The organism is Streptomyces sp. Tue6028 (assembly GCF_002300165.1).
Lineage (GTDB): Bacteria > Actinomycetota > Actinomycetes > Streptomycetales > Streptomycetaceae > Streptomyces > Streptomyces siamensis.
In genome coordinates this window covers 97,814-195,125 of sequence record NZ_MLCE01000002.1, presented here as the reverse complement: position 1 = coordinate 195,125, position 97,312 = coordinate 97,814, and the positions used below count along the sequence as shown (strand labels likewise).

The window sequence follows — 97,312 nt, the reverse complement described above, 5'->3', positions numbered from 1 at the left end:
GAGGGTGTCGTTCGGATCAGCTCGGATCAGGCCGTGGCAGGCGTCGCGGACCCGGGCTGGTCCGGACGACACCCCTCGACGCCGGGGGAGCGCTGTGCCCGGCGTGTTGAGGACTGCCCGGCGGGCGCGCGGCGAGGCGCGCACTAGCATGCTGCACGGAGACGGATCCTCTCGTGGGATGCCGGCTTCACCCACAGACGGCCTCCTGCGACAGCAGGGGGCCGTCGTGCGTGGGCGTTCGCCGGGAATGGGCGGACAGGGCCTGGCGGACTCGGGACCTCACGCACGATCATGGGCGCATGAGCGATGATCCCGCACGCTGGACCCGGGCCACCGTCTACCCGGACATGTGGACCGACCCGGACGACGACCCGCGCGACAGCGAAGGGCCCGGCCCGGACGGCGAGCTCGCCACACTCCAGGACTTCCTGACGAACTACCGCCTGACCCTGCGGATGAAGTGCGAGGGCCTGGACGCGGAGCAACTGGCCCGCCGCTCCGTTCCGCCGTCGACGATGTCGCTGCTCGGTCTGCTCCGCCACCTCGCCGAGGTGGAACGGGACTGGCGGAACTGGATCAGCGACGGTGAGCCGCTGCCGAAGCTGTACGGCGAGCGTGACGCGGACTTCGACGGCGCCGTCGCCGAGCAGGCCGTGGTCGACGCCGCGTACGCCGACCTGGAGCGCGAACAGGGCGCGACCGACGCCGCGCTGGCCGAGCACCCGGATCTGGGCGAGCGTCTGGGCAAGGACGGGACGGCGGTGCGGGAGCTGATGGTTCACAGGGTCGAGGAGTACGCCCGTCACTGCGGGCACGCCGACCTGTTGCGCGAGTGCGTCGACGGAAGGGTCGGGCAGTGACGTGAGCCGGGGCTCGGCTCCGCGTCCCGGGCCGCCGGCGGGACGGCCGTGAGGGCCGGATGTTCGCTGGTCGCGCCGCGCATGACGGCCTGTGTCAAACTGCCCCGATGACCTCAGAGATGATCACCGCGGACGCCGCGGGTACGTGGAAGCTGGGCGAACTCAGCGTCAATCGGATCGGTTTCGGGGCCATGCGGCTGACGGGCAGCGCGGCGTTCCACCACGGAACGCCGAGCGACCGGGGGCGTTCGATCGCCGTGCTGCGACGGGCTGTCGAGCTGGGCGTCAATCACATCGACACGGCCGCCTTCTACTTCTCGTCGCTGCGGTCCGCGAACGAGTTGATCAACAGCGCGCTGGCGCCGTACGCGGACGACCTGGTGATCGCCACCAAGGTCGGCCCGTACCGCGACTATGCGGGGGACTGGGGCACCTCGGCCAGGCCCGACCAACTGCGGGCGCATGTCGAGGAGAACCTGCGGCAGCTCGGTCGCGACCACCTCGACCTGGTGTATCTGCGGCGCATGCGGCAGGAGTCGATCGCCGAGCACTTCGGGGCGCTGGCCGAGCTGCGCGAGGCGGGCCTGGTCCGGAACCTGGGCGTCTCCGACGTCGAGGTCAGGCACCTGGAGGAGGCTCGGGCGATCGCGCCGGTGGTGTCCGTGCAGAACAAGTTCGGGCTCGGCACCCCGGATCCGCAGGCCGACGCCGTCCTGCGCGCCTGTGGCGAACTGGGCATCGCGTTCGTGCCGTTCTTCGCCATCGCCGGCCAGGGCGGTGCGATGGGCCCGGGGGAGGCCGACGAGCCCGAGGTGATCGCCGTCGCGGAGGCGCACGGCGCGACGCCCGCCCAGGTCCGCCTGGCGTGGACGCTCCGGCAGGGTCCGCACGTGCTCGCCATCCCCGGCACCGGCAACCCGGACCACCTCGCGCAGAACGTGGCGGCCGGCGCGCTGCGCCTGACCGACGAGGAGGCGGCCCGCCTCGACGCGGTCCGCGCCGGGGCCGGTGACACCGCAGGCCGCTGAGTGAGACCGAGGGCCCCTGCCGGCCGTGGCAGAGGCCCTCGTCCATCACCCCGCGTACGCGCTCAGCGGGTAGTGGTCGGAGAGGTTGGTGTACGTGTAGTCGGTGCCCCAACTGGACACCGTCCACGGCGCGCACGACTCCTTGACCACCTCGTTCCGCCAGGCCGCGGGGCGCGCGTGGCCGGCCCGGTGCAGCACGTAGTCGAGGTCCTCGCGCGGGTCCGTCGGGTAGCGGTCGTGCGCGATGGAGTTCTCCTGCGTGTCGAAGGAGTACGGGTGCCCGGTGCGTGCGTCCGCTCCCACCAGGTCCGCGTCGGCGAGCATGGAGGCGTACTCCGGGGTGCGGGAGTCGACGTTCATGTCACCGGCGACCAGGACCTGTTCGTCCGCGGGGATGTTCTTGGCGTCCAGGAACGCGTCGATCGCCTTGAACTGACGGCTGCGCATGGCCGCCGCCTCACCCGCGCCGCAGCCCGGGTCCGTCGACTGCGCATGGGTTCCGACGACGTGCACCTTCGCTCCGTTCACGTTCAGCACCACATAGGCGAAGCCCTTGTTGGACCACCAGTCCGCGCCGCAGGCGTCCTTGTAGACGTACTGCTCCTTGCGCACGATCGGCCACTTGCTCAGTACGGTCACCCCGCCGTCCTCGGGGGTGGTCGACGAGTACGCCCCGCCCGTCGCGTCCCAGCCGCTCTTGCTCCGCCCGACGACCGGCGTCTGGTACGGGTAACCGCCCGCCGCCGCGTTCTTGAGGGCGTCGGAGGCGCCGTTGTCGAACGCCTCCTGCAGTACGACGACGTCGTTGCCGCGGAAGAACGAGGTCTTCGGGATCTCCGCGGCGCGGTGGTCCTGGCCCCAGTTCGGGTAGAGGGACTTGCTCATGAGGAAGACGTTGTACGTCAGAACGCGCATCGCGGGTGTCGTCGCGGCGTCGGCCGAGGGGGCGGCGGCCGACGCGGGTGCGGCTCCGGCGAGGCCCGCGGCGGTGAGCGCGAGGGCGAGGGCGGCTGCGCCCCGGGTGCGGCGCGCTGAGGAGAGCGGCACTGGATCTCCCTGTGGGTGAGGGGGGTTGAGTGGCGCCGCACATCAAATCACCGGGAATTACCGTCAGGTAACTACCGTGCGGGAAAATGATGTCCGCAAGAAGTACCTCCCGTGCGACGAGAACTGCCTCCTGTGCGAGGCCAAGTGCCTGCCGCGCGACGAGAGGTGCTTCCTTTGCGAGGTCAAGTGCCCCGGCGCGAAGACAGGTGCCTCCGGTACGAGCCCAAGTGCCGTCGGCGCGACGAGAAGTGCCTCCCGTGCGGCGCCAAGCGCCTCCGGCGCGACGAGAAGTGCCTCCCGTGCGGCGCCAAGCGCCTCCGGCGCGACGAGAAGTGCCTCCCGTGCGGCGCCAAGCGCCTCCGGCGCGACGAGAAGTGCCTCCCGTGCGGCGCCAAGTGCCGTCCCTGGCCGAATGGGCGCGGCGGTGCCCCCGCTCAGCCCAGCTGCTCCCGAAGGAAGGCCAGCGTGCTGCGCCACGCGGACGCGGCGGACGCGGGGTCGTACGTCTCCGGGCGGCCGTCGTTGAAGAAGGCGTGGCCGGCGGGGTAGAGGCGGATGTCCGGAGTGATGCCCGATTGCCGCTCGATCGCCTCGACCAGCCGCTCGCGGCTCTCCTTCGTGATGCTCGTGTCCTGTTCGCCGTAGTGCCCCAGGATCTGGGCCCTCAGATGGGAGAAGTCGGGCAGCTCGCCCTGGACCACTCCGTAGAAGGGCACCGCGGCGGCGACGCGAGGGTCGGCCGCGGCCTGCTCGATGACGAAGCCGCCGCCCATGCAGAAGCCGACCGAGGCCACCGACTCCGAGGTGACCTCGGGCAGTGCCAGCAGATGGCCGACGGCGCCGGAGAGCAGCTCGACGCCGCGCGCCACGGGCAGTTCACGCATCATCCGCAGGGCCTCGCCGCTGTCGTGGGCGACATTGCCGCCGTACAGGTCCGGGGCGAGGGCCACGAAGCCCTCCGCAGCGAGCCGGTCCGCGACGTTCGCGATGTGATCGGTCAGGCCCCACCACTCCTGGATGACGATCACTCCCGGGCCCGATCCCGACGGCGGCAGCGCGAGATAGCCGTGCGCGGTGCCTCCGGCGCTCGGGAAGGTCACGTTCTGACGGGCCGGGGCGCCCGTCGACTTCGGCAGCTCGGACATGGCGGTCCACTCCTGTGGGGCAGAGTCGGAACGGGGACCCGATGGGGGAGGCGGGCCCTTGGCGATCTTCACGATCGATCTCCACCATGCCATGCGCGCGCCCGACACCGCCGCCCGCCTCGCACCACCCGGCCCGCCGCCACCTTCTGGAGCAGGCTGTACGCGAGGACCGGCAGCAGGACGTGCGGCCGGTCCGGCAGTGTCGTCGCGACCAGCACGGCGCCGGCACTGCTGTTGGTCATCCCGCAGGCCAGGGTGACGGAGGCGCAGACAGGCGCGTCGAGACGCAGCAGCCGGGTGGTGATCGCGCCCAGCGCGAAGGAGAGGCCGCAGACGGTGGCGGACACGGCCAGCGCGGCCGTGAGGAGCAAGGGCTCCGGGTGGGTGAGGAACGGTGCGAGGGCGGCGCCGGCGTTGACGTAGGTCAGCAGGAGTGAGCCGAGCAGCGCCGCCGGGACGGCCAGGTCGAGCAGGCGGGCGGCGAGCCGCTGCGGCAGGGCTGTGCGGCACAGGATTCCGGCACCGCACGGCAGCACCCCGGAGAGCGCGAAACCGCTGCCCGCGGACTGCGCGGCCCCGGCCAGCGTGCCCGCGTACGTGCCGTCCAGCAGGGGGCAGAGCGCCGTCATGGTGACCGGGATCGTCAGAGGGCTGACGAACGTGGAGGTGAGCACCAGGCCCACCGTCGTCGGCTGGTCGCCGGCCCCCTTGCCGGTCCACACGGTCGCTCCGGCCGCCACCGGCATCGCGACGATCACGATCATCCCCGCGACCATGCCGCTGCCCCCGTCGCTGTCGGGGGAGTGCCGCAGCGCGAACGCGACCCCGGGAATGATCAGCAGCGGCGCGACCAGGTGAAGGACGAGCCCGGTCAGCAGCGGCGTGGGCCGGCGGGCGAGGGAGCGCAGTTCCCGCACGGGCACTTGGAGGCCCGCGGTGAACAGGATCAGGGACAGCAGCAGGTGCGAGGCGCCGATGGGGACCTGGAGAGTGCCCGGGGTGCCCACATGGTGGGTGCGGCGCAGCCACAGGCCCGGACCGGGCGCCGTCGCGGCGGCGAGGTAGGCCGCGCCGACGGCCCAGCCGAGGTGGCTACGGAGCAGGCCGAGGGGGCTATGGAGCAGATGGAGGGGGGACTTCCCGCTCGGTGTGCGATGCATGGCGGCGCTCTTCCGTCGTGGGACCGGGGCGGAGAGAGGGCGCCGATATCGCGGTGTGGGCACGGGGTGCGAACCGTGCGAGGGCATAGGTGCAGAGGCCGAGCCAGCAGGAGGCGAACAGCCAGCCGCCCAGGACGTCGGAGAACCAGTGGACGCCCAGATAGACCCGGGACAGCCCGACCAGAACGGCCCAGCAGCCGATGGCCAGGGCGATCGGCAGGCGGCCGCGCGGAGCCCTGGCGAGCACGGCGAGCGCGAGCAGTCCGGCGGCGACGGCCGACGTGGTGGTGTGGCCCGAGGGGAAGGACCAGCCCGAGGCGTGCGTGGCCCAGTCGGCGGCCGCGGGGCGGGGCCGGGCGACGAGCGACATCACCCCGTACCGGACCGCCTGCGCGGCGGCCAGGCAGAGGAGGCAGACGATGACGGCGGTGAGCCGCTGCCGTGCCGTCCGCGCGACTACGAGGCCCGCCAGGGCGGCCAGGACGTACGGAACGACTCCGGTGCCCGTGTCCGTCACGCCGCGTGCCAGGGCGAGCGCCACATCCGGACGGTGCCCCACCGACCACGCGGTCAGGTCCTCGTCACCGAACAGCGCGGTCCCGCCGCGGCCGGCGACGACCAGCGTCAGCAACACGAACGCGACCGCGCTGCCCAGCGCCGTCGAACCGGCGAGCTCCGTGGTGTCCTCGCGCTTCACGACAGCGTCCGGAGACGGTCGGCGGCGCGCGACGACGCCGCGCACCGGGCTGCTGCGGACATCGGGACCCCTTCCACCACGCTTCCACCGCGGGTGCGCGGGACACCGCGCACCCGATGACTACAATTCTGTAGACGGTCTACGGAACAGTAGACGATCGGCGCGGCGCGTGCGTTCCCGGGGCGGCCCGGCAGATTCCGCCGTCCGTGGGGACCTGCCCCGATCCGCCGCGTACGCGACCGCTCGAATCCGGCGGCTCTGCGGCTCGCGGATCTCCGTGACGCACGCCGCTTCCGCTGGTCACCCCGACCATCCAGCGGGATGCCGTACCCTACGTGTTACGTATAACCCTGGAGGGGCTCCGATGAGACGCATCGCCCTGGTCACCCTCGTCGTCGACGACTACGACGAGGCGATCCGCCACTACACCCAAGCCCTCGGCTTCCGGCTGGTCGAGGACACGCCGCGGCCCGACGGCTCACGCTGGGTCGTCGTCGCGCCGGACGCCGGGCGTGACGGCAGCGGGCTGTTGCTGGCAAGGGCCAAGGACGACGCGCAGCGCGGCCGGGTCGGCGACCAGACCGGCGGACGCGTGGGCTTCTTCCTGCACACCGACGACTTCGCCCGCGACCACGAGCGGATGCGGGCGGCGGGTGTGACCTTCCTGGAGGAGCCGCGGCACGAGCCGTACGGCTCGGTCGTGGTCTTCCAGGACCTGTACGGAAACCGCTGGGACCTGCTCCAGCCGGCCCCCGCCCCCTGAGCGGTCCGCCGCACCCTCCCTCCGCCCGGCCCGGCGGCGCACCCGCCCGGCCCGCTTCTGACGTCCCACCCGCGGAAGCCCGAGTGCCACCGGAGCTCCGCCGAGCCTGCCGAGAACCCCGAGGAAAGACACGCATGACCGCGCCCCGCATCGACATCGACACCATCCGCCGCCTCCCCAAGGCCGTGCTGCACGACCACCTCGACGGCGGTCTGCGCCCCGCCACCCTGGTGGAGCTCGCCGGGACGGTCGGCCACACCCTGCCGACCACCGACCCGCAGGCACTGGCCGACTGGTACTACGAGGCCGCCAACTCCGGTGACCTGGTGCGCTACATAGCGACCTTCGAGCACACGCTCGCCGTCATGCAGACCCGCGAGGGACTGCTGCGCACCGCCGAGGAGTACGTCCTCGACCTGGCCGAGGACGGCGTCGTCTACGGCGAGGTCCGCTACGCGCCCGAGTTGATGGTGAACGGCGGGCTGACCCTGCCCGAGGTCGTCGAGACCGTGCAGGAGGGACTGGCCGCCGGCATGGCCAAGGCCGCCGCCGCGGGCACCCCCGTGCGCGTCGGCACCCTGCTCTGCGGCATGCGGATGTTCGACCGCACCCGGGAGATCGCCGATCTCGCGGTGGCCTTCCGTGACGCCGGCGTCGTCGGCTTCGACATCGCCGGCGCCGAGGACGGCTTCCCGCCCGCCGACCACCTGGCCGCCTTCGAGCACCTGCGCGGCGAGAGCGTCCCGTTCACCATCCACGCCGGTGAGGCCCACGGCCTGCCGAGCATCCACCAGGCCCTCCAGGTGTGCGGGGCCCAGCGCATCGGGCACGGCGTGCGCGTCACCGAGGACATCGTGGACGGCAAGCTCGGCCGGCTCGCCGGCTGGGTGCGCGACCGTCGCATCGCCCTGGAGATGTGCCCGACGTCCAACCTCCAGACGGGTGCGGCCACCTCCATCGCAGAGCACCCCATCACCGCACTGCGCGACCTCGGCTTCCGTGTCACCCTCAACACCGACAACCGCCTCGTCTCCGGCACGACGATGACCCGCGAGATGTCGCTGCTGGTCGAGGAGGCGGGCTGGACCGTGGAGGACCTGCGCACCGTCACGGTCAACGCGGTCAAGAGCGCGTTCATCCCGTTCGACGAGCGCAACGCCCTTCTCCACGACGTGGTGCTGCCCGGCTACGCGGCCGCCCTCTGAGGAACCCCGGGGCCCTCCTTCACCGACCGGCCTCCTAGCCGGCGCCGAGCAGTCCCCGTACGTAGGCGGCCTGGCCGACGTGCTGCAGATCGTCGGCCAGGACGCTCACCAGCCGGACACCGAAGGTGACCGCCGGGGTCCAGCGCTCGTCCACGACGCGCTCCAGGTCCTTGGCGGTCGCCTCGCGCAGGACGCCGAGGGTCTGCTCGTGGACGGCGTCGTAGTACCCGGTCAGCAGGTCGCCCGAGTCCACACGGACCTTGGCCACCTGCTGCGAGCTGTGCCCGTACCCCGTGTCGTGGCGGGGCAGTCCGAGCCCGAAGCGCTTCTCCCAGTCCTGCGCCAGCCACACCTGGTCGAGGCCGGCCGCGTCGGCGACATGGTCGTCCTGGACGCGGGTGAGGTGCCAGACCAGCCACGCGATGGAGTTCGCGTCGGCGGAGGGACGGGCGGCGAGGTCCTCGGGGGAGAGTCCCCCTACGGCGGCATGGACTTCTTCCTGGATGCGGCTGAACGCGTCGATGAGGACGTCCTTTGCATGCATGCGTCCACCATCGCGCATCACCGCTCCTCACGCGTCCGCAATCCAGCTCCCGTGGAAGCCGAGCGGCACCCGTCCCGGCAGGTGGATGCGGGCGAGCGGCTCGCCGGTGAAGTCCTGGGCGGCGAGGACGACCAGATCCGCGGCGCCGCGGTCGGGGTTGTGCACGTAGGCGAGTGCGTATCCGTCGTCCTCGGCCCTCGCCCCCTGCGCGGGGACGAACACCGCCTCCCCGGCGGCGGCGTCGCGCGGCAGACGATGGACCTGGGTGGAGCCGCGGAACAGGTCGTGCTTGATGAGCGCGTTGGCGAAGGCGCGATCGGGCGGATCGCCGTCGGCGGTCAGGTACGCGAGCGTCAGGTCGGCGGCCGCGGCCGTGTACGCGTACCGGTGCCGCCGTGACACCAGGGTCTCGTTGACGCGCGGGAACTCCTGCGGGCGGTCGTCGAGCGTCCTCGTGCGCACGCGCCCGTGGGCCAGGTCCACCGTCCAGCGTTCGACCGACGCGGTGCCTGCCCCGTACGGGCCGCCCGACGCGCGGCCCGCCACCTGGAAGGGCGCCGGATAAGTCGTCATGTCGACCACCACGGTGGAACCCTCGTCGTACGCGTTCACCGTGTGCGAGAAGTACACCGGATCCACCTCGAACCAGCGGACCCGGCCGCCCGCGCGCGGCAGCAGTCCGACACGCATCGGATGCTCCGTGTTCCACACGTAGGGCACCGGGTCGCCGTGCTCCGCGCCCGCGGGGTCGAAGGTGATGGGCAGGTCGAAGACCACGACGTACTTCTCGGTGAGGGCGAAGTCGTGCATCATCGGCGCGCCGGCCACCGGGATGCGCGTGGTGCGTACGACGCGGCCGGTGTGGTCGACGACCTGGTGGCGGACGTGGTCCCAGGCCGGGTAGTAGGCGATCGCGTGCAGTTCCCCGGCCGCCGCGTCGAACTTGGTGTGCGCGGCGAAGGCTCCCTTCAGGGTGCCGCGGAAGTCGTACGTGCCCACGGTGCCGAGTTCGTGGTCGAGTTCGTACGGCAGCGGTCCGCTCTCCTGGAGTGCCAGGACGCGGCCCCTGTGCCCGATCACATGGGTGTTGCAGGGAAAGTCGTCCGCGGGCACGGGGCCCGGGTAGGGCTCGCCGAGCTTGCGCGCCACGGTGGACGACCGGATCCACCGGTTGCGGTACCACTCGGCGCGGCCGTCCCGCAGCCGTACGCCGTGGACCATGCCCTCGCCGAGCATCCAGTGGTGGGCCCTAGGGTCCTCAAGTCCCAGAACATTGGGCCCGTTGCGCAGGAAGCGGCCGTTCAGCTCGCGGGGGATCCGCCCGGTGACCGGCAGGTCGAAGGCCGTCAGCTCCTCGGTGACGGGCTTGAACGCCCCCTCCAGGAAAGGAAAGCGGCGTGCCTCCCGTTTCCCGGCAGGCGGGGGAGGCGTGGTGGCCGCCGTCGCCCGGAGGCCGCCCGCCGTGCCGGCCAGCCCGGCCGCCGCCGTGACGGCCGCGCCCCGTAGCACCGTGCGTCGTGTGTGATCCCTCATGTGCGCGCTCCCGACTCGCGTTCCCGTGTGGACGTCCACGAGTCTGCGGCGGCGGAGCGGTGATGCCAGGAGTGCCAGAACCCCTCTTGGGGTGGTGTCAGACCCCCTCTTCGGCGGTCTCCAGGAGCGCCATCAACGCGCGCGCGGCCGGACTGGTCACCTCCGGCGGCGGAAGCATGGCGACGGTCTCGTACGACGTCTCACGTGCCCCCTTGAACGGGAGCGAGACGAGATCGCCCGCTTCGCGCTTCAGGCCGAAGTGCCGCGGCACGACGGCGATGCCGAGACCTTCGTGGACCAGCTCCAGCAGGCTGTGCACGTCGTTGACCTCCAGGGCCACGGTCCGCCGTACGTCCGCCGCGGCGAAGGCCGCGTCCGTGGTGCGGCGCGGTCCCCAGTCGTGGTGGAAGTCGACGAACGCCTCCCCGCCCAGCTCCTCGGGCGTGACCACCGCGGCACCCGCGAGACGGTGTGCCGGGTGGCAGAGCACGGTCATCGGCTCACCGGTCAGCGGGACCGAACGCAGCTGGTCGGTGTCCGCCCGGGTCCGCACCCCGAAGGCCAGGTCGAGCCCGCCCGCCGCGACCTCCTCGGCCAGCGCTTCCGCGCCCGCCTGACGCAGCCGGATCTCCACGTCGGGGTGACGCCTCCGGAAACGGGCGAGCAGCCGGGCCACCTGGACCCCGGCGATGCACTGTTCGGTGCCGAGCGAGAGAGTGCCGCGCAGCACGCCCTGCACGGCGGCCACCGCGTCCTGGGCCGACCGGACCTGCGCGAGGATCCGCTCCGCCTCGCCCAGCAGGGCCCGGCCGGCCTCGGTGAGCGTCACACGGCGGGTGGTGCGCACGAACAGCGCGGCCTGAAGCTCCCGCTCCAGGGCGCGGATCGACGACGACAGCCCCGACTGCGACACCATGAGCCGCTCGGCGGCCCGGGTGAAGTGCTGGTCCTCGGCGACGGCGACGAAATGCTGAAGGTGGCGCAGTTCCATGACGTGGAAGCCTAGCCGCCGATTGAGAGACCTCGTCGCTCAATGCCATCCGATTCTCCCGTTGGACCGCTGCCGCGGGCGCGGGCGAGAGTGGAGACCTGACTTCCCGGCCTTCCAGGAGTACGCGTTGTACACCGCACACACCGACCGTTACGCGGACATGCCCTACCGGCGCACCGGACGCAGCGGCCTGAAGCTCCCCGCGCTGTCGCTCGGCCTGTGGCACAACTTCGGCCCCGACCGGCCCGTGGAGACCCAGCGGGCGATCCTCCGCCGCGCCTTCGACCTCGGCGTCACCCACTTCGACCTCGCGAACAACTACGGGCCGCCGCCCGGCGCGGCCGAGTCGGCCCTCGGCGACGCGCTGAAGGCCGACTTCGCGCCCTACCGCGACGAGCTGGTCATCTCGACCAAGGCCGGGTACCTGATGTGGCCGGGGCCCTACGGCGAATGGGGCTCCCGCAAGTACCTGCTGTCGTCGCTGGACCAGAGCCTGGCCCGGATGGGCCTCGACCACGTCGACATCTTCTACTCGCACCGCCACGACCCGGAGACTCCACTGGAGGAGACGATGGGCGCCCTGCACTCCGCCGTGCAGCAGGGCAAGGCGCTGTACGTCGGCGTCTCCAACTACTCGGCGGAGCAGACCCGTGAGGCCGCCCGCATCCTGGGCGAGCTGGGCACCCCGCTGCTCATCCACCAGCCTCGCTACTCCATGCTCGACCGCCGCCCGGAGGCGGAGGGGCTCCTGGACACGCTGGACGAGCTCCAGATCGGTTCCATCGCCTACTCGCCGCTGGAGCAGGGCCTGCTCACCGGCCGCTACCTCGACGGCATCCCGGAGGGGTCGCGCGCCGCGAGCGACAGCCCGTTCCTGAGCGCGGAGACCGTCACCGAGGACCTCGTACGAAAGCTGCGGGCCCTCGACGAGATCGCCAAGCAGCGCGGGCAGTCCCTCGCCCAGACCGCGCTGGCCTGGGTGCTGCGTGGCGGCCGCGTGACGTCCGCGCTGATCGGCGCGAGCAGCCCGCAGCAGCTCGAGGACAGCGTCGCGGCCATCGGAAACCTCGACTTCGACGCGGACGAGCTCGCCCGTATCGACGCGATCATCGAGCCGTGACACGGACCGGCCGGGCGCCCCGGCGCCCGGCCGGAAAGCTCATCGACGTGCCCCGAGGAACGACGGCTCCTGCGACCGCCGTGTGGGGCCTGTGGGACACGAGTGCATTTGTGCGACCGGAGCAGCGGGCCAACACTGGATGAGCATCGGAAATCGACACAGATGGCGGGCGGCACACGGCCGAGGTGCCGTCGCCGGACAGGTGGCCCCCCGTGACGATCTCGCCCTTCGGGTCCAACGACCCGTTCTCCGATCTCTTCAACCGCTTCTTCGGCATGAGCCCGGCGACGTCCCCGCCGGCGGTGCAGCGCGTCCCCATCGGGCGCCTGCTCAGCGACTCCGCGCACGAGCTGCTGGCCGCGGCCGGCGCCCGCGCGGCCGAGGACGGCTCGGACCTCGACACCGTGCACCTGCTGTGGGCCGCCACCCAGGTGCCCGCCGCGCGCCAGGCACTGGAACACGCAGGCGTGGACATCGACCAGCTGGAACGGGACCTGCGGGACACGCTGCCCTCCGGCCCGGGCACCGGTGAACCCGCGCTCACGCCGGCGGCGAAGCGCGCCCTGCTCGCGGCGCACGCGCGGTCCCAGGCGGCCGGAGCGTCCTACATAGGCCCGGAACACATCCTCTCCGCACTCCTGTCCGATCGGGGTTCCGGCGCGGGCCAGGCGATGCGGGCCGAAGGAGCCGCGCCCGGCGGGGGCCGCGCGGCGTCGGCCGGAGGGCACGGAGACACACCCACCCTCGACGAATACGGGCGGGACCTCACCGAGGAGGCGCGCAGCGGCAAGCTCGACCCCGTCGTCGGGCGCTCCGAGGAGATCGAGCAGACCGTCGAGGTCCTCTCCCGCAGGACCAAGAACAATCCCGTCCTGATCGGCGACCCGGGCGTCGGGAAGACCGCCATCGTCGAGGGCCTCGCCCAGCGCATCGTCGCCGGTGAGGTACCCAAGGCGCTGCGCGACCGCAGGGTGGTCGGACTCGACCTCTCCGGGCTCGTCGCCGGGGCCAAGTACCGGGGCGAGTTCGAGGAACGGCTGAAGAAGGTGATCGACGAGGTCACCGAGGCCGAGAAGAACGTCATCCTGTTCATCGACGAACTCCACACGGTCGTCGGCGCGGGAGCCGGCGGCGAGGGTGCCATGGACGCGGGCAACATCCTCAAGCCCGCACTGGCCCGCGGAGAACTGAGTGTCGTCGGTGCCACCACCATCGACGAGTACCGCAGGTACATCGAGAAGGACGCCGCACTGGAACGCCGGTTCCAGCCGGTCATGGTCCCCGAGCCGAGCGTCGAGGAGACCATCGAGATCCTGCGCGGGCTGCGCGACTCCTACGAGGCACATCACCAGGTCCGCTTCACGGACGAGGCGCTGGACGCCGCCGCGGCGCTCTCCGACCGCTACATCAGCGACCGCTTCCTGCCCGACAAGGCCATCGACCTGATGGACCAGGCGGGCGCGCGGGTGAGTCTGCGCAGCGTCGACGACTCCACCGAGACCGTCGACATGGAGGACCGGCTCACCCGGCTGCGCCGCGAGAAGGACGAGGCCGTCAGCACCGAGGCATTCGAGCGCGCCAGTGAACTCAAGGTGCAGATAGGCGAGTTGGAGGAAGAGCTCGCCGGTGTCGGCGAGGGACGGACCCCCGCGCCCAGCGTCACCGCGGACGACATCGCCGAAGTGCTCTCCGTGCGCACCGGCATCCCGGTCTCGCAGTTGACCGAGACCGAGCGCGACCGGCTGATGAAACTCGAGGACGTCCTGCACGAGCGGATCATCGGCCAGGACCAGGCGGTCACCGCCGTCGCCCAGGCGGTGCGCCGCGGCCGGGCCGGCATGGGGGACCCGAACCGGCCGACCGGCAGCTTCCTCTTCCTCGGCCCGACCGGCGTCGGCAAGACCGAACTGGCCAAGGCGCTCGCTGAACTGCTCTTCGGCGACCCCGAGCGCATGATCCGCTTCGACATGAGCGAGTTCCAGGAGAAGCACACGGTCTCCCGGCTCGTCGGCTCCCCGCCCGGATACGTCGGGTACGAGGAGGCCGGACAGCTCACCGAGGCGGTGCGCCGCAAGCCGTACAGCGTGGTGCTCTTCGACGAGGTCGAGAAGGCGCACCGCGACGTCTTCAACCTGCTGCTCCAGGTCCTCGACGACGGGCGTCTGACCGACGCGCAAGGACGCACGGTCGACTTCCGCAACACCGTCGTCATCATGACCAGCAACATCGCCTCCAAGCACATCCTCGACCACCAGGGCGACCTCGACGAGATCAAGGACGATCTGATGGCCGAACTCCAGGCGCACTTCCGCCCGGAGTTCCTCAACCGGATCGACGAGATCATCGTCTTCCACGCCCTGAACCGCTCCGACCTGGTGCGGATCGTCGACCTCCTGCTGGAGCACAGCCGGCGTCGGCTGCGGGCGCAGAAGATCGACCTGGAGGTCACCGAGGCCGCGAAGGAATGGCTGGCCGACCGGGGCTACCAGCCGGAGTTCGGCGCCCGGCCGCTGCGCCGCACCATTCAGACCGAACTCGACAACCGGCTGTCGACCATGCTGCTCGACGGCACGCTCAACCCGGGTGACACGGTGCTCGTCGACGTCAAGGACGACGAGCTGTCGCTGAGCCTGAAGGAGCGGGCCGCCGGGGAGGGCACGACGGACGCCGCAGCGCCGTCGGAGGGGGAGGCGCAGCCTCAGGAGTGAGAGAGGACCGGGAGCCCGGCCGGCGGTGGACGCCGGCCGGGCTCACCCCCGTGGCCCTGCCCGCGGCTCTGCGCCACGCCCCCGGCTGCGGGCTAGCCCGGGACGCGGTCCAGGAACCCGTACACGCTCCGGATACGGTCCTCGCCGTCCAGGGTGATCACGTCGGATCCGGCGACGGGCGCCGAGCCGTCCGACTCGTCGACCAGTTCCCAGCCGAAACGCGCCGTGTCGTGATGGCCGTCGACGCTGCCCAGGAGCCGGAAGGAGAACCCGGGGAACTGCTCGTGCGCCGCGGCGATCACCGAGGCGATCCGATCGTGGCCGCGCACGTCGGCCAGCGGGTCGGTGTAAGTGCCGTCGGTGGCCCAGGCGGCGGCGACAGACTTCGTCAGCGCGTCCTGCCCGCTCGCGTTCCAGGCCTCGAAGTAGCGGGCGACGGCGGTCTCGTAGCGGTCGGTGTTCGCGGACATGGTGAATCAGCCTCCATCGAGGTCGTCACTGCTGGTCGGATTCCGAATCCCGGGCTGTCGCGCCCCGTCGGGATGCGGTACGACCACCATGCCGGGCGCCGTCCGGGGCGTCGATTACCCCTCGGGTAATGCCCGGGCTCCGCGGTGCCGCGACGGGAATCCACCGCGTGCACCGAGGGGCGGGACGGCCGGAGGGCGCGCTGTCCGGCCCCGTGTGGGGTTTCGGCCAACGGCGGCGGTGAATATGCCAAGAGACTGGCTGGAATGGCATGGTGACAGAGGGTCAGGAGTGGCGATACTCGATACCAGGGCAATTCAGCCACGCTCTGTGAGCATCACCGCCCGATCAGCACCATCGTGCACAGCAGACGAGCCGCGGGGAAAGAGAGGCCCGGCCGGCAGCGAGCGACGCCAATGGGGGAACGATCGTGCACGACGAATTCCTGTGCCACGTCACCGCGTACGGAATATGCGGTGGTCGGCGTGTCGGCGTACCCCTCGGGACCTATCGCGCGCCGACTCTGGCACTGGCCCTGTGGTGGATGCGCGACCGCGCCGCATGGATGGCGGAGCGGCTCGACCCGCAGCCCGAGGACCCCGCTTTCCCGCCGAACTCGATCGCGCCGGTGCCGGACACCGTTCCGGACGTGCCGAGCATGCTGCGCGCCTGGTGCGGGGACACCGCCCAACAGGAGCTGGTCGCGGAGGAATTGGCCGCGGGAAAACTCGTCCGCGTCGCCACCAGCGACGACACCACCGAGTACGAGCTGCTCGCCGAGTCCGTCGACGCCCTGCGGATGCAGCGCACCGCCGCGGTGCTGGGCATCTCCGCCGCCTGAGCACCCCGCCCCCGGGCGCGACGACACCCGCGTCCGGCGTGCCGAGAGACCCTGCAGATCAGGCGCACATGTGGACGAATCGTTAGAATTTTGGCATGCGAGAGCGGCCGGTCATGCCCACTGCGCCGGAACTCGTCCTCGAGACCGAGACCGGCTCCACGGTGATGAGTCCGAGCCGCGACTACCGCGTGGGGCGCGACCCCCTGAGCGACGTCGTCCTCGAGGACGAACGGGTCTCGTGGCACCACGCGGTGATCCGCCCGGAGGCCGACCACTGGACGCTGGAGGACGAGCACAGCACGAACGGCACGTACGCCGACGGCCGGCGCGTCCACGAATGGGGCGTCGGCCCCGGCAGCGTCATCCGCTTCGGCAACCCCGCGGACGGCCCCCGCGTGGTCCTGGTGGACCGCCCGCCCCCCGCCTCCGAGCGCCCCTCGGGCGTCACCGCGCCGGGCGCCACCGGCACCTTCCGGCGGCCGAGCGCCGTCCGACCGCTGCCCACCCGCACCGTCCGCATAGGCCGCGACGTATCCAACGACCTGGTCATCGAGGACCTGATCGTCTCCCGGGAGCACGCGGAGCTGCGGGCCCACACGGACGGCACGTACGAGATCGTCGACCTCGACAGCCACAACGGCACGTTCCTCAACGGCCGGCCCGTGGGCCGCGCCGCGGTCACACCCGGTGACATCGTCGGCATCGGCCACGCCGCCTACTGTCTGGTGGGCGACGAGCTCCAGGAGTACGTCGACACCGGCGAGATCTCGCTCGACGTCCAGGACCTGACCGTCGACACCGACCGCGGACGCAAGCGGCTCCTGGACGAGGTGTCCTTTCCCGTCGGCGCGAAAAGCCTGCTGGCCGTCGTCGGCCCGAGCGGCTCGGGGAAGTCCACCCTCCTCAACGCCCTGACCGGGCAGCGCCCCGCCGACGAAGGCACCGTCCTGTACGACGGCCGCGACCTCTACCGCGACTACGCCGAGCTGCGCCAGCGCATCGGCCTGGTCCCGCAGGACGACATCCTGCACACCCAGCTGACCGTGCGCAGGGCCCTCGGCTACGCCGCCCAGCTGCGCTTCCCGCAGGACACCGCGAAGGCCGAGCGCCGGGCGCGGGTCGACGAGGTGATCCGCGAGCTGGGCCTCGAACAGCGCGTCGACCAGTCCATCCACAGCCTGTCGGGCGGCCAGCGCAAACGGGTCAGCGTGGCCCTGGAACTGCTCACCAAACCGTCCCTGCTCTTCCTCGACGAGCCGACGTCGGGCCTCGACCCCGGCATGGACCGCTCGGTGATGCACATGCTGCGGGGCCTCGCCGACGACGGCCACACGGTCATCGTGGTCACCCACAGTGTGCTCAGCCTCGACGTCTGCGACCGGCTGCTCGTGCTCGCCCCCGGCGGCAGGGTCGCCTACTACGGGCCGCCCGAGGACACCCTCGCCTTCTTCGGCTACCGGCAGTGGCCGGAGGCCTTCGAGGCATTCGAACGGGACCACGGCCGGAACTGGGCGGAGGAGTACCGGGAGTCGCCCTTCCACCGCCAGTACGTCGTGAACGCCAGCAGACAGCCCCATCTGGCACGCGGCGCGACCGGTCCCGTCGCGCCGCCCCACAAGCCGCAGAGCTGGATCGTGCAGCTCGTCACCCTCGTCCGCCGGTACGCCAGGGCCCTCAGCAGCGACCGGACCTTCCTCGCCGTCATGATCGTGCTGCCGTTCGTCATGGGAGTGATGGCCCGCGCGCTGGCCGGCAGCCGGCTGACCCAGGAGACGGCGATGAACGCGCTGCTCATCCTGTGCGTCGGCGGAGTCCTGACCGGCGCGGCCAACGCCGTGCGCGAACTGGTCAAGGAACGGGTGATCTACCAGCGTGAACGTGCCGTAGGCCTGTCCAGATCGGCTTATCTGATGTCGAAGATCGTCGTCCTCGGCACCATCACCGTGCTCCAGGCCGTCGTCCTCACCCTCGTCGCCCTCCTCGGTGTCGACCTCGACGCCCCCGGCGGCAAGGGCGTCCTCATGCCGCCTCTCGTGGAGCTCACGGTGGCCGTGGCCCTGCTCGCCTTCACCGCGATGATGCTCGGCCTCCTCGTCTCCGCCCTGGTGACCAAGGAGGAGGTCACCATGCCCCTGCTGGTGCTGCTCGCCATCGTCCAAGTGGTCTTCTGCGGAGCACTGTTGAAACTGAACGGGGTGCCCGGCATCGAGCAGTTGTCCTGGCTGGTGCCCGCGCGCTGGGCGCTGGGCGCGATGGCCGGGACCATCGGGCTGGCGCGGATCGTCCCCTGGGACCTGACCGCCGATCCGCTGTTCCGGCACTCGGCGGACGTCTGGCTGTTCAACATGGGGATGCTCGTGGTGCTCTGCGTCGTCTTCGGACGGTTGGTCGACCGGCTGCTCCAGCGGCACGAGCCCGCCGTCCTGCGGAAGTAGGTGCCGATGACGACTCCCGGCTTCCACCCCACGCATGTCGTACCGCAGGACGGTCTCCCGGCCTGGGAGGAACCGGACCCGTCCCGGCCGACCGTGCCGCTCGACCCGCTGCTGCCCGTGCAGTTGGTCGACCGGCTCGGTGACTGGGGACGCGTCGTCTGCTCCAACGGCTGGTCGGCCTGGGTCGACGGCCGCCTCCTGGTACCGGTGCCGCAGGCGCCCCCCGAGGCGGGCAGTCCGCTCGCCCGCACCGCGGACCCGCGCCCGCTGCTGACCCGTGTGGAGGACGCGCTCATCCGCTACCGGAGGGCCGCCGAGGAACTCGCGACCGGACGGATCGACGGGGAGAGCTTCCGCGACCGCACGAGGGGCCAGCGGATCGGGGTGATCGTGGACGGCGAATCGGTCTGGATCTACGACGGTGAGCACGAACGATGGGTGTACTGCGACGGGACACGGCTGAGCACCTTCGCGGCCGAGCACGACCCGTCGGCCGCGACCCCGGAGCACCCCGCGGACCCGTACCCGCGGGAGCAGACCGGGGTCGTCCAGGCGTCGGCTCGGGACGACCGCGAACCCACGCGCCTGGTGTCGTACGACGGGGACGAGCTGGGAGAGACGTGATGGGCCGGACCGGGTCGCACCCGCGGCTGTGCGGCGTCAGGCGGACGGCGTGCCGTCGGAGGGGCCGGGCGCCACCCCGGCCTGGCCTCCTCGGTGTACACGCCTCGCCGACAGACCGCCCACGAAGCCGGTGACGAGGCCCCACAGCGCTGCCCAGCCGACCGCGGACCACACGTCGGGCCGCAGCAGCAGCTCGCCCCCCAGGCCGCCGCCGAGGTCGCCGATGCCGAGGACCGACAGACCGAAGTGCGCCGAGACACGGCCGACGAGGCAGATCATGAGCACGGTGAGCACGAGTGCCACCGCCATGTGCACCGCGTGCTGCCGGCTCCGCATCCGCGCCGGTGACCGGGCCGCCATCAGGAACGCGGCGGCGAGCAGCAGCACCGCGTCGACGACCGGCAGCCACCACACCCGGCCGTCGTGGGCGGCGAGGGTGCCGAGGTCGAGGGTGGAGACGTCCGGTGTGCGGAGCACCTCTTCGAGCAGGGGCGGCATGGGCAGCCCGAAGGGCCCGTCCACGCGCCCGTGCCAGGTGGCGCCCAGGCCGATGGTGAAGGCCAGCCAGACGAGGTTCGGGAGGCCGAGGAGGATCGCCGCGAACGTGTCCGCCGCGTGACCGCGGGTCGCCGCCACGACCAGCCCGACGACCACACCGACGGCCACGTACGTGAGCAGCAGGGCCACCATGGCGAACGCGGCCGGACGCACCGACTCCTGGAAGCGCAACAGCCGGGCGGGCAGCGGTGCCCCGGGCGAGACCAGCAGGGCGAGCACGAGCACGCCGAGCAGCCACAGCATCCCGAAGCCCAGGGTCTGGGGCACGTTCGCCTCGAACCCCACCTCGGGCGTGATGCCGAACAGGTCGCCGATGTCGCCGATGGTGTCGTCGCCGACGGAGATCGTGAACGTGTGGCGGGCCGGCAGCGCGAGCGCGATGAGGACCACGAGCCATACGGCGGCGATCCGGGCCGCCCACCCGGCCAGTTCACGGGCGCCGGTGACGGCCCGGTGGCGCAGCGGCCGCAGGAAGCCTGCCGCGACGACCAGGGTTCCTGCGAGCGTCACCGACAGGGGAATCACCGTCAGGCCGGCCTCGGTGTCGGCGACGACGCCTGCGCCGCCCGCGAATTCGACGGTGCCGCCGACCGCCGTCACCACGGTCGCCGCCACGACACGGGCGAACGCGCCGTCGGGGAGGTCCGCCGCTCCCGCCGCCCACAGTCCCAGCGCCGCGACGACCATCATCGTGACCGTCCCCGCCAGTACGGCCATTACGGCCTGACCCCAGCCGTGGTGAGCTGCCGTCCGCTCACCACGGAGGGCTCTTGCCTGGTCGGACGGGGTTTCGGGACGCACGCTGCCACGTTAGGCAAGGCCTGCGCGGGCCGCCCCTCGGAGGGGGCCGACCGCGTCGGCTTGCGGGGGGCACGGGGCTGGAGCACACAATGGTTCAGTTGTGGAAGAAAGCGGCACGAGATGCACCAGGTGCCGCGGAATCCCTACAACGGGAGTAGCTCGTGAGCGTCGAACCGCCGACTTCCGGCCAACCCACAGGCGGCCAACCCACAGGACCGCCCTCCGGTCCGCTGGCGCGTCCGTCGCAGCCGAGCCAGCCCGGTCCAAGTCCCACTCCCACGCAGCCGGACAGCCGTGTTCCCTCGGAGCCACCGCCGGGTGGGTCCGGTCCGGGGGGCGGTGGGGGCGGCGGAGGCGGACCGTCCGGGCGCGGTGGTCCGGGGCAGGGGCCCGAGCATCCCTGGTGGAGGTCGGCACCCCGAGTCGCGCTGCTGACCGGCGTCGTCGCGCTGGCCGTGGTCGTCGGTCTCCTGTTCAGCAACAACACCGGCGGTGGCAAGAACACCGCCGGTGAGGTGTTCCTCCAGCCGGCTGCCGCGGCCGGGCCCGACCCGTTCACGGAGTCGACGGCGACCGACACCGGCACCGCGCCGGGGACTTCGAAGACCGGTACCTCGGTGCCGAAGACCACGGAGCCCGGGACACCGGCGCAGAAGACGACCGAGCCGGGGACCACGCCGCCGAAGACGACGGAGCCGGGGGGTACGACGCCGAAGACCACGCCGCCGAAGACGACGGAGCCCGGGGGCACGACGCCGAAGACCACGCCGCCGAAGACCACGGCGCCGGGGGGCACGACGCCGAAGACCACCGGTGCGCCGGTCGAGACACGTACGCAGGGCGGAGGCACCACCGAGGTGCCCGGCAACGTGACGCGTGGCGTGGTGGGTTCGGCGCCGGGGCTGTACGCCGGTCGGAAGAACGTCTCCCCGTGCAACGTGGAGAAGCAGATCAAGGCGCTGCAGGCGGACCCGTCCAAAGCCAGGGCCTTCGCCTCGGTGGAGGGCATCACGGCGGGACAGATTCCCACGTACCTGCGGTCGCTCACGCCGGTGCAACTGAGCGCCGACACGCGGGTGACCAACCACGGTTACCGTTCCGGCGGCCCCACCAGCTACCAGGCGATCCTCCAGTCCGGCACCTCGGTCCTCGTCGACTCCCACGGTGTGCCCCGTACGCGCTGCGGTTGCGGCAACCCGCTGAAGGAGCCCGTCCAGCAGAAGACCACGCCCAAGCAGACGGGCACGCGCTGGGCGTCCTTCCAGCCGCAGAACGTCGTGGTGATAGCGCCCTCCGTGACGATCATCAACGTGTTCGTCATCGTCGACCCGCACGACGACAGGTGGATAGCCCGGTACCGGGGTGACAACACGCACCACGACCGTCGGACGCACCGTCCGCCACGGCCCTTCCCGACGGTGGTCGTGACCCCCACGCCGACGACGCCGAAACCGACGCCGTGCGTCACCCTGACCGGTGGTGGGGCGTGCGCCCCGACCACCCCGCCGACGTCGCCGTCCTCGCCCTCCTCGACGTCGTCCGGGCCCTCCAAGTCCGGCTCGTCGACCTCGCCCTCCGAGTCCTCGGCCTCACCCTCGAAGTCCGAACCCTCCAAGTCCGAGTCCTCGAAGTCGGAGCCGTCCAAGTCCGAGTCCTCGAAACCTGAGTCCTCGAAGTCGGAGTCGCCCTCGTCGTCGAAGTCGGAGCCGTCCAAGTCCGAGTCCTCCAAGCCCGAGTCCTCGAAGTCGGAGTCGCCTTCCGCGTCGAAGTCCGAGTCGCCGAAGCCCGAGTCCTCGAAGACCGAGCCGTCGAAGTCGGAATCGCCGAAGCCCGAGTCCTCGAAGACCGAGTCCTCGAAGTCGGAGTCGCCTTCCGCGTCGAAGTCCGAGTCGCCGAAGCCCGAGTCCTCGAAGGTCGAGTCGCCTTCCGAGCCGAAGTCGTCGGCACCCGAACCGACCGCCACGCAGCCCGCTCCGACCGCCACGCAGCCCGCGCCGACCGCCACGCAGCCCGCGCCGACCGCCACGCAGTCGGCCCCGGCCGCCGAGACGCCGACGCTCTCGTCCGGGCCCGTCGCGTCCGCTCCCTTCTCGCAGGAACCGGCCCCGTCGGAGCCTGCCGAGACGGCCCAGGAGCCGGGTCAGACCGGCCAGGAGCCCGGTGAAACCGCGCAGGAGCCGGCCGAGACCGAGCAGGAGCCCGCCGAAACGGGCGGCGGGGCCTGAGGGGCAACCCTCCCTCCCCACCCACGCCGCCCGCGACCCGGACCCTTGGCTCCACGGATTCACGGATTCACGGATTCCCGGAGTCCTGGATTCACCGAGAGCGGAACGCCGATCCCTTTCCGTCCGGCTCACCCCTTCTAGGCTGGAGGGGTGAGCAACGACGCGCCCGACGAAGCCCGAGTCATCCCCCTGCGCCCGGCGACCGCGTCCGGTCCGGCCCGGGCGGTGCCCGCCGCCCCCGCCACGGCGCCGCGACGAGCCCGGCCGGTCCTCGCACCGCGCCCGATGCCCCAGGAGCCCCCGGGACGCGAGCCGTTCGGGGGCAAGGAGCCCCTGTGGCGCGACCTCGTGGGCGACGTCCTGCGGCGCGAACGGCTCGCCCAGGAGCGCACGCTGAAGGATGTGGCCGAAGAGGCCCGGATCTCCATGCCGTACCTGTCGGAGCTGGAGCGCGGGCGCAAGGAGGCATCCTCCGAAGTGCTCGCGGCGGCCGCGCGCGCCCTCGGCCTCGGTCTCACCGATCTGCTGTCGCTGGCCCAGGACGAACTCGTCCGGCTGGACCGGCTCGCCGGGCTCGGGCCGGGCCGCGGCCGCGGCACCTCGGTGACCTCCACGTCGGTGACGTCGGCCGCGAGGCCTTCGACGTCCGGGTACGACGGCGTGTGCCTGGCCGCCTGACCCGGCCGGCGCCGTCAGAGCACCGCGAGCCGTCGGCTCAGCACCTCGTCCGCGAGGCCGTAGGCCACCGCCTCGCCCGCGGTGAAGATCTTGTCCCGGTCCATGTCCGCGCGCAGGGTCGCGATGTCGTGGCGGGTGTGCCGGGCGAGGACCTCCTCGACCTGAGAGCGGATGCGGATCATCTCCTTGGCCTGCAGGCTCAGGTCCGAGACCGTGCCCTGGCGTCCGCCGCTGGCCGGCTGACCGAGCAGGACGCGCGCGTGCTCCAGCACGAACCGCCGCCCCGGGTCGCCCCCGGCCAGGAGCACCGCCGCCGTCGACGCCGCCTGCCCGACGCAGAAGGTGGAGATGGGGGCCTGGACGAACGTCATCGTGTCGTAGATGGCCATGAGCGAAGTGAACGAACCACCGGGCGAGTTGATGTAGATCGCGATCTCGCTCTCCGGGCTCGACGACTCCAGATGGAGGAGTTGCGCGATGACGACGTTCGCGACCCCGTCGTCGATCTCCGTGCCGAGGAAGATGATCCGCTCGGACAGCAGACGGCTGAAGACGTCGTACGACCGCTCGCCCTGCGGGGTGCGCTCGACGACGTTCGGGATCGTGTACGTACCCATGTCAGAGCCCCATCCTTCGCCGTGAGGCGGCCGGGCGGACGTCGTCGAGCGACTCCACGACCCGGTCCACCATGCCGTACTCCCGTGCCTGTTCGGCCGTGAACCAGCGGTCGCGGTCGCCGTCCCGGGAGATGGTCTCCTCGCTCTGTCCGGTGTGCTCGGCCGTGATCCGCTCGATCGCCCTCTTCGTGAACTCCAGGTTCTGCGCCTGGATCTCGATGTCGGCCGTGGTGCCGCCGATGCCGGCCGACGGCTGGTGCATCATGATCCGCGCGTTCGGCAGCGCGTAGCGCTTGCCGCGCGTGCCGACGGTGAGCAGGAACTGTCCCATGCTCGCCGCGAATCCCATGACGAGTGTGGACACGTCGTTGGGGATCAGCCGCATCGTGTCGTAGATCGCCAGGCCGGCGGTCACGGAACCGCCGGGGCTGTTGACGTACAGACTGATGTCGGTGCGCGGGTCTTCCGCGGACAGCAGGAGCAGCTGGGCGCAGACCCGGTTCGCGGAGATCTCGTCGACCTGTGTGCCGAGGAAGACGATCCGCTGTCCGAGCAGTTGCGCGGCCAGGTGGTCGTCGAAGCGGGACGGCGGGGTGTCGCCCTCCTCGGCCCGCGGCGCGTGGGCCGGGTGGCGGCCCGTGACGAGTGGAGACATCGGTCCTCCTTGTGGTGAGGCGGCCGACGTGGGTGGCCGCGCCCTCCACTCTCGGCCCGGTCCCGCGGCCGTGTCCGGTTTCTCTGCCCGCGGCAGATCTGCCACGGGCAGAGGCCGACACGACCAGACCGGCCCGAGGATCTGCTGCGCTGAGGCCATGAGACTTCCCCGGCCCCGGCGTCCGGGGCCGAGCGGCAGGCGGTGACCGGCGCACCGACCACTGGGCGGGGCGCCGGGCCATGGTCACCCGAACGGTCCGCGGGCCACCGATGAGTTTGCGGGCGACGACCGGTCGATACGGGTAAGGATGTTTTCCCGCCCGAGGAGGTACACATGCCCGCCGACGGATTCACCACGTGCCTGTGGTTCGACGGCCAGGCCGAGGAGGCCGCCCACTACTACGTCTCGATCTTCAAGAACTCCAAGCTCGGCAGGATCGGCCGCTACACCGAGGCGGGGCCCGGCCCTGCCGGATCCGTCCTGGCCGCCGAGTTCGTGGCCAACGGACAGAAGTTCGTCGCGATCAACGGCGGCCCGGAGTTCACGTTCGACGAGGCCATCTCGTTCCAGATCCACTGCGCGGACCAGGAAGAAGTGGATCACTACTGGAACAAGTTCGTCGAGGACGGCGGCGAAGCGGGCCCGTGCGGCTGGATCAAGGACAAGTACGGCCTGTCCTGGCAGGTCGTGCCCAGCCGGCTCATCGACCTGATCAGTGACCCGGACCCGCAGAAGGCGACCCGCACGGTCCAGGCGATGTACCGGATGTCCAAGCTGGACATCGCGGCCCTGGAGAAGGTGTACGCGGGCGAGTGACGGCCCGGCCCGGCCCCGACGGGCCGCACGTCCGCAGCCGCGCGGTCGTGCGGCCCGCCCGAGCCGGAACCGTTCCGGAGTCCGGGCGGGCCCAGCGCCCTCAGGCGGGCTGACCGCTGTACAGCGCCGCGTAGGCGCCGCCGCGCCGCAGCAGCTCCTCGTGCGAGCCGATCTCCCGGATGACGCCGTCCCCCATCACGACGATGCGGTCGGCGCCCCGGACGGTGGACAGCCGGTGCGCCACGACGAACGTGGTGCGGCCGCGCAGCAGCCGGGCCAGCGCCTGCTGGACGAGGGCCTCCGAGTGCGTGTCCAGCGCCGAGGTGGCCTCGTCGAGGATGAGGACCCGGGGATCGCGGATCAGCGCCCGCGCGATGGCCAGCCGCTGGCGCTGCCCGCCGGACAGCCGTGCCCCGTGCTCGCCCACCACGGTGTCGAGGCCCTGGGGCAGCCGGTCGACGAACTCCAGCGCGTTCGCGTCGCGCAGGGCCTGCCGCACCACCGTGTCCCCGGCGTCGTCCATGCCGTACGCCACGTTCTCCCGGACGGTGCCGTCGAAGAGGATCGACTCCTGAGGGACGACCGAGACGAACCGCCGGTACGTGCGCAGGTCCAGGGTGCTCATGTCGGTGCCGTCGAGCAGCAGGCGGCCCGACCCGGGGCGGATGAAACCGATGACGAGGTTCAGCACGGTGGACTTGCCCGCCCCCGAGGCGCCCACCAGGGCGACGGTCTCGCCCGGAGCGACGGAGAGGGTGAAGTCCCTTACCGCGGGCCTGCCTTCCTCGTAGGCGTGCCCGACGCCCTCGAAGGCGACGGCGCCTCGTACGGACGTCACCTCCGACTTGCCCTCGTTGTCCTCCAGTTCGGGTGCCTGAAGGACCTCGCCGACCGAACGCACCGACTCCAGACCCTTGGTGATGACCGGAGCCAGCCCCGCGAGCGTCGTCGTGGAGTTGGTGAGGGTGGTCAGGAAGGCACTGAGCATGACGACGTCGCCGGGCGTGACACCCCACACGCCGTAGTAGGACACCAGTGCCGCGCAGGTCAGGAAGACCACGCCGACGACATTGAGGAACACCCAGGCCAGCGAGGCGAACCGGCCGTTGAGCAGGTCGAGGCGGAGCCCGGAGTGGAGCACCTGCCGCAGCGTGCCGTCCATACGGCGCAGCGCCTTGCCCTCCAGCCCGTGCGCCCGGGTCACCGGGATGAGCCGGGTCATCTCCGTGACCCGCGACGACAGATGCTCGACCTCGTGACGGAAGTGCTCGTTCTGCGAGCGCAGCCGGGTCCGCAGCCGGGCGACGAGCAGGGCCGCGACCGGCACGACGCACACGAACACAGGCACGAACTCGGGGGTGCGGACGGCGATCACGACGAGGCCGCCGGTGAGCACGGTGAGCGCGCCGAGTCCGGTCTCGGCGGTCTGCTGCACCATCTGCTCGACCGTCTCCACGTCGCGGACGACCTTGGCCTGGAGCACGCCCGCGCTCACCCGCGAGTGGTAGCCGATGGACAGCTGCTGCATGCGGGTGCACAGCGCCGACCGCAGATCGGTGCCCATGCGGCGCACGCTGCCGTACAGCAGCCGTACGTACAGCAGGTGCAGCGGGATGTTGACCAGCAGGATGAACAGGATGACCCCGGCGCTCAGCCACATCCGGCCGATCGGCTGGTGCTGCACGACGGTGTCGATGATGGCCGCGGTGATCAGCGGCAGGAGCCACACCGGACTGTGCTTCACGGTGAAGACCACGAAGGCGCCGGCCAGTCGGCGGCGGTCGGCGCGGAACAGGTAGGCGAGGGTGCGGATCGGGTGCTCGCCCCGGTAACGGTGGTCGAGCGGTCTCTCGGACGACGCCATCGGCGATGGTCCTCCCCAGTGGCCGAGTAGAGGGCAAGCGCTTACCGCCCGGACGGCGGGCGCGTAACCCCGCGGGCGCCACGGATGACCCCGGATTTCCCGGAAGGTGGACCCGGATGTCCGGGAAGGACGCTCTTCCTTCGCGACCGGCCGCCGGTGCGCGTCGGCGGCTAGACTGCTCCGGCACCAGCAGCACCGGGGGAATCGGGGGACACGGTGGGCGACGGCCCGGCACGTCGGATGGACCTCCTGCTGGAGGCCGACGCGGACAGCGACCAGGAGGAACTGGACGCACTCACCCGGCAGTTGCGTGAACGACTGCTCGAACTCGAAATCGAACGAGCCGAGTTGAACCGATCGGGCGCAGTTCCCGGTCGCGCCAAGCCAGGCGAGGCGATCGCCGTCGGAGCACTCGCGGTGACCGCCGCGCCGGTCGTGCTGCGGAGCGTGGTGCAGACGGTGGTGTCGTGGCTCGGCAACCGGCCCGTCCGCACCGCCGGCATCTCGATCGGCGACGACCGCCTCGAACTCCGGGGGGTCTCCTCGGACGGCCAACGGGCCCTGATCGACGCCTTCCTCGCCCGCCACGACGCGCCCCCGTCGGCCTCGGCGGATCCGGCTCCGGGAGCCACGTCGGCGTCCGGGAGCGGCCCGGCGCAGGGACCTGAGCCGACCCCGGACGGCCTCGCCGACCGGTGAACCCTGCCGCCCGGACCGGGTCAGCCGGCGTGATCGGCGACCACGCGGGTGATCTCCCGAGTGATGCGCTGGATCCCGGGGGAGCGGACCGGGCAGGGCTTCGGGGTGGTCGTCGTGGGGGCCAGGCAGAAGTGCAGGTAGTCGTCGTCGCGGTGGAGGGCCGTGCGGTCGCTGCCGGGCTGGGTGCAGTACGTCGGATGGGCGCGCTCGTACGACGTACAGGGCAGGTACTGCGTCCAGGTGTAGCGGGCCGACGTCGCGCTCACCGTCCTGCCCGCGTCCGCCACGAGATCGCCGGAGGCACGGGCCCGGGCCTCGTACAGCGCGTTCACCCTTTGGACCCGGGTCGGGGTGATCGGGTCGGGCCCCTGGAGCACCCACACGATCCGGGGCCGTGAGGCGCCGTCCGCCGCCTCGGCTATCTGATCCGTCAGCCGCTTCATGTCCGCCTCGTACCGCTGGAAGTACGGGCCGCGCTGCTTGTCGTAGGTGATGCCGTCCATGCAGGGGGTGTAGCCCCAGGAGTTGCCCCAGAACTGCAGCACGACGAAGTCCGGCCGCAGCGAGCGCACCAGGGCGGCCGCCTTCTCGCCGGCCGGCACGAGCGACTTCGCGCCGGTGCCTTCCAGGTAGTCGCACAAGGTGGTGCCCGAGCGCGGGGCGCTCGTGTAGCGCGCGTGCAGCCGGTCCCGGAGCAGCCCGCCGAGGACCTTCTGGTTCTCCATGGCGAGCGAGTCGCCGAGGTAGAGCACCTTCGGTGCCTTCGCGGGGGTGCCCGCCCCCGGGGACGCCGCCGCACCCTGATGGGTGGTCCGGGCCGTGGGTCCCGTGCCGTCGGGCACGGCGGGAGCGGGCGGGGACGCCTCCGGGCTCGACGCGGGGTCGCCGCACGCGCCGAGCAGCAGCCCGGCCAACAGCACCCCCACGATCCACGGTTTCCGCATACGGCAACTCCCGCCCCGTCCACCGAAAGGGTTCCCCAGGCAAGCACAGGCGGGCGCAAGGCGGAAGACACACGTCGGCCATGCGGCGCGCCCGGGGCGGGTACGGGCGGCAGCAGGCATCAGGGCGAAGTCCGGAGAGAGGGCGGGCTGCCGGCACCGGCACGGCGTCCGTCACCGCTCGGGGAGCGTGCCGCCCAGCAGTTCCAGCAGGTCCACCAGCGGAAGCGGCTTGGCCAGATGGGCGTCGAATCCGGCGCTCCGTGACTCGCCCTGGTCGGAACCCCGGCTGAACCCGGAGATCGCGATCAACCGGACCTTCCCGCCGTGCGGGCGCGACCGCACCGCCCGCGCGACCGCGTAACCGTCGATGTCCGGCAGGCCCAGGTCGCACAGGACGACGTCGAACAGGTGGGACCGGGTGGCGGTGATCGCGTCCTCACCGGTGTGCACGACGGTGACATGGTGGCCCTGCCGCTCCAGGAGGGTGCGATAGGTCGTGGCGAGGTCCGTGTTGTCCTCGACGATCAGGACGGCCAGTTGCTGCACCGCGGTACGGGACCGCGGCGCGCGGCGCGGCTCCGGCACCGTCGCGGTCGCGAGCGGGAGCACCGCCGTGAACGTGGCACCGGTGCCCGGGCCTTCGCTGTGCGCGGAGATCCGGCCTCCGTGGAGTTCGACGATCGTACGGGCCACCGCGAGACCCAGGCCGAGTCCCTCGGGGGTGCTCGGCCCCGCCGGGGCGGCGCGCATGAAGACGCCGAACAGTTCCTCGGCCTGTTCGGGCGCGAAGCCGATCCCGTCGTCCGCGACGGTCAGGCGTACCAGGCCGTCCGCCACCGACAGGCTCACCCGCGTACTCCCGTCCGCGGGCGTGTACTTGAGCGCGTTGGACAGCAGATTCGTCAGCACCTGGGCCAGCCGCAGCCGGTCCCCGTCCACGAGCACCGGCTCGGCGGGCAGGTCGACGTCGAGCGTGCGGCCGTCGTGGTCGAACAGGCCGCGGATGTCCGCGCAGGCGCCCGCGACCACCGGGCGCAGGTCCGTCCGCCCCCGCACCAGATCCAGTCGTCCGGTCACCGCCCGAGTCCCGTCGAGGAGGTCGTTGCTCATCCGCACCAGCGTGCCGAGCTGGCGTTCCAGGACGGACAGCGCCGGATGGCCCTCGGGCAGGTCCAGGGCGAGCAGTTCGGTGGCCGCGGTGGCGGCGGCGAGCGGATTGCGCAGTTCGTGCGAGAGGGTGGCGATGAACCGGTCCTTGGCCTGCTGCTCCTCCCGCAACGTCCGCCCTGCCGCGTCGAGTTCGGCGTTGGCGCGACTCAGCTGCTCGTTGACCTCACGGATCTCCCTGGCCCGTACGAAGAGATCGATCTCCATGTCCTCGGCGCGTGTCCGTGCCGCCGCCTCGGCGCGCTCCCGTTCCTGCCCGGCCCGGCGCAGCCGGACGAACTCGGTGACGTCCTCGACACGGTGGATGATGTGGGTGACCGTGCCGTCCGCGTCGATCACCGGCGTGTTGACCGGGCTCCAGTACCGCTCGACGAACCCGCCCGCCTCACCCGTCGGGATGTCGTAGCGCTGGAGGGCCATCGTGTCCGTCCGGCGGGTTTCCAGCACGGACCGCAGTGAGCGGCGCAGATTGGCTACGCCGTCCGCCGACGGGTCGTCCGGGTTGTCGGGGAACACCTCGAAAATGGGACGCCCGACGATGCTCCGCTCGGTGCGGGTGGCGTTCAGGTAGGCCCGGTTGACCTCCACGATCGTGAAGTCGGGCGCCAGGACGAGGAGGGGCGAGAGCGTCGCGTCGAACAGGTTCCTGAAGTCGGGTACGGGATAAGGGGTGTTCGCGGACATGGCGGCCCTCAGGGGTCGAGTCGGTAGCCGAAGCCCCGCACCGTGGTGATCCGCGGTGCGGGCGTGGGGACCCCGGCGAGCTTGCCGCGCAGCCGGTAGACGTGCTCGACGACGGTCGCCGAGGGCTGCCAGGACGCGCCCCAGACCTGCTCCAGCAGCTGTTCCGCCGAGAAGACCCGGCCGGGGGAGCGGGCCAGCAGCTCCAACAGGGCGTATTCCTTGGGACGTAGCGCCAGGGGGACGCCCGCGACGGTCGCCTGGTGAGCCGCCGTGTCCACGCGCAGTGCCCCGGCCTCCAGGACGACCGGCACGTCGGGCGGCTCGGAACGGCGCAGCACCGCGCGGATCCTGGCGACGAGTTCACGCTGCGAGAAGGGCTTGACCAGGTAGTCGTCGGCGCCGATCTCCAGGCCCGCCACCCGGTCCGCCTCCTCGCCGCGCCCGGAGACGACGATCACCGGGAGACGGCTGGTGGAACGCAGGGCACGCAGCAGTTCCAGCCCGCTGCCGTCGGGCAGCCCGAGATCGAGGACGACCAGATCGATGCCGCCGTCGTACATGGCGGCCTTCCCGGCGCGCGCGTCGCCCGCCCAGCGGACCGTGAATCCCGCCCGCTCCAGATAGGAACTGCACATCAGTGCGAAGTCGGTGTCGTCCTCGATCAACGCGAGGTGAGGTCGCATCCCACACCCGGTCCAGCTGCCGCCCGCCCCGTGTTGTTGCACGGGTGAGCGGGCGTTGATGCCCCGACCATGTGGTGAAGGTAGAACAGGAACCGCCCACGGTTCAAGGGGGAACCACCCGGGGGGAGTTCGGCGCGGGCTCGTGCGGTGCGGGGAGCGAAGCACCGCCGCACGAACCCGCGTCGGCGCACGCTCATGTCCTGGCGTGACGGCGTGACGGCGTGACACCGCCCCGGCCCACTGCGCCGGGGCGGTGTCACGCCGTCGGCCGGTGGCGGATGCGGGCCGCGAGTACCGCCACGTCGTCCTCCGCGTGCCGCGTGTCGAGCTTGGCGAGGATCCCGTCGAGCAGGTCGTCGACGTTCGCCCCCGGCGGCAGACGCAGTCCGGCCAGTCGGGCGAGCGACTCGTCGATGTCCTCCCCGCGGTGCTCCACGAGACCGTCGGTGAACATCACCAGGGTGTCGTCGGGCGCCAGCCTGCGGCCGGTCTGTTCGTAGCCGCCGACCCCCGTGCCGAGCGGAGGGCCGACGGGCAGGTCCACCAGCTCGCCGGTGCCGTCGCCGCAGAACACCACCGGGGGCAGGTGCCCGGCGCTCGCGAGCGAGGCCACGCCGCGCGCCGGGTCCACACGCGCGAGAAGACTGGTCGCCGGCCGTCGGGTGCCGTCCTCGGCGACGGCCGCGTCGAGCCGGCGCAGCACCCGGTGCGGCGGCAGGTCCGTGGCCGCGACGTAGCGCAGCATCGAGCGGTACGCGTTCATGTCCACCGCCGCGTCCAGTCCGTGCCCCATGACGTCGCCCACGACCAGCAGGGTGCGCCCGAAGTGCAGCCGCACGGTCTCGAACCAGTCCCCGCCCACCAGGGTGCTGCCCCCGGCCGGCAGATAGCGCGTGGCCAGCTCCAGGTTCGGATGCGGGCGGCCGGGCTCGGCGAGCAGCGCCCGCTGGAGCGACAGGACCGTACTGCGCAGGGCGCCGTGCCGTCGCGCATGGCCCAGGTGGACGGCCGCGAGACGGGCCGCGTAGTGCGTGCGCGACGTCTCCGCGTCGCTGAAGGCAGGCCCCCGCCGGACGGCGACGAGCACCCCGTACCGCTGTCCGTGGGCGAGCAGGGGCACGGTCATGACCTGCCGGGGAACGCGGCCCGACAGATCGAGGGAGGCGGCGATCGGGTGCCCTTCCTCCAGCGCCTGGACGGACAGGGGGCGGGGTCCGTGTGCCGCGGGGAGCAGCTCCACGCGGCCCGCCGTGGCGACGCGCGACAGGTCCGGGTCGGCCGGGCTCGGGACGGCCGGGACATCCGCCGGCAGCAGATCGACGGCTGCCGCGTCGCAGAAGTGACGGCACACGTAGGCGACGAGCTCGGCGCAGGTGGCCGGCTCCTGCAGCGTGGTCCCGATCGACTCGACGGCGTCGACCAGCGCGTCGCGCGGCGGCCCCGTGCTCGGGGTGGTGTCCGGCGGGTCGGGAGATGGCCCCGTGCTCGGGGTGGTGTCCGGCGGGTCGGGAGACGGTCCCGCACTCGAAGAGTCGTCCGGCGCCTCGGACTGCGCCGCGGCACTCCTGGAGGTGTCCGGCGAGCCGTGCGGCGGCCCCGTTTTCGGGGTGGTGCCCGGTGCGTCGGGAGACGGTCCCGTACATGCGTCGTCGTCCGGCGCCTCGGCCGGCGCACCCGCCGGCCTGGAGGTCGAGCCGTGCCGTGGCCCCGTACTCGCGGTGGTGCCCGGTGCGTCGGGAGACGGTCCCGCACTCGCAGAGTCGTCCGGCGGCTCGGACTGCGCCGCGGCACTCCTGGAGGTGTCCGGCGAGCCGTGCGGCGGCCCCGCACTCGCGGTGGTGCCCGGTGCGTCGGGCGGCGGTCCCGCTCGCGCAGAGTCGTCCGGCGCCTCGGACTGCGCCCCCGCCGGCCCGGAGGTGTCCGGCGCGTCGGGCGGCGGCCCCGCACTCGCGGGGGCGTCCGGCGCGTCGGCCGGCGTCCCCGTACCCGCGGTGGCGTCACCGCCCCGGTCCGTCATGCCTCCTCCCTCCGCACCGCCCCTCTGGCACCATCCACGCACGGGCGCGGCGGACCCGCATGCTCAGGCCGACGGCGGAAGATCGTTCACCAGTACCGCCGCTCCGTCGAACCGGCCCGCCTTCAGGTCCCGCAGGGCGTCCTGCGCCCGCGACAGAGGGTAGGGGTGCGTCGTGGCGCGGACACCGTGCCGGGCCGCGAGCGCCAGGAAGTCACGCCCGTCCCGTCGCGTGTTCGAGGTGACGCTGCGGAGCTCCTTCTCGTAGAACAGCTCGCGCTGGTAGTTCAGCACGGGGACGTCGCTCAGATGGATCCCCGCGACCGCCAGGATCCCGCCCCGGTCGAGTGCACGCAGGGCGACCGGGACCAGGTCGCCGACCGGCGCGAACAGGATCGCGCTGTCGAGCGGCTCGGGCGGCTCGTCGTACGCCCCCCGGGCGGACGCTGCCCCCAGTTCGAGCGCCAGCCGTCGCGAGGCCGCGTCGCGGGTCAGGACGTGCACGGTGGCGCCCTGTGCGAGGGCCAGCTGCGCGCACAGGTGGGCGCTGCCCCCGAAGCCGTACAGCCCGAGCCGCCCGCCGGGTGTCAGGCCGGCCCGCAGCAGCGCGCGGTAGCCGATGATGCCGGCGCACAGCAGCGGCGCCGCGGCGACGTCGTCCAGGTCCGCGGGCAGCCGGTAGGCGAAGGCCGCCGGGACGGTCGTGTACTCGGCGTAACCGCCGTCGGCGTCCCAGCCGGTGTACACGGATGCCGGGCAGAGGTTCTCCGAGCCCCGCGCGCAGTAGGCACAGGTCCCGTCGGTACGGCGCAGCCACGCGACGCCGACCCGGTCGCCGAGGGCGAAGCCGTCGACCGCGTCGCCCGTGCCCGCGACCACGCCGACCACCTCGTGCCCCGGAGTCACCCCCGGCCTGCGTACGGGCAGGTCGCCCTCGCTGACGTGCAGGTCCGTGCGGCACACGCCGCAGGCGCGGACGTGCACCAGGATCTCGTCGGGCCCCGGTGACGGAACCGGCTTCTCGACGAAGCGCAGCGGCCCCTGTTCGATGGGCCCGGGCCGGGCCACCTCCCACGCGTGCATCATCACGTGCCTCGTTCCGTCGACGACACTGTGCCCGTTCACCAGTGTCCTGCGGCCGCTCCCGCTCGGCGCGCGGCCCACGCGGAGCCTGGCTAGCGTGAAAGGCGCACACCCGGTCACCGAGCAGGAGAAGGTCGACGTCATGGCCGTACAGCCCGAAGGAACGCCCTGCTGGGCGGACGCGATGTTCAGCGATGTCGAGGGAGCGAAGAGTTTCTACAGTGACGTGCTGGGCTGGACGTTCGGCGAGTCGTCGTCGGAGTACGGCAACTACACGCAGGCGTACGCGAACGGCAAGTCGGTGGCCGCGGTCGTGCCGCCGATGCCCGGGCAGGAGGGCCAGTCGGCCTGGTGCCTGTACTTCTCCTCACCCGATGCCGCCGCCACCGCCACCAAGATCAGGGACAACGGCGGCGAGGTGCTGATGGAGCCGATGCAGGTCGGCGAGTTCGGCACGATGGCGCTGGCCCGCGACCCGAGCGGCGCCGTGTTCGGCGTCTGGCAGGGCGGCACCCACGAGGGCTTCGAGGCGGTCGCCGAACCGGGCGCGTACGCGTGGGCCGAGCTGTTCACCCGTGAACCGGAGAAGTCCGACGCCTTCTTCCCGGCCGTCTTCCCGCTCAGCGCACGGCAGATGGACGACGACAACACCGACTACCGGATCTTCAGCGTGGGGGAGAACCCTGTCCTGGGCCGGATGAAGATGACGGACGAGTTCCCGCCCGAGGTGCCGCCGTACGTCAACGTGTACTTCACCGTCGAGGACTGCGACGCGGCCGTGGCGAAGGCGACCGAGCGCGGCGCCGTCCTGCGGTTCGGGCCCATGGACAGCCCGTTCGGCCGGTTCGCGGCGCTCAGCGACCCGCAGGGCGCGTCCTTCTCCGTCATCGACGTGAGCACCACCCAGGGGGAGATGCCGACGATGAACGAGGTGTCCTGAGGCGCCGCCCCACGAGGGCAACCGCGCGGATGCGGTATTCGTCCCTCCTTGTGGCGACGGCGCTCAGGGGCCGAGCCGGCACGAGGAAGGGCGAGTGGAAGAGACCGCATGCTCCGCATTCACTTCACGTCGACCGATCTTCAGAACATCCGCGTCGCCCGGCAGCCCGATCCGCTGTGGGAACTGGTCTGCAGCGTCTGCCGGTTGGAGACGGGGCAGGGGCCGCTGGACTTCGGCCACTGGCGGCGCGCGGCCCGTGAGCGTCTCTCCCAGGACGCCGCCGCGGGCCGCGCGCTGGGCCCGCTGCGCGCGCTGATCCCGGCGGCCGGCTACATCCCGGACTTCCTCACGCCGCCGGTCACCGGTGGTGGCCTCGCCGCGGGCCTGGACGAGTTACGGGGCACGCCTCGTGCGCGGCTGACCCGCGAGCTGACGCGACTGGCCGAGGCGCGCCCGCTGCCCGCGTGGACGACCTCGCTGGGCCGGCCCGGCGGCGACGGGCTCAGGCCCCTGACCGTCGCTCTCGGTACCTACTTCCGCACCCTGCTGGAGCCGTACTGGCCGCACATCCGCACGGCCGTCGGCAACGATGTCGACGTGCGCTCCCGGGCCCTGCTCGACGGCGGTACGCAGGCCCTCCTCGCCGGCATGGGGCCGCTGGCACGCTGGCGGGCCCCGGTGCTCGAAGTGGACTATCCCACCGAGCGCGATCTGCACCTGGAGGGGCGTGGCCTGCTGCTCGTCCCGTCGTACTTCTGCTGGCGCCGGCCGACCGCGCTGGCCGATCCGGGCCTGGATCCGGTGCTCGTCTACCCGGTGGCGAAGGCCCCGCTCACCGTCGCCACGACCACGGACGACGGACTGGAACGCCTGCTGGGCCGCACCCGGACCGCCGTACTCGCCGAGGTCGCGGACGGCGGCCCGCGCTCCACGTCGGAGGTGGCGCGGGCGGTGGGGATCGCCTTGCCCAGCGCCAGCTACCAGATCGGCGTCCTGCGCGACGGCGGTCTCCTGGCGAGCCACCGCGACGGCAAGTACGTCCTGCACACGGCGACCCTCCTGGGACTGCGGCTGCTGGGCACGGGCAGTTCTTCCGGGGCCGGGTGAGCCCTCGCCCCGGCCCCCGGCACCGACACCAGCACCGACACCGGCATCGGCGCGGGGCTCCCGCACCGGCACCAGGCTCCCGCCCGGGCTCCCGCACCGGCACCAGGCTCCCGCCCCGGCTCCCGCACCGGCACCAGGCTCCCGCCCGGGCTCCCGCACTCGTCGGCGCGTGGCATGATCGAGGCCATGCCTGAACGTGTTGTGGCCGCCTGCGACGGGGCCTCGAAGGGAAACCCGGGACCCGCCGGATGGGCCTGGGTCGTCGCCGACGGGGACGAGAGCCCCACCCGCTGGGAGGCCGGCCCGCTGGGCACGGCGACCAACAATGTCGCCGAACTGACCGCGCTGGAGCGCCTGTTGACGGCCGTCGCGCCCGATGTGCCGCTGGAGATCCGGATGGACTCCCAGTACGCGATGAAGGCCGTCACCACCTGGCTGCCCGGCTGGAAGCGCAAGGGCTGGAAGACGGCCGCCGGGAAGCCCGTCGCCAATCAGGAGCTCGTCGCCCGTATCGACGAGCTCCTCGACGGCCGCACCGTGGAGTTCCGCTACGTCCCGGCGCACCAGGTGGACGGCGACCGGCTCAACGACTTCGCCGACCGGGCGGCGAGCCAGGCCGCGGTGGTGCAGCAGCCCGCGGGCAGTGACCTGGGGTCCCCGGAGCCGCCGCCCTCCCCGGACACCCCCGCCCCGGCCTCGTCGGCCCGGCGCCGCGCCTCCGCCAGGCCCACGCGGACGGGCACGTCGACCCGCACCATCAAGGCGAAGTTCCCCGGCCGCTGCGTCTGCGGCCGTTCCTACGCGGCGGGCGAGTCCATCGCCAAGAACGCGGAGGGCTGGGGGCACCCGGAGTGCCGGACGGGCGCGGCCTGAGGCCCGGCAGTACGGACCGGCCGTCGCGACGGCGACGGCCGGGGCCGCGTGTCCCGCGCGAGCGCGGGAGTGATCCACCGGGCCGGAGCGGGCCCGGTCAGGCCGTGTCGAACGTGTAGAACTTGGTGTGGTCCAGCAGGTCCGACGGCCGCACGTCGTTCCACGGCTTCATCGTCTCCCCCACGTCCACCACGTTCGGGGTGCCGGCGAGCGGCAGATAGCCGGAGTTCGGGTGCCGACGCTGCCAGTCCGCCCACAGCTTGTCTATGTAGGCGTGGTGGAGCCAGAAGACCGGGTCGTTGGGGGAGACCCCGGTGGCCATCTGGCCGCCCACCCACACATGCACCCGGTTGTGGAGGTTGACGCCGCGCCAGCCTTCGAGGTGGTTGCGGAAGCCGTCCGAGGAACTGTTCCAGGGAGCCATGTCGTACGTCGTCATGGCGAGCACCGACTCCACCTCGGCCCGCGTGGGCAGCTCCCGCACACCGGCGCCGAGCGAGCGGCGCAGATAAGTGCGGCTGTCGACACGTACGTTGATCGGCCAGTTGCCCGAGGAGGCCGCGAACGGGCCGTCCGTCACCCGTCCGTCGAGGCTGCGCCCGGTGCCGCCGAGGAAGTCGGGCGCCCACAGCGAGGAGCGCGTCGTGCGGTCGGTGCTCCAGTCCCAGTACGGCAGCGCGACGGAGGCGTCCACGGACTGCAGCGCCTGCTCGAACTCGATGAGGAATCTGCGATGCCAGGGCAGGAACGACGGTGAACGGTGGCCCGTCCGTTCGCCGTTGTCGGTGTCACCGAGGATGAAGGCGTTGTGCGTCGTCACGAAGGCGTCGTAGCGGCCACTGCGCTTGAGCTGCACCAGCGCGTCGACGAAGCGCCGCTTCTCGTCTGCGGTCAGGTTCGCCTGGTTCTTGCGTACGGTCATGTGCGGGACTCCACGATCTGCTTGCGGGTGGTTCAGTTGCCGTTGAAGGGGACCAGCGGAGCGCCCTGGAGCTCGACGACCGCGGCGCGTGCGGCGGCACGCGGGGTGGCGACCGGGTCGTAGTGGCTGACGACGCTGATCCAGCTGCCGTCGGCGTTCTGCATCACGTGCAGTTCCACGCCGTCGATGAACACGGCGTATCCGGCGCCGTGGTGGTGTCCGCCGCCGGTCGCGGGGCGGCCCTGTATGCGGCGGCCCCGGTACACCTCGTCGAAGGACTCGGGCTGTCCGCCGTGGTGATGGTCCGGCGTCGGTGCGGCGGTCGCCGGGGTCGCGGTGACCGCGGCGGCACCGGCCGCGGCGGTGAGAGCTGCCGCGGCACCGAGGGCGCGGCGACGAGTGAGTTCCGGCATGCGGATTCCTCCGTTGATCGGCTCGGTAGATGACCCGTTATGCCTATCGGGTCGTCAAAGAGCGGGAGAAATCGCCGAATGTCGGTTGGCTGCGATCAGGACAATCACGTACATGCGGTGCAAGATTGAACGAAGATGATCTTGCTGTGCGGGGCGTCCGGCGGTCGCCGGAGGGAGGAATTCCTCCCGTGCGCGGGTCCGCTGTCGATGATCTTGCGGCGCCGTTCCTCTGTGAGTGGTGCGGCTCACGCGCACAGACTGACGCGATCCGGGCCCGCGTTCCGCCGTGATCCGTGGAATGTCGCCTCCTGCTACTCTTCGTGGCCAATCGACCGCTCTGTGCGACAAAAGGGGAGTGCGCGTGAAGATCGCGTGCGTCGGCGGCGGACCCGCCAGCCTGTACTTCTCGATCCTGATGAAGCGCCAGGACCCGTCCCACGACATCACCGTCCACGAGCGGAACCCGGCCGGATCCACGTACGGCTGGGGGGTGACCTACTGGTCCTCCTTGCTGGACCAACTCCGCGACGGCGATCCCGAGTCGGCGCGCGCCGTCGCCGAGGCATCGGTCCGCTGGAGCGACGGAGTCGCCCACGTGGGGGACCGCACGACGGTGCACCACGGCGACGAAGGCTTCGGCATCGGCCGACGCCGGCTCCTCGACCTGCTCGCCGAACGGGCCCGGACCCTCGGCGTGCGCGTCGAGTTCGAGCACGAGGTTCCGGCCGACCCGCTGCCCGACGCGCACCTCGTCGTCGCCGGAGACGGCGTGAACAGCACGCTCCGCGACCGCCGCGCCCAGCACTTCGGCCCCGAACTCACCCATGGGCAGAACCGCTACATCTGGCTCGGCACCACCAAGGTCTTCGACTCCTTCACCTTCGCCTTCGTCGAGACCGGCCACGGGTGGATCTGGTGCTACGCCTACGGGTTCGGCGAGGACGCCAGTACCTGTGTCGTGGAGTGCGCCCCGCGGACCTGGACCGGTCTCGGGCTCGACCGGGCGGACGAGGCGGAGGGGCTCGCCGTCCTGGAGAAGCTCTTCGCCGACCTGCTGGACGGACACCCGCTGATCGGCCGGGCACAGGCCGACGGCACCGCCCAGTGGCTCACCTTCCGCACCCTGGTCAACCGGACCTGGCACCACGGCAACCTGGTCCTGATCGGCGACGCCGCCCACACCACCCACTACTCGATCGGCGCCGGCACCACCCTCGCCCTGGAGGACGCCATCAGCCTCGCCCGAGCGCTGCGCGAGCACCCGGAGATGGAGTCCGCCCTCGCCCACTACGAGCAGGAGCGCAGGTCCGCGCTCCTGCCGGTGCAGAGCGCGGCCCGTCTCAGCGCCCAGTGGTACGAGAACCTCCCGCGCTACATCGGCCTCCCACCGGCGCAGATGTTCGCCCTGCTCGGCCAACGGCACTCGCCGCTGCTTCCTTACGTGCCGCCGCAGCTGTACTACCGCATGGACCGCGCGGCGGGGCGGCTGGAAGTGCTGCGCCGCTTCAAGCGCTGGCTGGGGCCGCGAGTGGCCCGCACGGTGCAGTCACGCTCCCGCCCGTAGCGGCCGAAGCGGTCTCCAGGAGGACGCGCGGTTGGGTGAATGATGATTCACCGATAAGGTGAATATGAATTCACCTGGTTTCCGCATTGACTTCTGGAGCACCCATGACAGCCCTGCGGGACCGGCTCACCGTCCCCGTCCTGGCCTTCGGCGGCATCCTCATGGCCGTCATGCAGACCGTGGTGGTCCCGCTGCTGCCGGGCCTGCCGCGGCTGACGGGTGCCCCGGCGAGCACGGTCTCCTGGATGGTCACGGCGACCCTGCTGTCCGGAGCCGTCCTGACGCCGGTCCTCGGCCGTGCGGGAGACATGTACGGCAAGCGGCGCGTCCTGCTGATGGCCCTGGCGCTCATGACGGTCGGCTCGCTCCTGTGCGCCCTCACGTCGGACATCGGCGTCCTCATCGCGGCCCGCGCCCTGCAGGGCGCGGCGGCCGCCGTCGTGCCGCTGTCGATCAGCATCCTGCGCGACGAACTGCCCCCGGCGAAGACGGGATCCGCGGTCGCGCTGATGAGCTCCACCGTGGGCATCGGCGCCGCGCTCGGACTGCCGCTCGCCGCGCTCGTCGTCCAGTACGCCGACTGGCACGCCATGTTCTGGGCGACGACCGCGCTCGGCGCCTTCGGGCTCGCGCTCGCCTGGTGGGCCGTGCGCGAGTCGCCCGTCCGCGAGCCGGGCCGCTTCGACACGCTCGGCGCGCTGGGCCTGGCCGCCGGACTCGTGTGCCTCCTCCTCGGCGTGTCCCAGGGCGGCACCTGGGGCTGGACCAGCCCCGGGATCGTGGGCCTCTTCGTCGGCTGCGTCCTGATACTCGCCCTGTGGTGCCGGCAGCAGCTGCGCGCCGAACGCCCGCTGGTCGACCTGAAGCTGGCCGCCCGGCCGCGCGTCGCCCTCCCGCACATCACGGCGCTGCTGACCGGATTCGCCTTCTACGGCAACTCCCTGGTGACGGCGCAGCTGGTCCAGGCTCCCGAAGCGACCGGCTACGGCCTCGGCCTGTCCATCGTCGCGACCGGCCTGTGCCTGCTGCCCGGCGGAGTGACCATGCTGCTGCTCTCGCCCGTCTCGGCCCGCATATCGGCGGCCCGGGGCCCGCGCGTCACGCTGGCCCTCGGCACGGCGGTGATCGCCTTCGGCTATCTCCTGCGCATCATGGACAGCCGCGACCTGTGGATGATCATCGTGGGCGCCACGGTCTGCGCGACCGGCACCACCCTCGCCTACTCCGCCCTGCCCACCCTGATCCTGCGGGCGGTGCCGGCCGGGCAGACCGCGTCCGCCAACGGCGTCAACGTCCTGATGCGCACCATCGGGCAGGCCGTGTGCAGCGCCGCGGTCGCCGCCGTCCTCGTGCATCACACGAGCCTCGTCGGGGGTGCCCCGGTGCCCACGCTGCACGGCTATCTGCTGGCCTTCGTGATGGCGGGTACGGTCGCACTGGTGGCCTGCGCCGCCGCTCTCTCGATACCCGGCGACCCCGCCTCCCGCGGCACCCGGCGCAGCCGCGGCCGTACCGGGGCCCGCCGTGACGAGGCCCTCGAAGGAGCATGAGAACAGTGATCACCCCGCACCCCGGCGACACGGCGTCCCCCGCCGGCGCCCGGCACGAGGACGACGTGACGGGGACACCCGCGCCGCGTCGCGACGCCGAGGCGACGAAGGCGGCCATCCTCCGCGCCGCCCGCCATCTGCTGGCCCGGCACGCCCACGGGGACATCACGCTCAAGGCGGTCGCCGAGCGGGCCGGGGTGAGCGCGCCGCTGATCCTCAAGTACTTCGGCAACAAGGACGCGCTGTTCGCCCGCGTGATGTCCTTTGGGTCGGACGCCGAGGCCCTGCTGGACGCGCCTTTGCCGGACCTCGGCCGCCACATGGTCCGCCACCTCCTCGAAGGCCAGACCCTGCGCGGCGCCGACCCGGTCCTGCGGATCGTCTTCGCCCCGCTCCACGGAGAACAGGGCGACATCCTGCGCGCCAACTTCCGCACCCAGGTCAGCGACCGTCTCGCCGACCGACTCACCGGCCCCGACGCGGGCCTGCGCGCCGAACTCGCCGTCGCCACCCTGCTCGGACTCGGCGTCATGTACGGCATCGCGCGCGGTGCGCACCTGCGCGCCGCGGAGATCGAGGACATCGTCGACCGGTACGCGCCGGCGGTGCAGAACCAGCTCACGCCGTGATCCGCACCGGCCGCGGCTCTCGCGCCGGCCGCGGGCTCAGCTCACCCCGTTGGGGCGGAACTGCACACTGATCCGGGGTCCCGTGGCGCGCGCCGACTTGGGGACGGCGTGCTCCCAGGTCCGCTGACAGGAACCGCCCATCACGATCAGGTCGCCGTGGCCGAGAGGCCGCCGCACGGTGTCTCCCCGCCCGTGCCGAGGCCGCAGCAGCAGGTCGCGCGGGGCACCCACGGACAGGATCGCCACCATGGTGTCCTCGCGGGCGCCCCGGCCGATCCGGTCCCCGTGCCAGGCCACGCTGTCGCGGCCGTCCCGGTAGTAGCAGAGGCCGGCCGTGGTGAACCGCTCGCCCAGTTCGTCGGCGTAGTGCGCGGACAGCGCGTCCCGCGCCTCGTCGAGCACGGGGTGCGGCAGCGGATCGTCCGCGCGGTAGTGGGCGAGCAGTCGCGGTACGTCGACCACCTGCTCGTACATCTGCCGTCGCTCCGCCCGCCAGGGCACCTCGGCGGCGAGCCGCGCGAAGAGCGCGTCCGCGCCGCCGAGCCAGCCGGGGAGCAGGTCGATCCATGCCCCGTCGCCCAGGACGGTGCGGCGCAGTCCGTCCAACGGACCGAGGTGGAGCTCGTCGGTCTGGTCGAAGAGCGAGCCCTGGAGATGCGTGGCCATGTGGCCAGCGTACCTCTGTAATCGAAAATATGTTCCATACCGAGGCCGGGGCCGGAACCGGGCCGGACAGCCCCGCTCGGCGGGCGGGAGGCCGGTCCGGCTCCCTCAGTGGACCGGCCACCCGCCCGCCCCGCTCACCAGGGGACCGGGCCGGACGCGTCGAAGTAGCCCCCGGTGGGGCCGTCGGAGCCGATCCGCGCCATGCGGACGATGATCTCGGCGCCCTGCTCGACGGTCTGCGTGCCCGTGTTGCCGTTCAGGTCGGTCGCGGTGAAGCCGGGCTCGACGCAGTTGATCCGGATGTCGGGGAAGGCCTTCGCGTACTGGGCGGTGATCATGTTGACCGTGGTCTTCGACGCCGGGTAGGCGATGCCCGGATAGCCGTACGCCGGGGTGTCGGGATCGGTGACCAGGGCCATCGAGCCGAGGCCGCTGCTCACGTTCACCACGACGGGGGCGGCGGACCGGCGCAGCTGCGGCAGGAACGCGTGCGTGACGCGCACCACGCCGAAGACGTTCGTCTCGAACGTGGCCCGCATGGTCTCGGCCGTCTCGTCGGCGGCGCCGATGACGGTGTTGCCCTCGCCGCGCCCTTCGATGCCGGCGTTGTTGATCAGCACGTCCAGTCCGCCGTCGGCCTCGACGGCCTTCGCGGCCGCGGTGACGGAGGCGTCGTCGGTCACGTCGATCACGACGGCCCGTGCCCCCAGCTCCTCGGCGGCCTGCCGCCCGCGCTCCGGGTCGCGGCTTCCCACGTAGACGGTGTGACCCGCGGCGACGAGCCGGCGGGCGGTCTCGAAGCCGAGACCCTTGTTCGCTCCTGTGATGAGTGTCGTAGTCATGGCTCCAGGCTCCGGCGGGGCGGCGCGGTCAGCCAGGCGTCCCGTCTTCCTGGGACCGCCAGTACCAGGAAGACGGGCGCGAAGCGGTGCACAGTGGGGGCATGGCGAGTACGGAGTTCGGGAGCACGGTACGGCGGTGGCGCGACCGCGTCCCGCCACAGGCGGCGGGACTGCCCGCGGGCGGGCAACGGCGCGCGGCCGGGCTGCGTCGCGAGGAGCTGGCCCTGCTGGCCGGGATCTCGGTGGACTACGTCACCCGCCTCGAACAGGGCCGGGCGACCAACCCGTCGGAGCAGGTCGTCGAGGCGCTGAGCCGGGCGCTGCGGCTGTCCGGCGCCGAGCGCGAGCATCTCTTCCGCGTCGCCGGGCTCGTGCCACCGGGCCGTGACGCCGTCCCCGCCCGCATCACGCCGAGCGTGCACCGCCTGCTGGACCGGCTGGCCGGGACGCCCGTCGCGGTCTACGACGCGGCCTGGACGCTGCTGCTGTCCAACCCTCTGCACGCGGCCCTGATGGGCGACCCCTCCGGGTGGCGCGGCCATGAACGCAACGGCGTCTGGCGTGCCTTCCTCGGCCCGGCCAGCCGGGCCCGCTACACGCCCGAGGCCCGGCGCGCCTTCGAGGAGGGCCTGGTCGCCGACCTGAGGGCGACCGCGAGCCGGTACCCGGCGGACCAGCGCCTGGCACGGCTGATCGCGGAACTGCGGGCGAAGAGCGAACGGTTCGCCGGGCTGTGGGACTCGGGCGCGGTCGGCCGGCACCAGGCGTCGCGGAAGACCGTCGACCACCCGCAGGTGGGTCCGCTGACGCTGGACTGCGACGTGCTCAGCGTCGCCGGTGACGACCTGCGCATCATGGTCTACACGGCGGAGCCCGGCACGGACGACGCCGAACGCATGGCGCTGCTCGGGGTGATCGGCACACAGTCGCTCGTGGAGTCCTGAGCGGCGCTGCCGCCCGGCCGCGGCCGGGCGGCAGCGCGGTGTCGCGCAGGCCGGTCCTCAGAGCTCGGCGAGCACCTCGCGGATCACGTGCTCCGCGTTGGCCGCGATCACGGGGTTCGTCGTGCGGTAGTAGGGCAGTTGGACGAGAGCCATGGACAGGGCCCAGCCGCGCCCTCGTGCCCAGGTGGCGTCGTCGGCGCCCGCCGCGTCGCGGAACGCGGGCCGCGTGGAGGCGGGCAGCAGGTTCCAGGCGGCGATCAGATCGCAGGCCGGGTCGCCCGTGCCGACCGTGGCGAAGTCGAGGACGGCGGAGAGCCGGCCCTGGTGGACGAGCAGGTTCATGGGCATGAGGTCGGAGTGGACCCACACGGGCGGGCCCGTCCACGGCGGCTGTGCCAGCGCCGCCTCCCAGGCCGCTGTCGCGGCCGTCGTGTCGACCGTGCCGTGCAGTGCGGCGATCGCGGTACGCGTCTCGGCGTCCACGGTGGCGAGCGGCCCGCCACGGTAGGCGGGCGGACCACCGGGCAGATCGACGTCCCGCATCGCGGCGACGAACCGGCCCAGGCCGAGGGCGAGTTCCTCCGCGTCGTCGAGGGCGCCGACCGTGGGAAGCTCCCCTTCGAGCCAGCGGAGCACTCCCCACGACCACGGGTAGTCCTCGCCGGGCGGGCCCACGGCGAGCATCTCCGGGACGGGAACCGGCAGGAGCGGGGCGAGCCGCGGCAGCCAGATGCCTTCTTTCACCACATCGTCGGCGCCCGCCGGGATGCGGGGGAGGCGGACCACCATGTCGTCGCCGAGCCGGTAGAGCGCGTTGACGGTCCCGGCCGACTCGACGCGTTTCAGCGGCAGTTCGGCCCACTGCGGGAACCGGGCGGCCAGCAGCCGTCTGACGAGTGCGTCGTCGAGCGGCGCCTCGTGGGCGTGCATCGGGCCTGCGGGCATCGGCGCCTGCTTCCGTGGATTCGGTGGGATCAGCGGGTCCCGCGGGCCGGTCGAGAGGAGCCGCGGTGAGGTCAAGTCCCGCCATCCTGCGACGCGTTCGGGCCCCGGCACAACGCGATTTGGGGCTTCCTCACCCTCCCAGGCAACCTCGCGGGCACCGGCTTCGTCTTGATCGGCAACGGGTGGGTGGCGCGTCGGACTCGGTGGGACAGGGATTCCCGGGTGAAAATCCGACGCACTATACGCTGCGCGTATACATGATGTGTATACGCAGTGTGCATAGCTGCGTCGTCGCACGACGGCCGCCCTTCCGGACAAGCAGGCAGCGCCACCGCCGAGCCGCGAACGAACACGGCCGAACGGTGGCAGACGGAAAGGCATTCATGTACGGCAAGGCCTTCGCCCCGGAGTACCAGGGCGCTTTGACCACTCTCTCCGTGAACTCCTCGCTGACCGACGTCCTCGCGGCCGGCACCGAACAACTGCGCGCGGCCGAACGTGCGGGTGAGCACGGTGAAGCGGCCCGCTCGGGCCTCGCGGTCGCCGAGGCGCACCGTCGCCTCGGGCAGGTGAAGGACGCCGACCGGGCGTGGAAGGCGAGCTACCGCACGGCTCGCGCGGCCGGTGACACGGCGGCGATGGCATGGGCACTGTGGAGCGGCGGGACACTGGCCCGGCAGCGCGGCGCGTTCCCGCTGGCGTGGCGGCTGCTGCGGCTCGCCGCCGAACTCGGCGAGAGCGCGGGCGACATCGTCGTGCGTGGCTACTCGCTGGCGGGGATGGCGGAGACCGGCCGCATCCAGGGCGACTACGCGGCCGTGACGGCCCTGCACGAACAGCTGCTGGCCGAGGCCCGCAAGCGCGGCGAGGCCCGCCACACCGTGTGGGCCCTGGAGGGAATCGCGCAGATCCATCGCAACACGGGTGCCTACGACACCGCGTACGCCATGTTCGAGGAGGCGGCGGAGATCGCCGCGCGGGCCGAGGACCGGCGCGGCCATGCCTGGGCCCTGCGGGGTCTCGCCGACATCGTCTCCGTCCGGGACGGGGACGCGGACCGCGCGCTGGAGCTGCTGAGCGAGGCGGAGCTGTCCTGCCGCGCGATGAAGCTGTCCGGCGCCCTCGCCTACAACCACAAGATGCGGGGCAACGTCCTGTACCGGGCCGGGCGTTACGAGCAGGCCCGCGAGGTGTACGCGCTGGCGCTCGCGGAGTTCGAGGCGATGAGCGAACCGCGCGGCCGGGCCCTGTCACGGCTCGGACTGGTCAAGTGCCTGGCCCGACTCGGACGCGACCGCTCGGAGACCGCCGCCGATCTCGCCGAACTGGCCCGGGTGCTGGAACGCATCGGGCTGCGGCACGCCCGCCGGATGGTCGAAAGCGCACGAACCGAACTCGGCCTGACGGCAACGGCGGAGGTGGCCCGATGAGCCCCACCGCCCTCCAGTCACCGCCCGGCGCACCGGAGATCCTGCGTCGCAGCCGCGCGCTCGTCGCCCCGGCCCTCGCGCAGGCGGTCGGGAGCCTGCACCCCTGGGTGGCCGAGATGGCCGGATACGCGCTGGGCCACTGCGAGGTCGGCGGCACCCCCGCGACCGGCGCCCAGGGCAAGGGCGTACGGCAGGCGCTCGCGCTGCTCGGTGCGGAGGCCGCCGGGGGTCCGGCCGAGGCGGGCGTGCCGGGTGCGGTCGCGGTCGAACTCGTGCACACCTTCTCGCTGCTCCACGACGACATCATGGACGGTGACGCGCTGCGCCGGGGCCGCCCGGCGGTGTGGAAGGCGTACGGCACCGGACCCGCCGTCCTCGCGGGCGACGCGCTGTTCGCGCTGGCCGTGGAGACCCTGGCCGCCGCACCGACCGGGGTCCGAACCGCCCGCGCCGTACGGCAGTTGACCACCGCACTGGGTGACCTGGTGCGGGGCCAGGCCGACGATCTGCTGTTCGCCGGACGGCCCTGGACGGGGCCCGGGGCGGTGGGTGTGGTGGAGTACGAGGTGATGGCCGAGGGCAAGACCGGTGCGCTGCTCGGTGCCGCGCTGGCCCTCGGGGCCCAACTGGCCGGCGCGCCGGGGGAGACGGCTGCGGTCCTCGACCGTGCCGGCCGGCATCTCGGAGTGGCCTTCCAGATCGCCGACGACCTGCTCGGCATCTGGGGCGATCCGGCCGTCACGGGCAAACCGGTCCACGGTGATCTGCGGCAGGGGAAGAAAACCCTTCCGGTCCTCGCCGCCTTGAAAGCGCCCGGCGGGGCCGCACTGGCGCAACTCCTCGCCTCGGAGCCCCCTCTGGACGACGTGGAGGTGCGCCGTGCGGCGGCCCTCGTGGAGCGGGCCGGCGGGCGCGCCGCGGCCGAGCGGGAAGCCCGCCGTCATCTCGCCTCGGCGGAGGAGCTCCTGGCCGGTGCGTCGCTCGCCCCGGACGCGGCGAGCCGGCTCGGCGTGCTGCTGTCCTCTCTCGCGGACCGGACAGTCTGACACCGGTGAGCCGACGGCCCGTCGACTCCGTCGGTTCCGTTCGCTCGGCGCCGACCGTGCTGCGACATCGGTCACATGTGCGCTCCGGCGGCCCCCGTCGGGCAACCTCCTCATTCCCTCTCACATCTGTCCGGTCGACGCGCAGTTGACCGTCCGCCGGTCGCCACGAAGTCAACGCATTCGTAAAGAGATCGCCCCAGAAGCAATAAAAGGGATCTTTCGTCTTTACATGTACATGGCGGATCGGTGAGGGTGTGGACTCGGGGCCCGACCAGCCCCCGCGGCGCCCGACAGCGCCGTGTCTCGCGGTGGTCGGCGATCCCGGCCATCCCTGTACGAAGGAACTCAGTGCGTAGACCCCACATACGCCGCGTGGCGATCGCCGTCGCGGTGACGACGGCCGCCACGCTTCCGGCGGGCCCCGTCTTCGCGGCGCCCGACTCGCCCGTCCGTGCGGCGGCTTCGGGCTCCTCGCCGGTGGACGCCGCCCGCGCCGCCGCGTTCGCCCATGCCTCGGCCACCGGTGTCGCCGGGGGCGACACCCTGCGTGCCAAGGACGTCATGACGGACCCGGACGGCAAGCAGCACGTCCGCTTCGTCCGTACCCACCAGGGCCTGCCGGTGCTCGGTGGCGACCTGGTCGTGCACCTCGACAAGGCGTCCGCCTACCTCGGCGTGACACGGGCCGCCGACCACACGGTCGAGCCGGCGACGACCAGGGCGAAGCTCACGCCCGAGCAGGCGCAGCAGAAGGCGGCCACCGCGGCCAAGGGCGACGCGGGCACCGCCGAACTCGTCCTGGACGCCCGTGAGGGCGCCTCGGCCCTCGCCTACCAGGTGCGGGTGACGGACAGCGACACCACCGAGGCCGGCGGCTCCCGCACGGTCGTCGTGGACGCGGGGACCGGCCGGATACGCAGCAACGTCCCCGACAACGACGAGTTCATCTCGCCGTCCCTTGCGGACACCCTGCGCAGGCGCGGCGAGCACGCGACCCCGCAGACCGGTACGGCCGGCGCGCCGACCGCTCTCGTCGGCGCGACGGGTGCCGCCCACTACCCGGCCACCGCCAACGGCACCGGCTCGTCCCTGTTCGCCGGCAAGGTGGCGCTGAAGACCACGCAGACCGCGCGGACCAGCTTCCTGCTCAAGGACCCGACCCGGTGGAACACCGAGACGCGGGACGCCAGGGGGCAGGAGCTGGAGAACTTCTCCCGCGGCAAGAAGTTCACCGACGGTGACAACAAGTGGGGGACCGGGACCACTTCCAGCCGTGCCACCGCCGCGGTCGACGCCCAGTACGGCATCACCAAGACCCTGGACTTCTACAAGAAGACCTTCGGCCGCAAGGGCATCAAGAACAACAGCGCCGGTGCCCGCGGAATGGTCCACTTCGGGAACAAGGTCGGCAACGCCTTCTGGGACTCGGTCTGCGGCTGCATGCTGTACGGCGACGGTGACGGCGACATGTTCAAGAAGCCGCTGGTCGTCCTGGACGTCACCGGTCACGAGCTGACCCACGGCGTCGTCGACGCCACCGCCGGCCTCGAACCGACCCGCGTCGACCAGGACGGCAACCAGTACGGCGAGCCCGGCGCTCTCAACGAGTCGCTGGCCGACATCTTCGGCTCGAACGTCGAGTTCGCCACCGACAACCCGAAGAACCCGCCGAACTACCTCCTCGGGGAGAAGCTGGGCCTCGAGCAGAAGTTCCTGCGCCGGCTGGACCACCCCTCCCTCGACGAGCTCGAAGGCACGATCGACTACTGGTCGCCCGCCGCCTTCGACACCGAGGTCCACGCGGGCTCCGGCGTCTCCTCGCACGCGTACTACCTGCTCGCCGAGGGCAGCGGCCGCAAGACGATCGGCAGCGTGACGTACGACTCGCCGACGTACGACGGCTCTCGGGTGACCGGCATCGGACGGACGAAGGCGAGCGCGATCTTCTACCGGGCGCTCACCCGCTACATGGTCTCCACGACCGACTTCCACGACGCCCGGAAGGCCACGCTGAAGGCCGCCTCCGACATGTACGGCGCCGACAGCACCGAGTACAAGACGGTGAACAAGGCCTGGGCCGCCGTCAACGTCACGTCCGCCAACACCCCCGCCGCGGGGCACTGACGGACCACACGACGAGGGGGCCCCGCCGTCCGGCGGGGCCCCCTTTCGTCATCTCCCCGGTCGGGGCGCCGCGGTGCCTCAGTGCTGCTGGGTCTTCGGCGGCGTCGCCTCGCTGGGGCGCACGACGACGAACCCCTCGCCCTCCAGCTTCAGTTGCACGGCCTCACCCGAACCACCGCGGATCATCGAGCCGATCGACTGGGAGCGGTGCAGCGATGTGCGCAGGTGGGCCGACCAGCCCACCACGGCGTCGGTGTCGACGAACACCGGCTGGTGCTGCGAGACGGGTATGACCAGCGGGTTGCCCTCGCATATCAGCCCCAGAGCGCCATGGCCGGTGAAGACGCTGTTGAACAGACCGCCACCGGTGATGCCGGCCCCCTTCACGGTCTTGATCTCGTACGAAAGCGTCGCGTCGAAGCACAGGACGTTGCGTCCGTTGACGGTGAACACGTCGCCCGGCTCGATGCCGACGATGAAACAGTTCTGCGCCTCGTGCGCGAACCAGGCCTCGCCCTGTCCGCGGACGGTCATCAGCGGCAGACCCTCCCCGGTGACCGCCCGCTTGAGCATGCCGCCCACGCCCTGGCCCTTGCGCTCGAACTGGAGATTGCCCCGGTAGGCGATCATCGCGCCCTGGCGCGCGAGCATCTCGCCGTTGACGGCGTACCTGATCGACTTGGCGTTCTGGATGGTCATGCCGGCCGCGACGGCGGGCTGCACCATGTGGTCACTGGAAAAGAGGTCACCCTTCATGCGGGCATCCTGGCCCCGGAGCGATGCGTTCCGCCAAGATCGTTCCGAGTTGAGACACACGGGGGCAGTCCTGTGACACGCGAAAGGGCCGGCCCGGGTGAACGGGCCGGCCCTCACGGAATCGGGTCAGGCGGCCTTGGCCGTGCCGACCTTGCTGTGCAGGCGGTGGACGACCTCGGTCAGCTGCTCGGCGACCTCGCTGTCGTCGGCGGGGTGGGTGTCCGCGAAGCGGGTCACGGAGCCGGGGATGGAGAGCTTCACGTCCTCCAGGACGGTGCCGCCCGCGATGCCGACGGCCTTGCGGGCCTCGTCCTGCGCCCAGACGCCGCCGAACTGGCCGAACGCGGTGCCGACCACGGCGACCGGCTTGCCGCCGAAGGCGCCGGCGCCGTACGGGCGGGACAGCCAGTCGATGGCGTTCTTGAGCACGGCCGGGATCGTGCCGTTGTACTCGGGCGAGAAGAGGAGGAAGGCGTCGGCGCCGCCGGCGGCCTCACGCAGCCGGGTGGCGGCGGCGGGGACAGTGCCCTCGACGTCGATGTCCTCGTTGTAGAAGGGGATCTCGGCGAGTCCCTCGAAGAGCTCGACCTCGGCGCCTTCCGGGGCGAGCCGGACGGCCGCCTCGGCGAGCTGGCGGTTGTGGGACCCGGCGCGCAGGCTGCCGACGAGCGCGAGGATGCGTACGGACATGGTGTTCTCCCGAAGCTGAAACATTGCCGCAATAAACCGGACCGAGGTCCGTTTAAAGATGTACCACTTAACCGGACCGCAGTCCAGTTGTCCCCGGCTGCGGCTACGCTGGGTGCATGTCCACCCCTCTCCCGCAGTTCCCGAAACCGCAGGAACCCGCCGCCGAACCCGTCCTGATGGAGTTCGCCACCCCGGCCGAGGCCCCGCAGCTGCGCGCCGACGCCGCGCGCAACCGCGCCCGTCTGCTGGAGGCCGCCGCCCGCCTGGTGGAGCGGCACGGAGTGGCCAATGTGACGATGGAGGCCGTCGCCGCCGCGGCGGAGGTGGGCAAGGGGACCGTCTTCCGGCGCTTCGGCGACCGCACCGGCCTGCTGACGGCACTGCTCGACCACACCGAGCAGCAGTTCCAGACCGCCTTCATCGGCGGTCCGGCACCGCTCGGCCCCGGAGCGTCGCCCCTGGAGCGGCTGCACGCCTTCGGCTGTCGCGCCCTGCGCCTGACCTCCGACCAGCTCGACCTCTACCTCGCGGCCGAACCGAGCCCCACCCGGCGCTTCAGCTCCGCGCCCTACCGCGTCCGCTTCATGCACGTGTGCATGCTGCTGCGCCAGGCCGAACCGGCCGCGGACATCGAGCTGCTCGCCCAGACCCTGATGGGGTACCTGGAACCGGCCCTCGTCCACCACCTGACCCGCCAGCGCGGCATGCCGCTGGAGCGCCTGGAGTCCGGCTGGCACGACCTGGTGGACCGGACGGTCCGCCCGTCGGCCGGCCGGCACCTGCCCGGCGCCTGACCTCGTTCCCGGTCCGGCGCCCGCCCTCCGTCTGGCGCCCGCTCGCCGCCCGGGCGGACAATGCCGTCATGGCGCACCGCCTCGACGATGTGAGCGCACCCGCACGGCTGGCCGGTCCCGACGAGGGCATCAGCCAGGAGGAACTTGCCCTCGCCGCCCGCAACCACGGGATCCCGCTGGAGGCCCTGAGGTACGACGTGACGCCACCGGGCCTGCACTACGTGCTGACCCACTACGACATCCCGTACGCGGACGAGGGCTCGTGGGAGCTGGCGATCGGCGGGCGGGTGCGCAGACCCCTGCGGCTCGGGCTCGACGCGCTCAGGAAGTACCCCGCCGTGACGAGCCGGGTGACCCTGGAGTGTGCGGGCAACGGTCGGGCCCTGCTGACCCCGCGGCCGGTGAGTCAGCCGTGGCTCGTGGAGGCGGTCGGCACGGCCGAGTGGACCGGTGTGCCGTTGCGGGTGCTGCTCGACGAGGCCGGGATCGAACCCGGCGCGGTGGACGTCGTGTTCACCGGTGCCGACCACGGGGTCGAGCGCGGGATCGAGCAGGACTACCGGCGTGCGCTGCCGCTGGACGTGGCCCTCGGCGACGCGCCCGAGGTCCTCGTGGCGTACGCGATGAACGGCGGCCCGCTGCCCCCGCAGCACGGGCATCCGGTGCGCCTGGTGGTGCCCGGCTGGTACGGCATGGCGCATGTGAAGTGGCTGCGGGACATCACCGTGGCGGACGCGCCGTTCACCGGGTTCCAGCAGGCGGTGGCCTACCGACTGCGGCAGGACGCCGACGACGAGGGCGAACCGGTCACCCGGATCGCCCCCCGCGCACTGCTGGTCCCGCCCGGCTTCCCGGACTTCATGTCCCGCACGCGGGTGGTCCGGCCGGGGCCCGTCACGCTGGAGGGACGGGCCTGGTCGGGCCGGGCGCCGGTGACCGGCGTCGAGGTCAGCGCGGACGGGGGAGGGTCGTGGCGGCCGGCCGAACTCGGCCCGGGGGACGGTCACCCCTGGGCCTGGCGCTCGTGGCGCCTCGCCTGGAAGGCCACACCCGGACGGCACGTACTCGGTGCCCGGGCCACCGACGCCGAGGGGCACACCCAGCCCCTCGATCAGCCGTGGAACCGGGGCGGCTTCGCGAACAACCTCGTCCAGCGGGTCCCCGTTCTCTGCCTGGACCCCGGCGACGACGTCTGACGGGTGGCCGGGCGGACCCCTCGCGCTCCCGGCCACCCGCGGCGCCCGTCAGCTGAACGGGTCCAGCGTGACGTAGGCCTGTTGCGGACTGCCGTCGTGGACGAGCGACTCGTGGTTGCCGACGTCGTCGAAGGCGAACGCGTACGCCTTGCCGTCGGCCATCTGCGCGTGGACGGCGCGCGCGTAGTGGTTGGTCACCCCGTCCTGGTAGAAGCCCGCCGAACTCGTGTCGGGCTGGTTCGGATTGGCCAGCAGGGTGGAGCGGTTGAATCCCGCGCACAGGGTGCGGGAAATGGGCCCGCGCACCAGGTCGTTGGGTGCGTCGAGCCGCTTGTAGCAGCCGAAGACGCTGTCGGAGTCAGGCTTCTGGAAGCTGGTGACGACGGCTCCGGAGCCGTTGGTGAAGTTCATGACGCCACCGGAGACGCGGCCGTAGTACTTCGTGCCGGGCTGGTCGGTGAACGGCGTCACCGTCAGCGTGGACGAACTGTACTTCTGCCAGACGCGGTTGATGTAGTCGTCCATCACCGTGGCGGGCAGCGCGCCCGCCTCGATGCCGTGACCCGGGGCGAGGGCGCGCAGCACGGTGCCGTCGGACCGGGTCTGGATCAGGCCGGCCCAGCCGCCGGACTGGGCCCGCAGCGCGTTGAAGAACCCGTTGTACCCGCCGGGCTTGAGATGCCCGGTGGTCTTGGTGCTCCCGTCGCCCGCCTGGACGCCGACGGCGTACGGGGCCGAGAACATGTCGACCTGGGTGCTGTTGATCCACAGTCCGGAGTCGTTGAGCGTGTACTCGGACCAGTTGAAGAGGATGTTGCGGTTCGGGTCGCTCGGGTTCTGCACGGCCGGCTGCACGAGACCGCCGGTGGTGAGCCGGAAGTCGAGCTTCTGCCCGTAGGAGAAGTAGAGCCGGCCGGAGAACTTGGGGATGCGGATCGTCTTCGACTGGCCGTTCGCCGGTCCGGCGATCGAGGCGTCCGGTGCGGGAGTCGGCGGATTGCCGCCCCCGGGCCAGGCGTGGAAGGTGCCGTTCGCGTCGGCCCAGCCCTGCTGGCCGGTCGACAGCAGCGTACCCAGGTCGTAGATGTAGACCGGGTCGCTGCGGCCGGAGTTGTTCGTGATCTTCAGAGGGATGGTCGCCGGTACGGCCGCCTCGGCCCGGGACGGTGTCCCGAACGTGAGGAACGACGCCGCGAGGGTGGCCGCGGCCACCGCCAGAGCGCGCCATCTGGGTTTTCCGGGCACTCTCTACCTCCTTGACGTGGGGGTTCAGCGAGGTGGATTTCTGCGGACGGTTGTCGTCCGTTTCCTTTGAGAGCGCTCTCAGAATTGCTCCGCGTGGCGTGCATGTCAACGATTCATGCAAAGTTGGTCCGGTCCAACTTCCTTGGATTCGTGCCGTGTTCACGCGAGCGGGCGGTGGTCCTCGGCGATGGTTCACCGACGGGCGCTTCAACGAGCCCCTGCGGTCAGGGGGTTGACCCCGCCCGTCGCTCACTGGTTCAGTGGATCAGCCACTCATCCACTCGCTTTAGGGAGAACCGTGGAGGCACTGCCCCGCGAGACCATCGTGGACGTCCTGGAAGACCGGTTGCGCACGGACATACTCGACGGCCGTCACCCGGCCGGGAGTTATCTGCCCCCCGAGCGACAGCTCGCCGACGGCTACGGAGTCACCCGCACCACGCTCAAGCACGCCTTCGGCCGTCTCGTCCAGGCCGGCCTGCTGGAGACCCGGCACGGCGTCGGCACCCGGGTGCGTGACTACGCGCGCCTCGGCGGGGCCGACCTGCTGCCGATGCTCGTGCGCCACGACGCCAAATGGGTCCACGAGGTCTTCGAGGTGCGGCGCGGCGTCGGCGCGCTGATCGCCGGGCGGGCCGCGGCGAGGGCCACCCGCAGACAGCACGCCGAACTCCGCACGCTCCTCGCGGCCGTACGGGATGCCGAGGACGCCGACGCGGTGCAGCTCGCCGACGTCGAAGTGCACCGCGCGCTCGCCCGCGCCACCGGCAACCGCGTCTACGTCCTGCTGACGAACACGCTCTTCAACGCGTACCTGCCCGTCCGTTCCCTCCTCAAGGGACCCTTCACCGACCCGGAGACCGCCCATGACCGGCTGGCCCCGGTGGTGGCGGCGGTGACCGCCGGCGACACCGGACAGGCGCACGCGGCGGCCGAGGCCTACCTCCGCGCCACCGAGCGGATCATGCTGGACGGTCTCGCATGAGGGCCACCGAGTTCACCGAGACGATGCTCGGCACGGTCCGGCTCGACGCCGAGCCGCGCGAACGGCGGCTCAGGCTCGACCTGCGCGCGGACGCCGACACGGTGCTCCGCCCGCACCGGACGACCATGGCGCGCCTGACGGGCCGGGCACGGATCGCCGGGCTCGCCGACGACACGGGGGCGAAGGGCGAGCTGGAGGTGTCACCGCTCGCCCGCAGGCGCATCCGCTACCGGCTGACCTTCACCGCCGACGGACGCGTCCTCACCCTCGACGGCTGGAAGTCCGTCACCCCGCGCCGCCCGGTCGCGTCGATGACCGTCCTGCCGTTCACGCTGTACGAGGGCGACACGCGGGTCGGCGCGGGCGTCCTGCGCTTCCCGCTGCTCACCGGCCTGCTGCCCTTCCTCCTCAGCTTCCGCTTCCCACGCCGCGACACCCAGGCCGAGCTCCTCGCGCCGCGCTGGAACGGCGCCCCCGGGCGCACCGAGGTCTGGTACACCACGCTGACCGACCCGGCGACCGGCACCGGGATCTGGCTGCACCACGAACTGACCGCGCCCGCCGACGGATCCGAACCGACGGCCCACGGCTGGGTCGCGGCCTTCCCCCGCGAGGGCGAGGTGCGGCACGCCCGCTTCGGACCCGTCCCCTGGACCCGGCCGGAGCACGGATTCACGAGCGACGACGTCACCGTCACCGCCGGGCAGCTGACCGGCAGCGCGGACGACTTCCACTGGAAACTGACCGAACGCCCGCAAGATCCACCGCTGTTCACCTTCCCGCGCTGGGCCTGGCGCCGTCCGCTGCTGCCCGCGGCACAGATGCTCCCGGCCGCGCGCGCCGCCTACGACGGAGAATTCGCCTACGGCGACCGGACGTTGACCCTGCAGGGCGCGCCCGGCGCCTCGGCCCGCATCTACGGCCACGGCAACGCCCAGCGCTGGACCTGGCTGCACGCGGATCTCGGCGACGGCGACGTCCTCGAAGTGGTCGCCGCGGTGTCCACCCGCCCGGGGCTGCGGCGGCTGCCGCCCCTGGTCTTCCTGCGCCTGCGCCACCGGGGCCGGACCTGGCCGCGCCGCGCGGAACGGTCGGCCGTCGGCTGGCTCGGCATCGGCCGGTTCCGGGCCGGATTCGGGCTGCCGCGATGGACGGTGACCGGCCGGACCGTCCTGCGCCGCATCCGCGTCGAGGTCGACCAGCCCGCCGAGCGGACCCTCGTCCTGGAGTACCGCGACCCGGACGGCGCCCGTGCGGTGTGCCGCAACAGCGAGACCGCCGACGCCCGTGTCGTGCTGGAACGCTGGTGGGGCCGCTGGCGGCCGGAGGCCTCCTGGGTCCTGGACCGCACCGCGCACGCCGAGGCGGGCGACCGGTGACCGCCGCCGGATTCGTCGCCGCGCTGCTCGCGGACACCGGCGACGAGGAATGGCCCGCCCGCGTGCCCGACCGGCTCGACTCGGTGCTGGCTTCGCTGCCCCTGCCCGCCCGCGCCGGAGTGCACACCGCGGTCGCCGCCCTGGACGCGTACGCCGTCCTGCGCGCCGGCCGGCGGCTGGCCGCGCTCTGCGCCGACGAACGCGAGAGCCTGCTCCGCTCGCTCGCCGCGCGTCCCGGACTCGCCCCACTGTTCGACGTACTCAAGGTGCCGGTCATGCTCGCCGCCGGCACCGAACGGATGCCGGCCCTGCCCGCACCCGCGCCGGCGCCCGAGGACCCGCCCCTCGACTGCACCCCGGCACGGGACTGGCCCACGCGCTCCACCGCCGACGTCGTGGTCGTCGGGTCCGGCGCGGGCGGTGCGGTGGCCGCGCGGACATTCGCACGTGCCGGACTGAGCGTCGTCGTCCTGGAGGAGGGCGAACACCACTCGACCGCCTCCTTCGGCCGCCGCGCCCCGCTCGACCGCTTCACCGAGCTGTACCGCGACGGAGGCGCCACCCTCGCCCTGGGCCGGCCGCCGCTCCTGCTGCCGGTCGGCCGCGCGGTCGGCGGCACCACGGTGGTCAACTCCGGCACCTGCTACCGCACTCCGGACCGTGTGCTCACGCGCTGGAGCCGGCGGTTCGGATTCGCGCTCGCCGAGGGCCTGCCGCCCCGACTCGACGAGATCGAGCGCACCCTGCGCGTGGCCACCCAGCCGCTCGACGTGCTCGGCAACAACGGCCTGCTGGCGCTCGCGGGCGCCGAGCGGCTCGGCTGGCGGGCCGGCCCGCTGCGGCGCAACGCGCCCGGCTGCAAGGGCTCGTGCCAGTGCGTGGTCGGCTGTCCCACCGGCGCCAAGCAGAGCGTGCAGCTGTCGGTCCTGCCCGACGCCTGCGCCGCCGGCGCCCGTATCGTCACGGGCGCACGGGTCCGCCGCATCCTGCTGGACCACGACCGTCCCGGAGCACCGCGCGCCGCCGGCGTGCGGGTGCGGCGGCCCGACGGCAGCGAGCTGGAGATCCTGAGCCCGCTCGTCGTCACCGCGGCCGGCGCGCTCCAGACACCGCCCCTGCTGCGCCGTTCCGGACTCGGCGGGCACCCGCGCCTGGGCCGGAACCTCAGCGTGCACCCGGCCACCAGCGTCGCCGGGCGCTTCGCGCAGCCGGTCACCGCCTGGCGGGGCGTGCTGCAGAGCGCGGGCGTTGAGGAACTGCACGACCGCGGGATCCTCATCGAGGCCACGGCCAGCCCTCCCGGGATGGGCAGCTTCGTCCTCCCCGGCCTGGGCCAGGAGCTGCGGCGCGAACTGGAGGAATCGGAGCGGCTCGCGACCCTCGGGGCCATGATCGCCGACCGCCCCTCGGGCCGGGTCCGGGGCCGCGACCGCACCCTGGTGAGCTACGACCTCGATCCCCGCGACGGCGACCGGCTGACGACGGCCGTACGCTCGATGGGCCGCCTGCTGTTCGCGGCGGGGGCCGAGGAGGTCCTCACCGGAGTCCCGAGCGTCCCGCGGGCCCGCTCCGCCGGCGAGCTCGACGAGCTGCTCACCCGCGTCGGCGCCCGTGACCTGCACCTCTCCGCGTTCCACCCGACCGGTACGGTCGCGGCCGGTGCCGATGCCCGGCTCGCCCCCACGGACCCCGAGGGCAGACTCCGCGGGGCCCGCGGAGTCCTCGTCGCGGACGGCTCCGTCCTGCCGAGCTGCCCCGAGGTCAACCCGCAGCTGAGCATCATGGCCGCCGCCCTGGCGATCGCGGAGACCTGGCTCGAACGGGAAGGAGGCGGCCGCACGGGCTGACCCACCACCCCGAATGGGCCACGCGGTTCGCGGACACCGGGCCGGGCGCCGAGCATGGGGACGTCCCGTACCGCGGCCAGAGGACGAGCCTTCATGAGCACACGTACTTCCCACGGCAGAACCCGGACCGGCCGGATCGCGGTCCTGGCGGCAGCGCTCGCGTGCGGCTCCCTGCTCGTCTCGTGCGGCTCGGGCGACGACAGCGGCGGCTCCTCCGTGAGTCCTCGCCCGACCCCGCCGAACACCGCGTCCTTCAGCGGGACGACGCCCTCCGCCATGGCCTCGGCCGCCTCCTCGATCATCGAGTCGGCCCGCGGCCAGGCGTCGGCGGCGGCCTCCTCCGCCGCCGCCCGCGCCTCGGAGTTCGAGGCGTCCGTGTCCGCCGAGACCGCGCGCTCGGCCGCCGTCGCGGAGAAGGAGCTCAAGGACGTCAAGGACGGCGGCAACGCGCGGTCGGAGGTTGCCATGACCGGACTGCCCACCGCGGAGACCGGTGGACTGCGCGCCGTACTCGTGACCATCACCAACAAGACCGACAAGAAGGCGTCCTACGCCGTGCAGGTCGACTTCAAGAACCCGGACGGCAAGGTCGTGGAGACGAGGTTCGTGGGAGCGGAGAACCTCGAACCGGGCGCGCGGAAACAGCCCATCGTGATCAGCAGGGAGCCCACGGAACCCAAGCTGACTCCCGCACTGGCCAAGGCCCAGCGCTACTGATCCCGTCCGGGGCGCGCTCCTCGGGCGGCCGTGCCTCGCAGCGCCCGCCCGGCCGGTGCGGCGGAGCGCGGTGCCCCGGGCGCCGTAGACCCCCTCGGCTCCGGGCGGGCGGTCGCCGACGTCAGGCCTCCGGTTCCCGCACCAGGTGGATCAGCGCACTCGACCAGTCTCCCCGCGGCAGATCCGGCTGGAGGCCGTACTCGGTGAGCACCGTGGCGTGGTGCACGGTGTCCGTGGCGGTGTCGCGGTAGCGCGCTCCCGGAGCGAGGCCGCGCAGGCGGAGCGGCCGGCGCGGCGCGCCGTGACCCGCGGTCCTGCGGCTCGCGAGCAGTAGGGTCTCCGAGGCGTCCGGGGCGGTGTACTGGACGGCGCAGACACCTTCCTCGGTGGGTGGTGACAGACGGTCCATCCGGCCGTGCTGGACGAGATGGCGCACCCGCTTGTACTCGGCGACCAGGGCCGCGCCCTCCCGCAGTTCGTCCTCCGACCAGTGGGTGAGGTCGCCTCCGATGCCGAGGGCCCCGGCCATCGCCACATGGAACCGGAAGCGCAGCGGAACGGTCCTGCCGGTGAGCTGGTTCGGCACGTCGGTGACCCAGGCGCCCATGGTGCGCGCGGGATAGACCTGACCGTAGCCGTGCTGGATCCACATCCGGTCGGCGGCGTCCGTGTTGTCCGACGCCCACGCCTGGTCCGTCCGGGACAGGATGCCCAGGTCGACCCGGCCGCCCCCGCCGCTGCACGACTCGATCCGCAGCCCCGGGTGGTCCGCGCGCAGACGGTCGACCACGGCGTAGAGGTTGCGCACGTACGCGGGACCGAGACGGTCCGCGCCGTCGGGCCGGCCGGGCCAGCCGGCCTCGCTGAACGCCCGGTTCATGTCCCACTTCAGGAAGTCGATGCCGTGGTCGCCGACCAGCCGGGTCAGCCAGTCGTGGGCCCAGTCGGCGACGTCCTGGCGGGCGAAGTTGAGGACGAGCTGGTTGCGGAGCTCGGACCGCCGGCGGCCGGGGAAGTGCAGCACCCAGTCCGGGTGGTCGCGGTAGAGGTCGCTGTCCGGGTTCACCATCTCCGGCTCCACCCAGAGACCGAAGCCCATCCCCAGGTCGTGCACGGCCCGGACCAGCGGCCCCAGCCCGTCGGGGAAGCGGTCGGGGGCGGGTGTCCAGTCGCCGAGACCGGCCCGGTCGCTGCGCCGCTTTCCGAACCAGCCGTCGTCGACGACGTACAGCTCGACCCCCAGCTCCGCCGCCCGCTCCGCGAGCGCCTTCTGACCGACCTCGTCGACGTCGAAGCCGGTCGCCTCCCAGGAGTTGTAGAGCACCGGAGCGGTCTCGTCGCCGTGCGGCAGGACATGGGCCAGCGTGTACGCGTGCCAGGCCCGGCTGGCCGCGCCGAACCCGCCGTCCGTGCACAGCGCCGCGAACGGGGGAGTGGTGAACTCCTCGCCGGGCGCGAGCGGAACCGTCGTCCCGTCGTGCCCCGCCCCTCCGGTGAATCCGGCCCGCCCGTCCGGGGTGCGCTGCACGGTGACGCGCCAGCTCCCGCTCCACGCGAGGGCGGCGCTCCACACACGCCCGTGGTCCTCGGTCGCCTCGCCGGCGTCGAGCATCACCCAGGGGTTCGCGTGATGGCTGGTGATCCCGCGACGGCTGGTCAGCACGGTCTCGCCGTACGGGAGGGGCTCGCGGCGCAGCCGGCTCTCGGCGGACCACTGGCCGGTGACATGGCTGAGCCGGTAGTCGCCGAGCGCGGGCAGGGACCATGCCGCCGAATCGGCCCGCAGCAGGGTGACCTGCTCGTCACCGGCGTTGCGGACCACGGTCCAGCGCTCGATGACGTCCGTGTCGGGACGTACCCGGTAGTGCAGCGTGACGTGCAGGGGGTGGCGGCGGTCGCGGAACTCCAGCGCGAGTTCGCCGTCATGGACGCGGTGACCGGTGGGCTGCCACTCGAAGGCGCGGGATCCGTCCGCGAAACGGACCTGGAGGGACGGAGGGCCGTAGCGGGTCCCGCCGTCCACGGGGAGTTCCTCACCGACGCCGGGTCTTCCCTCGAAGCTGCTGACCTCGACGGGTGGGGGCCCGGCGAGTTCCTCCGCTTCCGCGAGTGTCAGCCTCGGGCCCCACGCGAGGTGGCAGGGCGCCCCGGAGGCGTCGACGCGCAGCGCGTACGACGTGCGCGGTGTGGTCAGCAGCCAGACCCCGGTGTCCGGGGCGAAGGAGATCATCTACGGGGATCCTCACGTTCCGCTCGTGCCATGAGACGTTCGAAAGCCAACCCTGACCTTCGATCGTGTGTCAACACCTCGCGTGTATCTGTCTTTTGCAGGTCGTGGCCGCCTCACAGCGGAGTCTCAAGATAATCCTGTTTCTTTCATTGACAGCAGAAAATAAGGGACCTAGGTTCCGGGCCATGCGTTCGACCTCTCGCACCGAGGCGTTCTTGGCCCACACCCCCGCCGCCTCCCAGATCTTCACCACCGTGCTGTCCCACGGCCCGCTCACCCGGTCGGAGATAGCCGGGCGGACCCGTCTGTCGGCGGCCGCGGTCACCAAGGCCGTCAAGCCCCTCATCGCGGCCGGCTATCTCGTCGAGGACGTCGACGAGGACGCCCGGCAGTCCTCGCTCGGGCGTCCCGCCAACCCGGTGCGGGTGGACGGGGGACGGGCGCTGTTCATCGGCGTCAAGGTCACGGGCGACGAACTCATCGCCGTGCTCACGGACTTGTGCTGCCGCATCAGGGTCGCCCGGCACGTGCCCCTCCGCAGCCGGGACCCCAAGGCCGTGCTGGCCTCGACGGCGGCACTCGTCCAGGAACTGCTCGCCGAGGCCGACGGCTTCGGAGTCCGGGTCCAGGGACTCGGCATCGCGGTCTCCGGAGACGTGGACCGCGCGGCCGGAGTGGTGCGCTACTCGCCCTTCCTGGACTGGCGTGACGTGCCGCTCGCCGAACTCGCCGGGATGACCACGGGACTTCCCGTCACCGTCGACAACGACGTCCGGGCGCTGACCGTCGCCGAGCAGTGGTTCGGCGCCGGAGTGGGGCTGTCGGACTTCGCGCTGGTCACCGTCGGCGCCGGCATCGGCTGCGGACTCGTGGTGCACGGCCAGGTCGTGTCCGGCGCGCACGGCGTGGCCGGCGAGATCGGGCACGTCGCCATCGACCCGGCAGGCCCCCTCTGCCATTGCGGAAACCGCGGCTGTGTCGAGGCGATCGCCGCGGACTCGGCGATCGTCGCCCAGGTCCGGGAGGCGACCGGCGTCGACGTGGCCGACGCCGCCGCGGCACTGGACCTGGCGCACACGGGCGACCCCGGCGCCCGTGAGGTGTACGCACGGGCGGGCGAGGCGATCGGCCGAGCCCTGGCGACCGTGGCCAACCTGCTCGGTCCCGAGCGGGTGATCATCTCCGGCGAGGGCCTGGCCGCCTACGACCTGTTCGCCGGACAGATCCGTGACGCGTTCGCCGCGGCCGCCTTCGGCTCGGCCGCGCGGTGCGACGTCCAGACCCGCCCGCTGCCGTTCGAGGAGTGGGCGCGCGGGGCCGCCGCCACCGCGATCCAGTCCTTCATCAGATCAGACACGCACTAGCACGCACGAGGAGTAACGATGACGCAGCAGAGCCGCCCTCACCTGGCTGCGCGCGGCCCAGGCCGGCGCAACGTGGTCGGTGGGCTGTTCGGACTCGGCGCCGCCGCCCTGGGCGCACCCCTGCTGAGCGCCTGCGGCGGGGGAGCGGGGGCCGACCCGAAGACGGTCACCTTCGGGTCCAACGGCGCCGACGCCACCCCCAAGTCGGCCTACGCCGCCGTCACCAAGGCGTTCGCCCGGGACAGCGGACTGAAGGTGAAGACGAACACCGTCGACCACGACACCTTCCAGAAGAGCATCTCCACCTATCTCCAGGGCACCCCGGACGACGTCTTCACCTGGTTCGCCGGCTACCGCATGCAGTACTTCGCGAAGAAGAAGCTCTGCAGCCCCATCGACGACGTGTGGGACTCGATAGGCGCCAACTTCAGTGACGCGACCAAGCAGCTCTCCCGCGGCGAGGACGGCAAGTACTACTTCGTTCCGCTGTACAACTACCCGTGGGCCGTCTTCTACCGCAAGAGCCTCTTCGCCGAGCGCGGCTACCAAGTCCCCACCAAGTGGAGCGAGTTCATCGCGCTCGCCAAGCGGATGAAGAAGGACGGCCTCGCGCCCGTGGCCTCCGGCTACGGCGGCGGCGACAGCTGGAGCATCCTCGGCGCCTTCGACTACCTCGACCTGCGGGCCAACGGCTACGACTTCCACATGTCGCTGATGCGCGGCGAGGTCTCCTGGACCGACAAGCGTGCCGTGGCCGTCCTCGACCTGTGGCGCGAACTGACCCCGTACTACCAGCAGAGCGCCGGCGGCCGTTCCTGGCAGGACGCGGCCCAGTCGCTGCTCGACAAGAAGTCCGGCATGGCCGTCATCGGCCTGTTCCTCGGCCAGCAGGTCACCGACGAGAAGATCCGCGCCGACATCGACTTCTTCCCCTTCCCCGAGATCGACGCCGCCCACGGCCAGGACGCGGTGGAAGCCCCCACCGACGGCTTCATGCTCAGCCGCCGGCCCAAGAACGACGACGGTGCCCGGAAGTTCCTGGAGTTCCTCGGCGGCGCCGGGGCCGAGGAACTGTACATGGGCGTCGACCCCAGCAACCTCGCCGTCAACACCCAGGCCGACACCGGCTCGTACAACGCGCTGCAGAAGAAGTCCGCCCAACTCATCGCCTCCGCCAAGCACATCAGCCAGTTCGCCGACCGCGACAGCGATCCCGGCTTCATCTCCACCGTCGTCCTGCCCGGCCTGACCGAGTGGCTCGGCCACCCGGACGACGGCACCGGAACGCTGAAGAAGATCGAGTCCCAGCGCTCCCGCTTCTTCACCGGCTGACCAGGACCGGAAAGGCCGCACCCACCGTGTCCTCCGCCCCCCTCGCACCCAAGAGCTCCCGCACCCGCTCCCGCGCCCGTCGTCTCACCGCCGGTGACCGGGTCTTCCTCGCGGTCGTCATCGGCATCCCGCTGGCCGCCCTGCTCTTCTTCGTCTGGCTGCCCGCACTGGCCTCCCTGGGACTGTCCTTCACCACCTGGGACGGCATCGACCTGGCCGACATCCACTGGACCGGCTTCGACAACTACCAGCAGATCTTCGGCAATTACCCGCCCTTCTGGCCGGCCGTCCGGCACAACGTCATCTGGCTGCTGTTCACCGCGCTGCTGCCCACGCCGTTCGGCATCTTCCTCGCCTACCAACTCGACCGGAAGATCCGCTTCACCCGGATCTACCAGACCGCGATCTTCCTGCCGATGGTGCTGTCCCTGGCCGTCGTCGGCTTCATCTGGGAGATCATCTACAACCCGGACACCGGACTCCTCAACGGCATCCTGAACGCCGCCGGACCGGGCCACCACATCGACTGGCTCGGCAACCCGGACCTCAACCTGTGGGCCGTGCTCGTCGCCTCCGGCTGGCGGCACACCGGCTACATCATGATCCTCTACCTGGCCGGACTGAAAGGCTTCGACCCGGCACTCAAGGAGGCCGCCGCGCTCGACGGCGCCAACGGCCGGCAGACGTTCCTGCGCGTGGTCTTCCCGGCGCTGAAGCCCGTCAACGTCATCATCCTGGTCGTCACGGTCATGGAGTCCCTGCGGGCCTTCGACATCGTGTACGTCCTCGGCGGCGGCGTCGGCAGCAAACCCGGCATGGAACTGCTGTCCCTCCTCATCACCGACAACATCATCGGCGAGTCCAGCCACATCGGCTACGGCTCCGCCCTCGCGGTCGTCCTGCTCCTGGTCTCCCTCGCCGCCATCGGGACCTTCCTCGTCCAGACGTTCCGCAAGGAGGACCAGTGACCACGACCCTCACCCGGCCCCCCTCCGACGTGCGGGAACCCCGGACGCGGCCGGCACCCGGCAAGCCCAGGCGGCAGACGGGCCGTCACCTGATGCTCGGCGGCATCGCGCTGCTCTGGCTCGTCCCGCTGCTGTGGGCCGTGTACACCTCGCTGCGCCCCTACTCCGACACGGCGCAGCACGGCTACCTCTCCTGGCCGCACAGCCTGGGACTCGGCAACTTCACGGATGCCTGGAACCAGTCCGGCATGCCGCACTTCTTCTGGAACTCCGTCCTCATCACCGTCCCGTCGGTCCTCGGCACCCTGCTCTTCTCGGCAGCCGTCGCCTTCTTCGTCTCCCGCTTCGACTTCCGCTGGAACATCGTCCTGCTGATGCTCTTCACGGCGGGCAACCTCCTCCCGGCGCAGGTCCTCATCACCCCCCTGTACCGCCTCTACCTCCTCATCCCGCTGCCGGAGTGGATGAGCGACTCGCTCCTGCTGTACAACTCCGCCTGGGGCATCATCGCCATCCACATCGCGTACCAGTCGGGGTTCTGCACCTTCGTCCTCAGCAACTACATGAAGACGATCCCCAAGGAGATCTCCGAGGCGGCACTCGTCGACGGCGCACCCGTCTGGCGGCAGTTCTTCCAGATCATCCTGCCGCTGTGCCGCCCCGCGTTCGCGGCCCTCGCCACCCTCGAATCGATCTGGATCTACAACGACTTCTTCTGGCCGCTCGCGCTCGTCGAGACCGGTGACAAGCGGCCCATCACCTCGGCCCTGGCCAACCTCCAGGGCCAGTACTTCACCAACCCCAATCTGATCGCGGCCGGTGCGCTGATGACCGCGATCCCCACGCTGCTGGTGTACTTCGCGCTCCAGCGCCAGTTCATCAGCGGACTCACCATCGGCTCGGGCAAGGGCTGAGCCGCCACGACGCCGGAGTCCCACCGCGTCCCCCGCCCCCGCTGACACCGTCCCAGGAGGTCCGACCCATGCGGTCATCCTCGTACCCCGTCATGCCCGTCCTGAGAACCATGGCCGTTCTCGCCCTCACCGCGGGCGTCGCCACGGCCGTCCCGGCCTCGGCGCACGCCGGCCCCGTCACGGCGCCGGCACCCCCCGGCGCCGCGCCCACGGCCGACGCCCCCGCCCTGGCCGCCAAGCCCTACATGGGCTGGTCGAGCTGGAGCATGCAGTCGTCCAAGTACCCGGGCCTCAACCCCGACGGCGACTACAGCTACCTCACCGAGGCGAACGTCCTGAAGCAGACCGACGCCCTGGCCGCCAAGCTCAAGCCGTACGGCTACGAGTACGTCAACATCGACGCCGGCTGGTGGCGCGACCTGTCCTGGAAGCCCGAGTTCGACCAGTACGCCCGCCAGAAGGCCGACCCCGGCCGCTTCCCGCACGGCATGAAGTCCGTCGCCGACCGCATCCACGCCAAGGGCCTCAAGGCAGGCATCTATCTGCCCGTCGGCCTGGAGAAGGAGGCCTACAACGACGGGAAGTCGCCGATCCACGACGCCGAGGGCTGCACCACCGGCGACATCGTCTACGGCGACCTGCGCACCACCAACGGCTGGGACAGCGCCTACAAGCTCGACTTCTCCAAGCCGTGCACCCAGAAGTACGTCGACTCCCAGGCCCGGCTGCTGGCCGACTGGGGCTACGACTTCCTCAAACTGGACGGCGTCGGACCGGGATCCGGCAAGAGCGGCGACCAGTACGACAACGTTGCCGACGTCGCCGCCTGGCAGAAGGCCATCGCCGCCGCCGGACGCCCCGTCCACCTGGAGGTGTCCTGGTCGCTCGACATCGGACACGCCGCCGACTGGAAGAAGTACTCCAACGGCTGGCGCGTCGACACCGACGTCGAGTGCTACTGCAACACGCTCGTCAGCTGGGAGAACTCCGTCGACGACCGCTGGGACGACACCCCCGGCTGGACCCGGCACGCCGGACCCGGCGGCTGGAACGACCTCGACTCCCTGGACGTCGGCAACGGCGCCATGGACGGCCTCACCAAGGCGGAACGCCAGAGCTACGCGACCCTGTGGGCCATCGCCAAGTCCCCGCTCTACACCGGCGACGACCTCACCCGCCTGGACGCCTACGGTGTCTCCCTGCTGACCAACCGCGAGGTCATCGCCGTCAACCAGGGCAGCACCCCGCCCGCCCGACCGGTCACCCCCTCCGACGCGCAGCAGGTGTGGGCCGCGAAGAACCCCGACGGCAGCTACACGGTCGCCCTCTTCAACCTCGCCGACGAGCCCGCCGCCGTCACCGCCCACTGGGCCTCGCTCGGCCTCACCGGCAAGGCCGCGGTCCGCGACCTGTGGAACCACGAGAACCTCGGCACCTACCAGGACAAGGTGACCCAGGCCCTGCCCGCCCACGGCTCGCGCCTGTTCACCGTCACCCCGCGCGGCGGCGCCCTCAAGGCCACGGCGTACGAGGCCGAGGCCACCGCCAACACCCTCGCCGGCAACGCCTCCGTGGCCGACTGCTCCGCATGCTCCGGAGACCACAAGATCGGCAATCTCTACCTCGGCGGCAGCCTCCGCTTCAACGACGTGACCGTGGACAAGGCGGGCACCTACCTGATCAAGGTCGCCTACGTCAGCGGTGACGCCCGCTCCGCCGACATCTCGGCGAACGGCAACAAGGCCACCTCGCACAAGTTCCCGTCCACGGGCGACTGGGGGAGCGTCGAGAGCGTGAGCGTGCCCGTCGCGCTCAAGGCGGGCAGCAACACGATCACCTTCGAAAGCGGTTCGGGCTACGCGCCCGACATCGACCGGATCGACGTACCTCAGTCCTCCTGAACCCGCGGGGCCCCGGCACCTGACGGCCGGGGCCCCGCCCTGCCCCGGAGACACGTATGGACACCGCACCCGGAAGCCACCCCAGCAGACGCCGCCTGCTCTCCCTCGCCGCCCTGGCCGGAGCCGCCACCGCCCTCGGTCCCCTGCCCGCCTTCACCGCCTCCGCCGCACCGCAGCGTCCCACCATGGCACCCGCCCCGACCACCGGCCCGCACCACGAACTGTGGTGGCGAGCGCCCGCGGACGAGCACTCGATGATCCGCCAGGGCCTGCCCCTCGGCAACGGCCGGCTGGGCGCCCTGGCGGGCAACGACCCGGGCCGGGAACTCCTCCTGATCACCGACGCCACCCTGTGGACCGGCGGACTCAACGGCACCCTCGACTCCGACGGCCAGTTCCCCTACTCCCGCGACGACTTCGGATCCTTCACGCTCCTCGCCCGCCTCACCGTCGACATCCCCGACCACGACCTGTCCGCGGTGAACGACTACCGGCGCGCCCTCGACCTCACCCAGGGCCTCGTCACCACCACGTACCGGCGCTCGGGCACGACGTACCGGCGCAGCATGTTCGCCAGCCGCCCCGACGACGCGCTCGTCCTGCACTTCGACCAGAGCGGCGGCGGCAGTTACAGCGGGACCGTCACCCTGGACGGCACACACGGTGAGAACGTGAAGGGCCTGTCCTTCAGCGGCGCGCTCCCCGGCGGTCTGCGCTACGGAGCCGCGGTGAAGGCGTACGGCAGCGGCGGCAAGGTGACCGTCGACGGCCCGCGGATCACCTTCACCGACTGCAGGAGCCTCACCGTGGTGGTGAGCGGAGGCACGAACTACCGGCCCGACGCCGCCACCCACTACCGCGACCCGTCCCTCGACCCCGAGCGGCTCGCCCGCACCAAGGCCGGCGACGCCGCCGCACACAGCGCCGCCACCCTGCTGCGCACCCATGTCGCCGACTACCGGGCCCTGTTCGCACAGCAGGACCTCTCGCTCGGCACGTCCTCCGCCGAGCAACGCGCCCTCGACACCTGGGAGCGCCTCCAGGCCCGTGCCAGGGACGACGCCCCCGATCCCGAACTGGAGGCCGCCTACCTTCAGTTCGGCCGGTATCTGATGATCTCCGGCTCACGGGGCAGTCTGCCGCTGAACCTCCAGGGTCTGTGGCTGGACGGCAACGATCCCGACTGGATGGGCGACTACCACACCGACATCAACCTCCAGATGAACTACTGGATGGCCGACCGCGCCGGACTGTCGGGCTGCTTCGACGCGCTCACCGACTACTGCCTCGCCCAATTGCCCTCGTGGACGGAGCTCACCCACCGTCTCTTCAACGACCCGCGCAACCGCTACCGCAACTCGACCGGAAAGATCGCCGGCTGGACGGTCGCCATCTCCACCAACGTCCACGGAGGCATGGGCTGGTGGTGGCACCCGGCGGGCAACGCCTGGCTCTGCAACAGCCTGTGGGAGCACTACGAGTACACGCGCTCCCGCGCCCACCTCGCGAAGATCTATCCGATGCTCAAGGGTGCCTGCGAGTTCTGGGAGGCGCGGCTGCTGACCACCACCCTGCCGGACACCGGCGAGGAGGTGCTCGTGGCCGACAGCGACTGGTCGCCCGAACACGGTCCGCTCGACGCCAAGGGCATCACCTACGCCCAGGAACTGGTGTGGGCCCTCTTCGGCAACTACCTCGCGGCGACGAAGGAGTTGGGGAAGGACAAGGCGTACGCCGAGACGATCGACTCCCTGCGCGAGCGGCTGTACCTTCCACGCGTGAGTGCCAAGACCGGCTGGCTGGAGGAGTGGATGTCACCCGACAACCTCGGCGAGACCACCCACCGACACCTGTCCCCCCTCGTGGGACTCTTCCCCGGGGACCGCATCCGGCCGGACGACTCCACGCCCAAGGCCGTCGTGGACGGCGCCACCGCCCTGCTCACCGCCCGCGGCACGGAGAGCTTCGGCTGGGCGAACGCCTGGCGCGCCCTGTGCTGGGCCCGCCTGAAGAACGCCGACAAGGCGTACCAACTCGTCGTGAACAACCTCCGCCCCTCGACGACCGGCAGCAACGGCACGGCACCCAACCTCTTCGACATCTACGAAGTCGAGAAGGGCCGCGGCATCTTCCAGATCGACGCCAACTTCGGCACCCCCGCCGCGATGATCGAGATGCTGGTCCACTCACGCCCCGGCCATCTCGAACTCCTGCCGGCGCTGCCCGACGCCTGGGCGACGTCGGGCTCGGTCACCGGAGTCGGCGTACGCGGCGGCTTCGTCGTCGACCTGAGCTGGCGCGACGGCACACCGACCGAGGTACGGATCCACAGTGTCGGCGGCCGGACGACGACCGTGGCGCACGGCAGCACCTCACGGCAGGTCACCGTGGCGCCCGGCGCGTCCGTCACCCTCCGCGGGTTCGACCGATGACGGCGCGCCCGGGAGCGCGCCGGACGGCCGTCACCGTCGCCACGCTGCTCGTCACCGCCGTCGGTGGACCGGCGTGCGCGACCACCGTCCAGGGACACACCGCCAAGGGGTCCACCACCCAGGTGTCCGCGACGCGGACACCCTCCGCCCCGGCCCGGACGTCCTCGACCCAGGCCCGCGCCGCACACGACGACGTCATCACCTGGGGCGCCAGTGCCGACCGTGTGGGCGGCGCGGTCGCCGACCACAGCTACCGGCTCGTCGTGCACACGAGCGCCGGCGGGGACCAGGCCCGGATCCGGCTCTCCAACGCGTTCGGCGACGGGCCCGTGACCTTCGACAACGTGTACGCGGGCCGGCAGAGCGCCGGCGCGGAACTCGTGCACGGCAGCAACCGGCGCCTGACCTTCGGCGGTGCGGCGTCCGTCACCGTGCCCGCCGGAGCCACCGCGTACAGCGACCCGCTGCCCGGCCGGCTGCCCGCCGCGACCGACCTGGTCGTCAGCCTGCACACGGCCCGTGCGGAGGGCACCGCGACCGGGCACGGGATGGCCATGCAGACGTCGTACGCGGCTCCCGGCGACCACACGGCGGAGGAGGGCGCAGCCAACTGGACCGAGCGGATCGGCTCTTGGTTCTACCTCGACGCCGTCACCGTCCGGGCGTCCGGAGACACCTCCGCCGTCGTCACGCTCGGCGACTCCATCACCGACGGCTGGCAGTCGAGCGGCGACCTGAACCGCCGCTGGCCCGACTACCTCGCCCGTCGCCTCCAGCAAGCGGGCGGCCCCGTCCGGGGTGTGGCCAACGAGGGGATCTCCGGGAACAAGGTCCTCGCGGACGGCGCAGGACAGAGTGCGCTCAACCGACTGCAACGCGACGTGCTGTCCCATCCGGGGGTCCGCACGGTCTTCCTCTTCGAGGGCGTCAACGACATCAAGGCCCATACCGGTGTCACCGCCGAGGACATGATCGACGGCTACCGGAAGATCGTGGAACGGGCGCACGCGGCGGGCAAGTGCGTCGTCGGGGCCACCATCGCTCCCTTCAAGGGCTGGTCCGAATGGGACGCGGCGGCGGAGGCCGTGCGCGTCGAGGTCAACGCGTTCATCCGGGACGGCGGCCTGTTCGACGCCGTCACCGACTTCGACCGGACGCTGCGCAGCCCCTACGACCACGAACGCGTCCTGCCGTTCTTCGACGGCGGCGATCACCTGCATCCCAACGACAAGGGGATGCAGGCGATGGCCGACGCGGTCGAGCTCGGGAGCCTGACCTCGTGCTGAGGCCGGGCCCCCGGCACGCGGTCAGGGGTACGACACCACCGTGGACGGCACGGTGGAGGTGCCCGAGGTCGGCGACCCCGTGTCGTTGATGACGCGTTCGTACTGTCCGTTGCCGCCGAGCGAGACCACCAGGAGGTCGTGGAACTTCACGCCCGGAACGTTCGGCGCCGCGAACCCGTGGTGCTGCACGATCGTCGGATCGACGTTGTAGTAGCAGTAGCTGCCCAGGCCCCATCCCTCGTGCGTGGTCACGGAGTCGGCGACCTTGTAGGCCGCGTACCCCTTGACCGAGCCGTTCTGGATGGCGGCCTGGTTCGGCGCGTCGTACGCCTTCTCGTTCTGGAAGAAGATGGTGCGGCCCCGCTGGCCGTACCACTGGACGTCGTACTTGTTGAAGTGCTCGACGAACAGGCCGGTGGCCAGCACGTCGTCGGCGTTGACACGGATCCCGTAGTCGGCGCGGTTGGTCTCCCACCCGACGCCGGTGCCGTGGTCGGCGCGCCAGATCCAGGTGTGGTCGACGATGGTGTGGCGGCTGTTGATGACCATGCTGGTCGTCGCCTTGCCGGGGCCGGCACCACCGATGCGCACGAAGACGTCCTGCACGGTGGTCGGGTTGGCCGAGTGGTTCGCCGAGGCGCCGGCGGGCCCGACCTCCAGCAGGGTGGCCGAGTTGACCGGACCGGCGTCGATGAGGAACCCGGCGAGCCGCACGCCGTCCACGTCGGCCGTCTTCATCGCGGTGACGCCGTTGTCGGGGATCAGGGTGGCGTAACCGAGGCCCAGCACCACGGTGTTGGCGCGGTTGACCTCGATCGGCCGGTCGAGGTGGTAGATCCCCGGCGTGAGCAGCAGGTGCAGGCCCTGGGCGAGTGCCGCGTTCAGGGTGGCGGCCGTGACGCCGGGCTTGGCCACGTAGAACTGGCTGAGCGGCAGCGACGAACCGCGCGGAGTGCCGCTGCCCCAGGTGGTGCCGCGCGCGTTGGTGCGCTTCTCCGGCAGGAAGACGCGGTACTCGCTGCCGTTGAGGTAGAGGAACGGCTTCTCGCGGGACACCGGAGTGGTGTCGAGGGTGGTGTACGGAGGGTTGGGGAAGGACTGCGCGGGGGCACCCTGGACACCCGAGAAGACCATGTTCCAGACGGCGTTGACCCAGCCGCCCACCGAGCTGTCGCGGGTGTACCACTGCTGCTGCGAGTACGGCCCCACCTGGCCGTCGATGCGGCTGTCGGCGATGTAGCCGCCGCTGGCCCAGCCGTATCCGTTCGGGGCGAGGTTGAGGCCGCCGCGCACATGCATGCGGCGGAAGGGCGCGGCCTGTGCGACCGCCCAGCGGTTGGTGCCGTTGACCGGGACCAGCGCGAGGTTCTCGGCCGAACGCCAGAAGTTCTGTGTGGCGTTGCCGTTGAACCAGCCGGCGTCGACGGTCACGTCGCCGTTGATCGTGGTGTCGTCCGGTGACAGGCCGAGACCGGCGATCGAGGTGTAGAAGCCGAGCTGGGCGTTGAGCCCGTTGTACGTGCCCGGCTTGAACAGCAGCGCGTAGCGGCCCGTGCCGAACTGCGCGGACTCCTGCTGACGGAAGACCTCGTCCAGCCTGCCCTGGATGTTCGGGGTCGACGGGTCGAAGACGATGACGTTCGGGCCGAGATCGCCGCCGCCCGGAAGGGCCAGCGGCTTCTTGGCGGGGGTGGCGGACGCCGGTGACGACAGAGCGAGCAGTGCCGGGGCCGCGGCGGTGGCGGCCATCGCTCCGAGAACGGCCCGTCGGGCCGGCGCGGACCGGCCGGAGTCGGGACCATCTGTGGGGATTCGGGGCATGGGGGCGACTCTCCTGGTTCAGGAAGTGAACGATGGAAGGTGCGGGGAGCGCTCTCTTGCCGATGCATGCTTCATCCGCGTGAACACAGCGTCAAGAGTTGTCACAGCAGTCCCGCAGATTGATGCCTTTTCAACCGCCAACTCTGTTCTCTTTTGCGGTAGTTCACTGACGAATGCGCTCGACCGAACCACCTGTGCGGACGGTGGATGTGTTCAAGAGGTGCTCCCAAGAAGGCTGTTGGACCGCCGGAGCGGCTTCCTGCGCGCATCCCCGGGCCGGCGAACGGGCCTTCAGGAGAGCGCTCTATACCCCCGCGGGGCTGGGCCGTTAGGGTGCGGACATGAGCAGACAGGCACCCACGCTGGAGGACGTCGCGCGGGAGGCCGGCGTCTCGCGTGCCACCGTGTCCCGGGTCATCAACGGCGTCCGCAGCGTGGACCCCGCACTCCAGGACGTGGTCCGGCAGGCCATCGAGCGCACGGGATACGCACCCAACCGGGCCGCCCGGTCACTGGTCACCCGCCGGACCGAGACGGTCGCCCTCATCGTGTCCGGCGCGGGCGACGTGGCCGACGAGGACGAGAACGCCTTCACGGCACAGGTGTTCGCCGACCCGTTCTTCGGCCGCGTCGTCACCGGAGTGGTGGCACATCTGCGGCCCCGCTCGATGCACCCGCTGCTCATGTTCGCCGACTCCGCGCGCACCCGGCAGCAGGCCCTGAACGACCTCCGGCAGGGCAGCGCGGACGGCGCCCTCGTCGTCTCCACGCACGCCGACGACCCGCTGCCCGCACTGCTCGCCGACGCCGGGGTGCCCACGGTGCTCTTCGCCCGGCCGTCCCGGCCGGTGCCGCTCAGCTATGTCGACCTGGCCCACCGGGACGGCGCCCGCATGGCCGCCGAGCATCTGCTGGACCGGGGATGCCGGAAGATCGTCACGGTCACCGGACCGCTGGGTGTGTCGGCGAGCCAGGAGCGGCTCGCCGGATTCCGCGACACGATGGCGCGCCGGGGCCATCCCTACGTCCCTGTCGCGGAGGGCGGGTTCACCCTCGACAGCGGCATGGCCGCGATGTCCGACCTGCTCGCCGAACACCCGGACGTCGACGGAGTGTTCGCGGCCAACGACCTGATGGCCCAGGGCGTGTGCCAGATACTCAGGGAGCGGGGCCGAAGCGTGCCGGACGACGTCGCGGTCGTCGGTTTCGACGACTCCGCCGCGGCGGTGGCCTGCCGTCCGCCGCTGACCACCGTGCGCCAGCCGGTCGAGGAGATGGCGTCGGTGATGGCACGGCTCCTCACCGAGCACATCCAGGGCGTACGCACCGAGCCCACCTCCGTGATCTTCGACCCGGAGCTCGTGGTGCGCGCATCCGCCTAGAGCCTGCCCGACAGTTTCAGGCATCGCCGGACCGGCGCTGTCGGACGGGCCCTAGTGCACGCCGGGCCCGAACCGTGTCCCCGTGCAGGACCCCGCCGACGGTGACGGACACTGGACCGTCAGCACGAGTGCGGGACCGGCGAGCGGGTGGGCCGGCGAGGGAGAGGCAGGCGCATGACCGACCGGATCACCGTGGGCGTGGACGGATCGCCCGAGAGCCGGGCCGCGCTGGCCTGGGCGGGCCGGGAGGCCGTCCGCCGCGGGCTGCCGCTGCGGCTGGTCCACGTCTGGCACTGGGCACCCCACGACGTGATCGGCGGCGGCGACCGTGACGACCACGCGCGCTGGGCACGGGACATGGTGCAGGAGGCGGCGAGCTCCCTCACCGACCGGCACTCCGGTCTGGAGGTGACCGCGGAGGTCCTGGAGGGCGCCGCCGTCGAACTGCTGCTGACGGAGGCGGCCGCGACGCGGGCCCTGGTCCTCGGATCGCGCGGATACGGCACAATCGTCGGCTTCCTGCTCGGTTCCGTCGGGCAGCAGGTGATCGCCGAAGCCCCCTGCCCGGTCGTCCTGGTCCGCGCCGACGACGACGCCCCGGCCGAAGCGGCCGGCCGTGAGATCGTCGTGGGGCAGCAGGGCGGACGGGACGACAGCGCCGCGGCGCTGGGGTTCGCCTTCGAGACCGCCGCCGCGCGCGGCGCCGCCGTGCGTGCCGTACGGGCGTGGAGCCTGCCGCCCGTGTTCGCCTACAGCCCCGGCTCGCTGAAGATGCTGGACGAGGCCGGGGGCCTGGAGCCCTACGAGCGGGAGGCGCTCGCGGAGGCGCTCCAGCCGTGGCGGGAGCGCTTCCCCGGTGTGCCCGTCACCCAGCACGTCGAACTGGGCAGCGGTGGACAGGTGCTGCTGTCGCTGGCGGGGCGGGCCCAGCTGATGGTCGTCGGGCGGCGTGCCCACCGCTCGGCGGTCGGGTCGCGGATCGGTTCCGTGGCCCACGCGGTGATGCACCACGCGGACTGCCCGGTGGCAGTCGTGCCGCACGCCTGAGAAATGCCGCGAGCGGGTCCCGGTGGCCGGGGTCGCCGTGTCGCTGCGGCGCCCGAGGTCTCCTGGCCGGTCGGCATCGCGCTGACCGGCGCACCTGTGACCGCCTTCGGTTCGTTCAAGTCCCGAAGGCGGAGCCGGGTTTGAGAGCGCTCCCGGGAAATTTTGGCGTGAACTATTGACGGCACCATGACACTCGGGTTGACTCCCCGCCCAGCGCCGGTACCGGTTCCGTCACCGGTTCCGGTTCCTGCGCGTGAAGCCGCGATCCCCGTGTGCCGGGAGGCAGTTGTGGCCGTGACCATAGCCGATGTCGCCCAGGCGGCCGGTGTCGGCAAGACGACCGTCTCCCGGGTGCTCAACACCCGCGGGGAGGTCGGCAAGGCCACGGCCGCACGGGTCCGCCAGGTCATCGACCGTATGGGTTATGTACCCAGCTCCGGTGCCGTCGGCCTCGCCCGCGGTCGCAGCCGCACCGTGGGCATGCTGGTGCCCTCGCTGACCTGGCCGTGGATGGGCGAGGTGCTCCAGGGAGTCGTCGACACGGTCGAGGCCGCCGACTTCGGTCTGCTGCTGTTCACCTGCAACCGTGGTGCCGACTCCGTCGCGCGGTTCACCGGCCAGGTGTCCGCGCGCGCCTTCGACGGGCTGCTCGTGGTGGAGCCGGAGAACACGCTCGACATGCTGACGGCACTGCACCGTGACGGCCTGCCCGTCGTCCTCGTCGACGACCGGGGACACCATCCGGAGTTCCCGTCCGTCACCGCCGCCAACACCGAGGGCGGCGCGGCGGCGGCCCGACATCTGCTGGCCGCGGGCCGGCGCTGGCCGCTGGTCCTCACCGGCCCGTCGCGGTTCGGCTGCGTACGCGACCGGCTCGCCGGGTTCCGCGACACCTGCGCCGCCCACGGTGTGGGCCTCGACCTGGTCGTCGAGGGCGACTTCGCCGAGGCGGACGGGCGCGCGACCGTGCGCCGACTGCTCGCCGAGGGCCGGGAGTTCGACGCCGTCTTCGCCCACAACGACCTCGCGGCGCTCGGCGTACTGGGCGCCCTGCGCGACGCCGGGCTCCGGGTGCCGGACGACATCGCGGTCATCGGCTTCGACGACATCCCGGTGGCCCGGCACACCGAGCCCACACTCAGCACGGTCCGCCAGCCCATGCGGGAGATGGGGGAGACGGCCGCCCGCATCCTCCTGGCCCACCTCGAAGGCCAGGACTGGCCGCTCACCCCGGTCGTCCTGCCCACGACCATGATCGCGCGCCGGTCGGCACCGGCGCTCTAGGCACCTCCCGAGCACCTCACCGATCGACGGGGACCACGCCCCCGGAACCGCGGCTCGCCGGCACCGGCCCCTCCCGGCGCGCCGTCCCACTGACGACCGCACGTGAGCACCCGCGCACGTTCGCGCGCACGAGTACGCCCCGCACGGACCGGCACCCCCAACCTCCCCCAGGAGAGCCGCATGCCATCCCGTACCCACCGCACCCTGCTCACCGCCCTCGCCACCCTGTCCGCCCTGTCCCTGCTCCACGCGGGCACGGCCCTGGCAGCCACGGCGCCCGAGCCCGCCGCCGTGGCCGCCGCCGCGAACTGGGACACCGACCGGGCGGCGACCGCCTACGCCGCGAACCCCGCCGCCGTCACGTCCTCGGGCAGCGAGAACGCCGGCACCGCGCCCGGACTCGCCTTCGACGGCAACCCCACCACCCGCTGGTCCAGCCAGTTCGCGGACGACGCCTGGATCCGCGTCGACCTGGGCGCCACCCTGCGCATCGACCGTGTGGTCCTGGACTGGGAGGCCGCCTACGGCAAGCGCTACGTGCTGGAGGTCTCCAAGAACGGCACCGACTGGACGCCGTTCTACACCGAGACCGCCGGAACCGGAGGATCGGTCACCGCGCACACCTACCCGCAGGAGGTCACCGGCCGGTACGTGCGGATGCGCGGCGTCGAACGCGCCACGCCCTACGGCTACTCCCTCTACTCCTTCAAGGTCTACGGCGGCGAGCCGGCCCCCGCCTCGACGACCCGCTCGAACCTCGCCCTGAACCACCCCGCCTACTCCAACCTGTACCAGCACGCGGGCAATTCACCGGCGTTCGCCACCGACGGCGGCTGGCCCGCCGACCTCAAGGGCGACTCCACGCGCTGGTCCAGCGACTGGAACGCCAACCGGTGGATCTCCGTCGACCTCGGCGCGACCTCGACCATCAGCAGCGTCGACCTGTACTGGGAAGCCGCCTACGCCGTCGACTACGAACTCCAGGTCTCCGACGACAACAGCGCCTGGCGGACCGTGTACCGGCCGACGGCAGCCGACGTCGCGGCCCGCCGCGCCGATGTGAAGGCCCCGGGCGACGCGGCCGGTCGCCACGACACCGTCACCCTGCCGCAGCCCGTGACCGGCCGCTACGTCCGCATGCTCGGCAAGGAACGCCGGTCGTTCTACAACCCGGCCCCCGCGACGGCCCAGTTCGGCTACTCCCTCTACGAGTTCCAGGTCTGGGGCACCGGAGGCAGCGCCGCCGCCGCGTACCCGGCGCTGCCCGGCGAACAGCAGGGCACGTACCGTACGGCGTTCTTCGACGACTTCACCGGCGCGGGACTCGACCGCTCCAAGTGGCGTGTCGTCAGAACCGGTCAGGAGATGGGCCCGGTCAACGGCGAGTCGCAGGCGTACGTGGACTCGGCCGACAACATCAGCACCCAGAACGGCAGCCTCGTTCTGAAGGCCAAGTACTGCAAGGGCTGCACCCAGGCCGGGGGCGGTACGTACGACTTCACGTCCGGACGCGTCGACACCAACACCAAGTTCGACTTCACGTACGGGCGGGTCAGCGCCCGGATGAAGCTGCCCGTCGGCGACGGCTTCTGGCCCGCCTTCTGGCTGCTGGGGAGCAACGTCGACGATCCGTCGGTGTCGTGGCCGGCGTCCGGCGAGACGGACATCATGGAGAACATCGGCTACGCGGACTGGACCAGCACGGCGCTGCACGGACCCGGCTACTCGGCCGACGGCAACATCGGCGCCCGGCAGACCTACCCGGCCGGGGGCCGCGCCGACCAGTGGCACACCTACGCCGTGGAGTGGACGCCGACCGCGATGCGCTTCTACGTCGACGACACCCTCGTCCAGGAGACGACGCGCAACAAGCTGGAGTCCACGCGGGGACAGTGGGTCTTCGACCACAACCAGTACGTCATCCTCAACCTCGCCCTCGGCGGCGCCTACCCGGCGGGCTGGAACAAGGTCACCACCCCGTACTGGGGACTCCCGCAGTCCAGCGTCGACCGCATCGCCGCCGGGGGAGTGCAGGCCGAGATCGACTGGGTGCGGGTCGAACGGAAGGGGTGACACGTCCGCCGGGACGGCCGTCCCGGATCCGCCGGGACGGCCGTTCCCGCGCCGGCCGTGGCACCGCGTACCGCCGGCCGGCGCGGTCACCCCGCTGCGCCGGCGTGCCTACGCGTCGCCCGCCCGGGACATCCGCAGGGCGAGGTCCTGCAGCAGATCGGCGGTCTTGACGTCCGTCCGTCCCGAGTCGTGGACGTCGGCGAGTTCGGAGAACAGGAACGCGAACGCGCCCACGAGCGAGATGGCGGCGGGCAGATAGGCGTCCGCGACGGCTTGCCCGGCCTCCGCGGGCCCCGCGTCGCCCGGCACCTCGACGCGGGGGAACACCTCTGTGACGAGGGAGCCCAGTTGGGTCTCGGCCGACTCGACCCCGGATTCCTCGTCCTGGGCGATCCTGCGCACCATCGCGTTGGTCTCGGTGAGCACGCCGATGGCGCGCAGGATGATCTCCGTCTGTTCCATGCCGTGAGCCTAGACGGGCGAAGCCCCGGTGTGGCCTCGATGTTCGTGCCGGGATGGTAGACAGGGCACATGAACGACTTCTCCCGCCTTTGCCCGGATCGCGTGCGATGACCGCAGGAATCGACACCCCGGACCGCCGGGGCCGCACCGGGCTCGACCGCGTCGGCCGCGACCTGACCGGCAACCCGCGCGTCAAGATCCGCGACGTGCGCCTGCTGTCCAGCCACTGGTACGTGGAGCGCACCACCAGCTTCGACTTCCAGCACGCCGACGGCACCTGGAGCACCCAGGAGCGCGAGACCCACGACCGCGGCAACGGCGCCACGCTCCTGCTCTACGACACAAGCCGCGAGACGGTGCTGCTCACCCGGCAGTTCCGCTACCCCGTGTACGTCAACGGGCACCCCGACGGCATGCTGGTCGAGACACCGGGCGGGCTCCTCGACGAGGAGGACGAGCACCCCGAGGTCGCCGTGCGCCGTGAGGTCGTCGAGGAGACCGGACACACCGTCGGCGAGGTCCACCACGTCTTCGACGTCTACATGAGCCCCGGGTCGGTCACCGAGCGGGTGAGCTTCTACGCCGCCTCGTACGGCCCCTCCACGCGCACGCACGAGGGCGGCGGCCTGGACGAGGAGGGCGAGGACATCGAGATCGTGGAACTGCCCTTCGCCCGGGCCCTGGAGATGATCCGCACCGGGGAGATCGCCGACGCGAAGACCATCATGCTGCTCCAATGGGCCGCTCTGGAAGGCCCGTTCAAGAGGGCTTGACTTGAAGTGCTCTTCAAGTTCCAGACTCCCCTTCGGGCCCGAGGACGTCGGGTCCGGACGGGAGGGACACCATGAAGTACCGCACCATCGGCACCGAGCCGGGAACCCGCCGCGAGGTGAGCGTGCTCGCGCTCGGCGCGATGCTGTTCGGCTCACGGACGGACGAGAGGACGTCCTTCGCCGTGCTCGACCGCTATGTCGAGGCCGGCGGGAACTTCATCGACACGTCGGACAACTACGCCTTCTGGACCGACGACAGCCAGGGCGGACACAGCGAGGCACTGCTCGGCCGCTGGCGGCGCAGCCGCGGCATCGGCGACGAGATCGTCATCGCGACCAAACTCGGCGCACGTCCGCTCGCCCCGGGTACGGGCTACGTCGACAATCCCGAAGGCCTCTCCGCCAAGACCGTGCGCGAGGCGTCCGAGCGCAGCCGGGAGCGCCTCGGCGTGGAGCGGATCGATCTGCTGTACGCGCACATAGAGGACCGCACGGTCGACCCGCGCGAGACGGTGGAGGCGTTCGGTGAACTCGTCGCCGAGGGCGGCGTCGGGCTGCTCGGGGTGAGCAACCACGCCGTGTGGCGGGTGGAACGCGCCCGGGCGCTCGCCGCGGCGGCGGGCCTTCCCGGATACGAGGTCCTGCAGTACCACCACAGTCTCCTTCGGCCGCGGAGCGACGTGCCGAGCGATCTGTTCCCGGAGGGGAGCCTCGGCGCGGCGACGGGTGAACTGCTCAGCTATCTGCGCGCCGAGCCCGCCCTGAGCCTCGTCGCCTACTCGCCGCTGCTGACCGGCGCCTATGTGCGGGACGACAAGCCGCTCCCGCCGGACTACGACCACCCGGGAACCCCGGCGCGGCTCGCCGTGCTGCGGGAGATCGCCGAGGAGACGGGGGCCGGCCCCAACCAGGTGGTCCTGGCCTGGCAGATCGGCGGCGAGCTGCCGGTCGTCCCGCTGGCCGGCGCGTCCTCCGTGGCACAGCTGGAGGAGAACCTGGCCGCGGTGGACCTGGAGCTGACCGCGGACCAGCGGGCGCGACTGGACGCCGCCCACTGAGCGCGCCGCGGCCTATCCGGGCCCGCCCTCCGGAGACCTGAGCGTGGTGAGGAGCAGCGCGATGTCGTCCGGGCGCTCGCTGGCCTGCCGGGCGGGTGCGGTGAGCAGGTCGGCGGCCCGGGAGAGCGAGGAGCCACCCGGCTTTCCGTGCGGCGTGCCCGCGCGGGACAGGATCGTCCGCAGCGCCTCGATGCCGTCGTCGATGTCCGTGCCGGGCCGCTCGACCAGCCCGTCGGTGTACAGGGCGAGCACCGCCTCGGGCTCCAGCCGCAGCTCCGTCACCGGGTAGCGGGCCCGCGGGTCGACCCCGAGCACCACACCACCGGGCAGGTCCAGCACCTCGGTGCGCCCGTCGGGATGACGCAGCAGGGGCGGCGGATGGCCCGCCCGCGCCGCACGGGCGAGGCCCGTGACCGGGTCCACCCGCACATAGCAGCAACTGGCGAACTGGCCCGGGTCGAGGTCGATGAGCAGCCGGTTGGTACCGCTCATCACCTCGTCCGGCGACCGGTCGCCGAGCGCGAACGCCCGGACCGCGCTGCGCAGTTGTCCCATGGTGGCCGCCGCCTGCACACCGTGCCCCTGCACGTCACCGATGACCAGGGCGAGTCCGTCGCCCGCCTCGACGACGTCGTACCAGTCGCCTCCCACGTCCATGCCCACGGTGCCGGGCAGATACCGGCCGGACGTCTCCACCAGGGGATGCGCCGACAACCGGTGCGGCAGCAGGGCCTCCTGGAGCCCGCGTGCCAGGGCGGCTTCGTTGTCGTAGCGCCGCGCCCGCTCCAGGGCCTGCGCTATCAGCCCGGCGAGCGCGGTCAGCACCGTACGCTCCTCCACGCCGAAGCTGCGGGAACGGTCGAAGCCGAGGATGCACGAACCCACCGGGCGTCCCGAGGCGATCAGCGGCAGAAAAGCGCGCGCCCCCTCCGTGGCGTCCAGCGGGATGCCCGGATAGGCCGCGGCCAGTTGCTCCATCGACTCGAAGAAGAGGGCACGGCCGTGGGTGAGGGTCTCCACGCCGGGCAGTTTCGCGTCCAGACCCACCCCGTCGAACGGGGCGAGGAATCCTTGCGGGAAGCCCGTCTCCCAGGCCAGGTACAGACGCCGTTCCTGGAGGAGATAGATGGCGAGACGACGGCCGCCGAAGGCGGGCAGCAGCTCCCGCATCACCACCTCGGACACCTGACGGGCCGTCACGGCCTCGGTCAGCGCGATGGCGAGGACGATGGGCCGGTACAGCGGCGCCGTCGTCGGGACGCCGCTGCTCGGCTCGTCGTCCGTGTCCCGGCCGGCCTTCACCGAGGCCGGGTCGAGCGGGGCGGCCTCCGCGGTCTCGGCGACACGCCCCACCGGCACGAGCCGGCAGGTGAGGCTGGCCGGGCCGGGGAACACGGAGAGCGTCAGCCAGGCGCCTCCGCCGTGTCCCGGCGTGCCCTCGCGGCGCCCGTGCGGGATCCGCACCTGGAACTGCACGGGGTCCGGTGACAGCAGCGCCCCGCGCAGATGGTCCTCGTACACGGGGCGGTCCAGCCACGGCACCGCCTGCCACAGGGACCGTCCGAGCAGTTCCGTGCGCGGACGCCCGAGCAGCTCGGCCGCGCGTTCGTTGGCGTAGATGATGAGCCCGAGCCGGTCGAGCGCGAAGACGGCCTCCGGCAGCAGGTCCGCCGCCTGGTCCGCCGCCGGGCCCGGGCCCGGTTCGACGACGACGCCGCTCACCCGGTAGGGCGGGAGCAGGCCCGGACCCGACGTCCACAGCTCCACCACCCGCACCTCGCCGCTCGCGGTGCACAGCGGCATCGCGTGGTGCGGCGGGTGCCCCGCGGCGGTCTCGCGCAGGGCGGCCATGAACAGGAGGGGGTCATCGGGGGCGACGGCCGCGGCGAGGGCCTCCGGCGTTCCGGTGAATCCGGCGTGGTCACTGCCGAGCAGGGCCCACAGACCGTCGTCCGCGATGACACCGCGGTCGACCGGGTCCCAGGTGAACCGCCCGACGCAGCGCGCCGTGGGACCGTCGGCCGGTGGCCGCGTGCACATCGGTTCCCCGTCCCACCGGACACCGGGCCCGTCCTTGTCCAACGCGGCCAGCGCCGCGCCCAGTTCCTCCGCCACCGCCGTCATCCTGTCCCGGTCCGGCAGCACCTCGGTGGCGTCCGAGGCCGACGGCCGCAGCACCGTGAGCACGCCGTACGACGTCGAGGCCCCCACCACCGGGACGTACAGCGAACCGAACGGGAACGGCAGACCCGCCGCGAGCTGGGGATAGCGGCGCATGGTCTCGGTCGCGTCCGTCAGGAGGACCTCCACACCGAGCCGATGGGCGTCCGCGACGGGGAAGGGCCGGTGCACGTCCATGCGCCACCAGGGCCGGAACAGCGGGCCCGGCAGACCCGCGAGCACGGCGAGCCGCAGCAGGCCCGGCGTGCTCGAACGCAGATAGACGCCCCCCGCGAAGCCGCGAGCCGCACGGATCGCATCCGTCACGGCCCCGCTGAGCAGGGCATCCAGGTTCTCCAGCGCCTGGACCTCACGCTCGGCGCTCCCAGTCATCGGTCTGCCCTCGTCCGCCCACCGTCAGGGGGATACCACAGCAAGAATGCGCCTTCGAGGCCCCTGACCGCACCTCGGCGCCCGTGCGGGGGCAGGGTCGTGCGCCACCCCTCGTCAGGGACGCGCCCGGTCGTGCCCAGCGCGAACATACCGGCTCACCCGGATGTTCAGGAGCCGTCCGGCACCTTGTGATTCAGGAATCGTCCGGAGGTGATTCAGGGACCGTCCCGCGTGACGAGGGTCTCGGCCGCGACGGCGGCGACGGCATCGGCCACCGACGCCAGCGCGGGGGAGTCGAGCTTCCACTGCTGCCAGTACAAGGGGACGTCGACGATCCGGCGCGGCGCCAGGCGGACCAGCCGCCCGGCGCGCAGCAGTGGTCCGGCCTGAGCCTCGGGCACCATGCCCCAGCCCATTCCGGCCACGACGGCGTCCACGAACCCCTCCGACGTGGGCATGAAGTGCCGCAGCGCGCTCGCGGCGCCGCCACCTCGCAGGGCGCGCACGAACTCGTCCTGGAGGCCGTCGTTGCGGTCGAACACCACCAGGGGCATCTCGGCGATCACGTCGCGCAGCGGCGTGTCCGTCCCCAGCCACCGTTCGGCGAGACCGGGGCTCGCGACCGGCAGATAGCGCATCCGGCCCAGGGCCCGCACGGAACAGCCCGTCACGGGGTCCGGCGAGGAGGTCACGGCCGCCATGACCAGCCCCTCGCGCAGCAGTGTGGCCGTGTGGTCCTGGTCCTCGCGGCGTAGTTCGAAGCAGAGGCGGAGGTCCTCGGGAACCCGGGTGAGTGCCGGGAGGAACCAGGTGGCCAGTGAGTCGGAGTTCACCGCGATCGACACGCGCGTGGGCTCCCCGGGGCCGGCCATGCCGAGCGCCGCGTGCGCGTCGCGCTCCAGCCGGGCGAGCTGACGGGCGAAACGCACGACGACCTCGCCGGACTCCGTGGGCCGCACCGGCTTCGTCCGCATCAGCAGCACCCGGCCGGTGCGCTGTTCGAGCGCCTTGACGCGCTGGCTGACCGCCGACGGCGTCACATGGAGCGCCGCGGCCGCCGCGTCGAAGGTGCCCTCGTCGACCACGGCGAGCAGCGTGCGCACCTGGTCCACGGGCAGATCTGTCATCACGAGCGCTAATGTTACGTAAGAATCTTTAGCTGTACTCCCGGCGATGTGCTCCATAACGTCGACGGCATGACAGCCGCTCTCACCGCCGCGACCGCAGGTTTCTGCACCGGTCTCTCGCTCATCGTCGCCATCGGCGCCCAGAACGCGTTCGTCCTGCGCCAGGGAATCCGCCGCGACGCGGTCCTCGCCGTGGTGGCCATCTGCGCGCTGTCCGACGCCGTCCTCATCGCCCTGGGCGTCGGAGGCGTCGGCGCGGTGGTCGTGGCGTGGCCCGCCGCGCTCACCGCGGTCGGGCTGATCGGTGGCGGCTTCCTCCTCGTCTACGGGTTCCTCGCCGCACGCAGGGCACTGCGGCCCTCGGCCCTGCAGCCGTCGGCCGCGCCGGCGGACTCACGACGGCGTGCCGTGCTCGCCTGCCTGGCGCTGACCTGGCTCAACCCGCACGTCTACCTCGACACCGTGTTCCTGCTCGGCTCCATCGCGGCCGACCGCGGGCCGCTGCGCTGGACGTTCGGGCTGGGCGCGGCGACGGCGAGCCTGTGCTGGTTCGTCGCGCTCGGCTTCGGCGCCCGGCTGCTTGGCCGGTGGCTGGCCCGGCCCGCTTCGTGGCGTGTGCTGGACGGCCTGGTCGCCACGACGATGATCGCCACCGGTGGCCTCCTGATCGCCGGGGCCTGAGGTCCGGCTCTGTGAACGTTCCGTCCCCCGGAGGACACGAACCGTTCCCGCTCGGCCATAGTGATCCCTGAAGCGAAAGATGTATCGAGCAATCAGGACGAGTGTGGACACGAGCGAAAGCAGCAAGGACAGCGGCCCCGGGACACACGAGGAGGCCCCCGCGGCACAGCCGCCGAACCGGCGCGGATGGCGCCGGTGGACCATGGACACCCGGCCGCTGCGCCGCCCCGCCTACCGCCGGCTGTGGTCCTCGACCATCGTCACGGCGGTGGGCAGCCAGCTCACCGCGGTCGCCGTGCCCAAGCAGATCTACGACATCACCGGCTCCTCGGCCTGGGTGGGCTACGCCAGCCTCGCCGGCCTGCTGCCGCTGGTGGTCTTCGCGCTGTGGGGCGGCGCCATCGCGGACAGCATGGACCGGCGCAAGCTCCTCCTCGTCACCAACACCGGCATAGCCGTCACCTCACTGCTGTTCTGGGCGCAGGCGGTCGGCGGACTCGACTCCGTACTCGTCCTGATGGTGCTGCTCGCCCTCCAGCAGGCGTTCTTCGGTCTGAACTCCCCGGCGCGCAACGCCTCCATCGCCCGGCTGGTCCCGGCGGAGGAACTGCCGGCGGCCAACGCGCTCGGCTCCACCGTCATGCAGACCGGCCTGGTGGCCGGGCCGCTGCTCGCCGGCGCGCTCATCCCCGTCATCGGCCTGCCCGAGCTCTACCTGATCGACGCCCTCGCCCTGTGCGTCACCGTGTGGGCGGTGGTGCGGCTGCCCGCCCTGCCGCCCCTGACCGACGGGCCGTCCAAGCGGGCGGGATGGCGCGAGGTCGCCGCCGGGTTCCGCTACATCTCCGTCCACAAGGTGCTGCTGCTGTCCTTCCTCGCCGACATCATCGCCATGGTCTTCGGCATGCCCCGCGCGCTGTTCCCGCAACTCGCCGCGCAGACCTACGCGCCGTACGGCGAAGGGCTCGCGCTCGGTCTGCTGTTCGCGGCGATCCCCATCGGTGCCGTGATCGGGGGCCTGATGTCGGGCACCTTCTCCCGCGCCCGGCGGCACGGCCTCATGGTGATCGTCGCGGTCGCGGCCTGGGGAGCCGCCATCACCGGGTTCGGACTCAGCACCAGTCTGTGGGTGGCGGTGGCGTTCCTCGCCGCGGCCGGGATCGCCGACATGGTCTCCATGGTCTTCCGCGGCGCGATCCTGCTGTCCGCCGCGACCGACGAGATGCGCGGGCGGATGCAGGGCGTCTTCACGGTCGTCGTCGTGGGCGGGCCGCGTCTGGCCGACGTCCTGCACGGCACCGTCGGCTCGCTCTTCGGACCGCGCGCCGCGGTCGCGGGCGGCGGTCTGCTGGTGATCGCCGCCGTGCTGGGCCTGGCCGCCGTGACCCCCGCCCTGAGGCGTTACACGATCTGACGCCCCAGGGGGCCGGGGTGGCTCTAGAGTGATCGCCATGGGGGCGACACGACCTACATCGCAGTTCCACGCGCCGAACATCGGTGCCCCGTCGGGCGTCGACCGGCTGGTGGGGGCGCTCGACGCGCAGGACGCCAATGACGGCGTCCGCCGACTGCGCGCCTGGGCGCACACGGCACTGGACGTACGGCCGGGGGAGCGGGCGCTCGACATCGGCTCCGGCACCGGTTCGCAGACCCGGCACCTGGCGGCCGCCGCGGCGCCCGGCGGCGCGGCACTCGGCATCGAGCCCAACCCGGGGCTGCGCGCGGTGGCCGAGCAGCGCACGGAACCGGGCGGCCGGGCCCGCTTCATGGACGGCGACGCGCTCTCCCTGCCCGTCCCCGACGCCTCGATCGACGTGGTGTGGTGCGAGCGCGTGCTCCAGCACCTCCTCGAACCGGAGAAGGCCGTCGTCGAGATCGCCCGTGTCCTGCGCCCCGGCGGGCGGGTGGCCCTGCTCGACACCGACTGGGCGACCACGATCCTGCACCCGGGGGACCCGGAGACCGTCGCGGCCGTCACCTCCGGCGCGCTCTCGGCGGCGGCCGACCCGTACTCGGGACGCAAGCTCGTGGGCCGGCTGGCGGCGGCCGGGCTGGTGGTCGACGACCGGGGTTCGCAGGCACTGCTCCAGGACCACACCACGGTCGCCTGGCCGCTCATCCGCATGCTGGGCGAGTCCGCCGTACGTCGCGGCCTCGTCACCGAGGTGCAGCGCGACCGCCTGTACGAGGACCTCACCGAGGCCGCCGGGCAGGGGGCCCTGCACATGTCCGTGACCATGTTCGGGGCGGTGGCGCACCGCCCCCGGTGAACCGCGACGCACCGCCCCGTGTGACCCGGTCGGCGTATCGGAGCGAGCGGTGGTCATGGCGTCCGGTTTGAATAGGCATATCGTCCGAATCAAACCGGAATACAATGGTATGACCGTCGTTGACGGAGGTACCGCAGTTTCCCCTGGCATTGGGGGTACACGAGCAACATGAACACCGCGACCTATGAAGTGATCGCAGCCAGTTCCGCGGTGAACGCGATCGCCGCCTTCGTGGGTGGTCTCGTCATCGCAGGTGCGCTCGTCTGGGCCGTCCGGATGGGCATCAGCGTGCGGCGCGAGGAGCTGGACCCGCCCACCCCCGAGGAGCAGCCCAAGCTGCCCGCCGAGGGGGCGGTCCACGAGATCCGGGAGATGCGGGAACCCGACGAGGTCCCGCACGCCGTGGACGAGAGCGAACGGCTGATGCCGTACAACCTCCACGCCGCGGGCAGCAAACACGCCGACGATCAGCATCGCAAACGCTGGGTTCCCGGATCCAGCGGTTCCTTCGGAAGCGGCGGCCCCGGCAGGACCTGAACGGGCCACGCGCAGTGGACATGACCGCCCCGTCGGGCGGTCATGTCCGTCTGTCGTGAGGGAGGTCGGCCGCCGAGTCCTCCGGAGCCAGGTCGGGGCGCAGCCGCAGCCAGGACGGCTGCCGCAGCAGACCGGCCCGGGTGCGGGTGCTGTAGCGGACCTCGCCCACCAGCCGTGGCACCACCCAGTGCGCCCCGGTCACCCGCGGCACCGGGGTGAAGGGGCAGTGGTCCGTCGCGGCGGCCCGCAGCAGCCGGGCCAGCTCGGCGCGCTCGGTCTCGTTCCAGCCGGTTCCCACGTTCCCCACGTAGCGCAACGCGCCCTCCGCGTCGCGCTGTCCCACCAGTACGGCACCCGGAAGCCCGGCCAGCCGCCCCTTGCCCGGTGCCCAGCCGCCGACGAGGACGTCCTCGGTCCTCATGTTGCGGATCTTGATCCAGGAGCGTGAGCGCACCCCGGGCTCGTACACGGAGTCCAGCCGCTTGCACATCAGCCCCTCCAGACCGTTCTCCCGAGTCGCCCGCAGGGCCGCCTCGCCGTGGCCGACGAGCGCGACCGGCGTGGACCAGAACGGTCCGGCGAGAGCGAGCCCGTCCAGTTCCTCGCGCCGTCGCGCGTAGGGCAGTCGGGTCAGGTCCCCCGAGAGGTGCATGACGTCGAACAGTACGAGGTGCGCGGGCGCCTGCGCGGCACGGCGAGCGGCCTTGCCCGGTGATCCGGCGAGCCCCATACGGGACTGGAGCAACTGGAAGTCGCCACGCCCGCGCTCGTCCAGGACGAGGATCTCGCCGTCCAGGATCGCCGGTGTTCCCCCCAGAGCGTCACCCAGCGGACGCAGCTCCGGGTACGCGGCGGTGATGTCCTCACCGGACCGGGCACGCAACACCAGACTGCCGTCCCCGGGCAGATAGACCACGGCGCGCTGGCCGTCCTGCTTCGTCTCGTACGCCCAGCGCATGTCCTGGCCCCTGGCCGGGAGCGTGCCGGGCGTGGCGAGCATGGGAGCGATCAGCGGCAGTCTCACAGCTGTGTTCTCGACAGGCCTCGCGCGGCGCACGCTCGGGCGGCTGCCGTTTCGCCTGAACGGCGGCCCTCCTCCGCCTCCCGCGCCCGCCGGTCCCTTCTGCGTACGGTGCCGCCGGCTCGGCCGCGCCGACGGCCGACCGTGCCGCCGGCCTCCGCTACCGGCCCGCCTCCAGCGCCTGTGCCATCAAGGTCTGCAGACGCAGCCCGCGGTGCGCGTCGAGTTCGCCGGATCGTCCCGTCCGTACGGCCGTGGCGAACTCGCGGCGCAGCACGGGCCAGGACTCCTCGTGGTCGAGCGCCGAGCCGTCGAAGACCAGCTCGGGATGCCGGCCGAACAACTCGATCCGCGTGATGCCCCGCTCGACCTCGACCGAACCGGACAGCGAGGCCTGGCTGACCGCGCCCCCTTCGTGTTCGCAGGTGAGCTCGACCCACCGGCGGGGGTCCCCGGTGGCACGCACGCGAAGGACCGGACCGAGGGCCGCGTCCAGCAGATCGAGGATGTGCGGCCCGATGTCCAGGAGCGCCCCGTGTTCCAGGCGCCACGGGGTCGCGAAGTCCCCGCCCAGGAAGGCGCCGCCCACACAGCACGCCCGCGCCCCGGAGACGTCCAGCTTCCGGGCCTTTGCCAGGAACCGCCGGGTCTCCGGGTGATAGCGGTTCGACAGGACGAGCTGGGAGACGACCCCCGCGCTGTCGATGGCGTCCACGAGCTCCCGCGCCGCGGGCAGATCGAGGGCCAGGGGCTTCTCCAGCAGCAGGGCCTTGCCCGCCTTCGCCGCCCGCAGCGCCAGTTCCGCCTGCACGTCGGGCGGAACCGAGAAGGCGACGGCCTCACAGGTGTCGAGCAGTTCCTCGAACGTCCCCGCGACGGCGGCCCCGTAGGGTGCGGCCGTCTCCCGCGCGGCCTCGGGACGCCGGGCCCACACCGAGGTCAGCCGCGTCTCGGGCCCGGCGGCGAGCACGCGCGCGTGGACCATGCGTGCCCATGGCCCCGCGCCGACCAGCCCGACCGAGACGGGTGCGTGCGGCCAGTCGTGTGCGCTTGCGGTCACGAGGAGCTCCTCTGCTGTGCGGTGCGGGTCGTCCCGACGAGCCGACGACCCGTCAGGACCAGGGCCGTCGAACCGCCTGACGAGCACACTTCACCACGCCGTCCCGCATTCCGGCCAGAGCCCGCCGTCGCCGGGGCCACGACCTCCGCACCCGCCGGCCCCACGCCCGCCCGTAACTTGACCTGATTGAGGGGGATGGCTGCCGAGGAGACTCATAGGCTGTGCGCGCGAGTGATCACCGTCGACCCGAAGGAGCGAACGTGACGCCACGCCCGCAGCAGGCCGCAAGACGCTCAACAGTCCTTCGCCGGGAAGCCGTTGTCGCCACCGTCCCCGTCGCCGTGGCGGCCCTGCTCGCGGCGGCCGGACCGGCCGCCGCGGGGACCGTCGGCCGGGACGGTGCCGGAGATCCGTACTTTCCCCTCGCGGGCAACGGCGGCTACGACGTCCGTCACTACGACCTGACCCTCGGCTACGACCCGCACAGCCGTCACCTGGACGGCAAGGCGGTCGTCACCGCTCGTGCGACACAGCGCCTGACCCGCTTCGACCTCGACCTCAAGGGGCTGAAGGTCACCGGCGTCACCGTCGACCACGTCAAGGCCGCCTTTCGCCGTGACGGCCAGGAACTCGTCGTCACACCCCGGCACGCCCTGTGCGAGGGGCAGGAGTTCAAGGTGACCGTCACCTACTCCGGTACGCCGAAACCGGTCACCGACCCCGATGGCTCCCTCGACGGCTGGATCCCCACCGACGACGGCGCGTTCGTGGCCGGTGAACCCCAGGGAGCCATGACCTGGTACCCCGCGAACAGCCACCCCACCGACAAGGCGTCGTACGACTTCACCCTCACCGTCCCGAAGGGCTACACCGCCGTCGCGAACGGCCTCCTGCGCGGGCAGCGTACCTCCCACGACCGGACCACCTTCCGCTGGCGCCAGTCCGAACCGATGGCCGCCTACCTGGCGACGGCGACCGTGGGGAAGTTCAAGGTCGAGCAGTACACCACCCGGGACGGGCTCCGGGTCTACAACGCCGTCGACCCCCGTGAGGCGACCGCCGCCGCGCCGGTCCTGAAGAAGCTGCCGTCGGTACTGGCCTGGGAGAGCGAGGTGTTCGGGCGCTACCCGTTCCGCGCCGCCGGCGCCATCGTCGACCGGGCACCCCAGGTCGGCTACGCGCTGGAGACCCAGACGCGGCCCGTGTACGACTCCGCGCCCGACCTGGGCACCCTCGTCCACGAGAGCGCCCACCAGTGGTTCGGGGACTCGGTCTCCCTCACCCGGTGGAAGGACATCTGGCTCAACGAGGGCTTCGCCACGTACGCCGAGTGGCTCTACACCGAGCAGCACGGCGGCAGGAGCGCGCAGAAGACGTTCGACTCCCTGTACGCCAGTCCCGCCGACAGCGATCTGTGGGCGTTCCCGCCCGGCGACCCCGGCAGCGGCGCGCACATCTTCGACACGCCCGTGTACGCGCGCGGCGCCATGACCCTGCACAAGGTGCGTACCGCCGTCGGTGACCGTGCCTTCTTCCGCATCCTGCGGAACTGGGCCGCCGGGCACCGTGACGGTCACGGCACCACGGCCCAGTTCGTCCGCCTCTGCGAGCGGGAGTCCGGCAAGGACCTCGGGCACCTGTTCCACACCTGGCTGGAGACCGCGGGCAAGCCGTCCTCGTCCTGAACCTCGCCGCGACCGCGGCTCCGCTCCGTGGGGCGGTCCTCAGGCGGGGCGGAGCCAGACGGTGGCGAGGGGCGGCAGGGTCAGCTCGATGCTGGTGGGACGTCCGTGTGACGGCTCGGACTCGGTCTTGACGGGGTGGGAGGCGTGGATGCCGCTGCCGCCGTAGCGCGCGTGGTCGGTGTTGAGGATCTCCTGCCAGGCAGGGATGTCCTCGGGGACGCCGATGCGGTAGCCGTGCCGCACGGCGGGGGAGAAGTGCGAGACGGCGAGCAGGGGGGTGCCGTCGGCGTCGTACCGGATGAAGGCGAGCACGTTGTCGTCCGCGGCGTCGGCGGTGATCCAGCTGAACCCGGAGGGGTCGGTGTCGCGCTGCCAGAGCGCGGGTTCACGCCGGTGGACGGTGTTGAGCTCGCGGACGAGGTCGCGGACACCGCGGTGGTCGGGCTCGGCGGGGTAGGCGGGGTCGAGGAGCCACCAGTCGGGGCCGTGCGCCTCGGACCATTCGGCGCCCTGGGCGAACTCCTGCCCCATGAACAGGAGTTGCTTGCCGGGATGGGCCCACATGAAGCCGAGGTAGGCGCGCACGGTGGCCCGCTGCTGCCACCAGTCTCCGGGCATCTTGGAGACCAGTGAGCCCTTGCCGTGGACGACCTCGTCGTGCGAGATGGGCAGGACGTAGTTCTCGCTGTAGGCGTACACCATCGAGAAGGTCATCTCGTTGTGGTGGTACTTGCGGTGGATCGGCTCGCGCTGGATGTATTCCAGCGAGTCGTGCATCCAGCCCATGTTCCACTTCAGACCGAACCCGAGACCCCCGTCGGACGTCGGCCGGGTGACGCCGTCCCAGGCGGTCGACTCCTCGGCGATGGTGACGACGCCGGGGTTGCGGCGGTAGACGGTGGCGTTCATCTCCTGGAGGAAGGCGACCGCGTCGAGGTCTTCGCGTCCGCCGTGCTCGTTGGGGACCCACTGCCCGGGTTCGCGGGAGTAGTCGAGATAGAGCATGGAGGCGACCGCGTCGACGCGCAGGCCGTCGATGTGGAACTCCTCGCACCAGTACACGGCGTTGGCGACGAGGAAGTTGCGGACCTCGTGCCGTCCGTAGTCGAACTCGAGGGTGCCCCAGTCGGGGTGGGCGGCGCGCCGCGGGTCGGCGTGCTCGTAGAGCGCGGTTCCGTCGAATTCGGCGAGGGCCCAGTCGTCGCGGGGGAAGTGTGCGGGTACCCAGTCCATCAGGACGCCGATGCCGGCCCGGTGCAGGGCGTCGACGAGGTACTTGAAGTCGTCGGGGGTGCCCAGGCGTGCCGTGGGGGCGTAGAAGCCGGTCACCTGGTAGCCCCACGATCCGCCGAACGGGTGCTCGGCGAGCGGCATGAACTGCACGTGGCTGAAGCCCAGGTCCGATATGTAGGCGGGGAGCTGCTCGGCGAGCTGGCGGTAGCCGAGGCCCGCGCGCCAGGACGGCAGGTGCACCTCGTACACGGAGAACGGCGTCACGTGCACCGGGCACTTCGCCCGCCCCGCCATCCATTCGGCGTCGTTCCACTCGTAGTCCGACTCCGTCACGATGGAGGCCGTGGCCGGGGGCGTCTCGGTGCGCCGGGCCATCGGGTCCGCGCGCAGGGTGCGGGTCCCGTCGGGGCGGGTGATGTCGAACTTGTACCGGGCGCCTTCGCCCATTCCGGGGAGGAACACCTCCCAGATCCCGCTGGAGCCGAGCGACCGCATCGGGAAGCCGGCGTTGGTGTCCCAGTGGCAGAAGTCGCCGCAGACCCTGACCCCCTGCGCGTTCGGCGCCCACACGGTGAAGCGGGTGCCGCTCACACCGTCGACCGTCATGGGGTGCGCGCCCAGGGCCCGCCACAGCTCCTCGTGCCGGCCCTCGCTGATCAGGTGCAGGTCGAGTTCGCCCAGCGTGGGCAGGAAGCGATAGGGGTCCTGCGTCTCGAACGGGGTGCCGTCGTACGTCACCGACAGCGTGTAGGCGGGGATCGCGTCGAGCGGCAGGACGCCCGAGAAGATCCCGTCGCCCGTGTTCTCCAGTTCGGTGCGCAGCCCGTCCACCACCACGGCCACGGACTGCGCGAACGGGCGCAGCGCCCGGAACACGACGCCGTCCGGGACGAGATGGGCGCCCAGCAGTGCGTGCGGGTCGTGGTGGGCACCCGACAGCAGACGCGCGCGGTCCGGCGCGTCCATCGGGGCGGAAGCGGCCGGCCGTACGCCGGCCGGTGCGATGCGGGCTGTCACGACTTCAGCCTCCTCGGGGGAAGGGGAACGGGTAGGACAACTGGTCATCGGACCTCGGCAGAGGCGAGGCGGCCGACCGCGGCCATCGGCACGGGCAGCCAGTCGGGGCGGTGTCGCGCCTCGTACAGCACCTCGTACACGGCTCGGTCCGTCTCGTAGGCGCGGAGCAGCTCGGGTTCCTCGCGGGGATCCCACTCCGCCTCGGCGGCGTAGCCCGCGCAGTAGGCCTCGCGGCAGCGTTCCGCCCACTCGGGCCGCCAGGGCTGGCGGGACCGGGCGGCGTAGTCGAAGGATCGCAGCATTCCCGCGACGTCGCGAACGGGGGACTGGAGGCGGCGGCGCTCGGCGAGCGGACGGGCCGGCTCGCCCTCGAAGTCGATCACGGACCACCGCTGCCCGGCGCGGAGCACCTGGCCGAGGTGGAGGTCGCCATGGATCCGCTGCGCGGGCCGGACGCCCGAGTCGAGGGACGCGAGCGCGTCGAACGCGGAGCGCAGTCCGGGCGCGTACGGCCGGAGTTCGGGCACCGAGTGGACGGCGGCATCGAGTCGTTCGCGCATCGCCTCCGCGAGACGTCTGTTGCGGGGCGGGCTCGGTGCGTCGACGGGCAGGGCCGAGGCCAGGGCGAGATGCACCTCGGCGGTGGCGCGCCCCAGTTCGTAGGCCTCGTCGGTGAACTCGCGGTCCGCGGCGAGGGATTCGAGGGCGAGGCTCCAGCCGTCGGTGGCCCCGGGCAGGAACGGCTGGAGGACGCCGAGTGTCGCCTCCTGCGGCTGCGAGGTCCGGAACCACGCGGCGGGAGCGGGGACCCGCGTGCAGCCCTGCCGGGCCAGCGCACACGGCACCTCCAGGTCCGGGTTGATGCCGGGCTGGATGCGGCGGAACACCTTCAGGATGAACGAGTCCCCGTACACCAGGGACGAGTTGGACTGCTCGGCGTCCAGCAGCCGGGGAGCGAGACCGGTCGGCACTGTCACCCGTATGTCGCGCTCGAAACGCAGCGGACCCGCGGTGCCGGGCCGGCGCAGGCGCTCCAGCAGCAGTCCGGCGGCCCGGGTGTCGTGCAGCGCGTCGTACACCATGAGGCCGGAGAGCGGACCCGCGCTCGCCCGGCCGATGACGGCATGGGCGAGCCGCGGCGGCACGACCTTCCGTATGCCGAGCAGGAGTTGGTAGCAGTCGTCGGCCGGGGGAGTGCCGGCACCCCCGGGGGAGCGGGAGTCGAGGAACTCCGTTCGGACCAGCAGATGCAGGCACCCCGGGTACAGCTCGGTCGACGACACCAGGGTCAGATCGGTGACGGGCCTGCCCTTGCCCGCGAACCAGCGCTGCCGGGGGAGCCACTCACGCAGCAGCCCGGCGAGCGAGGTCAGCAGCGGAGCGGGACCTTGGCCGCTCGGACGGTGCAGCGCGGTCTTCGCCATGGCGACACGTCCTTTCAGGGGCGGGCGGGCTGTGGGGCACGGCAGTGGGCTTTCAAGATCGCCTGGCGGTGACGGGGGCCATCCCGGGACGAAGCCGGAACCAGTAGAAGCCGTGA

At 71.9% G+C, this 97,312-nt stretch carries 80 protein-coding genes and 2 pseudogenes; 47 read left to right on the top strand and 35 right to left on the bottom strand.

Annotation, left to right across the window (positions count from 1 at the left end; genetic code table 11):
* Positions 1 to 299 precede the first annotated feature (299 nt).
* Together BKI49_RS01085 and BKI49_RS01080 are read left to right on the top strand one after the other, a co-directional pair.
* Entirely contained in the window at positions 300 to 860 is a 561-nt protein-coding gene (locus tag BKI49_RS01085; protein WP_095932228.1) for a DinB family protein, read from the top strand.
* Positions 861 to 967: 107 nt separating this feature from the next.
* Positions 968 to 1,888: an aldo/keto reductase gene (locus BKI49_RS01080; RefSeq protein ID WP_179332284.1), complete on the top strand. Its 921-nt coding sequence runs from the start codon at positions 968 to 970 to the stop codon at positions 1,886 to 1,888.
* 45 nt (positions 1,889 to 1,933) lie between these two features.
* Here BKI49_RS01080 and sph read toward each other — a convergent pair whose 3' ends face one another.
* The 4 genes from sph to BKI49_RS01060 all read right to left on the bottom strand — a co-directional run bounded on the left by sph (position 1,934) and on the right by BKI49_RS01060 (position 5,937).
* A complete protein-coding gene (gene sph, locus BKI49_RS01075) occupies positions 1,934 to 2,935 on the bottom strand; it encodes a sphingomyelin phosphodiesterase (protein WP_095932227.1) in 1,002 nt (333 codons plus the stop codon).
* Positions 2,936 to 3,369: 434 nt separating this feature from the next.
* Positions 3,370 to 4,080 (bottom strand): dienelactone hydrolase family protein, encoded by a 711-nt coding sequence (locus BKI49_RS01070; protein ID WP_095932226.1) that lies wholly within the window; start codon positions 4,078 to 4,080, stop codon positions 3,370 to 3,372.
* A gap of 68 nt (positions 4,081 to 4,148) precedes the next feature.
* A complete protein-coding gene (locus BKI49_RS01065) occupies positions 4,149 to 5,240 on the bottom strand; it encodes a bile acid:sodium symporter family protein (RefSeq protein ID WP_095932225.1) in 1,092 nt (363 codons plus the stop codon).
* Complete coding sequence (locus BKI49_RS01060) at positions 5,194 to 5,937, bottom strand: phosphatase PAP2 family protein (RefSeq protein ID WP_095932224.1); 744 nt, start codon at positions 5,935 to 5,937, stop codon at positions 5,194 to 5,196. Before BKI49_RS01060 ends, BKI49_RS01065 begins: the two co-directional genes overlap by 47 nt.
* Positions 5,938 to 6,301: 364 nt before the next feature.
* Between BKI49_RS01060 and BKI49_RS01055 the strand changes: the two genes are divergently transcribed.
* Positions 6,302 to 6,700: a VOC family protein gene (locus tag BKI49_RS01055; protein WP_028799449.1), complete on the top strand. Its 399-nt coding sequence runs from the start codon at positions 6,302 to 6,304 to the stop codon at positions 6,698 to 6,700.
* A gap of 134 nt (positions 6,701 to 6,834) precedes the next feature.
* Complete coding sequence (locus BKI49_RS01050) at positions 6,835 to 7,905, top strand: adenosine deaminase (protein ID WP_095932223.1); 1,071 nt, start codon at positions 6,835 to 6,837, stop codon at positions 7,903 to 7,905.
* A 34-nt stretch (positions 7,906 to 7,939) separates the two neighbouring features.
* Here the strand turns inward: BKI49_RS01050 and BKI49_RS01045 are convergent, their stop codons facing one another.
* From BKI49_RS01045 to BKI49_RS01035, 3 genes are all read right to left on the bottom strand, one after another.
* Positions 7,940 to 8,449 carry a mycothiol transferase gene (locus tag BKI49_RS01045; protein ID WP_095932222.1) on the bottom strand — a complete coding sequence of 170 codons (510 nt, stop codon included), beginning with the start codon at positions 8,447 to 8,449 and terminating at the stop codon, positions 7,940 to 7,942.
* Between the two features lie 27 nt (positions 8,450 to 8,476).
* Complete coding sequence (locus BKI49_RS01040) at positions 8,477 to 9,982, bottom strand: carotenoid oxygenase family protein (RefSeq protein WP_095932221.1); 1,506 nt, start codon at positions 9,980 to 9,982, stop codon at positions 8,477 to 8,479.
* Between the two features lie 97 nt (positions 9,983 to 10,079).
* Entirely contained in the window at positions 10,080 to 10,973 is an 894-nt protein-coding gene (locus BKI49_RS01035; protein WP_095932220.1) for a LysR family transcriptional regulator, read from the bottom strand.
* 127 nt (positions 10,974 to 11,100) lie between these two features.
* Between BKI49_RS01035 and mgrA the strand changes: the two genes are divergently transcribed.
* Both mgrA and BKI49_RS01025 read left to right on the top strand, forming a co-directional pair.
* Complete coding sequence (gene mgrA / locus BKI49_RS01030) at positions 11,101 to 12,093, top strand: L-glyceraldehyde 3-phosphate reductase (RefSeq protein ID WP_095932219.1); 993 nt, start codon at positions 11,101 to 11,103, stop codon at positions 12,091 to 12,093.
* A 212-nt stretch (positions 12,094 to 12,305) separates the two neighbouring features.
* Positions 12,306 to 14,801, top strand: coding sequence for an ATP-dependent Clp protease ATP-binding subunit (locus tag BKI49_RS01025; protein ID WP_095932218.1), 2,496 nt, complete (start codon positions 12,306 to 12,308; stop codon positions 14,799 to 14,801).
* Between the two features lie 92 nt (positions 14,802 to 14,893).
* On the opposite strand, the gene BKI49_RS01020 is transcribed toward BKI49_RS01025, so the two are convergent.
* Entirely contained in the window at positions 14,894 to 15,271 is a 378-nt protein-coding gene (locus BKI49_RS01020) for a nuclear transport factor 2 family protein (RefSeq protein WP_095932217.1), read from the bottom strand.
* Between the two features lie 428 nt (positions 15,272 to 15,699).
* Between BKI49_RS01020 and BKI49_RS01015 the strand changes: the two genes are divergently transcribed.
* From BKI49_RS01015 to BKI49_RS01005, 3 genes are all read left to right on the top strand, one after another.
* Positions 15,700 to 16,110 (top strand): hypothetical protein, encoded by a 411-nt coding sequence (locus tag BKI49_RS01015; protein ID WP_095932216.1) that lies wholly within the window; start codon positions 15,700 to 15,702, stop codon positions 16,108 to 16,110.
* 95 nt (positions 16,111 to 16,205) lie between these two features.
* Positions 16,206 to 18,545 carry an ABC transporter ATP-binding protein/permease gene (locus BKI49_RS01010; RefSeq protein WP_095932215.1) on the top strand — a complete coding sequence of 780 codons (2,340 nt, stop codon included), beginning with the start codon at positions 16,206 to 16,208 and terminating at the stop codon, positions 18,543 to 18,545.
* Between the two features lie 6 nt (positions 18,546 to 18,551).
* Complete coding sequence (locus BKI49_RS01005) at positions 18,552 to 19,169, top strand: SH3 domain-containing protein (protein ID WP_095932214.1); 618 nt, start codon at positions 18,552 to 18,554, stop codon at positions 19,167 to 19,169.
* Positions 19,170 to 19,205: 36 nt separating this feature from the next.
* On the opposite strand, the gene BKI49_RS01000 is transcribed toward BKI49_RS01005, so the two are convergent.
* Positions 19,206 to 20,528: a streptophobe family protein gene (locus BKI49_RS01000; protein ID WP_095932213.1), complete on the bottom strand. Its 1,323-nt coding sequence runs from the start codon at positions 20,526 to 20,528 to the stop codon at positions 19,206 to 19,208.
* A 161-nt stretch (positions 20,529 to 20,689) separates the two neighbouring features.
* On the opposite strand from BKI49_RS01000, the pseudogene BKI49_RS35580 reads away from it, so the two are divergent.
* A pseudogene (locus tag BKI49_RS35580) lies at positions 20,690 to 21,880 on the top strand (DUF6777 domain-containing protein); the annotation flags it as partial.
* A 278-nt stretch (positions 21,881 to 22,158) separates the two neighbouring features.
* Here the strand turns inward: BKI49_RS35580 and BKI49_RS36235 are convergent.
* Positions 22,159 to 22,491: pseudogene (locus tag BKI49_RS36235) on the bottom strand (hypothetical protein); the annotation flags it as partial.
* 412 nt (positions 22,492 to 22,903) lie between these two features.
* On the opposite strand from BKI49_RS36235, the gene BKI49_RS00985 reads away from it, so the two are divergent.
* Positions 22,904 to 23,431 (top strand): helix-turn-helix domain-containing protein, encoded by a 528-nt coding sequence (locus tag BKI49_RS00985; protein WP_095932210.1) that lies wholly within the window; start codon positions 22,904 to 22,906, stop codon positions 23,429 to 23,431.
* 14 nt (positions 23,432 to 23,445) lie between these two features.
* On the opposite strand, the gene BKI49_RS00980 is transcribed toward BKI49_RS00985, so the two are convergent.
* Both BKI49_RS00980 and BKI49_RS00975 read right to left on the bottom strand, forming a co-directional pair.
* Entirely contained in the window at positions 23,446 to 24,048 is a 603-nt protein-coding gene (locus tag BKI49_RS00980; RefSeq protein WP_095932209.1) for a ClpP family protease, read from the bottom strand.
* A 1-nt stretch (position 24,049) separates the two neighbouring features.
* Positions 24,050 to 24,703: an ATP-dependent Clp protease proteolytic subunit gene (locus tag BKI49_RS00975; RefSeq protein ID WP_095932208.1), complete on the bottom strand. Its 654-nt coding sequence runs from the start codon at positions 24,701 to 24,703 to the stop codon at positions 24,050 to 24,052.
* Between the two features lie 333 nt (positions 24,704 to 25,036).
* Between BKI49_RS00975 and BKI49_RS00970 the strand changes: the two genes are divergently transcribed.
* Positions 25,037 to 25,519 carry a VOC family protein gene (locus tag BKI49_RS00970; protein ID WP_028799433.1) on the top strand — a complete coding sequence of 161 codons (483 nt, stop codon included), beginning with the start codon at positions 25,037 to 25,039 and terminating at the stop codon, positions 25,517 to 25,519.
* 100 nt (positions 25,520 to 25,619) lie between these two features.
* Here BKI49_RS00970 and BKI49_RS00965 read toward each other — a convergent pair whose 3' ends face one another.
* Positions 25,620 to 27,383: an ABC transporter ATP-binding protein gene (locus BKI49_RS00965; RefSeq protein WP_095932207.1), complete on the bottom strand. Its 1,764-nt coding sequence runs from the start codon at positions 27,381 to 27,383 to the stop codon at positions 25,620 to 25,622.
* Positions 27,384 to 27,623: 240 nt separating this feature from the next.
* Between BKI49_RS00965 and BKI49_RS00960 the strand changes: the two genes are divergently transcribed.
* The gene (locus BKI49_RS00960; protein ID WP_179332283.1) at positions 27,624 to 28,082 is read left to right on the top strand and encodes a hypothetical protein; all 459 of its coding nucleotides are present in this window, start codon (positions 27,624 to 27,626) and stop codon (positions 28,080 to 28,082) included.
* 20 nt (positions 28,083 to 28,102) lie between these two features.
* Here the strand turns inward: BKI49_RS00960 and BKI49_RS00955 are convergent, their stop codons facing one another.
* From BKI49_RS00955 to BKI49_RS00935, 5 genes are all read right to left on the bottom strand, one after another.
* Positions 28,103 to 29,026: an SGNH/GDSL hydrolase family protein gene (locus BKI49_RS00955; protein WP_095932206.1), complete on the bottom strand. Its 924-nt coding sequence runs from the start codon at positions 29,024 to 29,026 to the stop codon at positions 28,103 to 28,105.
* Between the two features lie 171 nt (positions 29,027 to 29,197).
* The gene (locus BKI49_RS00950) at positions 29,198 to 30,877 is read right to left on the bottom strand and encodes a hybrid sensor histidine kinase/response regulator (protein ID WP_095932205.1); all 1,680 of its coding nucleotides are present in this window, start codon (positions 30,875 to 30,877) and stop codon (positions 29,198 to 29,200) included.
* An 8-nt stretch (positions 30,878 to 30,885) separates the two neighbouring features.
* The gene (locus BKI49_RS00945) at positions 30,886 to 31,560 is read right to left on the bottom strand and encodes a response regulator transcription factor (protein ID WP_095932204.1); all 675 of its coding nucleotides are present in this window, start codon (positions 31,558 to 31,560) and stop codon (positions 30,886 to 30,888) included.
* A 256-nt stretch (positions 31,561 to 31,816) separates the two neighbouring features.
* The gene (locus BKI49_RS00940; RefSeq protein ID WP_306453528.1) at positions 31,817 to 33,577 is read right to left on the bottom strand and encodes a SpoIIE family protein phosphatase; all 1,761 of its coding nucleotides are present in this window, start codon (positions 33,575 to 33,577) and stop codon (positions 31,817 to 31,819) included.
* A gap of 63 nt (positions 33,578 to 33,640) precedes the next feature.
* The gene (locus BKI49_RS00935) at positions 33,641 to 34,657 is read right to left on the bottom strand and encodes a zinc-binding alcohol dehydrogenase family protein (protein ID WP_095932203.1); all 1,017 of its coding nucleotides are present in this window, start codon (positions 34,655 to 34,657) and stop codon (positions 33,641 to 33,643) included.
* 142 nt (positions 34,658 to 34,799) lie between these two features.
* Between BKI49_RS00935 and BKI49_RS00930 the strand changes: the two genes are divergently transcribed.
* From BKI49_RS00930 to BKI49_RS00920, 3 genes are all read left to right on the top strand, one after another.
* Positions 34,800 to 35,597: a VOC family protein gene (locus tag BKI49_RS00930; protein ID WP_095932384.1), complete on the top strand. Its 798-nt coding sequence runs from the start codon at positions 34,800 to 34,802 to the stop codon at positions 35,595 to 35,597.
* A 108-nt stretch (positions 35,598 to 35,705) separates the two neighbouring features.
* Positions 35,706 to 36,704 (top strand): ArsR/SmtB family transcription factor, encoded by a 999-nt coding sequence (locus BKI49_RS00925; protein WP_095932202.1) that lies wholly within the window; start codon positions 35,706 to 35,708, stop codon positions 36,702 to 36,704.
* Between the two features lie 174 nt (positions 36,705 to 36,878).
* Complete coding sequence (locus BKI49_RS00920) at positions 36,879 to 37,577, top strand: ribonuclease H family protein (protein ID WP_095932201.1); 699 nt, start codon at positions 36,879 to 36,881, stop codon at positions 37,575 to 37,577.
* A gap of 97 nt (positions 37,578 to 37,674) precedes the next feature.
* Here the strand turns inward: BKI49_RS00920 and melC2 are convergent, their stop codons facing one another.
* Complete coding sequence (melC2, locus tag BKI49_RS00915; protein ID WP_095932200.1) at positions 37,675 to 38,499, bottom strand: tyrosinase MelC2; 825 nt, start codon at positions 38,497 to 38,499, stop codon at positions 37,675 to 37,677.
* 32 nt (positions 38,500 to 38,531) lie between these two features.
* On the bottom strand, positions 38,532 to 38,912 hold the full coding sequence (melC1, locus tag BKI49_RS00910) for an apotyrosinase chaperone MelC1 (RefSeq protein ID WP_095932199.1): 381 nt from the start codon (positions 38,910 to 38,912) through the stop codon (positions 38,532 to 38,534).
* A gap of 361 nt (positions 38,913 to 39,273) precedes the next feature.
* Here melC1 and BKI49_RS00905 point away from each other — a divergent pair, with 361 nt between their 5' ends.
* The 3 genes from BKI49_RS00905 to BKI49_RS00895 all read left to right on the top strand — a co-directional run bounded on the left by BKI49_RS00905 (position 39,274) and on the right by BKI49_RS00895 (position 42,655).
* A complete protein-coding gene (locus BKI49_RS00905) occupies positions 39,274 to 40,476 on the top strand; it encodes an FAD-dependent monooxygenase (RefSeq protein ID WP_179332282.1) in 1,203 nt (400 codons plus the stop codon).
* A 104-nt stretch (positions 40,477 to 40,580) separates the two neighbouring features.
* Positions 40,581 to 42,026 carry an MFS transporter gene (locus BKI49_RS00900; RefSeq protein WP_095932197.1) on the top strand — a complete coding sequence of 482 codons (1,446 nt, stop codon included), beginning with the start codon at positions 40,581 to 40,583 and terminating at the stop codon, positions 42,024 to 42,026.
* Positions 42,023 to 42,655, top strand: coding sequence for a TetR/AcrR family transcriptional regulator (locus tag BKI49_RS00895; protein WP_095932196.1), 633 nt, complete (start codon positions 42,023 to 42,025; stop codon positions 42,653 to 42,655). Before BKI49_RS00900 ends, BKI49_RS00895 begins: the two co-directional genes overlap by 4 nt.
* Positions 42,656 to 42,691: 36 nt before the next feature.
* Here BKI49_RS00895 and BKI49_RS00890 read toward each other — a convergent pair whose 3' ends face one another.
* Positions 42,692 to 43,321 carry an alpha-ketoglutarate-dependent dioxygenase AlkB gene (locus tag BKI49_RS00890; protein WP_095932195.1) on the bottom strand — a complete coding sequence of 210 codons (630 nt, stop codon included), beginning with the start codon at positions 43,319 to 43,321 and terminating at the stop codon, positions 42,692 to 42,694.
* Positions 43,322 to 43,455: 134 nt separating this feature from the next.
* Positions 43,456 to 44,163: an SDR family oxidoreductase gene (locus tag BKI49_RS00885; RefSeq protein ID WP_095932194.1), complete on the bottom strand. Its 708-nt coding sequence runs from the start codon at positions 44,161 to 44,163 to the stop codon at positions 43,456 to 43,458.
* Positions 44,164 to 44,264: 101 nt separating this feature from the next.
* On the opposite strand from BKI49_RS00885, the gene BKI49_RS00880 reads away from it, so the two are divergent.
* Positions 44,265 to 45,107: a helix-turn-helix transcriptional regulator gene (locus BKI49_RS00880; protein WP_095932193.1), complete on the top strand. Its 843-nt coding sequence runs from the start codon at positions 44,265 to 44,267 to the stop codon at positions 45,105 to 45,107.
* A 57-nt stretch (positions 45,108 to 45,164) separates the two neighbouring features.
* On the opposite strand, the gene BKI49_RS00875 is transcribed toward BKI49_RS00880, so the two are convergent.
* Positions 45,165 to 46,052, bottom strand: a complete 888-nt coding sequence (locus tag BKI49_RS00875) for an aminoglycoside phosphotransferase family protein (protein WP_095932192.1) — start codon at positions 46,050 to 46,052, stop codon at positions 45,165 to 45,167.
* 383 nt (positions 46,053 to 46,435) lie between these two features.
* On the opposite strand from BKI49_RS00875, the gene BKI49_RS00870 reads away from it, so the two are divergent.
* From BKI49_RS00870 to BKI49_RS00860, 3 genes are all read left to right on the top strand, one after another.
* Positions 46,436 to 47,482: a tetratricopeptide repeat protein gene (locus tag BKI49_RS00870; RefSeq protein WP_095932191.1), complete on the top strand. Its 1,047-nt coding sequence runs from the start codon at positions 46,436 to 46,438 to the stop codon at positions 47,480 to 47,482.
* A complete protein-coding gene (locus tag BKI49_RS00865) occupies positions 47,479 to 48,528 on the top strand; it encodes a polyprenyl synthetase family protein (RefSeq protein ID WP_095932190.1) in 1,050 nt (349 codons plus the stop codon). Before BKI49_RS00870 ends, BKI49_RS00865 begins: the two co-directional genes overlap by 4 nt.
* Positions 48,529 to 48,876: 348 nt before the next feature.
* The gene (locus BKI49_RS00860) at positions 48,877 to 50,652 is read left to right on the top strand and encodes a M4 family metallopeptidase (protein WP_095932189.1); all 1,776 of its coding nucleotides are present in this window, start codon (positions 48,877 to 48,879) and stop codon (positions 50,650 to 50,652) included.
* 78 nt (positions 50,653 to 50,730) lie between these two features.
* Here the strand turns inward: BKI49_RS00860 and BKI49_RS00855 are convergent, their stop codons facing one another.
* Complete coding sequence (locus BKI49_RS00855) at positions 50,731 to 51,408, bottom strand: AIM24 family protein (protein WP_095932188.1); 678 nt, start codon at positions 51,406 to 51,408, stop codon at positions 50,731 to 50,733.
* A 126-nt stretch (positions 51,409 to 51,534) separates the two neighbouring features.
* The gene (locus tag BKI49_RS00850) at positions 51,535 to 52,098 is read right to left on the bottom strand and encodes an NADPH-dependent FMN reductase (protein ID WP_095932187.1); all 564 of its coding nucleotides are present in this window, start codon (positions 52,096 to 52,098) and stop codon (positions 51,535 to 51,537) included.
* Positions 52,099 to 52,214: 116 nt separating this feature from the next.
* Here BKI49_RS00850 and BKI49_RS00845 point away from each other — a divergent pair, with 116 nt between their 5' ends.
* Positions 52,215 to 52,892, top strand: a complete 678-nt coding sequence (locus tag BKI49_RS00845; RefSeq protein WP_095932186.1) for a TetR/AcrR family transcriptional regulator — start codon at positions 52,215 to 52,217, stop codon at positions 52,890 to 52,892.
* Between the two features lie 68 nt (positions 52,893 to 52,960).
* The gene (locus BKI49_RS00840) at positions 52,961 to 54,088 is read left to right on the top strand and encodes a sulfite oxidase (protein WP_095932185.1); all 1,128 of its coding nucleotides are present in this window, start codon (positions 52,961 to 52,963) and stop codon (positions 54,086 to 54,088) included.
* 48 nt (positions 54,089 to 54,136) lie between these two features.
* Here BKI49_RS00840 and BKI49_RS00835 read toward each other — a convergent pair whose 3' ends face one another.
* The gene (locus BKI49_RS00835) at positions 54,137 to 55,306 is read right to left on the bottom strand and encodes a glycoside hydrolase family 64 protein (protein ID WP_257004576.1); all 1,170 of its coding nucleotides are present in this window, start codon (positions 55,304 to 55,306) and stop codon (positions 54,137 to 54,139) included.
* Positions 55,307 to 55,631: 325 nt separating this feature from the next.
* On the opposite strand from BKI49_RS00835, the gene BKI49_RS00830 reads away from it, so the two are divergent.
* The 4 genes from BKI49_RS00830 to BKI49_RS00815 all read left to right on the top strand — a co-directional run bounded on the left by BKI49_RS00830 (position 55,632) and on the right by BKI49_RS00815 (position 60,261).
* Positions 55,632 to 56,318 (top strand): FadR/GntR family transcriptional regulator, encoded by a 687-nt coding sequence (locus tag BKI49_RS00830; RefSeq protein WP_095932183.1) that lies wholly within the window; start codon positions 55,632 to 55,634, stop codon positions 56,316 to 56,318.
* Positions 56,315 to 57,697: a hypothetical protein gene (locus BKI49_RS00825; protein WP_095932182.1), complete on the top strand. Its 1,383-nt coding sequence runs from the start codon at positions 56,315 to 56,317 to the stop codon at positions 57,695 to 57,697. The genes BKI49_RS00830 and BKI49_RS00825 overlap by 4 nt, the downstream gene beginning before the upstream one ends.
* Positions 57,694 to 59,544 carry a GMC family oxidoreductase gene (locus tag BKI49_RS00820; RefSeq protein ID WP_095932383.1) on the top strand — a complete coding sequence of 617 codons (1,851 nt, stop codon included), beginning with the start codon at positions 57,694 to 57,696 and terminating at the stop codon, positions 59,542 to 59,544. Before BKI49_RS00825 ends, BKI49_RS00820 begins: the two co-directional genes overlap by 4 nt.
* A 93-nt stretch (positions 59,545 to 59,637) precedes the next feature.
* Positions 59,638 to 60,261, top strand: a complete 624-nt coding sequence (locus BKI49_RS00815; RefSeq protein WP_095932181.1) for a hypothetical protein — start codon at positions 59,638 to 59,640, stop codon at positions 60,259 to 60,261.
* 121 nt (positions 60,262 to 60,382) lie between these two features.
* Here BKI49_RS00815 and BKI49_RS00810 read toward each other — a convergent pair whose 3' ends face one another.
* A complete protein-coding gene (locus BKI49_RS00810; RefSeq protein WP_095932180.1) occupies positions 60,383 to 62,491 on the bottom strand; it encodes an alpha-galactosidase in 2,109 nt (702 codons plus the stop codon).
* A gap of 185 nt (positions 62,492 to 62,676) precedes the next feature.
* Between BKI49_RS00810 and BKI49_RS00805 the strand changes: the two genes are divergently transcribed.
* The 7 genes from BKI49_RS00805 (at position 62,677) to BKI49_RS00775 (ending at position 72,688) form a co-directional block, all read left to right on the top strand.
* Positions 62,677 to 63,855, top strand: coding sequence for an ROK family transcriptional regulator (locus BKI49_RS00805; RefSeq protein ID WP_095932179.1), 1,179 nt, complete (start codon positions 62,677 to 62,679; stop codon positions 63,853 to 63,855).
* Between the two features lie 18 nt (positions 63,856 to 63,873).
* Positions 63,874 to 65,187, top strand: a complete 1,314-nt coding sequence (locus BKI49_RS00800) for an ABC transporter substrate-binding protein (RefSeq protein WP_095932178.1) — start codon at positions 63,874 to 63,876, stop codon at positions 65,185 to 65,187.
* A 26-nt stretch (positions 65,188 to 65,213) separates the two neighbouring features.
* Positions 65,214 to 66,155 (top strand): carbohydrate ABC transporter permease, encoded by a 942-nt coding sequence (locus BKI49_RS00795; RefSeq protein WP_257004564.1) that lies wholly within the window; start codon positions 65,214 to 65,216, stop codon positions 66,153 to 66,155.
* Positions 66,152 to 67,069: a carbohydrate ABC transporter permease gene (locus tag BKI49_RS00790; protein WP_373557506.1), complete on the top strand. Its 918-nt coding sequence runs from the start codon at positions 66,152 to 66,154 to the stop codon at positions 67,067 to 67,069. The genes BKI49_RS00795 and BKI49_RS00790 overlap by 4 nt, the downstream gene beginning before the upstream one ends.
* Before the next feature lie 68 nt (positions 67,070 to 67,137).
* Positions 67,138 to 68,970, top strand: coding sequence for an alpha-galactosidase D (locus BKI49_RS00785; protein ID WP_095932177.1), 1,833 nt, complete (start codon positions 67,138 to 67,140; stop codon positions 68,968 to 68,970).
* 56 nt (positions 68,971 to 69,026) lie between these two features.
* Positions 69,027 to 71,402 carry a glycosyl hydrolase family 95 catalytic domain-containing protein gene (locus BKI49_RS00780; protein ID WP_095932176.1) on the top strand — a complete coding sequence of 792 codons (2,376 nt, stop codon included), beginning with the start codon at positions 69,027 to 69,029 and terminating at the stop codon, positions 71,400 to 71,402.
* Entirely contained in the window at positions 71,399 to 72,688 is a 1,290-nt protein-coding gene (locus tag BKI49_RS00775) for an SGNH/GDSL hydrolase family protein (protein ID WP_095932175.1), read from the top strand. Before BKI49_RS00780 ends, BKI49_RS00775 begins: the two co-directional genes overlap by 4 nt.
* Before the next feature lie 21 nt (positions 72,689 to 72,709).
* On the opposite strand, the gene BKI49_RS00770 is transcribed toward BKI49_RS00775, so the two are convergent.
* The gene (locus BKI49_RS00770; protein ID WP_095932174.1) at positions 72,710 to 74,509 is read right to left on the bottom strand and encodes a coagulation factor 5/8 type domain-containing protein; all 1,800 of its coding nucleotides are present in this window, start codon (positions 74,507 to 74,509) and stop codon (positions 72,710 to 72,712) included.
* A 341-nt stretch (positions 74,510 to 74,850) separates the two neighbouring features.
* Between BKI49_RS00770 and BKI49_RS00765 the strand changes: the two genes are divergently transcribed.
* From BKI49_RS00765 to BKI49_RS00750, 4 genes are all read left to right on the top strand, one after another.
* A complete protein-coding gene (locus BKI49_RS00765) occupies positions 74,851 to 75,891 on the top strand; it encodes a LacI family DNA-binding transcriptional regulator (RefSeq protein WP_095932173.1) in 1,041 nt (346 codons plus the stop codon).
* 174 nt (positions 75,892 to 76,065) lie between these two features.
* The gene (locus BKI49_RS00760) at positions 76,066 to 76,938 is read left to right on the top strand and encodes a universal stress protein (protein ID WP_095932172.1); all 873 of its coding nucleotides are present in this window, start codon (positions 76,066 to 76,068) and stop codon (positions 76,936 to 76,938) included.
* 288 nt (positions 76,939 to 77,226) lie between these two features.
* On the top strand, positions 77,227 to 78,222 hold the full coding sequence (locus BKI49_RS00755; protein ID WP_095932171.1) for a LacI family DNA-binding transcriptional regulator: 996 nt from the start codon (positions 77,227 to 77,229) through the stop codon (positions 78,220 to 78,222).
* 180 nt (positions 78,223 to 78,402) lie between these two features.
* The gene (locus BKI49_RS00750; RefSeq protein WP_095932170.1) at positions 78,403 to 80,295 is read left to right on the top strand and encodes a discoidin domain-containing protein; all 1,893 of its coding nucleotides are present in this window, start codon (positions 78,403 to 78,405) and stop codon (positions 80,293 to 80,295) included.
* 108 nt (positions 80,296 to 80,403) lie between these two features.
* On the opposite strand, the gene BKI49_RS00745 is transcribed toward BKI49_RS00750, so the two are convergent.
* Positions 80,404 to 80,757, bottom strand: coding sequence for a hypothetical protein (locus BKI49_RS00745; RefSeq protein WP_095932169.1), 354 nt, complete (start codon positions 80,755 to 80,757; stop codon positions 80,404 to 80,406).
* Positions 80,758 to 80,864: 107 nt separating this feature from the next.
* Between BKI49_RS00745 and BKI49_RS00740 the strand changes: the two genes are divergently transcribed.
* Both BKI49_RS00740 and BKI49_RS00735 read left to right on the top strand, forming a co-directional pair.
* The gene (locus BKI49_RS00740) at positions 80,865 to 81,530 is read left to right on the top strand and encodes an NUDIX domain-containing protein (RefSeq protein WP_095932168.1); all 666 of its coding nucleotides are present in this window, start codon (positions 80,865 to 80,867) and stop codon (positions 81,528 to 81,530) included.
* A gap of 71 nt (positions 81,531 to 81,601) precedes the next feature.
* Positions 81,602 to 82,588 (top strand): aldo/keto reductase, encoded by a 987-nt coding sequence (locus tag BKI49_RS00735; protein WP_095932167.1) that lies wholly within the window; start codon positions 81,602 to 81,604, stop codon positions 82,586 to 82,588.
* Between the two features lie 12 nt (positions 82,589 to 82,600).
* Here the strand turns inward: BKI49_RS00735 and BKI49_RS00730 are convergent, their stop codons facing one another.
* Together BKI49_RS00730 and BKI49_RS00725 are read right to left on the bottom strand one after the other, a co-directional pair.
* Positions 82,601 to 85,141, bottom strand: a complete 2,541-nt coding sequence (locus tag BKI49_RS00730; protein ID WP_095932166.1) for a SpoIIE family protein phosphatase — start codon at positions 85,139 to 85,141, stop codon at positions 82,601 to 82,603.
* Between the two features lie 215 nt (positions 85,142 to 85,356).
* A complete protein-coding gene (locus BKI49_RS00725) occupies positions 85,357 to 86,271 on the bottom strand; it encodes a LysR family transcriptional regulator ArgP (RefSeq protein WP_095932165.1) in 915 nt (304 codons plus the stop codon).
* A gap of 66 nt (positions 86,272 to 86,337) precedes the next feature.
* On the opposite strand from BKI49_RS00725, the gene BKI49_RS00720 reads away from it, so the two are divergent.
* From BKI49_RS00720 to BKI49_RS00705, 4 genes are all read left to right on the top strand, one after another.
* Positions 86,338 to 86,949, top strand: coding sequence for a LysE/ArgO family amino acid transporter (locus tag BKI49_RS00720; protein ID WP_095932164.1), 612 nt, complete (start codon positions 86,338 to 86,340; stop codon positions 86,947 to 86,949).
* A gap of 103 nt (positions 86,950 to 87,052) precedes the next feature.
* Complete coding sequence (locus BKI49_RS00715) at positions 87,053 to 88,363, top strand: MFS transporter (protein ID WP_257004563.1); 1,311 nt, start codon at positions 87,053 to 87,055, stop codon at positions 88,361 to 88,363.
* A gap of 37 nt (positions 88,364 to 88,400) precedes the next feature.
* A complete protein-coding gene (locus BKI49_RS00710; RefSeq protein ID WP_095932380.1) occupies positions 88,401 to 89,219 on the top strand; it encodes a methyltransferase domain-containing protein in 819 nt (272 codons plus the stop codon).
* A gap of 168 nt (positions 89,220 to 89,387) precedes the next feature.
* On the top strand, positions 89,388 to 89,756 hold the full coding sequence (locus BKI49_RS00705; protein WP_095932162.1) for a DUF6479 family protein: 369 nt from the start codon (positions 89,388 to 89,390) through the stop codon (positions 89,754 to 89,756).
* A gap of 40 nt (positions 89,757 to 89,796) precedes the next feature.
* Here BKI49_RS00705 and BKI49_RS00700 read toward each other — a convergent pair whose 3' ends face one another.
* On the bottom strand, positions 89,797 to 90,780 hold the full coding sequence (locus BKI49_RS00700; RefSeq protein WP_095932161.1) for an ATP-dependent DNA ligase: 984 nt from the start codon (positions 90,778 to 90,780) through the stop codon (positions 89,797 to 89,799).
* 157 nt (positions 90,781 to 90,937) lie between these two features.
* Complete coding sequence (locus BKI49_RS00695) at positions 90,938 to 91,837, bottom strand: Gfo/Idh/MocA family protein (RefSeq protein ID WP_095932160.1); 900 nt, start codon at positions 91,835 to 91,837, stop codon at positions 90,938 to 90,940.
* A gap of 260 nt (positions 91,838 to 92,097) precedes the next feature.
* Here BKI49_RS00695 and BKI49_RS00690 point away from each other — a divergent pair, with 260 nt between their 5' ends.
* Entirely contained in the window at positions 92,098 to 93,522 is a 1,425-nt protein-coding gene (locus BKI49_RS00690; protein WP_095932159.1) for a M1 family metallopeptidase, read from the top strand.
* Between the two features lie 39 nt (positions 93,523 to 93,561).
* Here the strand turns inward: BKI49_RS00690 and glgB are convergent, their stop codons facing one another.
* Together glgB and BKI49_RS00680 are read right to left on the bottom strand one after the other, a co-directional pair.
* Positions 93,562 to 95,820, bottom strand: coding sequence for a 1,4-alpha-glucan branching enzyme (glgB, locus tag BKI49_RS00685; protein ID WP_095932158.1), 2,259 nt, complete (start codon positions 95,818 to 95,820; stop codon positions 93,562 to 93,564).
* Entirely contained in the window at positions 95,817 to 97,196 is a 1,380-nt protein-coding gene (locus BKI49_RS00680; protein WP_095932157.1) for a maltokinase N-terminal cap-like domain-containing protein, read from the bottom strand. Before BKI49_RS00680 ends, glgB begins: the two co-directional genes overlap by 4 nt.
* Between the last annotated feature and the right edge of the window lie 116 nt (positions 97,197 to 97,312).

Excerpts from the sequence above, each read along its gene's own strand:
- BKI49_RS01070 (WP_095932226.1), bottom strand. The coding sequence starts at position 4,080 with ATGTCCGAGCTGCCGAAGTCGACGGGCGCCCCGGCCCGTCAGAACGTG.
- BKI49_RS00730 (WP_095932166.1), bottom strand. The coding sequence starts at position 85,141 with ATGACTGGGAGCGCCGAGCGTGAGGTCCAGGCGCTGGAGAACCTGGAT.
- BKI49_RS00895 (WP_095932196.1), top strand. The coding sequence starts at position 42,023 with ATGAGAACAGTGATCACCCCGCACCCCGGCGACACGGCGTCCCCCGCC.
- BKI49_RS01040 (WP_095932221.1), bottom strand. The coding sequence starts at position 9,982 with ATGAGGGATCACACACGACGCACGGTGCTACGGGGCGCGGCCGTCACG.
- BKI49_RS00855 (WP_095932188.1), bottom strand. The coding sequence starts at position 51,408 with ATGAAGGGTGACCTCTTTTCCAGTGACCACATGGTGCAGCCCGCCGTC.
- melC1 (WP_095932199.1), bottom strand. The coding sequence starts at position 38,912 with ATGCCGGAACTCACTCGTCGCCGCGCCCTCGGTGCCGCGGCAGCTCTC.
- BKI49_RS00825 (WP_095932182.1), top strand. The coding sequence starts at position 56,315 with ATGAGGGCCACCGAGTTCACCGAGACGATGCTCGGCACGGTCCGGCTC.
- BKI49_RS00925 (WP_095932202.1), top strand. The coding sequence starts at position 35,706 with ATGCTCCGCATTCACTTCACGTCGACCGATCTTCAGAACATCCGCGTC.
- BKI49_RS00880 (WP_095932193.1), top strand. The coding sequence starts at position 44,265 with ATGGCGAGTACGGAGTTCGGGAGCACGGTACGGCGGTGGCGCGACCGC.
- BKI49_RS00935 (WP_095932203.1), bottom strand. The coding sequence starts at position 34,657 with ATGCACGCGTGGGAGGTGGCCCGGCCCGGGCCCATCGAACAGGGGCCG.
- BKI49_RS00920 (WP_095932201.1), top strand. The coding sequence starts at position 36,879 with ATGATCGAGGCCATGCCTGAACGTGTTGTGGCCGCCTGCGACGGGGCC.
- BKI49_RS00705 (WP_095932162.1), top strand. The coding sequence starts at position 89,388 with ATGAACACCGCGACCTATGAAGTGATCGCAGCCAGTTCCGCGGTGAAC.
- BKI49_RS00970 (WP_028799433.1), top strand. The coding sequence starts at position 25,037 with ATGCCCGCCGACGGATTCACCACGTGCCTGTGGTTCGACGGCCAGGCC.
- BKI49_RS00735 (WP_095932167.1), top strand. The coding sequence starts at position 81,602 with ATGAAGTACCGCACCATCGGCACCGAGCCGGGAACCCGCCGCGAGGTG.
- BKI49_RS01035 (WP_095932220.1), bottom strand. The coding sequence starts at position 10,973 with ATGGAACTGCGCCACCTTCAGCATTTCGTCGCCGTCGCCGAGGACCAG.
- BKI49_RS00740 (WP_095932168.1), top strand. The coding sequence starts at position 80,865 with ATGACCGCAGGAATCGACACCCCGGACCGCCGGGGCCGCACCGGGCTC.
- BKI49_RS00710 (WP_095932380.1), top strand. The coding sequence starts at position 88,401 with ATGGGGGCGACACGACCTACATCGCAGTTCCACGCGCCGAACATCGGT.
- BKI49_RS01010 (WP_095932215.1), top strand. The coding sequence starts at position 16,206 with ATGCGAGAGCGGCCGGTCATGCCCACTGCGCCGGAACTCGTCCTCGAG.
- BKI49_RS00950 (WP_095932205.1), bottom strand. The coding sequence starts at position 30,877 with ATGTCCGCGAACACCCCTTATCCCGTACCCGACTTCAGGAACCTGTTC.
- BKI49_RS00845 (WP_095932186.1), top strand. The coding sequence starts at position 52,215 with ATGTCCACCCCTCTCCCGCAGTTCCCGAAACCGCAGGAACCCGCCGCC.
- BKI49_RS00975 (WP_095932208.1), bottom strand. The coding sequence starts at position 24,703 with ATGTCTCCACTCGTCACGGGCCGCCACCCGGCCCACGCGCCGCGGGCC.
- BKI49_RS00840 (WP_095932185.1), top strand. The coding sequence starts at position 52,961 with ATGGCGCACCGCCTCGACGATGTGAGCGCACCCGCACGGCTGGCCGGT.
- BKI49_RS00815 (WP_095932181.1), top strand. The coding sequence starts at position 59,638 with ATGAGCACACGTACTTCCCACGGCAGAACCCGGACCGGCCGGATCGCG.
- BKI49_RS00745 (WP_095932169.1), bottom strand. The coding sequence starts at position 80,757 with ATGGAACAGACGGAGATCATCCTGCGCGCCATCGGCGTGCTCACCGAG.
- BKI49_RS01055 (WP_028799449.1), top strand. The coding sequence starts at position 6,302 with ATGAGACGCATCGCCCTGGTCACCCTCGTCGTCGACGACTACGACGAG.
- BKI49_RS01085 (WP_095932228.1), top strand. The coding sequence starts at position 300 with ATGAGCGATGATCCCGCACGCTGGACCCGGGCCACCGTCTACCCGGAC.
- BKI49_RS00930 (WP_095932384.1), top strand. The coding sequence starts at position 34,800 with ATGGCCGTACAGCCCGAAGGAACGCCCTGCTGGGCGGACGCGATGTTC.
- BKI49_RS00980 (WP_095932209.1), bottom strand. The coding sequence starts at position 24,048 with ATGGGTACGTACACGATCCCGAACGTCGTCGAGCGCACCCCGCAGGGC.
- BKI49_RS00780 (WP_095932176.1), top strand. The coding sequence starts at position 69,027 with ATGGACACCGCACCCGGAAGCCACCCCAGCAGACGCCGCCTGCTCTCC.
- BKI49_RS00750 (WP_095932170.1), top strand. The coding sequence starts at position 78,403 with ATGCCATCCCGTACCCACCGCACCCTGCTCACCGCCCTCGCCACCCTG.
- BKI49_RS00760 (WP_095932172.1), top strand. The coding sequence starts at position 76,066 with ATGACCGACCGGATCACCGTGGGCGTGGACGGATCGCCCGAGAGCCGG.
- BKI49_RS00680 (WP_095932157.1), bottom strand. The coding sequence starts at position 97,196 with ATGGCGAAGACCGCGCTGCACCGTCCGAGCGGCCAAGGTCCCGCTCCG.
- BKI49_RS00890 (WP_095932195.1), bottom strand. The coding sequence starts at position 43,321 with ATGGCCACGCATCTCCAGGGCTCGCTCTTCGACCAGACCGACGAGCTC.
- BKI49_RS00805 (WP_095932179.1), top strand. The coding sequence starts at position 62,677 with ATGCGTTCGACCTCTCGCACCGAGGCGTTCTTGGCCCACACCCCCGCC.
- BKI49_RS00850 (WP_095932187.1), bottom strand. The coding sequence starts at position 52,098 with ATGTCCGTACGCATCCTCGCGCTCGTCGGCAGCCTGCGCGCCGGGTCC.
- BKI49_RS00865 (WP_095932190.1), top strand. The coding sequence starts at position 47,479 with ATGAGCCCCACCGCCCTCCAGTCACCGCCCGGCGCACCGGAGATCCTG.
- BKI49_RS00770 (WP_095932174.1), bottom strand. The coding sequence starts at position 74,509 with ATGCCCCGAATCCCCACAGATGGTCCCGACTCCGGCCGGTCCGCGCCG.
- BKI49_RS00800 (WP_095932178.1), top strand. The coding sequence starts at position 63,874 with ATGACGCAGCAGAGCCGCCCTCACCTGGCTGCGCGCGGCCCAGGCCGG.
- glgB (WP_095932158.1), bottom strand. The coding sequence starts at position 95,820 with ATGACCAGTTGTCCTACCCGTTCCCCTTCCCCCGAGGAGGCTGAAGTC.
- BKI49_RS01065 (WP_095932225.1), bottom strand. The coding sequence starts at position 5,240 with ATGCATCGCACACCGAGCGGGAAGTCCCCCCTCCATCTGCTCCATAGC.
- BKI49_RS00940 (WP_306453528.1), bottom strand. The coding sequence starts at position 33,577 with ATGACGGACCGGGGCGGTGACGCCACCGCGGGTACGGGGACGCCGGCC.
- BKI49_RS00955 (WP_095932206.1), bottom strand. The coding sequence starts at position 29,026 with ATGCGGAAACCGTGGATCGTGGGGGTGCTGTTGGCCGGGCTGCTGCTC.
- BKI49_RS00720 (WP_095932164.1), top strand. The coding sequence starts at position 86,338 with ATGACAGCCGCTCTCACCGCCGCGACCGCAGGTTTCTGCACCGGTCTC.
- BKI49_RS01045 (WP_095932222.1), bottom strand. The coding sequence starts at position 8,449 with ATGCATGCAAAGGACGTCCTCATCGACGCGTTCAGCCGCATCCAGGAA.
- melC2 (WP_095932200.1), bottom strand. The coding sequence starts at position 38,499 with ATGACCGTACGCAAGAACCAGGCGAACCTGACCGCAGACGAGAAGCGG.
- BKI49_RS00810 (WP_095932180.1), bottom strand. The coding sequence starts at position 62,491 with ATGATCTCCTTCGCCCCGGACACCGGGGTCTGGCTGCTGACCACACCG.
- BKI49_RS01080 (WP_179332284.1), top strand. The coding sequence starts at position 968 with ATGACCTCAGAGATGATCACCGCGGACGCCGCGGGTACGTGGAAGCTG.
- BKI49_RS01050 (WP_095932223.1), top strand. The coding sequence starts at position 6,835 with ATGACCGCGCCCCGCATCGACATCGACACCATCCGCCGCCTCCCCAAG.
- BKI49_RS00765 (WP_095932173.1), top strand. The coding sequence starts at position 74,851 with ATGAGCAGACAGGCACCCACGCTGGAGGACGTCGCGCGGGAGGCCGGC.
- BKI49_RS01005 (WP_095932214.1), top strand. The coding sequence starts at position 18,552 with ATGACGACTCCCGGCTTCCACCCCACGCATGTCGTACCGCAGGACGGT.
- BKI49_RS00775 (WP_095932175.1), top strand. The coding sequence starts at position 71,399 with ATGACGGCGCGCCCGGGAGCGCGCCGGACGGCCGTCACCGTCGCCACG.
- BKI49_RS00900 (WP_095932197.1), top strand. The coding sequence starts at position 40,581 with ATGACAGCCCTGCGGGACCGGCTCACCGTCCCCGTCCTGGCCTTCGGC.
- BKI49_RS00785 (WP_095932177.1), top strand. The coding sequence starts at position 67,138 with ATGCGGTCATCCTCGTACCCCGTCATGCCCGTCCTGAGAACCATGGCC.
- BKI49_RS00960 (WP_179332283.1), top strand. The coding sequence starts at position 27,624 with ATGGACCTCCTGCTGGAGGCCGACGCGGACAGCGACCAGGAGGAACTG.
- BKI49_RS00870 (WP_095932191.1), top strand. The coding sequence starts at position 46,436 with ATGTACGGCAAGGCCTTCGCCCCGGAGTACCAGGGCGCTTTGACCACT.
- BKI49_RS00965 (WP_095932207.1), bottom strand. The coding sequence starts at position 27,383 with ATGGCGTCGTCCGAGAGACCGCTCGACCACCGTTACCGGGGCGAGCAC.
- BKI49_RS00945 (WP_095932204.1), bottom strand. The coding sequence starts at position 31,560 with ATGCGACCTCACCTCGCGTTGATCGAGGACGACACCGACTTCGCACTG.
- BKI49_RS01020 (WP_095932217.1), bottom strand. The coding sequence starts at position 15,271 with ATGTCCGCGAACACCGACCGCTACGAGACCGCCGTCGCCCGCTACTTC.
- BKI49_RS00885 (WP_095932194.1), bottom strand. The coding sequence starts at position 44,163 with ATGACTACGACACTCATCACAGGAGCGAACAAGGGTCTCGGCTTCGAG.
- BKI49_RS00875 (WP_095932192.1), bottom strand. The coding sequence starts at position 46,052 with ATGCCCGCAGGCCCGATGCACGCCCACGAGGCGCCGCTCGACGACGCA.